The 108871-nt window shown below is 73.6% G+C and carries 106 protein-coding genes (2 of these 106 running past the window's edge); 49 read left to right on the top strand and 57 right to left on the bottom strand.

Features of this window, described 5'->3' with window-relative positions; all coding sequences use genetic code 11:
• Positions 1 to 291, bottom strand: partial view of a universal stress protein gene (locus tag ACFYUS_RS09445; RefSeq protein ID WP_388847632.1) — the start only. The gene continues 615 nt to the left of window position 1, outside the view; the window shows 291 of its 906 coding nt (coding positions 1–291); the start codon lies at positions 289 to 291; the stop codon falls past the left edge of the window.
• Positions 292 to 513: 222 nt separating this feature from the next.
• Here ACFYUS_RS09445 and ACFYUS_RS09440 point away from each other — a divergent pair, with 222 nt between their 5' ends.
• Positions 514 to 1419: a universal stress protein gene (locus ACFYUS_RS09440; RefSeq protein ID WP_388847630.1), complete on the top strand. Its 906-nt coding sequence runs from the start codon at positions 514 to 516 to the stop codon at positions 1417 to 1419.
• A gap of 580 nt (positions 1420 to 1999) precedes the next feature.
• On the opposite strand, the gene ACFYUS_RS09435 is transcribed toward ACFYUS_RS09440, so the two are convergent.
• Both ACFYUS_RS09435 and ACFYUS_RS09430 read right to left on the bottom strand, forming a co-directional pair.
• A complete protein-coding gene (locus ACFYUS_RS09435; RefSeq protein ID WP_388847628.1) occupies positions 2000 to 2725 on the bottom strand; it encodes a helix-turn-helix domain-containing protein in 726 nt (241 codons plus the stop codon).
• Positions 2722 to 3624: a universal stress protein gene (locus tag ACFYUS_RS09430; RefSeq protein WP_388847626.1), complete on the bottom strand. Its 903-nt coding sequence runs from the start codon at positions 3622 to 3624 to the stop codon at positions 2722 to 2724. Before ACFYUS_RS09430 ends, ACFYUS_RS09435 begins: the two co-directional genes overlap by 4 nt.
• Before the next feature lie 236 nt (positions 3625 to 3860).
• Between ACFYUS_RS09430 and ACFYUS_RS09425 the strand changes: the two genes are divergently transcribed.
• Positions 3861 to 4463, top strand: a complete 603-nt coding sequence (locus tag ACFYUS_RS09425; RefSeq protein WP_388847624.1) for a CBS domain-containing protein — start codon at positions 3861 to 3863, stop codon at positions 4461 to 4463.
• Here ACFYUS_RS09425 and ACFYUS_RS09420 read toward each other — a convergent pair.
• Positions 4447 to 4683, bottom strand: a complete 237-nt coding sequence (locus ACFYUS_RS09420) for a DUF1918 domain-containing protein (RefSeq protein ID WP_388847786.1) — start codon at positions 4681 to 4683, stop codon at positions 4447 to 4449. The two genes, ACFYUS_RS09425 and ACFYUS_RS09420, sit on opposite strands and share 17 nt — an antisense overlap.
• Positions 4684 to 4888: 205 nt before the next feature.
• Between ACFYUS_RS09420 and ACFYUS_RS09415 the strand changes: the two genes are divergently transcribed.
• The 3 genes from ACFYUS_RS09415 to ACFYUS_RS09405 are packed head-to-tail and all read left to right on the top strand — an operon-like array spanning position 4889 to position 6598.
• Positions 4889 to 5020 (top strand): hypothetical protein, encoded by a 132-nt coding sequence (locus tag ACFYUS_RS09415; protein ID WP_388847622.1) that lies wholly within the window; start codon positions 4889 to 4891, stop codon positions 5018 to 5020.
• Positions 5021 to 5063: 43 nt separating this feature from the next.
• On the top strand, positions 5064 to 5723 hold the full coding sequence (locus tag ACFYUS_RS09410; RefSeq protein ID WP_388847620.1) for a CBS domain-containing protein: 660 nt from the start codon (positions 5064 to 5066) through the stop codon (positions 5721 to 5723).
• A 17-nt stretch (positions 5724 to 5740) separates the two neighbouring features.
• Positions 5741 to 6598, top strand: a complete 858-nt coding sequence (locus ACFYUS_RS09405) for a universal stress protein (protein ID WP_388847618.1) — start codon at positions 5741 to 5743, stop codon at positions 6596 to 6598.
• Positions 6599 to 6610: 12 nt separating this feature from the next.
• Here the strand turns inward: ACFYUS_RS09405 and fdhF are convergent, their stop codons facing one another.
• The 3 genes from fdhF to ACFYUS_RS09390 are packed head-to-tail and all read right to left on the bottom strand — an operon-like array spanning position 6611 to position 11294.
• Positions 6611 to 9304 carry a formate dehydrogenase subunit alpha gene (fdhF, locus tag ACFYUS_RS09400; protein WP_388847616.1) on the bottom strand — a complete coding sequence of 898 codons (2694 nt, stop codon included), beginning with the start codon at positions 9302 to 9304 and terminating at the stop codon, positions 6611 to 6613.
• Positions 9301 to 11007 carry an NADH-ubiquinone oxidoreductase-F iron-sulfur binding region domain-containing protein gene (locus ACFYUS_RS09395; RefSeq protein ID WP_388847614.1) on the bottom strand — a complete coding sequence of 569 codons (1707 nt, stop codon included), beginning with the start codon at positions 11005 to 11007 and terminating at the stop codon, positions 9301 to 9303. The genes fdhF and ACFYUS_RS09395 overlap by 4 nt, the downstream gene beginning before the upstream one ends.
• 53 nt (positions 11008 to 11060) lie before the next feature.
• Positions 11061 to 11294, bottom strand: coding sequence for an SHOCT domain-containing protein (locus ACFYUS_RS09390; RefSeq protein WP_388847612.1), 234 nt, complete (start codon positions 11292 to 11294; stop codon positions 11061 to 11063).
• Between the two features lie 261 nt (positions 11295 to 11555).
• On the opposite strand from ACFYUS_RS09390, the gene ACFYUS_RS09385 reads away from it, so the two are divergent.
• Entirely contained in the window at positions 11556 to 12770 is a 1215-nt protein-coding gene (locus tag ACFYUS_RS09385) for a nitrate/nitrite transporter (protein WP_388847610.1), read from the top strand.
• Positions 12771 to 12839: 69 nt separating this feature from the next.
• Here the strand turns inward: ACFYUS_RS09385 and ACFYUS_RS09380 are convergent, their stop codons facing one another.
• Positions 12840 to 14009, bottom strand: coding sequence for a thiolase family protein (locus ACFYUS_RS09380; protein ID WP_388847608.1), 1170 nt, complete (start codon positions 14007 to 14009; stop codon positions 12840 to 12842).
• A 112-nt stretch (positions 14010 to 14121) separates the two neighbouring features.
• Here ACFYUS_RS09380 and ACFYUS_RS09375 point away from each other — a divergent pair, with 112 nt between their 5' ends.
• Positions 14122 to 14589 (top strand): winged helix-turn-helix transcriptional regulator, encoded by a 468-nt coding sequence (locus tag ACFYUS_RS09375; protein ID WP_388847606.1) that lies wholly within the window; start codon positions 14122 to 14124, stop codon positions 14587 to 14589.
• 701 nt (positions 14590 to 15290) lie between these two features.
• Here ACFYUS_RS09375 and ACFYUS_RS09370 read toward each other — a convergent pair.
• Both ACFYUS_RS09370 and ACFYUS_RS09365 read right to left on the bottom strand, forming a co-directional pair.
• Complete coding sequence (locus tag ACFYUS_RS09370; RefSeq protein WP_388847604.1) at positions 15291 to 15875, bottom strand: TerD family protein; 585 nt, start codon at positions 15873 to 15875, stop codon at positions 15291 to 15293.
• 58 nt (positions 15876 to 15933) lie between these two features.
• Positions 15934 to 16200: a GlsB/YeaQ/YmgE family stress response membrane protein gene (locus ACFYUS_RS09365; protein WP_388847602.1), complete on the bottom strand. Its 267-nt coding sequence runs from the start codon at positions 16198 to 16200 to the stop codon at positions 15934 to 15936.
• Positions 16201 to 16515: 315 nt separating this feature from the next.
• Here ACFYUS_RS09365 and ACFYUS_RS09360 point away from each other — a divergent pair, with 315 nt between their 5' ends.
• Positions 16516 to 18033, top strand: a complete 1518-nt coding sequence (locus ACFYUS_RS09360; RefSeq protein ID WP_388847600.1) for an alkaline phosphatase — start codon at positions 16516 to 16518, stop codon at positions 18031 to 18033.
• 73 nt (positions 18034 to 18106) lie between these two features.
• Positions 18107 to 18628 (top strand): hypothetical protein, encoded by a 522-nt coding sequence (locus tag ACFYUS_RS09355; protein ID WP_388847598.1) that lies wholly within the window; start codon positions 18107 to 18109, stop codon positions 18626 to 18628.
• Positions 18629 to 18630: 2 nt separating this feature from the next.
• Here the strand turns inward: ACFYUS_RS09355 and tatA are convergent, their stop codons facing one another.
• A complete protein-coding gene (gene tatA, locus ACFYUS_RS09350; protein ID WP_388847596.1) occupies positions 18631 to 18840 on the bottom strand; it encodes a Sec-independent protein translocase subunit TatA in 210 nt (69 codons plus the stop codon).
• Positions 18841 to 18995: 155 nt separating this feature from the next.
• Between tatA and ACFYUS_RS09345 the strand changes: the two genes are divergently transcribed.
• Together ACFYUS_RS09345 and ACFYUS_RS09340 are read left to right on the top strand one after the other, a co-directional pair.
• A complete protein-coding gene (locus tag ACFYUS_RS09345; protein WP_388847594.1) occupies positions 18996 to 19226 on the top strand; it encodes a hypothetical protein in 231 nt (76 codons plus the stop codon).
• 99 nt (positions 19227 to 19325) lie between these two features.
• Entirely contained in the window at positions 19326 to 20819 is a 1494-nt protein-coding gene (locus ACFYUS_RS09340; protein ID WP_388847592.1) for an LCP family protein, read from the top strand.
• Here the strand turns inward: ACFYUS_RS09340 and mgtA are convergent.
• The 3 genes from mgtA to ACFYUS_RS09325 all read right to left on the bottom strand — a co-directional run bounded on the left by mgtA (position 20810) and on the right by ACFYUS_RS09325 (position 25809).
• Positions 20810 to 23419, bottom strand: a complete 2610-nt coding sequence (gene mgtA / locus ACFYUS_RS09335; RefSeq protein ID WP_388847590.1) for a magnesium-translocating P-type ATPase — start codon at positions 23417 to 23419, stop codon at positions 20810 to 20812. The genes ACFYUS_RS09340 and mgtA overlap by 10 nt on opposite strands.
• Positions 23412 to 23771: an ArsR/SmtB family transcription factor gene (locus ACFYUS_RS09330; protein WP_388847588.1), complete on the bottom strand. Its 360-nt coding sequence runs from the start codon at positions 23769 to 23771 to the stop codon at positions 23412 to 23414. Before ACFYUS_RS09330 ends, mgtA begins: the two co-directional genes overlap by 8 nt.
• A 73-nt stretch (positions 23772 to 23844) precedes the next feature.
• Positions 23845 to 25809: a potassium transporter TrkA gene (locus tag ACFYUS_RS09325; RefSeq protein ID WP_388847586.1), complete on the bottom strand. Its 1965-nt coding sequence runs from the start codon at positions 25807 to 25809 to the stop codon at positions 23845 to 23847.
• 186 nt (positions 25810 to 25995) lie between these two features.
• Between ACFYUS_RS09325 and ACFYUS_RS09320 the strand changes: the two genes are divergently transcribed.
• Genes ACFYUS_RS09320 through ACFYUS_RS09310 form a run of 3 tightly spaced genes read left to right on the top strand, consistent with a single transcriptional unit; the run spans position 25996 to position 28258 of the window.
• On the top strand, positions 25996 to 26631 hold the full coding sequence (locus tag ACFYUS_RS09320) for an ATP-binding cassette domain-containing protein (RefSeq protein ID WP_388847584.1): 636 nt from the start codon (positions 25996 to 25998) through the stop codon (positions 26629 to 26631).
• Positions 26628 to 27506: a metal ABC transporter permease gene (locus ACFYUS_RS09315; protein ID WP_388847582.1), complete on the top strand. Its 879-nt coding sequence runs from the start codon at positions 26628 to 26630 to the stop codon at positions 27504 to 27506. Before ACFYUS_RS09320 ends, ACFYUS_RS09315 begins: the two co-directional genes overlap by 4 nt.
• Positions 27455 to 28258, top strand: a complete 804-nt coding sequence (locus ACFYUS_RS09310) for an ABC transporter substrate-binding protein (RefSeq protein WP_388847580.1) — start codon at positions 27455 to 27457, stop codon at positions 28256 to 28258. The genes ACFYUS_RS09315 and ACFYUS_RS09310 overlap by 52 nt, the downstream gene beginning before the upstream one ends.
• A 63-nt stretch (positions 28259 to 28321) precedes the next feature.
• Here the strand turns inward: ACFYUS_RS09310 and ACFYUS_RS09305 are convergent, their stop codons facing one another.
• The gene (locus tag ACFYUS_RS09305) at positions 28322 to 29977 is read right to left on the bottom strand and encodes a class I adenylate-forming enzyme family protein (RefSeq protein ID WP_388847578.1); all 1656 of its coding nucleotides are present in this window, start codon (positions 29975 to 29977) and stop codon (positions 28322 to 28324) included.
• The gene (locus ACFYUS_RS09300; RefSeq protein ID WP_388847576.1) at positions 29974 to 31767 is read right to left on the bottom strand and encodes a CoA transferase; all 1794 of its coding nucleotides are present in this window, start codon (positions 31765 to 31767) and stop codon (positions 29974 to 29976) included. The genes ACFYUS_RS09305 and ACFYUS_RS09300 overlap by 4 nt, the downstream gene beginning before the upstream one ends.
• 144 nt (positions 31768 to 31911) lie before the next feature.
• On the opposite strand from ACFYUS_RS09300, the gene ACFYUS_RS09295 reads away from it, so the two are divergent.
• The 3 genes from ACFYUS_RS09295 to ACFYUS_RS09285 all read left to right on the top strand — a co-directional run bounded on the left by ACFYUS_RS09295 (position 31912) and on the right by ACFYUS_RS09285 (position 34927).
• Positions 31912 to 33123 carry an acyl-CoA dehydrogenase family protein gene (locus ACFYUS_RS09295; protein WP_388847574.1) on the top strand — a complete coding sequence of 404 codons (1212 nt, stop codon included), beginning with the start codon at positions 31912 to 31914 and terminating at the stop codon, positions 33121 to 33123.
• Between the two features lie 155 nt (positions 33124 to 33278).
• Entirely contained in the window at positions 33279 to 34196 is a 918-nt protein-coding gene (gene htpX / locus ACFYUS_RS09290) for a zinc metalloprotease HtpX (protein WP_388847572.1), read from the top strand.
• Between the two features lie 5 nt (positions 34197 to 34201).
• Positions 34202 to 34927 (top strand): hypothetical protein, encoded by a 726-nt coding sequence (locus ACFYUS_RS09285; protein WP_388847784.1) that lies wholly within the window; start codon positions 34202 to 34204, stop codon positions 34925 to 34927.
• 55 nt (positions 34928 to 34982) lie between these two features.
• Here the strand turns inward: ACFYUS_RS09285 and ACFYUS_RS09280 are convergent, their stop codons facing one another.
• Together ACFYUS_RS09280 and ACFYUS_RS09275 are read right to left on the bottom strand one after the other, a co-directional pair.
• Positions 34983 to 35486: a GyrI-like domain-containing protein gene (locus ACFYUS_RS09280; RefSeq protein ID WP_388847570.1), complete on the bottom strand. Its 504-nt coding sequence runs from the start codon at positions 35484 to 35486 to the stop codon at positions 34983 to 34985.
• A gap of 118 nt (positions 35487 to 35604) precedes the next feature.
• Positions 35605 to 36456 carry an SDR family NAD(P)-dependent oxidoreductase gene (locus tag ACFYUS_RS09275; protein ID WP_388847568.1) on the bottom strand — a complete coding sequence of 284 codons (852 nt, stop codon included), beginning with the start codon at positions 36454 to 36456 and terminating at the stop codon, positions 35605 to 35607.
• Between the two features lie 128 nt (positions 36457 to 36584).
• Between ACFYUS_RS09275 and ACFYUS_RS09270 the strand changes: the two genes are divergently transcribed.
• Positions 36585 to 37160 (top strand): TetR/AcrR family transcriptional regulator, encoded by a 576-nt coding sequence (locus ACFYUS_RS09270; RefSeq protein ID WP_388847566.1) that lies wholly within the window; start codon positions 36585 to 36587, stop codon positions 37158 to 37160.
• A gap of 103 nt (positions 37161 to 37263) precedes the next feature.
• A complete protein-coding gene (locus ACFYUS_RS09265) occupies positions 37264 to 37647 on the top strand; it encodes a DUF4440 domain-containing protein (RefSeq protein ID WP_388847564.1) in 384 nt (127 codons plus the stop codon).
• A 3-nt stretch (positions 37648 to 37650) separates the two neighbouring features.
• Here the strand turns inward: ACFYUS_RS09265 and ACFYUS_RS09260 are convergent, their stop codons facing one another.
• From ACFYUS_RS09260 to ACFYUS_RS09235, 6 genes are all read right to left on the bottom strand, one after another.
• Positions 37651 to 38670 carry an endonuclease/exonuclease/phosphatase family protein gene (locus ACFYUS_RS09260; protein WP_388847562.1) on the bottom strand — a complete coding sequence of 340 codons (1020 nt, stop codon included), beginning with the start codon at positions 38668 to 38670 and terminating at the stop codon, positions 37651 to 37653.
• A gap of 6 nt (positions 38671 to 38676) precedes the next feature.
• Positions 38677 to 39660: a D-alanyl-D-alanine carboxypeptidase family protein gene (locus ACFYUS_RS09255; protein ID WP_388847560.1), complete on the bottom strand. Its 984-nt coding sequence runs from the start codon at positions 39658 to 39660 to the stop codon at positions 38677 to 38679.
• A gap of 136 nt (positions 39661 to 39796) precedes the next feature.
• Positions 39797 to 41062 carry an ATP-binding protein gene (locus ACFYUS_RS09250; protein ID WP_388847558.1) on the bottom strand — a complete coding sequence of 422 codons (1266 nt, stop codon included), beginning with the start codon at positions 41060 to 41062 and terminating at the stop codon, positions 39797 to 39799.
• A gap of 14 nt (positions 41063 to 41076) precedes the next feature.
• Entirely contained in the window at positions 41077 to 41802 is a 726-nt protein-coding gene (gene cseB, locus ACFYUS_RS09245; protein ID WP_388847556.1) for a two-component system response regulator CseB, read from the bottom strand.
• A 215-nt stretch (positions 41803 to 42017) separates the two neighbouring features.
• Entirely contained in the window at positions 42018 to 43511 is a 1494-nt protein-coding gene (locus tag ACFYUS_RS09240) for a DHA2 family efflux MFS transporter permease subunit (protein ID WP_388847554.1), read from the bottom strand.
• Between the two features lie 159 nt (positions 43512 to 43670).
• Complete coding sequence (locus tag ACFYUS_RS09235; RefSeq protein WP_388847552.1) at positions 43671 to 43910, bottom strand: hypothetical protein; 240 nt, start codon at positions 43908 to 43910, stop codon at positions 43671 to 43673.
• Between ACFYUS_RS09235 and ACFYUS_RS09230 the strand changes: the two genes are divergently transcribed.
• Positions 43898 to 44245: a tetratricopeptide repeat protein gene (locus tag ACFYUS_RS09230; protein ID WP_388847782.1), complete on the top strand. Its 348-nt coding sequence runs from the start codon at positions 43898 to 43900 to the stop codon at positions 44243 to 44245. The two genes, ACFYUS_RS09235 and ACFYUS_RS09230, sit on opposite strands and share 13 nt — an antisense overlap.
• A gap of 19 nt (positions 44246 to 44264) precedes the next feature.
• Here ACFYUS_RS09230 and ACFYUS_RS09225 read toward each other — a convergent pair whose 3' ends face one another.
• Both ACFYUS_RS09225 and ACFYUS_RS09220 read right to left on the bottom strand, forming a co-directional pair.
• On the bottom strand, positions 44265 to 45182 hold the full coding sequence (locus ACFYUS_RS09225; RefSeq protein WP_388847550.1) for a phosphotransferase enzyme family protein: 918 nt from the start codon (positions 45180 to 45182) through the stop codon (positions 44265 to 44267).
• 2 nt (positions 45183 to 45184) lie between these two features.
• Positions 45185 to 46825: a carbamoyltransferase gene (locus tag ACFYUS_RS09220; protein ID WP_388847548.1), complete on the bottom strand. Its 1641-nt coding sequence runs from the start codon at positions 46823 to 46825 to the stop codon at positions 45185 to 45187.
• A 201-nt stretch (positions 46826 to 47026) separates the two neighbouring features.
• On the opposite strand from ACFYUS_RS09220, the gene ACFYUS_RS09215 reads away from it, so the two are divergent.
• The 7 genes from ACFYUS_RS09215 to ACFYUS_RS09185 all read left to right on the top strand — a co-directional run bounded on the left by ACFYUS_RS09215 (position 47027) and on the right by ACFYUS_RS09185 (position 55488).
• The gene (locus tag ACFYUS_RS09215; protein WP_388847546.1) at positions 47027 to 48061 is read left to right on the top strand and encodes a mandelate racemase/muconate lactonizing enzyme family protein; all 1035 of its coding nucleotides are present in this window, start codon (positions 47027 to 47029) and stop codon (positions 48059 to 48061) included.
• 86 nt (positions 48062 to 48147) lie between these two features.
• Entirely contained in the window at positions 48148 to 49779 is a 1632-nt protein-coding gene (locus ACFYUS_RS09210) for a DUF6917 domain-containing protein (RefSeq protein ID WP_388847544.1), read from the top strand.
• Complete coding sequence (locus ACFYUS_RS09205) at positions 49776 to 50966, top strand: pyridoxal-phosphate dependent enzyme (RefSeq protein WP_388847542.1); 1191 nt, start codon at positions 49776 to 49778, stop codon at positions 50964 to 50966. Before ACFYUS_RS09210 ends, ACFYUS_RS09205 begins: the two co-directional genes overlap by 4 nt.
• Entirely contained in the window at positions 50959 to 51837 is an 879-nt protein-coding gene (locus ACFYUS_RS09200) for a hypothetical protein (RefSeq protein ID WP_388847540.1), read from the top strand. The genes ACFYUS_RS09205 and ACFYUS_RS09200 overlap by 8 nt, the downstream gene beginning before the upstream one ends.
• The gene (locus ACFYUS_RS09195) at positions 51837 to 53489 is read left to right on the top strand and encodes a thiamine pyrophosphate-binding protein (RefSeq protein WP_388847538.1); all 1653 of its coding nucleotides are present in this window, start codon (positions 51837 to 51839) and stop codon (positions 53487 to 53489) included. The genes ACFYUS_RS09200 and ACFYUS_RS09195 overlap by 1 nt, the downstream gene beginning before the upstream one ends.
• The gene (locus tag ACFYUS_RS09190) at positions 53486 to 54478 is read left to right on the top strand and encodes a hypothetical protein (RefSeq protein WP_388847536.1); all 993 of its coding nucleotides are present in this window, start codon (positions 53486 to 53488) and stop codon (positions 54476 to 54478) included. The genes ACFYUS_RS09195 and ACFYUS_RS09190 overlap by 4 nt, the downstream gene beginning before the upstream one ends.
• Entirely contained in the window at positions 54475 to 55488 is a 1014-nt protein-coding gene (locus ACFYUS_RS09185; protein WP_388847534.1) for a Gfo/Idh/MocA family protein, read from the top strand. Before ACFYUS_RS09190 ends, ACFYUS_RS09185 begins: the two co-directional genes overlap by 4 nt.
• Here ACFYUS_RS09185 and ACFYUS_RS09180 read toward each other — a convergent pair.
• The 3 genes from ACFYUS_RS09180 to ACFYUS_RS09170 all read right to left on the bottom strand — a co-directional run bounded on the left by ACFYUS_RS09180 (position 55460) and on the right by ACFYUS_RS09170 (position 58675).
• Positions 55460 to 55870 carry a PPOX class F420-dependent oxidoreductase gene (locus ACFYUS_RS09180; RefSeq protein ID WP_388847532.1) on the bottom strand — a complete coding sequence of 137 codons (411 nt, stop codon included), beginning with the start codon at positions 55868 to 55870 and terminating at the stop codon, positions 55460 to 55462. The two genes, ACFYUS_RS09185 and ACFYUS_RS09180, sit on opposite strands and share 29 nt — an antisense overlap.
• Before the next feature lie 24 nt (positions 55871 to 55894).
• Positions 55895 to 57235: an MFS transporter gene (locus ACFYUS_RS09175; protein ID WP_388847530.1), complete on the bottom strand. Its 1341-nt coding sequence runs from the start codon at positions 57233 to 57235 to the stop codon at positions 55895 to 55897.
• Between the two features lie 195 nt (positions 57236 to 57430).
• Positions 57431 to 58675, bottom strand: a complete 1245-nt coding sequence (locus ACFYUS_RS09170) for an MFS transporter (RefSeq protein ID WP_388847528.1) — start codon at positions 58673 to 58675, stop codon at positions 57431 to 57433.
• Positions 58676 to 58991: 316 nt separating this feature from the next.
• On the opposite strand from ACFYUS_RS09170, the gene ACFYUS_RS09165 reads away from it, so the two are divergent.
• The 3 genes from ACFYUS_RS09165 to ACFYUS_RS09155 are packed head-to-tail and all read left to right on the top strand — an operon-like array spanning position 58992 to position 62067.
• Positions 58992 to 59366 (top strand): hypothetical protein, encoded by a 375-nt coding sequence (locus ACFYUS_RS09165; protein ID WP_388847526.1) that lies wholly within the window; start codon positions 58992 to 58994, stop codon positions 59364 to 59366.
• Entirely contained in the window at positions 59363 to 61201 is a 1839-nt protein-coding gene (locus ACFYUS_RS09160) for a GMC family oxidoreductase (protein ID WP_388847524.1), read from the top strand. Before ACFYUS_RS09165 ends, ACFYUS_RS09160 begins: the two co-directional genes overlap by 4 nt.
• Positions 61198 to 62067 carry a hypothetical protein gene (locus ACFYUS_RS09155; protein ID WP_388847522.1) on the top strand — a complete coding sequence of 290 codons (870 nt, stop codon included), beginning with the start codon at positions 61198 to 61200 and terminating at the stop codon, positions 62065 to 62067. The genes ACFYUS_RS09160 and ACFYUS_RS09155 overlap by 4 nt, the downstream gene beginning before the upstream one ends.
• On the opposite strand, the gene ACFYUS_RS09150 is transcribed toward ACFYUS_RS09155, so the two are convergent.
• On the bottom strand, positions 62051 to 64999 hold the full coding sequence (locus ACFYUS_RS09150) for an aminotransferase (RefSeq protein ID WP_388847520.1): 2949 nt from the start codon (positions 64997 to 64999) through the stop codon (positions 62051 to 62053). The genes ACFYUS_RS09155 and ACFYUS_RS09150 overlap by 17 nt on opposite strands.
• Positions 65000 to 65062: 63 nt before the next feature.
• Positions 65063 to 65503 (bottom strand): Lrp/AsnC family transcriptional regulator, encoded by a 441-nt coding sequence (locus ACFYUS_RS09145; protein WP_388847780.1) that lies wholly within the window; start codon positions 65501 to 65503, stop codon positions 65063 to 65065.
• Positions 65504 to 65726: 223 nt separating this feature from the next.
• Here ACFYUS_RS09145 and ACFYUS_RS09140 point away from each other — a divergent pair, with 223 nt between their 5' ends.
• Together ACFYUS_RS09140 and ACFYUS_RS09135 are read left to right on the top strand one after the other, a co-directional pair.
• The gene (locus ACFYUS_RS09140) at positions 65727 to 65978 is read left to right on the top strand and encodes an EF-hand domain-containing protein (protein ID WP_388847518.1); all 252 of its coding nucleotides are present in this window, start codon (positions 65727 to 65729) and stop codon (positions 65976 to 65978) included.
• Positions 65979 to 66026: 48 nt separating this feature from the next.
• Positions 66027 to 66599, top strand: a complete 573-nt coding sequence (locus tag ACFYUS_RS09135; protein ID WP_388847516.1) for an antibiotic biosynthesis monooxygenase — start codon at positions 66027 to 66029, stop codon at positions 66597 to 66599.
• On the opposite strand, the gene ACFYUS_RS09130 is transcribed toward ACFYUS_RS09135, so the two are convergent.
• Positions 66589 to 67599, bottom strand: coding sequence for a GlxA family transcriptional regulator (locus tag ACFYUS_RS09130; protein WP_388847514.1), 1011 nt, complete (start codon positions 67597 to 67599; stop codon positions 66589 to 66591). The genes ACFYUS_RS09135 and ACFYUS_RS09130 overlap by 11 nt on opposite strands.
• Before the next feature lie 126 nt (positions 67600 to 67725).
• On the opposite strand from ACFYUS_RS09130, the gene ACFYUS_RS09125 reads away from it, so the two are divergent.
• The 5 genes from ACFYUS_RS09125 (at position 67726) to ACFYUS_RS09105 (ending at position 73428) form a co-directional block, all read left to right on the top strand.
• On the top strand, positions 67726 to 68649 hold the full coding sequence (locus ACFYUS_RS09125) for an NADP-dependent oxidoreductase (protein WP_388847512.1): 924 nt from the start codon (positions 67726 to 67728) through the stop codon (positions 68647 to 68649).
• A 119-nt stretch (positions 68650 to 68768) separates the two neighbouring features.
• Entirely contained in the window at positions 68769 to 69389 is a 621-nt protein-coding gene (locus ACFYUS_RS09120) for a carbonic anhydrase (RefSeq protein WP_388847510.1), read from the top strand.
• Between the two features lie 8 nt (positions 69390 to 69397).
• Positions 69398 to 70042: an L-threonylcarbamoyladenylate synthase gene (locus ACFYUS_RS09115; protein WP_388847508.1), complete on the top strand. Its 645-nt coding sequence runs from the start codon at positions 69398 to 69400 to the stop codon at positions 70040 to 70042.
• A gap of 213 nt (positions 70043 to 70255) precedes the next feature.
• A complete protein-coding gene (locus tag ACFYUS_RS09110; protein ID WP_388847506.1) occupies positions 70256 to 71803 on the top strand; it encodes a FadD3 family acyl-CoA ligase in 1548 nt (515 codons plus the stop codon).
• A gap of 11 nt (positions 71804 to 71814) precedes the next feature.
• On the top strand, positions 71815 to 73428 hold the full coding sequence (locus ACFYUS_RS09105; RefSeq protein ID WP_388847504.1) for a flavin-containing monooxygenase: 1614 nt from the start codon (positions 71815 to 71817) through the stop codon (positions 73426 to 73428).
• Positions 73429 to 73494: 66 nt separating this feature from the next.
• On the opposite strand, the gene ACFYUS_RS09100 is transcribed toward ACFYUS_RS09105, so the two are convergent.
• From ACFYUS_RS09100 to hsaA (ACFYUS_RS09055), 10 genes are all read right to left on the bottom strand, one after another.
• Positions 73495 to 74409 (bottom strand): alpha/beta hydrolase, encoded by a 915-nt coding sequence (locus tag ACFYUS_RS09100; RefSeq protein ID WP_388847502.1) that lies wholly within the window; start codon positions 74407 to 74409, stop codon positions 73495 to 73497.
• Positions 74410 to 74434: 25 nt separating this feature from the next.
• Positions 74435 to 75199 (bottom strand): glucose 1-dehydrogenase, encoded by a 765-nt coding sequence (locus ACFYUS_RS09095; RefSeq protein ID WP_388847500.1) that lies wholly within the window; start codon positions 75197 to 75199, stop codon positions 74435 to 74437.
• Positions 75199 to 76029: a glucose 1-dehydrogenase gene (locus ACFYUS_RS09090; protein ID WP_388847498.1), complete on the bottom strand. Its 831-nt coding sequence runs from the start codon at positions 76027 to 76029 to the stop codon at positions 75199 to 75201. Before ACFYUS_RS09090 ends, ACFYUS_RS09095 begins: the two co-directional genes overlap by 1 nt.
• 8 nt (positions 76030 to 76037) lie before the next feature.
• Positions 76038 to 77717: an FAD-dependent oxidoreductase gene (locus ACFYUS_RS09085; RefSeq protein ID WP_388847496.1), complete on the bottom strand. Its 1680-nt coding sequence runs from the start codon at positions 77715 to 77717 to the stop codon at positions 76038 to 76040.
• Between the two features lie 90 nt (positions 77718 to 77807).
• Positions 77808 to 78677, bottom strand: coding sequence for a MaoC/PaaZ C-terminal domain-containing protein (locus ACFYUS_RS09080; protein WP_388847494.1), 870 nt, complete (start codon positions 78675 to 78677; stop codon positions 77808 to 77810).
• Complete coding sequence (locus tag ACFYUS_RS09075) at positions 78677 to 79165, bottom strand: flavin reductase family protein (RefSeq protein WP_388847491.1); 489 nt, start codon at positions 79163 to 79165, stop codon at positions 78677 to 78679. Before ACFYUS_RS09075 ends, ACFYUS_RS09080 begins: the two co-directional genes overlap by 1 nt.
• Positions 79153 to 80061, bottom strand: a complete 909-nt coding sequence (locus ACFYUS_RS09070; protein WP_388847489.1) for a VOC family protein — start codon at positions 80059 to 80061, stop codon at positions 79153 to 79155. Before ACFYUS_RS09070 ends, ACFYUS_RS09075 begins: the two co-directional genes overlap by 13 nt.
• A 52-nt stretch (positions 80062 to 80113) precedes the next feature.
• Positions 80114 to 80983 carry a 4,5:9,10-diseco-3-hydroxy-5,9,17-trioxoandrosta-1(10),2-diene-4-oate hydrolase gene (hsaD, locus tag ACFYUS_RS09065; protein ID WP_388847487.1) on the bottom strand — a complete coding sequence of 290 codons (870 nt, stop codon included), beginning with the start codon at positions 80981 to 80983 and terminating at the stop codon, positions 80114 to 80116.
• Positions 80984 to 80995: 12 nt separating this feature from the next.
• Complete coding sequence (gene hsaA, locus ACFYUS_RS09060) at positions 80996 to 82162, bottom strand: 3-hydroxy-9,10-secoandrosta-1,3,5(10)-triene-9,17-dione monooxygenase oxygenase subunit (RefSeq protein ID WP_388847485.1); 1167 nt, start codon at positions 82160 to 82162, stop codon at positions 80996 to 80998.
• Between the two features lie 118 nt (positions 82163 to 82280).
• Positions 82281 to 83450, bottom strand: a complete 1170-nt coding sequence (gene hsaA, locus ACFYUS_RS09055) for a 3-hydroxy-9,10-secoandrosta-1,3,5(10)-triene-9,17-dione monooxygenase oxygenase subunit (protein WP_388847483.1) — start codon at positions 83448 to 83450, stop codon at positions 82281 to 82283.
• A gap of 182 nt (positions 83451 to 83632) precedes the next feature.
• Between hsaA (ACFYUS_RS09055) and ACFYUS_RS09050 the strand changes: the two genes are divergently transcribed.
• Positions 83633 to 84514, top strand: coding sequence for an IclR family transcriptional regulator (locus ACFYUS_RS09050; protein ID WP_388847480.1), 882 nt, complete (start codon positions 83633 to 83635; stop codon positions 84512 to 84514).
• On the opposite strand, the gene ACFYUS_RS09045 is transcribed toward ACFYUS_RS09050, so the two are convergent.
• The 9 genes from ACFYUS_RS09045 to ACFYUS_RS09005 all read right to left on the bottom strand — a co-directional run bounded on the left by ACFYUS_RS09045 (position 84498) and on the right by ACFYUS_RS09005 (position 92587).
• Positions 84498 to 84944, bottom strand: coding sequence for an SRPBCC family protein (locus tag ACFYUS_RS09045; protein ID WP_388847478.1), 447 nt, complete (start codon positions 84942 to 84944; stop codon positions 84498 to 84500). The two genes, ACFYUS_RS09050 and ACFYUS_RS09045, sit on opposite strands and share 17 nt — an antisense overlap.
• A 93-nt stretch (positions 84945 to 85037) precedes the next feature.
• Positions 85038 to 85814: an SDR family oxidoreductase gene (locus ACFYUS_RS09040; RefSeq protein ID WP_388847476.1), complete on the bottom strand. Its 777-nt coding sequence runs from the start codon at positions 85812 to 85814 to the stop codon at positions 85038 to 85040.
• A gap of 22 nt (positions 85815 to 85836) precedes the next feature.
• On the bottom strand, positions 85837 to 86883 hold the full coding sequence (locus tag ACFYUS_RS09035) for a 2Fe-2S iron-sulfur cluster-binding protein (protein ID WP_388847474.1): 1047 nt from the start codon (positions 86881 to 86883) through the stop codon (positions 85837 to 85839).
• Positions 86876 to 87163: a hypothetical protein gene (locus ACFYUS_RS09030; protein ID WP_388847472.1), complete on the bottom strand. Its 288-nt coding sequence runs from the start codon at positions 87161 to 87163 to the stop codon at positions 86876 to 86878. The genes ACFYUS_RS09035 and ACFYUS_RS09030 overlap by 8 nt, the downstream gene beginning before the upstream one ends.
• Before the next feature lies 1 nt (position 87164).
• Positions 87165 to 88319, bottom strand: a complete 1155-nt coding sequence (locus ACFYUS_RS09025) for a Rieske 2Fe-2S domain-containing protein (protein WP_388847470.1) — start codon at positions 88317 to 88319, stop codon at positions 87165 to 87167.
• A gap of 25 nt (positions 88320 to 88344) precedes the next feature.
• A complete protein-coding gene (dmpG, locus tag ACFYUS_RS09020) occupies positions 88345 to 89367 on the bottom strand; it encodes a 4-hydroxy-2-oxovalerate aldolase (RefSeq protein WP_388847468.1) in 1023 nt (340 codons plus the stop codon).
• A 12-nt stretch (positions 89368 to 89379) separates the two neighbouring features.
• Positions 89380 to 90291 carry an acetaldehyde dehydrogenase (acetylating) gene (locus ACFYUS_RS09015; protein WP_388847466.1) on the bottom strand — a complete coding sequence of 304 codons (912 nt, stop codon included), beginning with the start codon at positions 90289 to 90291 and terminating at the stop codon, positions 89380 to 89382.
• Between the two features lie 7 nt (positions 90292 to 90298).
• Positions 90299 to 91081 (bottom strand): 2-keto-4-pentenoate hydratase, encoded by a 783-nt coding sequence (locus tag ACFYUS_RS09010; protein WP_388847464.1) that lies wholly within the window; start codon positions 91079 to 91081, stop codon positions 90299 to 90301.
• Between the two features lie 771 nt (positions 91082 to 91852).
• Entirely contained in the window at positions 91853 to 92587 is a 735-nt protein-coding gene (locus ACFYUS_RS09005; protein ID WP_388847462.1) for an SDR family oxidoreductase, read from the bottom strand.
• 71 nt (positions 92588 to 92658) lie between these two features.
• Here ACFYUS_RS09005 and ACFYUS_RS09000 point away from each other — a divergent pair, with 71 nt between their 5' ends.
• Positions 92659 to 93606, top strand: a complete 948-nt coding sequence (locus ACFYUS_RS09000) for a LysR family transcriptional regulator (protein ID WP_388847460.1) — start codon at positions 92659 to 92661, stop codon at positions 93604 to 93606.
• A 217-nt stretch (positions 93607 to 93823) separates the two neighbouring features.
• Here ACFYUS_RS09000 and ACFYUS_RS08995 read toward each other — a convergent pair whose 3' ends face one another.
• Together ACFYUS_RS08995 and ACFYUS_RS08990 are read right to left on the bottom strand one after the other, a co-directional pair.
• Positions 93824 to 94735 (bottom strand): SDR family oxidoreductase, encoded by a 912-nt coding sequence (locus ACFYUS_RS08995; protein WP_388847458.1) that lies wholly within the window; start codon positions 94733 to 94735, stop codon positions 93824 to 93826.
• Positions 94736 to 94776: 41 nt separating this feature from the next.
• Entirely contained in the window at positions 94777 to 95553 is a 777-nt protein-coding gene (locus ACFYUS_RS08990; RefSeq protein WP_388847456.1) for an SDR family oxidoreductase, read from the bottom strand.
• A 78-nt stretch (positions 95554 to 95631) separates the two neighbouring features.
• Here ACFYUS_RS08990 and ACFYUS_RS08985 point away from each other — a divergent pair, with 78 nt between their 5' ends.
• From ACFYUS_RS08985 to ACFYUS_RS08965, 5 genes are all read left to right on the top strand, one after another.
• The gene (locus tag ACFYUS_RS08985) at positions 95632 to 96405 is read left to right on the top strand and encodes an enoyl-CoA hydratase family protein (protein WP_388847454.1); all 774 of its coding nucleotides are present in this window, start codon (positions 95632 to 95634) and stop codon (positions 96403 to 96405) included.
• Positions 96406 to 96419: 14 nt separating this feature from the next.
• Positions 96420 to 97268, top strand: coding sequence for a CoA transferase subunit A (locus ACFYUS_RS08980; RefSeq protein WP_388847778.1), 849 nt, complete (start codon positions 96420 to 96422; stop codon positions 97266 to 97268).
• The gene (locus ACFYUS_RS08975; RefSeq protein ID WP_388847452.1) at positions 97265 to 98041 is read left to right on the top strand and encodes a CoA-transferase subunit beta; all 777 of its coding nucleotides are present in this window, start codon (positions 97265 to 97267) and stop codon (positions 98039 to 98041) included. The genes ACFYUS_RS08980 and ACFYUS_RS08975 overlap by 4 nt, the downstream gene beginning before the upstream one ends.
• Positions 98038 to 99102, top strand: a complete 1065-nt coding sequence (locus tag ACFYUS_RS08970) for an NAD(P)H-dependent flavin oxidoreductase (RefSeq protein WP_388847450.1) — start codon at positions 98038 to 98040, stop codon at positions 99100 to 99102. The genes ACFYUS_RS08975 and ACFYUS_RS08970 overlap by 4 nt, the downstream gene beginning before the upstream one ends.
• Before the next feature lie 92 nt (positions 99103 to 99194).
• Positions 99195 to 99749: a VOC family protein gene (locus ACFYUS_RS08965; protein ID WP_388847448.1), complete on the top strand. Its 555-nt coding sequence runs from the start codon at positions 99195 to 99197 to the stop codon at positions 99747 to 99749.
• Here ACFYUS_RS08965 and ACFYUS_RS08960 read toward each other — a convergent pair.
• The 4 genes from ACFYUS_RS08960 to ACFYUS_RS08945 are packed head-to-tail and all read right to left on the bottom strand — an operon-like array spanning position 99733 to position 103452.
• Positions 99733 to 100890 carry an acetyl-CoA C-acetyltransferase gene (locus tag ACFYUS_RS08960; protein WP_388847446.1) on the bottom strand — a complete coding sequence of 386 codons (1158 nt, stop codon included), beginning with the start codon at positions 100888 to 100890 and terminating at the stop codon, positions 99733 to 99735. The two genes, ACFYUS_RS08965 and ACFYUS_RS08960, sit on opposite strands and share 17 nt — an antisense overlap.
• 2 nt (positions 100891 to 100892) lie before the next feature.
• Entirely contained in the window at positions 100893 to 101504 is a 612-nt protein-coding gene (locus ACFYUS_RS08955) for a TetR/AcrR family transcriptional regulator (RefSeq protein ID WP_388847444.1), read from the bottom strand.
• Positions 101501 to 102289 (bottom strand): SDR family oxidoreductase, encoded by a 789-nt coding sequence (locus tag ACFYUS_RS08950; RefSeq protein WP_388847442.1) that lies wholly within the window; start codon positions 102287 to 102289, stop codon positions 101501 to 101503. The genes ACFYUS_RS08955 and ACFYUS_RS08950 overlap by 4 nt, the downstream gene beginning before the upstream one ends.
• Positions 102286 to 103452 carry an acyl-CoA dehydrogenase family protein gene (locus ACFYUS_RS08945; RefSeq protein WP_388847440.1) on the bottom strand — a complete coding sequence of 389 codons (1167 nt, stop codon included), beginning with the start codon at positions 103450 to 103452 and terminating at the stop codon, positions 102286 to 102288. The genes ACFYUS_RS08950 and ACFYUS_RS08945 overlap by 4 nt, the downstream gene beginning before the upstream one ends.
• A 45-nt stretch (positions 103453 to 103497) precedes the next feature.
• Between ACFYUS_RS08945 and ACFYUS_RS08940 the strand changes: the two genes are divergently transcribed.
• From ACFYUS_RS08940 to ACFYUS_RS08920, 5 genes are all read left to right on the top strand, one after another.
• Positions 103498 to 104355, top strand: a complete 858-nt coding sequence (locus ACFYUS_RS08940) for an enoyl-CoA hydratase (RefSeq protein ID WP_388847438.1) — start codon at positions 103498 to 103500, stop codon at positions 104353 to 104355.
• On the top strand, positions 104355 to 105524 hold the full coding sequence (locus ACFYUS_RS08935) for an acyl-CoA dehydrogenase family protein (RefSeq protein WP_388847436.1): 1170 nt from the start codon (positions 104355 to 104357) through the stop codon (positions 105522 to 105524). The genes ACFYUS_RS08940 and ACFYUS_RS08935 overlap by 1 nt, the downstream gene beginning before the upstream one ends.
• Positions 105524 to 106528, top strand: a complete 1005-nt coding sequence (locus ACFYUS_RS08930) for an acyl-CoA dehydrogenase family protein (RefSeq protein WP_388847776.1) — start codon at positions 105524 to 105526, stop codon at positions 106526 to 106528. Before ACFYUS_RS08935 ends, ACFYUS_RS08930 begins: the two co-directional genes overlap by 1 nt.
• Positions 106529 to 106653: 125 nt before the next feature.
• A complete protein-coding gene (locus ACFYUS_RS08925) occupies positions 106654 to 108042 on the top strand; it encodes an MFS transporter (RefSeq protein WP_388847434.1) in 1389 nt (462 codons plus the stop codon).
• Positions 108039 to 108871, top strand: the 5' portion of a protein-coding gene (locus ACFYUS_RS08920) for an acyl-CoA dehydrogenase family protein (protein ID WP_388847432.1). 241 nt of this gene lie beyond the right edge of the window; 833 of the gene's 1074 nt are visible here — the first part of the coding sequence; it begins with the start codon at positions 108039 to 108041; its stop codon lies beyond the right edge, outside the window. The genes ACFYUS_RS08925 and ACFYUS_RS08920 overlap by 4 nt, the downstream gene beginning before the upstream one ends.

Raw genomic sequence — 108871 nt, 5'->3', positions numbered from 1 at the left:
TTCCTGGCGGCTCAGTTCCTTCGTGACCGTGAGGTCCGGAAAACGCTCCCGGACCGCGCTCACGGTCTCGATCAGCAGATCGCGCCCCGCTTCGCGCACCGCCTGAAGCGTCTCGGCGTTGGCGAAGAGGGCCCTTCGGTCGGTGTCGGCGGCGTGCACGAGATGCAGGGGCCGTCCTCGACGGTCCGCCTCGGCGGCGGCCCACAGCGCGGCCGTACGCCCGGTGGGAGAGCCGTCGACTCCCACGACGACGACGCCGAGCTCCGGTCGGACGGGGATCTCGCTGCTCATGGTTCCACCTCCGGAGAACGTCCGAGGCTCGGGAGCACGTCCCGAGGGGGGGACGCCTCCCACGCTGTCACGGCGGCGGGCCTCCCCGGGATGGGCCGTTCGGTCCCCACCCCGGCCTGCCCGGCCCCTGCTGCCGGGAGCGGGCGGGCAGCACCCTGGGGCTGTGGGCGTCCTCGTCGGTCCGGGCTCCGGACGAGGCGGACGGGTGTGAGGAGGAACGTCATGGCAGCGCAGGTCACCGTCGGTCTGGACGGCTCGGAGGAAAGTCTCGCCGCCACGAGGTGGGCGGCGGGAGAAGCGGTGCTGCGCGAAGTACCGCTCCGGCTGGTGTACGTGGAGGAGTGGCCGAACACTCCGGAGGTGCCGCTCGCGTACGCCCGCTCCTTGGCCGAGCGGGCCGAGGGGGTGCTGCGTGACGAGGCGGACCGGGCGCGAAAGGACCATCCCGACCTGGAGGTGTTCGTCGAACGCGCGCGCGGCCGGGCGGCCGGGGAACTGACGGCCGCCGCGAACGAGGCCGATCTGACCGTGCTCGGTTCGCGTGGGCTCGGGGGTGTCCTCGGCTTCGTCATCGGCTCGGTCTCGCTCGCCGTCGTCGGCGCGGCGCGGCAGCCGGTCGTCCTCGTGCGTGCGGAGGGCGGCGGGGAGGGCGAGGGGACGGATCCCGGGGGCGGGATCGTGGTGGGTGTCGACATCCACCACCCCTGCGAGGCCCTGCTCGCGTTCTCGTTCGGCGAAGCCGCCCGCACGGGCCTGCCGCTGCGGTTCCTGCACAGCTGGACGCTTCCCCCCTCGTACGGCCACGCGGCCGTCATGGACCCGGGAATCGGCGAAGAGCTGGGCAGCCACCGCCTGGGGGGTCTCGACGACCTGCTGGAACCGTGGCAGAGGCGGTACGCGGGCGTGGAGGTGACCGCGAAGGCGGTGGTGGGCTCGGCCGCGTACCAGTTGGCCGAAGCGGCACGGACCGCACGGCTCGTCGTCGTGGGCCGCCGGAGCCGGAAGGTCCCCGTCGGCCCGCATCTGGGCCATGTCGCCCACGCCGTCATCCACCACAGCCCCGCACCGGTCGCCGTCGTCCCCTGCCGTGAGCGGACGGCGGAGGACGTTTCGGGCACGCACGGCTGAAGGCGCCTTCCGCTCCGTCTGCCACGGACGCCACGGACGCCACGGACGCCACGGACGCCACGGACGATCGTGTCCGCCGGGTCGGGCGGCCACGGCGGGTCGGGCGGCCACGGCGGGAACGGGATGGTCGTGTCCGGTACGAGCGGACGAGCCGCCTCTGCGCCGGCGGCCCTCGCGCCGGCCGGCACGTCGGCCTCGGGATGCGCGGCCGGCGGCGTGTCCCTCGTCCCGGCCGCCGCCCGGCCCGGCTCCTCCGGCAGTGACCGCTGGAGACCGGGCGGGGCGGGCCACGACTGGGGCGCGCGGGGGCCCGGCACGGGACCGGGAGCGAGGGATCGGGACGACTGCGCATGGGGCCCGGCACGACGGGCGGGCATGGCCGGCTCCGTGGCGACGGCGCCCCGGTGACGCCCCTGGACCGGGCCCGGCAGCGGCCTTACGGCGGGCGAGGCCGTGGCGTTCCCCGGCTCCTGCACCCTGCGCACCCTGCGCTCGGGAAGAGCAGCGGCATGCTGGCGGTCGACGCCTCCACCGGCGGGCGCTGACGCCGGAGCCGCGTCACGCGGGCGCTCGCACGTGGTCACCCGGCGGTGGTCCCGCCGCCCTCCCCGGGCGGTGTGCCCGGCGCGCCCGGCACCGTGATGCGCCGTCCGGTCACCCGGCGGGGTGCGAGCGTGACGACGGTGTCCCTCCCGTCTCCCGCCCACGGCGCCGAGTGGACGGCACTCCTGGCCCTCCGTACCCCGGCCTCGTCCGACACCGTGTGCACCGGGCCGACGAAGAGCACGCTCCAGCCCTGACTGAAGGCCTCGTCCAGATGGTCCTCCTCGAAGGCGACCTCCGCGCCGGACACCGAGGCGCGCGCGAGGGACGAGTCCGCGGCGGTCATGAAGACGATCTCCCCGTCGACGACCTGGTAGTTCACGGGGAACACCGCCATGCCGTCCGGTCCTTCGACGGCGACCCGGCCGACGCCGTGGCCGTCGAGCAGCTCCCAGCACTCGGCCTCGCCGATCTCCTCCATCCTCGCCCCGTACCCGGCACGGGCCGCGCCGGGCGCGAGATCCGCGGTGTACCCGGTGAGTTCCTGGACGGTGGTCTCCAGGGCGTTCGCGAGGCGGACCAGGAACTCGATCCCGGGCACGGGCAGTCCCTCCTCCACGTAGGCGATGTAGCCGGGTGTGGAGCCGGCCCGTGCGGCCACCTCCTCCCGGGACAGGCCGAGTCGTACGCGTCCGGCCGCGACGCGGCGGCCGAGGTCGCCGGCGGCGTGCGGAGGGTTCCGGTCACCGTTCGTGCTCATCATCGCTGTCCTTCCGTGCTCTCCGAACGCCGCTGGGGCACGACGGCGACCGGGCACGAGGCGTGGTGCAGGGCGCGGTGGGCGACCCTGCCGAGCTCCAGACCGACGAGCCGCCCCTCCCGCCGCCGCGCCCCGACGACCAGGAGGTCGGCGGCGGCCGAGCGCTCGGTCAGCACCTTGTGGGCCGGTCCCTCGACCGAGCTCCTGCGCAGACGCACCTGAGGATGTTCGGACGCCGCGGACTCAAGGGCCTTGTCGAGCACCGTGGAGGACTCCTCCGTGAAGTACGCTCCCCCGGCGCGCCTCATCAGCAGGTGGTCCGCCGGTCCGTGCGCCGGCCGCCGCCAGGTATGGACGACATCGAGTTCCGCGTCCCGTACCGCCGCCTCGTGGAAGGCGAACCGTACGGCCGACGAGTCCACGTCGTGCTCTCCGATGCCGAGCAGGACGCGTCCGTGGCGTGCCTCCAGAGCCTGCCGGTCCCCGCGGACGACGACGACCGGGCCGAGTGCCCGGGCGGCCACGACGAGGCCGACGGATCCGAGCAGCAGGTCGGCGAACTCGCCTCGTCCGCGGGACCCCACGACGAGGATCGTGCTCTCCTGTCCCTCCCTGAGCAGCGCGGTGGACGCGTCCTCGGGGAGGACGTCCGTGACGAGGGGAAGGTCGGGGGCACGGCGCCGGGCGCGTTCGGCCGCGGTGGCGACGACGTTCTCGGCGAAGACCTGCCCCGACGGCCGGTCCGTGCTCCAGGCCGGCACGACTCCCTCGTACCGTTCCCACAGCGAGGCGTGGACGATGCGCAGGGGAAGCGCGTGCCGCACCGCCTCGTCGACGGCCCAGTCCAGGGCCGTGAGACTGGCGTCGGACCCGTCGACTCCTACCACCAGGGGCGATTTCATCGTGCCACCGCCTTTCCGGGTCGTGAGATGGCTTGCTGCCACACTCACACCGGGCCTCCGCGGCGCGGTAGGGCCGATCGGTCCCGGGCTCGGTCCGCCCGGACGGCACCGCCCGCGGTGCGTGCCAGGGCTGTTCGGGGCACGAGGTGCCCCGTTCGGCCCTTGTCGTCCCGTGACCCGCGGCGACACGCTCGCACGGACAGGACCCGGGGGCGCGGAAGAACCGGAGGCGCGCCATGAGGCATCCGCGTACCGTCGACGACGTGATGACCCACGCGGTGGTCTCCGCCAGGCTCGACGCGCCGGTCAAGGAGATCGTCCGGTCCATGCGGCGCTGGGGTGTGAGCGCGGTCGCCGTGCTGTCCGCCGAGGGGCGGGTGGTCGGTGTGGTGTCCGAGGCCGACGTGCTCGGCAAGCTTCCGGGAGAAGAACCCGGCGGTGCGGGACCGGTGACGGCGGGCAGCCTGATGTCGGCTCCGGCCGTGACCGTTCCGCGCGGTGCCACGATCGCGGGGGCCGCGCGGTTGATGGGGCGGGACCGTCTCAAGCGGCTTCCCGTGGTGGACGGGGACGGCCGACCGGTCGGCGTCGTCAGCCGGGGCGACCTGCTCAAGATCTATCTGCGCTCCGACGCCGAACTCGCCGAGGACGTGCGCCACGAGCTCCTCACGCATCTGATCCCCGGGGGCGACACCGCGCTCACCGTGCGGGTCGAGGACGGGGCGGTGACGCTCGCCGGACGCCTGCCGCAGTCCGTCAGCCCGGATCTGGCCCTGCGCCTGACCCGGGCCGTGCCCGGCGTGGTGGAGGCCGTGGCGGACTTCACGGCCCCCGCCTGAGGGCCTTCGTGCCGTGCGGCGGGAAGTGCTGGCCCCGGGCGTCCGGGCCCGGGAACACCGGCGTGACCCGGCCCGTGTCCGACCGGCGGACGTCGAAGGGCGGGGTACCCGTCCGCGTGGTGCGGCCCGACGATCCCGCCGTCGCGCCCTTCGTCCCCGACCGTGGCGCCGTCGGCGACCGGCCGGTCGCCGACGTGGGCCCACAGCCCGGCGCGGGGATTCTCCTGGGTCTGCAGTGTCCCGGTCGCCGTCATGGTTCTCGCCTCCTGGGCCCGTGCTCCTGCCTCCCACCGCGTGTCCCGGTCGGTCGCCTTCATAGGGGCCAACAGTCCCGGAAGGGGACCGTTCGGCACTGCCCCGGGCCGGGATCCACGCAGGAGGGTGAGATCTGCCGGGGCCGAGGCCTCCCGGGAAGGAGGACCGTCATGCAGCACCGCACGGTTTTCGAGGTGCTGACGCACGACGTGGTCACCGCCGCCCCGACGACTCCGTTCAAGGAGATCGAGCACGACGTCCTGGCCGACACCCCGCGCCCCGCCCCGACGCGATCCGTGTGAGTGTCGACGACGGAGTCGTGAGCCTGCACCGAAGGAGGACGTGATGCGGCACCGCAGGATCGACCGGCTGATGACCCGTGAAGTGGTGAGCGTCCTCGGCGACGCCCCGTTCAAGGAGATCGTCCGCGTGCTCGCGCGGCACCGGGTGACCGCCGTTCCCGTCCTGGACGGCAAAGGCCGGGTGATCGGGGTCGTGTCGGAAGGGGATCTGCTCCGCAAGACCGCCGACCGGGCCGCCGGGCCGGACGGTCTGCCGGCCGTTCCGGACCTGGAGGCGTGGGAGCGGGCGAAGGCCGAGGGGACGCGGGCCGAGGAGCTGATGTCCGCGCCCGCCGTGTGCGCCCGTCCGGACTGGACCGTGGCGGAGGCGGCCCGGCTGATGGAGGTCCATGGGGTCAAGCGGCTCGTCGTCGTCGACGGCGAGGACCGGCTGCTGGGCATCGTGAGCCGCCGTGACCTGCTGGGCGTCTTCCTCCGCGAGGACGACGACATCCGTCGGGAGATCGTCGAGGACGTGCTCGGCGAAACGCTGCGTCTCGGACCGGCCGCGCTCACCGTCGAGGTGCGGGACGGCCGTGTGGAGCTCAGCGGAACCCTTCCCTTCCGGCGCATGATCCCGGCCATCGAGCGCATGTGCGCGACCGTCGACGGCGTGGTCTCGGTCTCCTCCACCCGTCTCCTGTACGACGTCGACGACATCTGACGAGGAGGTGCACGGTCATGACGCGGAACATCGTGGTCGGTCTGGACGGCACGGAACAGGCGAAGGCTGCCGCGGAGTGGGCGGCCGAAGAGGCCCTGCTGCGCGGCACCGGCGTCCATCTGGTGTACGCGAAGGAACCGGTGCCGGAGGCCATGCTGTCGCTCGCGCCCCGGGAGTCCGAGGAGGCGTGGGCCGAAGAGATGGTGGCGCGCGTCGCCGACGGGCTGCGCGCGCGCCGTCCCGGTCTGTCGGTGACCACCCGGCTGCTGCCCGCGGGCCCCGTGCCGGGCCTCGTCGCCGCGGCCGAGGAGGGCGAACTGCTGGTCCTCGGCTCACGGGCCCTCAGCGGCGTGGCCGGCTATCTGATCGGCTCGGTCGGCCTGACGGTCGCCGGTGCCGTCGAACGGCCCGTCGTCCTGGTACGGGCCGGCGGCGAGGCGACCGCGTCGAGGGGTCCCGTCCTGGTGGGGACCGATGTGCGGCAGCCCGTGGACGCCGTTCTGGGTTTCGCCTTCGAGGAGGCCGCACGGCGTGGCTCCCCGGTCCATGTCGTGTACGCGGAGCAGCTTCCGCTGTTCGCCGGGCTCGGGCCCGCCATGGTCCCGGACATCCGCCTCGCCCTGGCTCCGGAGATCGAGCGTTCGCTGGAGGAGCTGCTGGAGCCCTGGCGCGCGAAGTACCCCGGTGTCGAGGTCGCCGCCCGTGTGGTGGTCGGATCGGCCGGTCTCGAACTGGTCGGGGCCGCCGGCGGGGCCTCGCTCGTCGTGGTCGGCAGGCGTACCCGCCGTTCCGTCCTCGGCGCGCACATCGGGAGCGTGGCCCACGCGGTGCTGCACCACAGCCCGGTGCCCGTGGCCCTCGTGCCCCATGACTGAGCGCGGTGCCGGTCAGTCGTCGGGGGCCGTCGGCCGCAGCCGTACCGCCGTGACCTTGTACTCCGGGCACGAGGTCACGGTGTCGGCGTGCTCCGAGGTGAGGGAGTTGACGCCGCTGGCCGGGAAGTGGAAGGCGCAGAAGACCTGACCGGGGGCGAGTTCCGTCCCGACGCGGGCGACGAGCCGGGCCTGTCCGTGGCGGCTCTCGACGGTGACCGGGGTGCCGTCCCGGACGCCGGACCGGGTGGCGTCCTCCGCGTTCAGGTCCAGGTGTTCGTACGTGTCGAGAAGGAGGTTGCCGCCGCGCCGGGTCATGCTCCCGGAGTTGTAGTGGGCCCAGCGGCGCCCCGTGACGAGGATCAGCGGATAGGCCTGGTCCGGTTCCTCGCCGGGCGGCAGGTAGGGGGCCGCCGACAGGTGGGCGCGCCCGTCGGGAGTGGCGAACTCCTCGGCGTACAGCGTTCGTTCGCCCGGCCGGTCCGGTGCGGGGCAGGGCCAGGGAACGGCCCCCTCCCGGTCGAGCCGCTCGTGCGAGAGTCCGGCGAAGAGGGGTGTCACGCGTCCGCACTCGGCGAGGGCGGCCGCCGGTGTGGGGCAGCCGAGGTCGGCGCCGAGGGCCTCGGCGACGGCGTGCACGGCCTCGAAGTCGGAGCGCGCCGTGCCGGGCGGGGTCACCGCCCGCCGTACGCGCTGGAAGCGGCGGTCGAAGTTGACGAAGGTCCCGTCCTTCTCCAGCCAGGAGGCCACGGGCAGGACGACATCGGCGTGCCGGGCGGTCTCGCCGAGGAACAGTTCGTCGACGACGACGAGCGGGCAGGCGTCGAGGGCCTCGGTGACGCGACGGCTGTCGGGGTCGGTCGCGCACACGTCCTCGCCGATGATCCACAGCGCCCGCAGCCGGCCCTCCCGCGCCGCCGCGAACATCTCGGGGATGCGCAGTCCCGGTGCCGGCGGGACCGGCCGGCCCCACACCGCCTCGGCACGGGCGCGGGCCTCGGGGTCGGTGACACGGCCGTAGCCGGGGAGCAGGTCGGGCAGGGCGCCCATGTCGGAGGCACCCTGCACGTTGTTCTGGCCCCGGAGGGGGCTGATGCCGAACCCGCGGCCGGTGCCGCCGACGGCTCCGCGCAGGATGGGGAGGTTCGCCAGGGTGCGCACGCCGTCGGTGCCGTGCAGGTGCTCGGTGACGCCGAGTCCGTACAGGACGGCCGGTCGTTCGGCGCGGCCGTAGAGCCGGGCGGCCTTCCTGATGTCGTCGGCCGGCACCCCGGTGATCCCGGCGACCCGCTCGGGCGGGTAGTCGGTGAGCAGTTCGGTGAGTTCGTCCAGTCCGGTGGCGCGGTCACGCAGGAAGCCCGGGTCGGTCAGGCCTTCGGCGACGAGGACGTGGGCGAGGCCGTGGAAGAGGGCGACGTTCGTACCGGGGCGCGGACGCAGGTGCACGTCGGCATGACGGGCGAGACCCACCGCGCGGGGGTCGGCGACGATCAGGGAAGCCCCTGCGAGTGCCCGCCGCAGGAGACGGGCACCGACGACGGGGTGGGCTTCGACCGGGTTGGCCCCGACGACCAGGAGGCAGTCGGCGGTCTCGACGTCGTCGAACGGGTCGGTGCCGCCGGCCCTCCCGAAGGACGCCGTGAGCCCGGCGGCGGACGGGGCGTGGCAGAGACGGGAGCAGTTGTCGACGTTGTTGGTGCCGATGACGGCCCGCAGGAACTTCTGGACGAGGTAGTTCTCCTCGTTGGTGGCGCGGGCCGAGGAGATCGCGGCGACCGCGTCGGGACCGCCGTCACGTACCGCGGCGCGCAGGCCGTCGGCGATCCGGGCCACCGCCTCCGCCCAACTGGCGGGTCTCAGAGCTCCGTTCTCGCGGATCAGGGGTTCGGTGAGGCGTTCGGCGGAGTCGAGGTATCCGTACGCGAAGCGGCCCTTGACGCAGGCGTGGCCCCGGTTGACCGGCCCGTCCCGGGCGGGGAGCACGGCGGCGACCCGCTCGTCGCGGACGACGACGTCGAGGGTGCAGCCGACTCCGCAGTAGCCGCAGGTGGTGCGCACGCGGTCGGCGGGCGGCCGCCGCGAGGTGAGGCCCTGGCCGGGTCCGGGCCGGGTGATGGCCCCGGTGGGGCAGGTGTCGACGCAGCCGCCGCAGGAGACGCAGTCGGACTCGGCCCAGGGGCCGCCGGTTCCCGGTGCGACGACCGTGTCGGCGCCCCGCCCGGTGAGGGTGAGCGCGAACGTGCCCTGGACGTCGGAGCACATCCGTACGCAGCGCCCGCACGCGATGCACAGGTCGCGGTCGAGGTGGACGTACGGGTGGCTCTCGTCCCGGCCGCGGCTCGGATCGCCGGCGGCCGTCTCGGCGGGTATCCCCAAGTCCCGGCAGGTGTCGGCAAGTTCACTGCGCGTGCTGTCGGCGAGCGCGTGCGGGGGAAGCGCCGAGGCGATCAGGGCGACCGCGTCCCGGCGCAGACTCCGCACGTCCTCGCCGGTGGTGTCGACGGTGAGGCCCGGCGCGGCGGGTGTGACGCAGGCGGCGACGGTCCGCCCGTCGGCGCGGACCAGGCAGGTCCGGCAGGAGCCGGCCGGCCGGAGGCGGTCGTCGTGGCAGAGGGTGGGCAGGTCGGCTCCGGCGGCACGTACCGCGTCGAGCAGCGAGGATCCGTCGGGCACTTCGACCGGGACGCCGTCGACCTGGAGCCGGGTCATCGGTCCCATCCTTCCAGGGCCGGACCGTACGCGCGGGCCAGGCTGCGGACGGCGGCGGGAACACGGCGGCCGAAGGCGCAGAGACTCGCCTCGCTCATCAGCCGCGCCAGACGTGCGTAGGACTCCCCCGGGAACTCCCCCGGCCCGCCCCGGCCTTGCGCGCCTTCGAGTCCTCGCCGGGTGCCGACCCGGCAGGGCGAGCAGGCTCCGCAGCTCTCGTCGGCGGCGAACTCCCAGATGTGCCGGAGGAGTTCGTGCGGGTCGACGGCGGCATCGAAGGCGACCATGCCGGCGTGGCCGAGGGCGGCGCCGTGCTCGGCGAGCGCTGCCGTGGCGAGCGGGACGGCGAGCTCCGTCCCGGCGAGGAAGCCGCCGAGGGGGCCGCCGATCTGGAGGGCGACGAGCTCACGGCCGTCCTTGAGGCCGCGGCCGAACCGGGCGACGATCTCGTCCACGGGGGTGCCGAGTTCGACCTCGTAGGCCCCGGGGCGGGCGAAGCGTTCGGACAGGCACACCAGCTTGGTGCCGGTCTCGTCCGGTGTGCCGCGGCGGGCGTAGGACGCTCCGCCGTGGGCGACGATCCAGGGCACGGCCGCCAGGGTCTCCACGTTGTTGACCACGGTCGGCGCGTCCCACAGGCCGTGGTCCGTGGGGTAGGGGGGCCGGGGGCGGGCGCAGCCGCGGGCGCCTTCGAGGCGGGCGACGAGGGCGGTCTCCTCGCCGGAGACGTAGGAGCCCGCTCCTTCGGCGATCTCGACGAACGGGCGCGGTCCGGCCGCCCCGGCCGAGGGGGCCAGGTCCCCCGCCTCCGTCGCGCGTTCCACCGCCCGGCGCAGCCGGGCCATGGCCTTCGGGTACTCGGAGCGCACCAGGACGATCCCGTGCCGGGCGCCGCAGGCGAAGCAGGCCAGGGCGAGTCCCGCGAGGACGCGTCCGGGGTCCTCCTCCATGAGCAGGCGGTCGGCGTACGAGCCCGGGTCGCCCTCGTCCCCGTTGGCGACGACGACGGTGTCCGGGCCTCCCTCCGCCGCGGCCCACTTGGCCGCCACCGGGAATCCGGCGCCGCCGCGCCCGCGCAGTCCCGAGACGGCGATCTCCTTCCGCACGTCCTCGGCCCGCCGCCCGGCCACCGTCTCGCGCCACACCTCCCAGGCGGAGTGGCCGCCCGCGATCCCCGCGAGCAGGACGGGCGCGCCGGTGGTGTCGGCCGTGGGGATGCCCGGCGCGCGCGGTTCCGCCCGCCCGCCGAGCTGGTCGGCCAGGTCCGGCCCCGCGCGGGGAAGGGCACCGTCGAGGGCGGCGGGGCCCGCGTAGCAGTAGCCGAGGCAGTGCACGGACTGCAGCGAGGTGGAACCCGTCTCGTCGACCGTGCCCGCCGCCGCTCCGAGCGCGTCCTCCACCTCCGCCAGATGCCTCCCGCCCCGCGCGGCGAAGCACGCCGTCGCGGTGCACACCCGTACGTGCCGCTCGCCGTGCGGGGCGGCGAGGTCGGCGAAGAAGGCGGCGGGGCCGAGCCCCGCGGCGGCCGGAAGTCCGGCTTCCTCCGCGACCCGGGGCGCCCATGCCCCGGGGGCTTCGGCGGTACGGGACCTGGCGCGCGCCAGCGCGGCCGGCAGAACTCCTCCGCGCCCTCCGTGCCGTGCGGTCAGCTCACGGAGCGCGTCTCGGCGTCCGCCTCGTTCCCCGGGCATCGGACCGCTCATGTCCTCAGGGTGACCGGCCGCGCCCCCGGCCGCATCCCGGTCGGTCACGGGATTCACGGTTCCGAGCCACGCAGCGCGGCCAGGCGCCGGCGGTACTCCTCCTCGTCGATGTCACCGCGCGCCAGCCGCTCGCCCAGGATCTGTTCGGCCGAGGTGGCGGGCCGGTGCTCCGGCGGGCGTTCCGCGGGACGGCCCACCGTACGGAAGAGCATCACCGCGACGGTGATGAGGAGCCCCCAGAACAGCAGCATCCCGGCGGACAGGGCGAACCAGCCCCATCCGTTCATGCCGTCTCCGTACCAGAACATCATCGCCGATCACGCTCCCGACGGCCGGACCGGGCAGGTGCCGGACCCCTTGCCTCCGGTCCGTCCGGCACCTTCAGGCTGCCCGGCCGGTGGCGCCCCGCACAGGGCCGGTCGGCCCCCGGCGAGGGGCCGGTCGGTCGGGGAAGGGAACGACCGGCCCTTGGAGTCCGGCCCCCCGCGTCCGGAGGCTGGGGACAGCAGCGCTCGCACCGCCCCGCGGATCGATGCCGGGAGGCCGCCATGTTCCGGAACTCGGGCAGCCCGCCCGCCGCGGACGCACCACGGCCGTGGCAGATGCTGCTCCTCGCCACCCTCGGGTTCACGCTCTGCTTCTGGGCGTGGGCGCTGCTGGCCCCGCTCGGCCCGCGGATCCGGGACGACCTCGGCCTCAGCTCCTTCGAACAGTCGCTGGTGGTCGCGGTGCCCGTGGTGGTCGGGGCGCTCGGCCGGATCCCGGCGGGGGCGCTGACGGACCGCTGGGGCGCCCGCCGGGTCTTCCCGTTCGTCGCGGCCCTGACGATCCTCCCCGTGCTGTACCTCGGTCACCTGGCCGACTCGTTCGCCGAGGTGCTCGCGGGCGGCTTCTTCCTGGGGCTCGGGGGAACGGCCTTCGCCGTCGGCGCGCCGTTCGTCAACGCCTGGTACCCGCCCGCGCGGCGGGGCGTCGCTCTCGGGATCTTCGGCATCGGCACCGGGGGGACGGCCCTGTCGGCGTTCACCACCGTCCAGCTCGCCGACGCCGTCGGTCGTGCCGCCCCTTTCGATCTCGTGTCCGCCTGCCTCGCCGTGTACGCCGGAGCGGCCTGGTCGCTGCTCCGGGACCGTCCGGGGCGCGCGACGGCGGCGGGAACGCTGCTCTCGCGCACGGCGCGGGCCCTGCGCACGCCGGCCACCTGGCACCTGTCCTTCCTGTACGCCGTGTCCTTCGGCGGCTTCGTCGCCTTCAGCGTCTACCTGCCGACCTACCTCACCAGGGCCTACGGGCTCGACCGCCCCGACGCGGCACTGCGGACCGCGGGATTCGTCGTCCTCGCCGTGGCGATGCGGCCGGTGGGCGGCTGGCTGTCGGACCGCCTCCACCCCGTACCCGTCCTGACGGTCTCGTACGGGCTCGTCGCGGCGTGTGCCCTGGTCGCGGCGTTCGAGGCGGAACTGGTGCCCGTCGGGACGGCGGCCTTCTTCGGCATGGCAGCGGGCCTGGGAGCCGGGTCCGGGGCGGTCTTCGCGCTCGTCGCGCGTCTGGTCCCGGCCGAGCGGGTCGGCGCGGTGACCGGGGTGGTCGGGGCGGCGGGCGGCCTCGGAGGCTTCTTCCCGCCCCTCGTGATGGGCGTGGTCGACAGCGTCGCGCACGACTACACGTGGGGGTTCGTCCTCCTCGCCGTCACCGCGACGGGCGCGGGCGTCCTGGCCGCCACCGTCGTCCGGCGGCGCGCCCGGGCGACCGCGGGCGCGTGACCACCGCTCCGGCGGGCCTCGCGACGGCGGCGGGCCCGGGCGCCGCGTCGGGCACCCGGGTCCGCCGTCTCACAGCGCTTCGACGATCATGGCGTTCGCCAGTCCCCCGGCCTCGCACATCGCCTGGAGCCCGTACCGTCCGCCGCGCGCCCGCAGGGCGTGGACCAGGGTCGTCGTCAGGCGGGTGCCGCTCGCGCCGAGCGGGTGGCCGAGGGCGATGGCGCCGCCGTGGACGTTGACCCTCGCCGGGTCGGCGCCGGTCTCCTGCTGCCAGGCGAGGACGACGCTCGCGAAGGCCTCGTTGACCTCGAAGAGGTCGATGTCGTCGAGGGAGAGCCCGGCGCGGCGCAGCACCTTCTCGGTGGCGGGGATGACGCCGGTGAGCATGAGCAGCGGGTCGGAGCCGGTGACGGCGAAGGAGTGCAGCCGGGCGAGCGGGCGCAGGCCGAGGCTGCGGGCGGTCTCGGCGGCCATGACGAGGACGGCGGAGGCGCCGTCGTTGATCGGGCTGCTGTTCCCGGCGGTGACCGACCACTCGATCTGCGGGAAGCGCTCGGCGAAGCCGGGGTCCTCGAAGGAGGGCCGGAGGCCGGCGAGGATCTCGGGCGTGGTCGCGGGCCGCACCGACTCGTCGCGGCGCACGTCCCCGTACGGCACGACCTGGTCGTCGAAGAAGCCGTCCGACCAGCTGCGCGCGGCCTTGAGGTGCGAGGCGGCGGAGAACTCGTCCATGGCCTCGCGGCCGATGGACCACTTGGCGGCGATGAGCTCGGCGCTGATGCCCTGTGGCACCAGGCCCTCGGGGTAGCGCGCGGCCACGCCGGGGCCGAAGGGGTCGGCGCCGGGCGGCACGTTGGACCACATGGGGACACGGCTCATGGACTCGACGCCGCAGGCCACGACGATGTCGTACGCGCCGGACATGACGCCCTGGGCGGCGAAGTGCACGGCCTGCTGGGAGGAGCCGCACTGCCGGTCGACGGTGGTGGCCGGCACGGTCTCGGGCAGGCCCGCGCCGAGCCAGGCGTAACGGGTGGTGTTCATGGCCTGCTCGCCGACCTGGTCGACGGTGCCCCCGATGACGTCGTCGACGAGGGCGGGGTCGACGCCGGAGCGGTCGATCAGGGCGCGCAGGGTGTGCGAGAGGAGGGCGACGGGGTGGACGTCGGCGAGGGACCCGCCCGGCTTGCCCTTCCCGATCGGCGTACGGACTGCTTCGACGATGACGGCGTCACGCATGACACGACTCCCACATGGAGGGTTGGAAATCTGGACCAACACGTGTGAGTAACATAGCCGAGTGAGTTGGATTATCAAACCCTCTCTTGCTCCCTTGTACTAGCCTGGGCGCATGAAGGCCGCGCCCCGCCCCTGCTCGATCGCCGACACCCTCGCGCTCGTCGGCGAGAAGTACTCCCTCCTCGTGCTGCGCGAGGTCTCCCTCGGCGTCCGCCGCTTCGACCGGATCGCCCGCAACACCGGGGCGCCGCGCGACATCCTCACCGCCCGCCTCAAGCGGCTCGTCGAGGCCGGGATCCTGGAGAAGGTCGCGTACAGCGAGAGGCCCAGGCGCTACGAGTACCGGGCCACCCCGGCCGGCGAGGAGCTGGGTCCCGTGCTGGTCACCCTGATGGCCTGGGGCGACCGCCACCTCAACGCGGAGGCCCGGCCGGTGGTCCTGGAGCACAGCTGCGGCGAGCCCCTGAACCCGCGCGTGGTCTGCGGGAGCTGCGGCGAGGAGGCCGACCGCGCCAGCCTGAAGCACCATGTGCACGCGCCGGGCTGGACCGTCTCGGGCCCCGTGGAGGACGGCCGGTGACCGCCACCGCGGCCTGACGCGCGCGGCGGCGCCCCCGAGCCGGGCGGGCGCCGGCATGACGGAACCCCGACCGGGAAGGCCACCCGCCCTGACACGGACCACTTCGACGTCGTGGTCATCGGCGTGGGCATGTTCGGATCGGCGCCGACGAGTACCTGAGCCGGGCGGGCGCCGGCGTACTCGTCATCGGCCCGGCCGAACCCGAACCCCTCGAACCCCTCGGGCCCGTCGGCCTCGGGACCGCCGAGGCGGCCGAGTGCGGCGCCCACCACGACGAGGCGCGGATCGTACGGCGCATGGGGCGGTACCAGGTCCGGGGCACGCTCGGCGCCCGCTCCGCACCGCGCCCGCGCGCCGTCGAGCACGCCTGCGGAATCCGTTTCTTCGAGGAGTCGGGACCCTGGCGCCGACGGCGATCGACGGCGGCGTCGACGTCCTCCTCGAACGCGAGCAGGCCGGCCGTCCCGACCCGCGCAGGCCGGGCGGGACGCAGCGCCCGGTACGGCGGCCGGCGCATCCACCCGGACCAGGCCGAACTCCCGGCCGTGCCGACCCGGTCCGACGATGCGCCCCGGTCCGAGACCACGAGCCGGTCCGAGGACGCGAGCCGGTCCGAGGACGCGAGCCGGCCGTCGTACCTCAGGCCGCCGTTCGGACTGTGCCGAAGGGGCGGACCGAAGCCGACTCGCGCCGTGCTCGCGTCACTTGGTCGCGGCGAAGCGCATCAGGGCCTGCTCGTCGCCCTGCTTGATCTTGCCCGTCTGGTTGATCACTTCGAGCTTCCAGCTGTCGCCGACCCTCATGGCCTTGGCCACGGCGCAGCCGTTGTCGTTGGTGAGCAGGCTGGGCCAGATGTCGGCCACCTGCTGGGAGCTGCCCCCGGTCGCGTCGTACACCTTGAAGCTGATGTTGCGCGCCTGCTGGAACGAACTGCCCTTCTTGTAGGCGGCGGCGATGAACACGATCGAGGTGACGTGGGGCGGGATCCGCGCGAACTCGACGGTCACCGTCTCGTCGTCGCCGTCGCCGTGGCCGGTCTGGTTGTCGCCGCTGTGGACCAGGGAGCCGTTGCCCATGGGGTCCAGGGAGTCGAGACCGGCCAGGCGCACCGGGTCGCCGTCGTGCATCGCGATGGCGATGAGGTCCAGGTCGGTGCCCTTCTTGCGGCGGAGCTTGCCCATCACCCCGCCGCTGCTGCCGGCCGTGGGGTCCCAGGACACGCCTATGGACATGTGGGTGACCCCGTCCAGGTCCGCCGGACCGTCTTCCTTCGTGAGCGTCATCATGCGGGAATCATCCTCTTCCTGACGGCGTCGCGGAACGTGAAGTGAGCACGGGCGCGGGTCAGTCGCGCGAGTTGCCGAACAGGAGCCGGTACCCGACGAGCAGGACGAAGGAACCGGCGATGGCCGCTCCCCACGTGGCCGGGTCGAAGAACTCGTTCGCCACGGGCCGGTCGAGGAAGCGGGCGGACAGCCAGCCGCCGACGAAGGATCCGGCGATGCCGATGAGGGTGGTGATGATCAGACCGCCCGGATCCCGGCCCGGGAGCAGGAGTTTGGCGACGGCTCCGGCAATGAGCCCGAGGATGATCCAGCTGATGACGCCCACGGCGGTTTCCTCTTCTCCCGCGCCGGAGGCGGACCCGATCCGCCCCGGCAACCCTGTATTGCGCAGTTGCGCAACCGTACACAGCGGGAATGACGCGAACGGGTCGTGGAGGGTTGCGGCTCCGGGTGGCTCGATCGAGGGCCCGATGTGGCTCGATCGAGAGCCATGCGGGCAGCGTTGGCCGCGACGTCACCCGGAGGCCGCCGCCCGTACACCGGGCGTGCCTAGCCTCGCAGCGCCTGGGGGACCCGGGTGCGCTCACGGCCGGGGAAGCCGTGGGCCGATCGTCGGAATGCCCGAGGAGGCATCTCTCACATGCGCAGAGGCATGAGGACCCTGATCGTGCTCGGTGTGACGGGCGCGGTGACCGCGAGTGTCGCCGTCACCGCCAGCTCCACGCCGCAGCACGGCGAGGGGAACCAGGAGATACGCAACGTCATCTACCTGCTCGGCGACGGCATGAGCCGTTCCCACGTGGCCGCCGGGCGCGAGCGCTTCTACGGCGCCACCGGCCGGCTGAACATGGAGAAGCTGCCGAACTACGGCGCCGTCGCCACGTACGCCGTCGAGAAGGACAGCGACCAGCCCGCGCTGGTCACCGACTCCGCCAGCTCGGCCACCGCCTGGTCGTCCGGCGTGAAGACCTACAACGCCGCCCTCGGCGTCGACGCCTACGAGAACCGCGTCGCGACGCTGATGGAGCAGGCCCACCGGGCCGGCTTCGCCACGGGCAACGTCTCCACCGCCGAGATCACCGACGCGACCCCGGCCGCCCAGTTCAGCCACGCGCTGCTGCGCGGCTGCCAGGGCCCGGTCTACTCGGACGCCTCCTGCCTGCCCAAGAAGGCCGACGGCACGTTCGAGGACAAGCCGGCCGACCAGACCCTGATCACGCCGATCGCCGAGCAGATCGCCCGCAACGGCACCGCCGACGTCATCCTCGGCGGCGGCCTGGCCCGCTTCGAGCCGGACGACCAGAAGGCGCTCCAGGCGCAGGGCTACCAGGTCCTCGGCAGCTTCGGCGACCCGGCGCTGCCCGCGCAGACCGCCGCCACCCAGAAGGTCGCCACCAGGGACGACCTGGCGGACGTCCGGAGCGGCAAGGTCATCGGCCTGTTCAACCGCGGCAACCTGACCGTCGAGAACGCCAAGGCGAAGCTGCCGGCCGACGCCCCGCAGAAGCAGGAGCCGACGCTCGCGGAGATGACCCGGAAGTCCCTCTCCCTGCTGAACAACCGCTCCGGGAAGGGCTTCCTCCTCCAGGTCGAGGGCGCCCAGATCGACAAGCGCTCGCACGCCAACGACGCCGCGCAGACCCTCGACGAGGTCAAGGCGTTCGACGACGCCGTGAAGGCCGCGGTCGACTTCGCCAGGAAGGACGGCCACACCCTGGTCGTCGTGACGGCGGACCACGAGTGCGCCGGCTTCAACATCATCGAGAAGGGCTCCTTCACCAACGCCGAGGCGGCCGCCCCGCCGGCCAACACCGACGCGGGCAACCCGGCGAACAACTCCACGCCGTCGCGCTCCTCCTCGGCCAACGCCAAGGACCCGGCCCGCTCCTCCGGCATCGTCAACGGCGCCGGCGCGAACGACCCGAAGAACTTCGCCCCGGCCACCTTCCGCACCCCGGACGACCCGGCGGACGTCCAGGACGGCAGCCCGGAGGCCAGCCTCTGGCTGTCGTACCTCTCCGGCAACCACACCGGTGCCGACGTGCCGCTGTACGCGTACGGCCCGGGCGGCGAGCGCTTCGCCGTCAGCCAGAACAACACCGACCTGTACACGAAGATGTACCGCTCGCTGTTCGGCCACGCTCCCCGCGGCCACTGACCCCGACCGTCCACGAGGGGCCCGGGTCCGAACCCGGGCCCCTCGCGACGCGCATCGTCTGGAGACATGACGGATGAGACTGCGCCCCCTGGCCGCGGCGGTGACCCTCGTCGCCGCCCTCGCCCCGCTCACCGGCTGCGGCGCCTCCGGCGGTGCCGGGCCCGCCGACGCCCGGCCGACGACCGCACGGCCCTCGGCCCCGCTTCCCGCCCCGCGCACGGCTCCCGCGCCCGCTCCCCTGCTGTCGGCGGCACCGAAGCAGGGGGAGGTACGCGTCGCGGAGGGGCCGTTCACCGACCGCGTGCGCTTCACCCGCCTCGTCCTGGACGGCCGACGGGCCCTGACGGGGCATCTGGTGATCACCTCCGACGTCAGCGACGTGATCACCATGGAACTGCGCGCCGCCTTCTACGACGGCGGCGGCCGCCTCCTCGGCTCGGAGAGCTTCACCTACGGGGAGGACCACGAGGAGGAGGGCCGTCCCGCCGCACCACGGGCGGAGGGGACGGGCATCGACTTCTCGATCCCCGCGAAGGCCCTGCGCGGGAAGCCCGCCGCGGCGGTGCTCTCCGTTCCCGTGCTCGTCAACGAATAGCCCTACCCGGCCTCGCCCCGGTCGGCGGAGGGAGCCGGCCCGGGACGGGCCTCCGCGCCGTCGTCGCGCATGGCGCGCGTCTCGCTCTTGAGGATGCGCAGGGACTTGCCCAGGGACCGGGCCGTGTCCGGCAGCCTCTTCGATCCGAACAGCACGATGAACACGATCGCCACGAGCAGCAAATGCCATGGTTCCAGTGCGTTGCGGAGCACTCGGCCACTCTCCCTCTTGTCGGCCGCAGACAGAACGCTTGCGGCATTGCGCAACTGTACAACCGAACGGAATGAAGCACGCCACCCCTCGGAGGTGTCGGCGAGTGACGGACTTCACGTGAGTTCAAGAGTTGCGCAACCTTTAAAGTTGCCTCATGGGGACGAGTGACATGGCGGCCCGCCGGAGCGCAGTGCTCTCGGGCGGGCCCGCGGACGGGGTGCGCGTGACGGTGGCCGGGCGGCCGCTCATGCTGCAGGTGACCTACCCGTGCACGGTCGAGGAGACCGGCGCCGAGGTCCGGGTCGAGGCGCTCCACGTCTACCGGCTCGCCGGGAGCACCGGGGACGGGCCGCTGCGATACGGATACGACCCGGCCAGTCCGTGAGCGGGGGCTCGACGGAGTCCGACTGTTGCGCAGCCGTGCAACCTTTTGGGGGAGCCCGCCGTCTCCTCATTACGGGGTCGGGACGAATGAGGCGGACAGATGACAGGCGGAAACCGCAGCACGCACGCACACCGGTCCGCGGCACGGGACCGGGGCCGCGGACGCGGTCGGGGCGGGCGTCTTCTCGCGACGGCGCTGGCGCTCCTCGTGCTGGTGACGGCCGGGGTGGGCTGGGTCTATCTCCGGCTGAACGGTGACATCGCCACCTTCGGCGAGGACGGCCTCTCCGACGACCGGCCCGCCGCCTCCTCCAAGGGACAGAACGTCCTGGTCATCGGCTCGGACGCGCGGACCGACGGGAACAGCGAGCTCGGCGGCGGCGACAAGCACGACATCGGCCGCTCCGACACCGCCTTCCTCCTGCACGTGTACGCGGACCACGAGCACGCCGTCGCGGTGTCCTTCCCCCGCGACACCCTCGTGGACATCCCGCCCTGCCGGCTCCCCGACGGCACCTGGACCCAGCCGCGCAGCGACACCATGTTCAACTCGGCGTTCACCGTGGGGCGGACCGCCAAGGGAAACCCCGCGTGCACGCAGAACACCGTCGAGAAGCTGACCGGGCTGCGCGTCGACCACACCGTCGTCGTCGACTTCCGGGGCTTCGCCTCCCTGACGGACGTCGTCGACGGCGTACGGGTGTGCCTGCCCAACGACGTGTACCAGCAGGACCTCAACCCGAAGCGCGCGACCCGGGGCGAGCGCATCTTCGCCAAGGGAGAGCAGACCGTCTCCGGGCAGAAGGCCCTGGACTACGTGCGGCTGCGGCACGGGATCGGCGACAACTCCGACATCGGCCGCATCAAGCGCCAGCAGGCGTTCGTGGCGAGCCTGCTCAAGAAGGTCAAGGGCGAGGGGCTCACCCCGACCAGGCTGCTGCCGCTGGCGAACGCGGCGACCGAGTCCCTGACCGTGGACCCCGGCCTCGGATCCGCCGACAAGCTGATCTCGTTCGCGATGTCGCTCAAGGACGTCGACCTGCACAACACGAAGTTCATCACGATCCCCTGGCGCTACCAGGGGGCACGCGTGGCGATCGTCGAGCCCGAGGCGGACGCGCTGTGGGCGGCCCTGAAGGCCGACCGCACCCTCGACGGCCAGAACGCCAGCGGCAAGAACGGCGACGCCGGCCCGTCCTCCACGGCCACCGCGTCCCCTTCGCCCGTCTCCGGGGAGGGCATCGCCGTCGCCGTCTACAACGGCACCCGGACCCGGGGCCTGGCCGCCCGGGCGGCCGAGCAGCTGAGGTCCGAGGGGTTCACCGTCACCGGTACGGCCACGGCGGCCGCCCAGAACCACATCGGCACCGTGATCGAGTACGGCTCCGCCCGGAAGGAACAGGCCGCGACGGTCGCCCGGCTCTTCGCCTCCGCCGAACTGCGTCCGGTGTCCGCCCCGGGCATCAGCGTGATCCTCGGGCAGTCCTACGCGGACAACCCCTCGGCCACCCCCGCCGGCACCCCGGCGGCCGTGCCGACCAAGGACACCCGCTCCGCGGACGACGACCCCTGCTCCAACCTCTCCTACGGATGAGACGGGGCCGCGGTCCGACGGGACCTGGCCACCTTGAGCGCCGTCGCGTAGAGCGAGAGGACGACGGCGAGGAGCAGGTGGTACAGCGGGGGCAGGGGGCTCATGGCGAGCATCGGGCCGAGCGGGGACACGGGCAGCAGGATGCCGGTCACGGCGAGGGCCGCAGCCGCGTACCGGACGGGACCGGGCGCTCCACGGCGTCCCCGGGTGCCGCGCAGAAGGAGCATCACCAGTGCCTGGGTGAGCAGGTTCTCGGTGAACCAGCCGGCGTGGAAGACGTCCTGGGCGTCCGACGCGGCCCGGGTGGTGAGGAGGAGCACCGCGAACGTGGCCACGTCGGCGACCGCGTTGAGCAGTCCGAAGCAGGTGAGGGAGCGCAGGAAGCCCCGGGGCCGCAGCCGGGTGGGGCGCCGGAGCGCGGCCGGGTCGGGGTGGTCGTAGGCGAAGGCGAGCTGGGCGGCGTCGAAGCACAGGTTCTGCACGAGCACCTGCGCGGGGAGCATCGGCAGGTACGGCAGGAGGAGCGCCGCGGCGAGCATGGCGATGACGTTGCCGAGGTTGGACGACAGGGTGACGTGCAGATAGGTGGCGATGTTCCCGCCGCTGTGCCGGCCGGCGGTGATCGCGTCGTCGACCGCCGCGAGGTCCTTCTCGGCCAGGACGACGTCCGCGGTCTCCCTGACGACGGCGACCGCGCCCTTGGGGCAGAGGCCGACGTCGGCGGCGCGCAGGGCCGGCACGTCGTTGACGCCGTCGCCGAGGAATCCGGTGACGTGTCCTTCGGCGCGCAGGGCGGTGACCACGCGGGCCTTGTGCTCGGGGGCGCAGCGCGCGAAGACGGTGGTGTGTCCGGCGGCCTCGGCCAGTTCGGTGTCGTCCAGGCGGTCGATGTCCTCGGAGGTGAGCACCCGGCCGGGGTCGAGTCCGAGTTCGCGGCAGGTGTGGGCGGCCGTGCCCGGGTGGTCGCCGGTCAGGATCCGGACGGCCACACCCCGGTCGGCGAGGCTGTCGAGGGCCCGCGCCGCGGTGGGGGCGAGGGCGTCGCGCAGGACGACGAACCCGAGGAAGGCCAGTCCGCGTTCGTCGGCCGGCGTGTAGTCGCGGTGGCGGGCCGGGCGCTCGGCGAGGGCGACGGCGAGGAGACGGGCGCCCGTGTCCGCCTCGCGCGCGGCCAGGGCGAGGAGACGCCGCCGTTCGGCGTCGTCCACGGCACACCGTTCCAGTACGTCCTCCACGGCGCCCTTGACGACCAGGGTGTGCGTGCCGAGGCGGTCCGGACGGCGTACGACGGCGGTGGCCAGGCGGCGCCCGGGGTCGAAGGGCAGTGCCGCGACCCCGTCGCAGTCCGGCAGGTCGGCCTCGTCGACCTCGTCGAGGACCGCCTCGTCGAGGGCGTCGGGGGTGGGCAGTTCCGCGAGCTGGAGCGTCCACCAGGCGTTGACGGCCGCCCAGTGCAGCACCTGGGGGGCGTCCTTCCCGTGCGCGTCCACGGCGCGGGCGACGACGGGCCGGTCCTGGGTGAGGGTGCCGGTCTTGTCCAGGCACAGGACGTCGACGGCGCCGAGGTCGTGGAGGGCGGGCAGGCGTGTGACGATCACCTTGCGGTCGCGGGCGAGCCGTGCGGCCCCGCGGGCGAGGATGGTCGTGACGACGACGGGCAGCATCTCGGGTGTGAGGCCGACCGCCACGGCGACGGCGAAGGGGAGTGTCTCCAGTCCCCTGCCGTGCAGCGCGGCGCCGGCCATGAGCACCAGCGGCGGGGTCAGCAGCATGAAGCGGATCAGCGTCCAGGAGATGCCGTGGACCGCCTGGTCGAAGGCGCTGTCCCGGCGCCGCTCGGTCCCCTTGTGGGCGGAGGCGAGGCGGGTGCGGGCTCCGGTGGCGACGACCACCGCGGTCGCGCTGCCGTACGCCACGCTGCTGCCGAGGAAGCACGTGTGGGGCTGGGCGAGGGGTCCGGGGCGCGCGCCGTCGGGGGCGTCGAGGGGGTACTTCGCCACGGGCGCCGACTCTCCGGTGAGAGCCGCCTCGTGCAGGCGCAGTCCACCGGCCCTCAGCAGCCGTACGTCGGCGGGGACCAGGTCTCCCGGCCCCAGCCGGATCACGTCGCCCGGCACCAGTTCGGTGGCGGGGAGCTCCCGGGGCCGTGCCGCCGGTCCGTCGGTGTCGGGGCGGCGCAGCACGGTCGCGGTCGTGGCGACCGATTCGCGCAGCGCCGCCATGGCGTGGTCGGCCCGGTGCTCGCCGGAGGAGCGCAGCAGGCAGCTGACCGCGACCAGGAAGAGGATGACGCATCCGGTGCCCCAGGCGGTGACGGCCACCGAGACCAGTCCGAGGCAGAGCAGGACCGCGGTGAACGGGTCGCGCAGGCTGCGCAGGAACCGCCGCGACCAGGGAACCGGCCGCCGGGCGGGCAGGACGTTCTCTCCGTACCGGGCGAGCCGCCGCTCCGCCTCGGCTTCCGTCAGGCCGCGCGGTCCGCTGTCCAGCGCCCGCAGCACCTGGAGCGCCGTGAGCGGGCCCGGGGCCTCCTGTCCGGCCGGTGTCCGGCTGCCGTCGGTGCGGGGGACGAGGGGGCCGGGAGCAGCCCTCTCAGGCACGCGAGCCGGTGCGTCGTACGAGCGTCAGCGACCGGTCGGTGCGGGCGGTGAGCTGGCCGACCATCACGCGGACGACGGTCACCACCTCGGGATCGTCGACGAAGTACACCTGCCGTCGCCCCTCGCGGCGGGAGCGCACCAGACCCGCGAGCTTCAGCTTGGTCAGATGCTGGCTGACCGCCGGGAGCGCGCCGCCGACCCGCTCCGCGAGCCCGGTCACGTCGCTCTCTCCCTGGGCGAGTGCCCAGACGATGTGCAGCCGTGAGGGCGAGGAGAGGAGCCCGAAGGCGGCGGCGGCCTCGGCCAGCACCTCGGCAGGAGGGTCCGTGAAGTCACCCGCGTCTGCCGCCACCGTTGCTCTCCCGTTCCACGCACGCCCGAACGTTCCCCAGTCTAGGGCCGCCCGGCGACGGGGCCGTCGTTCCTCAGGACGGCCCCGTCGCCGGGGCTCCCGCCGTGGTCGGCACGGGGGAAGGGCCGGGGCCCCGGTGGCCGGTCGCCGAGGTGGACGCCTCTTCCTCCTCGGCGAGCACGACGACGGCGTCCCCGGGTCCGAGGACCAGGGGGGCGGTCCTCGGCGGGTTGAGGAAGATCCCGTAGCCGGGCGGTTCTTCGCCGTGCCGGGCCAGCCGGTAGCCGATCGCCGTCTCGCCCTCGCGTCGTGCCGCTTCGACGACGGTGGCGAAGTTCGCCTCGGCTCCGGGGACGACGTAGTCGGAGGCGGGTTTGAGGTAGATCTCGGAGCCCTCGGGGTCGAAGAGGTCGGTGAACACGTCGTACAGGTCGCGGTTCTCCGTCAGCTGGGTGAGCAGGAGGCTGATCACCTTGGTGCTGACGATGAAGTCGTCGGCCTTGGTGACCTGGGCGACCTCGCGGTTGGCGTCGTCGTTCATCTCGGTGACGATCGAGTACGGGTCGCCGAGGCGTTCCTCGATGTCCCGCAGGTGGAGCAGCGTCACCAGGGTCCGGTCGTCGGCGGGCCCGGGGGCGATGGTGTCGTCCGAGAGGACGACGATGTGCTGGTAGCCGCCCAGGTCGAGGGACTCCAGGGAGGACCTGCGCGTCGGCTCGCAGGGCTTGAACCCCACGCTGAGGTTGACCACCGCCTGGTTCAGGGCGGCGTCCGGCCGTCGTGGCGCGGCGATGTCGAGGGTCGAGCCGGGCTGGACGAAGCTGTCGAGGAGCGTGACGAGTTTCGTCGTGCGGGAGTTCTCGCCGATGAGCAGGGTCCGGTCGATCCCGGGCCGCTCGGCCGGGGCGGAGGTGATGGCCGACTCGATGATCGGCGACGGGGTCCGTGCCATCCGGATGAGCAGGTCGTCCGCGGCGATCACGAGCAGTTGGTCGCCGGGCTCGATGACGGTGTCCATGGCGGGGTTGACCAGCACACGGCCGTCGCTCCTGCGCAGCCCGGCCGGCGTCCCGATCTCGAAGGCGTGGAGCGCCGCTCCGTACGTCGTCCCGATGAGGGCGGGCTCCTCGCGCAGGTAGAACTCGTTGCCGACGAAGCTGAGCAGTTCGTCGAAGACGCCGGACAGACCGGTCTGCCGGTGGGCCTGCGCCATGAGGCGTACGGCGATGTCCTCGGCGTCGATCACCAGGGCGCCCTCCCCCGCCGCGAGGCGGGCGGCCGCGAGGTTGTCCGAGTCGTGCACGGCGGACACGATGTGCGGCCGGGGTCCCCGCCAGGTACGGCTGTGCAGCAGCAACAGGGCCTTGATGACGTCGACGTCCCTGTCGTCGCCGACCGGCGGCAGCACCATGATCGATTTCGCGGTGTCCGGGCTGACCAGTTCCAGGTCCGCCCGTATCAAGGGGTTTCCGGAGCGGCAGACGACGCGGGTGCTGCCCATGTCGGGGATCCGCGTCCGGATCGCGTCCTCCATCGCGACCTTGTCGCGGTCGGCGAGAATCACCACGCAGGAGCGGCGTTCGCTCTGGTTCGCCTCGACGAGCTCCGCGATCACCGTGAAGACCTGGTCCGACCAGCCCAGGACGATCGTGTGCCCGCGCTCCATCAACTGGGAGCGGCCCTTGCGCAGTTCCTGGATCTTCTGGTTCAGGCCGGTGGTCAGCACACCGATGAGCGCGCTGACGATGAAGATGCCGCCGATCGTCACCATCAGCATCAGGCCGAGGAACACCGGGCCTCCGGTGTCCCCGCCCATGGTGCCCGGGTCGAGGGTGCGGAGCAGGCTCATCCAGGCCACTCCCGGCCAGCCGCCGTTGTCCTCGGCGTCGGTGTCCGTGAACAGGACGACCAGGGTCGAGGCCGCCACGATGAGCAGCACCGAAGCCAGGGCCAGCCAGCTGATCAGCGCCGGCGTCCCCCGGTCCATCGTGCCGTCGAACCAGTACCGGAACCGCGCCCGCAGCCTGTCGCGCACCACCGAAGACTCCCCCCGTCCGCACCTGCGCCGTATCCCCCCGCGACGGCGGTTCCGGCTTGAGCAGCGACGATACCGAGCCCGGTCAGGAGGACGGGTCCGGGGCGGTCGTGAGGAAGGGCGGGAACCGGACGCCCTGCCCGTCCGACTCCTTCACCGCACCGGCACGGCAGCGGCGAAAGGCGGAGGATGGGCGGACTGGACATACGCATGCGCGGAGTCGTCTGCCGGCACGGCCGCACCGAAGCCGTGGCGGGGGTCGACCTGGAGATCGCCGCCGGCGAGCGGATCGCGCTGACCGGGACGAACGGATCCGGGAAGACGACGCTGCTGCGCGCGGTCCTCGGACTGCACCGGCGGGTGGGCGGCACCATCGAGGTCGGCGGGCGCGGAGCGCGCTCCGCCGCCGAGTGGGCGTGGCGGCGGCGGTCGTGCGCCTGGATCCCGCAGAAGCCCGCGGCCGGACGGTTCCCGCTCCGCGGGGACGAACTCCTGGCGAGCAGCGGGGCCCTGGCCGAGGCGGCCGAGGCCGCGGGACGGCTCGGGGTCGGCTCCCTGGCCGCGCGGCCCGTGGACACCTTGTCCGGTGGGCAGTTGCAGCGCCTGTACCTGGCACGGGCGATCGGCTGCGTCACGGCGGGCGCACAGGTGCTCCTCGCCGACGAGCCGACCGCGGCCCTCGACTTCGAGGGCCAGGAGGAGGCGGCCGACGTGCTGACCGCGCTGCCGGTCACGCTCGTGGTCGTGACCCATGACCGGGCGCTGGCAGGGCGGTGCGACCGGGTCCTGGAGATGGCCGCCGGCCGGCTGCGGGAGGTGCGGTGAACGCGCTCGCGGCCGCCGATCTCGGCGCCGTGCTCCAGCTCGCGCCCGTCCAGCGGGCGGGGGTGGCACTGCTGCTCGCGGCCGTCGGACTGCCGGTGGTCGGGGTGGTGATCGTCGGGCTCGACATCATGCCGGTGCGGTTCGCGATGATGCACGTGGCACTGCTCGGCATCGCCGTCGGCCTGCTGACCGGGCTCGATCCGATGCTGTGCGCCCTCGTGGCCTGCGCCCTGTCGGGGGCGGGCGTCGCCCCGCTGGCGCGGACACCGGCCGGACTGTCCGGGGCGATGGGCCTGTTGATGAGCCTGGCGATCGCCGCCGCGCTCCTCCTCCTCGCCGTCTCCGGCGTCAACGCCTCGGGGGCCTTCGCCCTCCTCTGGGGGTCGATCCTCTCGGTCGGCACCGCCGACCTCGTGGTCCTCGGCGCGCTCGCCGTGGCCGTGCCGGCGCTGCTTCGGTGGCGGCGCCGCGAGGTGGGCCTGCTGCTGTACGACCGCGAGCTCGCCCAGTGCTCGGGCGTGCCCGTACGTCTCCTCACCACCGCCCTGCTCGTCCTCGTGGCCGTCGCGGTCGCCGGGGCCATCAAGCTGACCGGCGCGCTCCTCGTCGACGCCCTGACCCTGCTGCCGGCACTGGCCGCGCGCCGGCTCGGCCGCTCGCTGTGGTCGATCACCCTGTGGGCGGTCGGCATCGGCGTCGGCGTCAACGCGACGGGTTTCCTCCTGGCCCTGTGGCTGGACTGGCCCCCGGGCCCGGTCCTCGTCCTGACGGCGGGGGCCGTGGTCCTCGCCGCCCATCTCCTCCCCGAACGGAGAACCAGCTCATGGCGCGCACCCGCGTCCGTCACGTCCGCCTCGCCTCCCTCGTCGCACTGAGCGCGGCCCTGCCGCTGCTCACCGGGTGCGGCGGCGAGGACGCCTCCTCTTCCGGCACCACCGACCACGGGAACCACAAGCCGGTGGTCGTCGTGACGACCACCTGGGAGGGCGCCTTCGCCAAGGCCGCCGGAGCCGAGGACATCACGGTGATCGTGCCGCGGTCGGTGCACCACGCCCCCGACTACGACCCGAAGCCGTCGGACCTGGCCGCCGTCGCGAAGGCCGACTTCGTGCTGTACGCGCCCTTCGAGCCGTACGCCGCGAAGATCAAGGAGGCGGCCGGTTCCAGGGCGAGGCTCGTCGAGGTGAACCTCGACAACGACCCGGCGAAGGCCGGCGCCGAAGTGACCCGTCTGGGCGGTCTGTTCGGCACGAAGGACGCCGCCGCCCGGTGGAGGACCCGGCTCGACGGCGAGGTCGCGAAGCTGAACGGCGAGCTCAGGGCCGCCTGGCCGGGCGGGAGGAGCCCGGCCGTCGTCACCCAGGTCTTCACCGGCTGGGCGGCCCGGCTCGCGGGTGCCACGCCGGTCGGCACGTACGGCCCCGAACCGGTCACGCCCGCCCGGCTCGCCTCGCTCTCGGCGAAGAAGCCCGCGTTCGTCCTCGACAACGCCCACATGTCGACGGGCACGGTGCTGCCCGACTCGGGCGCCGAGCAGGTCGAGATCGTCAACTACCCGGGCGAGGACCTGGATCTCCTCGCGGTGTACCGCGACGCGGCGGCCGAGTTGAAGAAGGCCATGGGCTGAGCCGGGCGGATCACGTGCGGGAGGGGAGGGACGCCGGCGGCGTCCCTCCCCTCCCGTCCGCCGTCACGCCTCGACGAGGGCGGGTCCCCGCTCGACGATCCGGCGCCGCAGCGCGGCCCGGTCGGGTTTCCCGGCGGCGGTGAGCGGCAGTTCGGGCAGCACGAGCAGGTGCTCGGGGTGCTTGTGCCGGTCGAGTCCGCGCTCCTCCAGGTGGGCGCCGAGCTCCGCGAGCGTCGGGACCTCCGATCCCTTGCCCACCAGGCAGGCGGCGAGCCGCTCCCCCATCAGCGGGTCCGGCACCCCGACGCAGACGACGTCCCGCACCCGCGGATGGGAGACGAGTTCACGCTCGACCTCGGCGGGGCTGATGTTGGCACCGCCGCGTATCACGATGTCCTTCAGCCGCCCGACGACGTGGAGGACCCCCTCGTCGTCGAGGAAGCCGAGGTCGCCCGTCCTGACCCAGCCCTCCGGGGTGCGGTAGCGGGCGTCGAGGTCCGGGGAGGCCACGTAGCGGAGGGGGGTCATCGGTCCGCGCGAGACGATCTCCCCGATCCGCCCGTCGGGCAGCGGTTCCTGTGTGTCGGGGTCGGCGATGCGGATCTCGGCGACCCGGGGGTCGGGACGGCCCGCGACGACCCCGGAACGGTCGGTGGGCGGGATGGAACGCCCGAGTCCCGTATGGCAGTTGACGCCGTCCGCCGACCCGTAGAGGTTGACGACCGGGCAGCCGAACGCCTCGGCCGCGGCGGCCGCGGTGGCTTCGTCGAGGGGTGCGCCGCCCAGGACGAGCGCGGTGGGGGCGGGCAGCGGGTCGTCCGTCCCCTCCAGGGCCTCCAGCATCATCCGGATCATGGTGGGCACGCCGAGGACGTGGGTGGGTTCGTGCTCCCGTACGGCGGCGAGCGCGGCCTCGGGCGTGAAGTGGTCGAGCAGGACGAGGGTGCCGCCGTGCCGCGCGAGCGTGACGGCCGTGCCGTTCGACCCGAAGGCCGAGCCGAGCGGGACGAGGAACAGGCAGCGGGGCGGGGTGCCGTCGGGCATGAGGGAGGCGAGGAAGTTGCCGCGCCCGCCGGCCAGGGCGTTGTGGGAGTACGCCACCATCTTCGGCTCCGCCTCCGAGCCGGACGAGACGAGGATGCGCGCGGCGGTGTCGGGGTCGGGGCGGGCCGGGACGAATCCGGCGGGGTCGGTCCGCGCCAGCCGGGCCAGCGGAATCGTTCCGTCGGGAGCGGTGCCGCCTCCCGCGGCGATCACGTGGCGCAGGGCGGGCAGTCCCGGGGCGAGGGTCTGGAGGTCGGCCGCGTGGTGCTGCCCGCGGTGTTCGGTCACGGCGATGACCGCCACCGCCTCCGCGCGGCGCAGGAGGCACTCGGCCTCCACGGCGCCGCGCCCGACGGGGAAGGGGAGGGCGACGGCGCCCAGCGCGGCGAGGGCCAGTTCCGCGACGACGGCGCCGCGGTCGTTGGGGAGCTGGACCGCGACGACGTCCCCGGCGCCGATGCCGAGTCCGCGCAGGCCCTCGGCCAGACATCGGACCTTGCGGTCGAGCGCGGTGTAGCAGAGTGCGCCCTTGGCGTCGATCACGGCGGTGCGGTGCAGGTCGGCTATCTGTCTCGCCCGGTAGAGGCTGTAGAGGTCGAGGTCGGGGCAGGTGCCGTCCACCGCCCAGGAGCGGCGGAGTCCGGCGGGCAGCAGGTCGGTCAGGGTGACGGTCACGCGAAGCTCCAGGGGTCGGGAACGGCGGGGGCGCCGTGCGCGTCCCGGCCGATCGGGCCGGACAGGCGCGGGTCGTGGTGGAGCGCGGCCAGATCGGTGGTGACGGCGGTGGCCGTCAGGCCGTGGCCGCGCAGCTGGTCCAGGGCGTCCTCGGTGCACAGGCCCGAGACGTCGTACGCCGTGGCGGCCGGCGCGCAGGTGTCGCTGGGGGCGATCCAGCCGTCGGAGGTGCGGAGCGGGCGCCGGAATCCGGCGGGGCGGCGGGGGTCGGCGCCGGAAGCGGCCCGTCGCAGGGCGGGGGCGAGGAGGGTGTCGGCCGCTCCGAGCAGCGAGGAGTCGACCCGTACGCCACGGCCCGCGCGCTCGCGCAGGAGCAGGCCGGCGAGGACGGCCTCGGTTCCGTGCAGGCCGCCCAGGACGTCGAGGAGCGTCATCAGGGACGGCACGGGCGGTTCGCCGGCCGGATGGACGGCCTCTCCGGCGCCCGTGCGCGCCTGCGCCATGAAGTCGGTGCCCATGGGGGCGTCGGCGAGCCGGTCGCCCCAGCCGCCGGTGTACGCGTACACGAGGGAGGGGTTCACGGCGGCCAGGTGCTCGGCGTCGAGTTCGAGCGCGGCGGCCCTGCCCGGGGCCCAGTTGTGCACGAACACGTCGGCGTCGGCCACGAGTTCGCGGAGACGGCTCCGGTCGCCGGGCGCCTTGATGTCGACCTCCACGGCTTCCTTGCCCCGGTTGAGCGCGAGCCAGCGGGCGGAGATCCCTCCGCAGGCCGGCGGCATGCCCCGGAGCGGGTCGCCGCCCGGCGGCTCGATCCGGACCACACGGGCTCCGAGCAGGCCCAACAGGTGTGCGGCGAGCGGTGCTTGAATGCGGCGGCCCGCCTCCAGGACGGTCAGTCCGGCCAGCGGCCGGTCCGCCGTGACGGGCGCGACGGTCGCCGGGCGGCCCCGGCCCAGCGCGCGCAGGGTCCACGGATCGGCGCCGTCGTCCTCCCCCGCCCTCTCGGCGAGCGTGCGGAGACGGCACACCTCGGCTCCCGACAGCGCGGCGGCCCGCCGGATCCGTGCCCACGCGTGGCGGCGGGTCACCTCGTGCAGGTCGGCGGGGAGGGGCGCGCAGGCGGTGGCGTACCGGAACTGGAAGGGCCGCCAGCCCGCCCGTATCGCGTCGGCGGGAGCCTCCAGGGCGCGCCAGAACTCCGCCCAGGCCCCCGGGTCGAGCGTCTCCAGCTCGAACAGGACGCCGTCGGCGGAGGCGAACGGCGGTCCCCCGGGAGCGGGGTCGACGGCTTCCGGCTCGTCGGCACCGGCGGCGGCCACGTACTGGGACACGGCGAGCAGCCCGGCCCGGTCGGCCGTCGTCGTACACCCACCGGCCCGCGGACCGCCCCGGGCCTGCCCGATGAGCCCGGCGAGCAGGCCCTGGACGGTGAGGACGCCGGTGGCGGTGGCCAGACAGTCGACACCGAGGCCGCGCGGGGCCCCGTGGCGGCGGCCGTGGACGGCCATGACGCCGGTGGCGGCCTGCGCGGTGGCCTCGTCCTCGACTCCGGAGCCGGCCGCTCCCCAGGCGGTACGGGCCGTGACGGGCGCGAACCCGCCGCCGCCGAGCGCGATGTCCCCCCGGCCGCCGTCCCGCCCCGTCGCCGCCCCGAGCCTCCTCAGATGGTCGGAGACGACGCGGGTCAGGGCCTCGGGGCCGCCGATGTCGCACCGCAGTGCGTCGAGCGGGCGGTCTGTGTCGAGCGGACGGCGGACCGTCGCGGTGCGCGCGGTCGCTGATGACGCCATGGCTCTCCTCTCCTGGCGCGGCGGCGACGGCCGTCGCACGGGGACTTCACGGTCACGGGAACTGAGGGGCCGGTGCGCCCGACCCCTCCCACGGGCAGGCAGTCGGACGCGTGTTCTGCCGAGTTCCCGCAAGGGAGGAAAACAGTGACGGATCATGACGTAACGGATCACGATGTTCTGGATCACGACGCGGCGGGTGTCGATCTCCTGCGGAAGAAGGTCTCCGCGTTCGTCCGTGACCGCGTCTTCCCCTCCGAGCCGGATCTCGACGCCGGCGGCCCGACCGCCGGGGACCTTCGGGAGCGGCTGCGCGCGGAGGCCCGCGAGTCCGGTCTGTGGGCGCTCCCCCTGCCGGCCGGACTCGGCGGCGGCGGGCTGGCCCTGGGCGCGTACGCGGCGATCGCCGAGGTCGAGGGGGCCAGTGACCACGGTCCCGCGGCCCTGGGATCGGCGTCCCTCCTCGACGTGACCATGCTGTCCCGGCACGGATCCGCACGGGTGGGCACGGCGTACCTGCCGCGCCTGGTCTCCGGCGACCTCCGTGCCTGCTACGCGATGACGGAGCCGGACACGCCCGGGACCGAGCCCGCGCTCACGGCGACCCGGGCGGAGCGACGGCCCGGCGGCGGCTGGCGCGTCACCGGCCGGAAGTGGTTCGTGTCGCACGCGGGCGACGCGGACCTCGTGACCGTGCTCGCCCGCACGAGCGGATCGCCGGGAGACCGCACCGGCCTGTCCCTCCTCCTCGTGCCGACCGGCTCCCCCGGGTTCCGGGTGGTGCGCGAACTGCCGGTCCTGGGCGCGACCGGGCAGTACGAGATCGAGTTCGACGGCGTCGAGGTCGACGAGGACCACCTCGTCGGCGACACCGGGCAGGCCCTGGCCGTCGCGGGCGAACGCCTCCGACTGGGCCGCACCCTGCGGGCCCTGCGCTGGCTCGGCCAGGCGCAGCGGGCCTTCGCCCTCCTCTGCGACCGCGCCACGGCCCGGGAGGGCGTACGGGGGCGGCTCGCGGACCGTCAGCTCGTCCAGCAGCACGTCTTCGAGGCCCTGCTGGCGCTGAGGACGACACGGCCGCTCGTGTACGAGGCGATGGCCCTGGTCGCGGACGGACACGACGCCCACGTGGAGGTCGGCCTCGCGAAGACGGCGGCGGCCCGCACGCTCCAGGACGTCGCGGACCGGGCCGTCCAGGTCTTCGGCGCGGCCGGACTCGGCCCGGACACGCCCCTGCCGACGCTGTTCCGCACGGGCCGGACGGCACGGATCCTCGACGGTCCGGACGAGCAGCACGTCTCGTCCGTCGCCCGGCGCGTCCTGCGGGACCGCGGGGGCTCCGCCGCCGCACCCGCCTGAGGCCGCCCCGGCCGTCGGCCCTCCCGTCGGTACGGTCCGGCCGGGCTCCGTCCATCCGTTCCGGCGTGCGGGGGAGCACACTGGCAGGAGGGGGCGGAAGGCTTGTCCCGTCCGGGGTTCGGCTGGTCCGCCCGCTCGTGGAAGAGGGTGCGCGGATGCCCAGAACCCGGTCCTCGTCCCGCTCGCGCTATGCCCCGGACCGCGGGCTCGCGACGCGCATGGCGACGACGATGTTCCTGATCGGCCTGCTGTACGTGGTCTTCGTCGGCGTCCTGCTGGTGCTGCTGCGCGGATCCTGGCCGATCATCCTGCTGATCACGGGCCTGCTGTTCGTCGGGCAGTTCTGGTTCAGCGACCGGATCGCCGCGCTGGGCATGGGCGCGCGCGAGGTGACCCGCGAGCAGGCTCCCGAGCTGCACGGCACCGTGGACCGGATCTGCGCGCTGGCCGACATGCCGAAGCCGAAGGTGGCGGTCGCCCAGAGCGACGTGCCGAACGCCTTCGCCACCGGTCGCGGCGAGAAGACCGCCCTGGTCTGCGTCACGACCGGCCTGCTGCGGCGCCTGGAGCCGGAGGAGCTGGAGGGGGTCCTCGCGCACGAGATGTCGCACGTGGCGCACCGGGACGTCGCGGTCATGACCATCGCGTCCTTCCTCGGCGTCCTCGCGGGGATGATGACGCGGGTCGCGCTCTACAGCGGTCTCGGCCGTAGCAGGGACAGCACCATGGGGCTCGCCGCGATCCTCGTCCCCGTGGTCAGCGCGGCCGTGTACGTCGTCAGTTTCCTGCTGACCCGCGTCCTGTCCCGCTACCGCGAGCTGGCCGCCGACCGCGCCGCCGCGCTCCTCACGGGGCGCCCGTCGGCGCTCGCCTCCGCGCTCACCAAGGTGAGCGGCCAGATGGCCCGGATCCCGACGGAGGACCTGCGCAAGGCGGAGCCGTACAACGCCTTCTGGTTCGCGCCCGCCTTCTCCTCCAAGGAGAGCCTGGGCCGGCTGCTCTCCACCCACCCCACCCTGGAGCAGCGGCTCGAACAGCTCGCGCGGATCTCGGCGCAGCTCGGTGGGGCGTGACGGCGGTGGGTCTGCTCGACAGCATCCTCGGGCGCAGCCGGCCGGTGCGGCCCGATCTGGACCGTCTCTTCGGGCTCCCGGCCGCGGCGCTCACCCTTCAGGCGGGCACGGGCTTCGTCCCGGCCGGCGTGGGGTCGGTGTGCTTCGCCGCGGTGGAGGGCGGTGCCTTCGCCCGCCTCAAGGAGGACGTACGGGACCTCCTCGACGTCGAGGTCACGGCCCGGCCCGATCCGGGTGCGGGCGGCGGCGAGGACCGGAGCGCCGGGCCGGGGGCGCCCCCCGTGACGTACGCCTCGGACGCGTACGGCTACACCTGGCTCACCGTACGACGTCCCGGCGAGGACCTGGCCACGCTGGTCACCGACCTGCACGCGGTCAACGCGCTCCTCGAGGAGGCCGGCTTCGGCCCTGATCTGCTCTGCTCCCTGACCGCCTTCCGCGCCCCGGCCGCCGGGGCCCGGGGGCCGGGGACGGAGGACGCGGGGACCGACGCTCCGGCCGCCGACGGGCACCGGGCGCGCGACCTCGCGCTCGTGTACCTCTACAAGCGCGGCACCTTCTATCCCTTCGCGCCGCGCGCCGACCGCGCCGAGAGCCGCGACAACGCCCTTGAGCTCCAGGTCAGGGGCCTGCTGGCCGGTGACCTCGCGATGGAGCCGGACATGGAGCGGTGGTTCCCGGTCTGGGGCGCGCCGGGGCTCGGCGGGGCGGAGCGGCTCCCGGAGGCCTGAAGGCCGACGGCCGGCGTCACGGGAGCCCCTCATCCGTAGGGGTCGTGCGGCGCGCTCAGTCGGCGATCGGCCAGTTGAGCTCGGTCCGCAGGTCCCGCGGGTCCATGTCGGGCGTCGGCCGTGTCACGTACACCTCCCACCGGTCCTCGCCGCCGCGCAGCCCTTGTGCCCCGATCCAGGCCCCGAGCCGTTCCCAGGCCTCCCCGAGCCCGTCGAACCCGCCGTGATGCGTCACCCGTGCGACCCTCCCGCCGGGGAGCTCGCCGGCGACCACCCCGTCCTCGGCGTTCACCTCCCGCCCCGTGACGAACCCGACCTCCAGGTCCAGCGCCTCCCCCGGCGCCCCGTGGGACAGCCCGAAGGCGGCGCTCCTCGGCGGGACCTGCTGCCTCTGCAGCACCCGCCCGAGCGCCCCGAAGGCCTCGTCGAAGAAGGTGCGCAGTTCCCCGAGGGGCACGACGCCGCGTACGACGGCGGTGGTCTGGGGTGCGAGTTCCACGAGCCGGGGCTGCCGCTCGTCGTCCGGGGTGTCGCTGTCGTGGTCGTTCTGCGTGCTCATGTCGTTCCGGCGCTCCGATCCGCGTTGACGGCGTACGGGGAACGTACCGACCGGATGCGTGCCGGAAGGTCATCGCCGCGCCCGTGGCCGCGTCCTCCACCGGGCACGGCCCGGAGCCTCACGGGGTGCGGAGCCAGGCGTCGGTGAGCGTCCGGACCGCGGAGCCGTCCAGGTCGGCGAGTGTGGTGCCGACGAACTCGCGGGCCCACTCGGAGGTCTGGACGCGGAACGGGGGGCGGTCCCCGGTGAGGGCCTCGACGATCGGGGCCGCGGCCTCGAACGGCGTCTGGGCGTTGCCGAAGGACTTCTGGGTGCGGGCGAGGTACGCCTGGAGGGCCGGGGCGTACGGTCCGGCGTCGGCGAGCAGGGCCGGGACGTCCAGGCCGATGTTGGCGACGAACTCGCTGGCCACCGCGCCGGGTTCGACCACGGTGACGCCGACGCCGACCGTGGCGGCGACGGGGTCGAGCGACTGCATGAAGCCCTCGACGGCGAACTTCGCCGCGCAGTACGCCTCGTTGAAGGGCTGCCCGACCGCGCCGCCCACGCTGGTGACGGTGATCACCCGGCCCCGGGTCGCCCGGAGGTGCGGCAGGGCCGCACGGGTGGTGGCGACCACGCCGAAGAAGTTGACCTCCATGGCGGCGCGGAAGTCGTCGAGGCCCATCCGCTCGACGGTGCCGACCTGCGCGGCGCCGGCGTTGTTGACCAGCGCGTCGAGGCGGCCGTGCTCGGCGATCACCTCGTCCAGGCACGCGGTGATGCTGTCGGGGTCGACGACGTCGAGGCGCTTGACCTGGATCCGGTCGGTGACCGCGTGCTCGGCCGCCGCCTTGAGCAGGGCTTCGGCCTTTCCGGTGTCGCGCATGGTGGCGACGGCGGTCCAGCCGGCCCGGGCGGCGGCCACGGCGGTGGCCAGGCCGATCCCGGAGGACGTACCGGTGATCAGGACGGTCTTCTCGCTGGCCATCAAGGGGCCTCCTCGTCTGTCGTACGGAGCGCCGGCCCTTAACCGGGGAACTCCCCATTTAGGCGGGAGGCTAACCGGGGAACTCCCCGTTTGTCCAGATAGACTGGATCCCGACGAAGGGAGCAGCCTTGACCACCCAGCCGAGCGTCTTGCGCGCCGATGCCCGCCGCAACCGGGAGCGCATCCTCGAAGCGGCCGTACGCGCTTTCGCCGAGAAGGGCGCGGACGTTCCGATCGACACGATCGCCAAGGCCGCCGGCGTCGGCTCGGCCACGCTCTACCGCCACTTCCCCACGCGGGAGGCGCTGGTCGAGGCCGCCTACCGCAACGAGCTGGCCCGTGTCTGCGACAGCGCCGCCGAGCTGCTGGCCGAGTTCCCGCCGGACCGGGCCCTGCGCCTGTGGATGGACCGGTTCATCGACTACCTGGCCGCCAAGCAAGGCATGGCGGACGCCCTGCGGGCCGCCGTCGCGTCCGGCGCGGACCCCTTCGCCGAGACCCTCGACCGGCTCGGCGCGGCCATCGACTCCCTGCTCCACGCGGGAGCCGACGCCGGTCTCCTCCGTTCGGACGTCGACCCCTTCGACATCGGCCTCAGCCTCGCCGGCGTCGCGCTGATCACCAGCTCCCCGGCCCAGCGGAACCGCTCCGGCCGCCTCCTCGACCTGCTCCTCGACGGACTTCGCCACGGAGCGAACGAATAGCCCCCGCCGGGAGGACACCCCGCGGACCGAGGCGGAGACCGTGGTCCGGGCGACTCCTCGATTCGCTTGCGAACGCCCGGTCCGGCTGGGGCAGGATGCTCCCATGGACAGGGACGAGGAAAGCATCGTGGCCGAGGTCGTCGAGCGAGAGCTGCTGTTGATGAGTCCGGCCGTGCGGTCGTCCAGGGCGCTGGTGGATCAGCTCCTCGATCCGGAGTTCGTGGAGGTGGGCGCCTCGGGCCGCAGGTGGGACCGCCGGTCGATGCTCTCGGGGATTCCGGTCATGCAGGGTGCGGCCGACGACGGCCCGCAGTACGTGGCCTCCGGGATGACGGGCGCCGTGCTGGCGCCGGGGATCGTGCACCTGACGTTCGAGACCGTGCTCGACGGCAGGCGGGCCCGGAGAAGCTCGATCTGGCGGAAGTCGGACGACGCGACGGGGTGGCGGATGTACTACCACCACGCCACGCCGGTGCCGGACGCGTGAGGCTCAGTCCCCCGCCGGGTCCGGGGCGAGGTCGATGCGGGCCGCCACGGGAAGGTGGTCGCTCGGCGTCGCGGGGAGCGTCCAGGCCGAAGTGGCCTTCATGCCCCTGAGGAGGATCTGATCGATCCGGACGACCGGGAAGCGTGACGGCCAGGTGAAGCCGAAGCCCTCGCCGGCCGCGGACTGGGCCGAGGTCATGCGGGTGGTGAGCGGGCGCAGCGCGCGGTCGTCGGTGGAGCCGTTGAAGTCGCCCATGACGAGGACGCGCGGGGAGCGTTCGGCCCGCAGGATCCCGGCCAGGAGGCCGACGACCTCGTCGCGTGTGCCGGTGGTGAAGCCGGTGGGGCCGACGCGGACGGACGGGAGGTGGACGACGTAGACGGCCAGCGGCCCCTCGGGGGTGTCCACGGTGGCGCGCATGGCCCGGGTCCACGGCATGATCGGCACCGCACGCGCGTCCCTCAGGGGACGGGTGCTCCACAGGCCGACCGTGCCCTGGGAGAAGTGGTACGGGTAGGACGCGGCGAGGGCCTGCTCGTAGGCGGGTGCCGTGGCCGGGCTCAGTTCCTCCAGTGCCAGTACGTCGGCCCGGGAGGCGATCAGGGTCCGCACGGTGCCGGACGGATCGGGATTGTCCTGGTTGACGTTGTGGCTGACCACGGTGAGGTCCCCGCCCGGCGACGACCTGTCGGTCAGGGCACCGCCGCAGACCACCGTCCAGGCGCTCATCGGCAGCACCAGGGCCGCTGTCGCCGTCGGTGATCTCCGCAGCAGCGCCACGGCCGACAGCATCACGATCACGAGGGCGGTCCAGGGGAGCAGGGTCTCGAACAGGCTGCCCAGACGGCCCGGGGCGTCGGGGAGCCGGCGGTGCCCCGCGATGAGCAGGGCGAGGAGGAGGCAGCAGATCGCGGTCGGGGTGCCCCGACGGCGTGACGGCCTCGGACTCGGCCTCGACAGCGGGGGCGGGGACGCGCTCTCTCCGGCCGCCTCTGCGGCACTTGCCGGCCGTACGGTCGTCATCGCCGCTCAGCCTTCCGTCCGCGCCGGGTCCAGCCGGTCGCCGAGTGCGGCGATCAGCCGGCGGCTGCCGTCGACGGCCGCCCGGAGGCCTTCGGCGGGAGTGGTGCCGGCCCGCTGGTGCAGGACGGCGCCCAGGAGCAGACGCGTCCTGCCGCCGACGCGGACCTCGCGGGCCCACAGGAGGTTGCCGCCCGCCGGGGTGCTGGAGCCGGTCTTGAGGCCGACGACGCCGGGGGTGTCCAGCAGGGAGTTGGTGTTGGTGATCGGGCCGATGCCGGGGACGGTGACGGTCCGGCTGGCCACGATGTCGCGGAAGACGGGGTCCTTCATCACCTGGCGGGCCAGTGTGAGCTGGTCGGTCGCGGTGCTCGTGGTCGTCACCTCGATCCCGCTCGCCCCCGTGTAGGTCGACCGGTCCATGCCCAGCTCGTCGGCGGCCCGTTGCATCTTCTTCACGAAGCCCTCCTGGGTCCCGGAGTCCCAACGGGACAGCAGGCGGGCGATGTTGTTCCCGGAGGGGATCAGCAGCAGCTCGAGGAGCCGGCGTTGGGAGTAGCTCCGGCCGGCCCGGACCGGAACGGTCGACTCGCCGCCGACCCCGACCTCGTACGCGGCCTGCCGGTCCACCTCGATCCCGGGGCCCGCCTCCCCCGGCCGCAGCGGGTGTTCCTTGAGGATCACATGGGCGGTCATCACCTTCGCCAGGCTCGCGATCGGCACGGGCCGCTGCTCGCCCGGCACACCGACCGGCAGGGCGTCTTCGAGTCCGATGGCGGTCTGGCCGTCCTTCGGCCACGGAATCGTGGCGCCGTCGACGATCCCCTTCAGACCGCCGTCCGGGCCGGCGGGAGACACGACGTCGGTTCCGGTGCCGGTCGTGGAGGCGGAGCCGCCCTGTGTCCCGGCTGCGGTGACGCCGAGGGCCGTCAGCAGGAACAAGGCCAGCGCACCGCCGGTGACGCGGTTGCGGTGGGCGGGGGAAAGGGACATCGGGGGCCACCTCCGAAGGCTGCCGTACGGGATCGGTACGGCAGCAAGGCTGCGTGGCGGGTGTGTCCGCACGACGGACGCGGAACCGTCGCGAGCGCTCAGGAACCCATCGGTCGTGTATCAGGCCGGCCGTGTCTCAGGCCGGAGCCCTCTCGGGCCCTGCTCCCGCCGGACCCGCCTCGGGCAGACGCACGGTCGCCACCGCTCCCCCGTCGCCGGGGTCGTTGGTGAACTCCAGCGTCGCTTCGATCACCTTCGCCTGACCGGACGCGATGGTCAGTCCCAGGCCGTGGCCGCGCCCCCGCTCGGCCGCGCCCGTACGGAACCGCTGCGGGCCGTGGACCAGCAGGTCCTCGGGGAAACCCGGGCCGTGGTCCCGTACGGTGATCGTCCGGCCGGAGACGGTGACCTCGACGGGGCCGGCGCCGTGGCGGTGGGCGTTGACGACGAGGTTGGCGATGATCCGGTCCAGGCGCCGCGGATCCGTCTCGGCCGTCGCCGCGCCGCGGTCGGTCACCCCTGCCGCGAGGCCCGTCCTCGCGACCGATTCCCGGACGAGTTCGGTCAGGGCGACCGGCCGTGGCTGGGACTGTTCGGCGCCGGCGTCGAGACGGGAGATCTCCAGCAGGTCCTCGACCAGATCGCGCAGCACCCGGACCCGGTCCCTGACCAGGTCGGTGGCCTCGCCCTCGGGAAGCAGGCCGGCCGAGGTGACCAGGCCCATCAGCGGCGTGCGCAGCTCGTGCGCGACATCGGCGGTGAAGCGCTGCTCGGCGGCGATGCGCTGCCGCAGGCTGTCGGCCATCGAGTCGACCACGGCCGCGATCTCGCCGACCTCGTCGCCGTCACGGCGTCCCGTCTCGGTGCGGGCGTCGAGGTCACCGGCCGTGATGCGGCGGGCCGTGCGGGCCACCCGGCGCAGACGCCTCGCCGGCAGCTCGGTCGCCAGAGCGGTGACCGGGACGACGACGGCCAGGGTGAGCAGCGAGTACTTCCACATGTGGCGGTCGAGGGCCTGACGGGTGAGCCGGTCCGCGGTCATGTCCAGCTCGACCGCGTACAGCTGCCCGCCCTCCTTCTTCGCCGCCCAGAAGACGGGAGCGGGGGTCTTGTCCTCGTAGAGCGTGCCCGCGCCGTCACGTTCGACCTGCCGCAGCAGGGCGTCCGGAAGCTCCGCGGGGGTCACCACGGGAGCTTCCCGCCGGGAGGCCCGGGCTTCTCCCAGCGCTTCGTCCAGGGCGTTGCCCGCCCTGCCCGCTCCCTCGTGCATCGACCGGTTCAGGGTCGATTCGTGCACGAGCACGCCGACCGTCAGCGCCATCGCGGCACAGGCCAGGCTCACCAGCAGAATGATCTTCCAGCGCAGCGAACGGGGGTTCAGCAGCGCGCTCATGGCCGTCATCCGGGGCGTTCCGTTCAGCGCCGGAGTTTGTAGCCGAAGCCGCGGACCGTCTCGACGCGGTCGGCGCCGATCTTCTTGCGCAGCCGCTGCACGCACAGATCGACGACCCGGGTGTCGCCGTCCCAGCCGTAGTCCCAGACGTTGCGCAGCAGGGTCTGGCGGTCCAGCACGATCCCGGGGTGGGAGGCGAACTCCAGCAGGAGCCGCAGCTCCGTCGGGGCGAGGGCGATCTCCGCGCCGCCCCTGCGGACCTCCAGCGCCGCGGGGTCGACCGTCAGGTCGCCGAAGACCAGCAGGCCGTCGGCCACCCCGGCACGCTCGGTCCGCCCCGGTTGCCCGGTCTGCTCGTTCTGCGGGGGTACGAAGGCGGCGCGGCGCAGCAGTGAGCGGATCCGGGCGACCAGGACCGCGGTGTCGACGGGCTTGACCACGTAGTCGTCGGCGCCGGCCTCCAGTCCGGAGACCACGTCGAGGGAGTCGCCGCGCGCGGACATCATCAGGATCGGTTCCATGCTGGTCTCCCTGATCCGGCGGCACAGCCCGATGCCGTCCAGGTCCGGCAGCATCACGTCGAGCAGCAGCAGGTCGTGCCGGCCCTCCCGGGACAGCTCCAGTCCGGTCAGACCGTCGCCCGCGGCCATCACTCCGTAGCCGTAGCGCTCCAGGGCCATCGCGACGGATCTGCGGATCACCTCGTCGTCCTCGACGAGCAGGATCGTCACGGGAGCGGAATCAGACATGTGCATCCATCGGGCGGGGTACCGGTCGGTCCTCCATCATGCCTCACGCCCCGCGGGGGGCCGCCGGAGCCGGAACGCCCGCGGAACCGGCGAAGCGGTAGGCCTGACCAGGCCTGATACGGGACTGATACACGCCTGCGCGGCCTTCGACGCACAACTGCGCCGCCACTGCCGCACGGACACCCGCCGGCGTCGGCCGGCGGGTGTCCCCGCGGTCATGTCCGTGGTGCCGCCGCGTCCTTGACCCCCGGCTCGACGGGCTGCTGCGGAGCGGGCGGGGTGCGGACCAGCAGGGCGATCAGTACGGCCAGTCCGCCGATCACGGCGCCGACGCCGAATCCCCACCGGACGCCCGTCGCCAGGGCACCGGCGGTGTCGGCTCCGCCGGCCGCCGCCGTGGCGGCGTGTCCCGACATGACGCTGATGACCAGGGCGGTGCCGGCGGCGGCCGCGACCTGCTGGAGCGAGCCCAGAATGGCGGAGCCGTGGGGGTAGAGGTGCGGCGGCAGTACGGACAGGCCGGACGTGAAGACGGGGGTGAACACGAACGCCATGCCGGCGCTCAGGGCCACGTGCAGGACGAGTACCAGCCACGGCGAGGTCTGTTCGCTCGTGAGGAGGGCGAACAGGGCGAGGCAGACCGCGGTGAGCGCGGCTCCGGGTACGACGAGGCGGGGTGCGCCGAGCCGGTCGTAGAGCTTGCCGACCTGCGGTCCGAGCAGGCCCATGGTCAGGCCGCCGGGGATGAGGAGCAGCCCGGTCTGCAGTGAGGTCAGCTCGGACACCTCCTGGAGGTAGATCGGCAGCAGGATGAACGCGCCCATGAGGGCCATGAAGGACAGGCACATCAGGACGAGCGCCACGGAGAAGTGCCGGTGCGTCAGCGTGCGCAGGTCGAGCAGCGGTGTGGAGGAGCGCTGCAGTGCCAGCTGCCGCCAGGCGAACAGGCCCACCAGGACGACGCCTGCCAGGGTCGTGACCGCCGGGGGCACGGGGGCCTGGGCCGAGCCCTCGGCACCGAGCCCGCTCAGGCCGTAGACGAGGGCGCCGAAGCCCACCGCCGCCAGGGGTACGGACAGCCAGTCGATGGGGCCGGCCTGCGGCTCTCCGATGTTGACCAGTTGGCGCCGGCCGAGGAGGGCCATGGCTCCGGCGATGGGCAGCACGGCCAGGAACAGCAGGCGCCATGACCCCAGTTGCAGCAGCACGCCGGAGGCCGCGGGGCCGAGTGCGGGTGCGACGGAGATGACGAGGGTGATGTTCCCCATGACCCGGCCGCGGTCCTGCGGGGGCACGAGGGTCATCAGCGTCGTCATGAGCAGCGGCATCATGACGGCGGTGCCGCCGGCCTGGATGACACGGGCGGTCAGCAGCACGGGGAAGGCGGGCGCGGCCGCGGCCAGCGACGTGCCGGCGAGGAACAGCGCCATGGCGAGGCCGAAGGCGGTCCGGGTCGTCACGCGCTGGAGGAACCACCCCGTCACCGGGATGACGACGGCCATGGTGAGCATGAAGGACGTGGACAGCCACCCCGCGGCCGCCGCGGTGACCTCGAACTCGCGCATGAGCCGCGGGATCGCGTTGACCATGATCGTCTCGTTGAGGAGGACGACGAAGGTGGACAGCACGAGGATCCGCAGTACGGCGGTGACGCGGGCGGGTGGGAGCGCGGGCGCCGCGGGGGATGCGAGCATGGTGCCTTCCGTCATGTGAGTGTCCTCCGCTCGGGCGGGTCACATGGGCAGACCGCGGTGCCGGGAAGAACTCATCGGTGGTCTCCGATCCTCCCGATTCCGCCGACGGGGCTCAACCCATTTACCGTCACCGCCCGGCGCGTCCGGGGACGCACCGGGCGGTGCCTGTGGCGGTTACGGGGCGAAGGCGCAGTGGGGCATCCCCGGCGAGTAGCCGTCGGAGGCGACCACCGCGGTGTTCAACCACCAGTCGTAGACCCGGGTTCCGTCGGACAGGCGGTCCCAGGTCCTGAACTCCTGGCCGTTCAGGTAGTGCTGACCGTCCCAGCCTCCGTACGAGATCTGGCACTCGACGTAGACGCTCGCCCGTAGTTCGCCGATCCCACGACGGCGGCTCCGTACTGGACGCTCCACGCGGGATCGCGAGGGCCCGGTACCGCAGGGGTGCCGCCTACGCCGACCAGGGCCTCCACGCACAGGCCCTCGAAGCGGCGCAGGCCTCGCTCGCGCTGTTCCGGCAGATCGACGACGCGTGGGGGCCGGGAGGCGCCCACCAGGTCATCGGCCGCGCCCTGTCCGGTCTCGGGCGGCCGGACAGGGCGGCGGAGGCCTACCGGCGGGCGCTGGCGGTCTTCACGTCCGTGTCCGACACCCGGCGTGCGCATCAGACCGCGCACGCCCTGCGTCTGGCCGAGGACACGGCGTCCGCTTCCGCGCACGACGGAGGCGGCCCCTTCCTCTTCCTCTGAGCGGACCGGGAACCTCCTCTCACATGACGGTCCGGTACGACACCCACGGTCCCGTCCTGACCCCGTCGCGCAGATCCCCGATGCGGCGGTGCCATTCGGCGCGCAAGGAGGGGTGGGTGCGCAGGAGCGGCAGGACCACGGTGAGCACGTTGAGCGCGTGGACGCGGATCAGGGCGGGGAGGCCGGCCCAGTCGCGGGGGTCGAAACCGTACGCGTCGACGAGGCGTTGGTAGTCCGCCCAGGGGCGTCCGTACCGCAGGCAGCCGACGAGTTCGGGGGCCAGGTCCCATTCGGGCGGCCCGAGGCACATGAAGTCCAGGTCGCACAGGACGGCATGGCCCTCGGGCGCGCGCAGCATGTTGCCGATGTGGGCGTCGCCGTGGATGACCGCGCGCGGGAGCGCGAAGGGAAGGCGGGGCAGTTCGTCCGCCACTTCGTCGGCGAGGCCGTGGAGGAAGGCGAGGTCGTCGGGCGGGATGTCGTCCGGGGCCCGGCGGAGCCGAGCGCGGGCCACGCGCAGGGGGTTCCACTCGGGCAGGGGGTAGGGGGGTGGGTCGAGTGCGTGGATCCGGCGGAGGGGTGCGGCCAGTTCGGATGCGGTCGGCTGGTGTTCCGGGCGCTGGGGGAGGTAGCGCCAGAACGTGGCCGGCATCCCGTTCGCCGTGATGACCGGCTGGTCGACGGGGAGCGCGGCGAGCCGCACGGTGGGCAGGTCCTGGTCCTCCAGCCACCGCGCCAGGCGCACGATGCGGGTGGCGTCCTCCGTGGCCAGTTGAGGACCCGCGATGCGTACGACGAGGGGGGCGGAGCGGAGGCGGAAGACGGCGTTCACCGTGATGTGGAGCAGTTCTGCGCCTTCCGCGCTCACGCCCACGGTCCGGCAGGCGCCGTCCAGCGCGCGGTGGAACGCCTCGGCGTCGAACGGTGCCGTGCCCATCGTCAGTCCGCCGCGAGGTCGCGCCGGCGGAGCACGAACGGTCCGAGGACGAGGAGGTCCATCGGGGTGGTGGCGAAGCAGGCGACGGCGTCGCGCGGGTGGTCCGCGATGGGCATCTCGGCCACGTTGAAGCTGGTGTTGATGACGACCGGGACGCCCGTCTCCCGCTCGAACTCCTTCAGCATGCGGGCGACGACGGGTTCGTCGGCCGCGTCGACGGTCTGGATGCGGGCGCTGCCGTCGACGTGCAGGGCGGCCGGGATGCGCTCGGCCCAGTCGGGCCGGACCTGGTGGGTGAAGAGCATGTAGGGGCTGGGCAGCGGCCCGTCGAAGATCTCCGCGGCGCGTTCCAGGAGGACCATCGGGGCGACGGGCCGGAACTGTTCGCGTCCCTTGATGTCGTTGAGGCGTTCGAGGTTGCCGGGGTAGCAGGGGTTGGCCAGGATGCTGCGGTGGCCCAGGGCGCGGGGGCCGAACTCGCTGCGGCCCTGGAACCAGCCGATGACCTTGTTGTCGGCGAGCGCGCGGGCCGCGACCGAGGCCACGTCCGCCGGGCGCGAGTAGGAGATCCGGTTGGCCTGGAGCCAGGCCTCCGTCTCCGCGTCGCTCCAGCCGCGTCCCAGGGCCGCGGTGGTCATGTGCTTGACGGGGTCGCCCGCGGCCTGGGCGGCGTACAGGGCGCCGCCGAGCGCGGTGCCCGCGTCTCCTGCCGCGGGCTGGATCCAGACGGATTCGAACGGGCCGTCGCGGACGATGCGGGAGTTGGCCACGCAGTTGAACCCCACGCCTCCGGCGATGGCCAGGTTCCGTTCCCCGGTCTGCTGCTTGAGCCAGCGCGCGAGGTCGAGGAGGACCTCTTCGAGGCGTCGCTGGACGCTGGCGGCGAGGTCCGCGTGGTGGGACTCCATCTTCTCGCCGCGCAGCCGGCGGGGCATCAGCTCGTCCAGGCCGAGCGGCTCGACGACGAAGGTGCCGTCGGGGGTGGCGCGCACCCGCTCCCGGAAGCGGCGCAGATAGGCGGGCTGCCCGTAGGCGGCGAGGGCCATCACCTTGTACTCGTCGGCGGACCGGCGGAAACCGAGGTGTTCCGTGACGTCCTCGTACAGGTGGCCCAGCGAGTGGGGCAGCTGCTGACCGGCCAGGACGGTCAGCACGCCGTGCTCGGCGCGGCCGGCGAGGTGGGTCGCGTGCTCGCCGCGGCCGTCGAGGACGAGGACCGCGCAGCTGTCGTACGGGGCCGCCAGATAGGCCGAGGCGGCGTGGGCGAAGTGGTGGGGGACGAAGGTGACCTTGGCCGGATCGAGGTCGGGGAACATTCTGTGCAGAAATTCGGGTGTCGTCTGGGCGTAGGTCTTGTGGACCTTCTCCCAGAAGCCCCTCGGTTCACTGGTGTCCGGTTCCGGCACGAGAGACGGCTCGTAGGAGTAGACGACGGCGTCGAGGTCCCTCATGGACAGTCCAGATTCGGCCAGACAGCTCGCCGCGGCGAACTCCGGAAGTTCCCAGCGGTTGAAAGGAACGGGGGTCTTTCGAGCCTTCTTCCGCGTCAGCCGCTCTTCCTCCTGCGCGGTGACGATTTCACCGTCGACGACCAGGGCGGCTGCGGGGTCATGGAAGATCGCGTTGATGCCGAGAATTTTCATGTGCTCCCCTTCGTGCCTACCGTGCGCTCTTCGGGTGCGCCCTTCCAGTGAGCAGTGAACCGTTCTACCGTAAGGGAAGTCGGAGAGGAACGTAAGGTCGCCAACCCCCACATGCCATGACATCTCACCAGGGGACGATACGTGCGAATAGAGCATATTTCGGCCACGGTTCGGGTCCTTCCCACCCGCGAGAAACAGGAAATGGGGAACGACTCGCTGATCGATTCGGTGACCAATGCCTTCCTGCGGATCCGGAGCGACGAGGGGATCTGCGGATACGGCGAGGCAGCGACATGGGCCCAATTCTCCTCGGAAACACCGGAGGGAATATGCCAGGTGGCCGAGAACGTCATCGGCCGGATTCTGATCGGCCGTGACGTTCTCGATCTCAACAGCATCATGGCCGATGTGGACACCGCCATCGTCGGAAATCCGGGGGCGAAGAGCGCCGTGGAAATGGCGCTCTACGACCTGGCCGCGCGCAGCCTCAACGTACCCGTCTACACCCTTCTCGGCGGACTGCGCCGCGCCGATCTCGGTCTGTCGTACTCCGTGTCGGCCCAGGACGCGGCCGAGGAGGCGGACCTGGTCCGGGCCCGGTACGAGGAGGGTTACCGGATCTTCAAGGTGAAGACCGGCGTACGGGACTGGCGCACGGACGCGGCCCGGATCGCGTCCCTCGCCGGCCGCTACGACGACATCACCCTCCGGCTCGACTTCAACTGCACGGCGGACCCGCTGACGGTGCCCCGGCTGCTGGACGCGGTGGCGGACATCCCGATCGACTTCGTGGAACAGCCCTTCCCGCCCGAGCAGTCGCAGCCGCTGCGCCGGCTGCGGGACTCCTCGGGCATCCGCCTGTGCGCCGACGAGGGCTGCCGTACGCCCGCCGACGCCCGCCGGCTGCTCGCCGAGGGCTGCTACGACGTCATCAGCCTCAAGATCGGCAAGCTCGGCGGCTACGGCGCCACCGGGCGGATCGCCACCGCGGCGGCCCTGTCCGGGGTCTACGGCTACGCCGGGGCGTTCGAGGAGTCGCGCCTCGGCACGACCGCCGCGCTGCACCAGATGCTCACCCTGCCCTGCCTGGCCGACGGCTGCGACTACTACTTCTCGCTCGTCATCCTCGATCCCGACCACGGCCCCCAGGGGGGCTTCGAGGTCCGCGACGGTCGCCTGAGCCTGCCCTCCGCCCCCGGCCTCGGCGTCACGGTCCCCGACCACTGGTTCGCCTGACCCCCGCCGGCACCGCCGTCACCGGTGCCCGTCCCACGACGTCATCGAACGACTCCCACGTCATCGAACGACTCAACGGAGGACGCGTGACCGCCGCTGTGCAGGAGAGCGACACCCTCGAACACCTCGCTTCGGCGCTCGGCGCCGCGCTCGACCACGCCGTCGACGTCTCCGTGGGCGCCCGGCGGGTCAGGCTGCTGAGCAACGACCCCGTCGTCGTCGCCTACGCCGGCGCGGTCCTGGGGCCCGCCGCCCCGCCCGGACCCGGCGCCCGGCCGCCGGACGCCGTCTGTCTGGCGGCGCTCGTCGACCCGCCCGCGCTCGACCGGCTCGACGCCCCCGACGGCCGCCCCTCCGAGCCGCTCGCACTGCACCGGGGCCGTACCGGCCTCGGCACCGCACCGGGCGCGTCGAGCCGGTTCCGCATCGTCCGCGTGCCAGGCCGGAGGGACCGCTTCCTCGCCGACGCCGCGGCACGGACCGTGCTGTACGCCGGCGCCCGGGACGATCCGGGGGCCGTGCGCGAACCGGCCTGGCTCGCCGAGGCGCTCCTCGCGGCGGTGGCCGCGCAGGACGGTCCGGTGCTCGCGGCGGCGGCCGTGGGCTCCGCCTCGGGGACGGCACTGCTGCTCGACCACGGGTCCGGGACGGCCGGGGCGGTCCTGCCCCTGCTGTACGGGCACGCCGCGGACCTGGTCGCCTGGTCGGCCGTACAGCTCACCGCCGTCGAGGGCGAGCCGGACCGGATCCTGGTGCGCGGTCTGCCCGGGCCGTGCGAGGTGCCCGCCTCCTGGGTGCGGCGCAGTCCCGCCCTGAACGGGCGGACCTGTCTGGCCGATCATCCGTCCCTCGCCCTGCCCGAGCCGGGCCGGGGCGAGGAGGGCGCGAACGGCCACGGCGCACACGTCACGTTCACCGCCGACGAGCTCGTCCGCGCCCTGGGAGGCGCCCGTACCGGACAGGCCCCCTTGGCCCTGGTGACCGCACCGTCCGGGAGATCCCCCGAGACCGTCCCGGGGGCCGCCCGCGAGGCCGCGCTGCGCCGGGCCGCCGCGGTGGCGGCCGCCCGCTATCCGGCGTGGCACGGCATCGGCCCCACTTCGGCGGCCGCCGGCGAACACGTCTCCGGCTCCGTCGTGGCCGCCTTCCCGTGGACGACCGTGCCCGCGTACGACGGTCCGGCCGCCGAGCGGGTGAGCGCCGGACTGCGGGACCGCCGGCTGACCGCGCCCGTGCCCGATCTGCCCGACGCCCGGCGCTGGCCGCGCGCCCCGATGAGCGGGACATGGGTGGCCGTCATGGAGCACCGCCGCCTCTCGCGCGGCATGAGGCTGGAGCGCTGGCAGACCCGCGCGGTGTGCGCGGGCGCCGTGCACGAGCTGATGACCACCCCGGCCCCGCCACCGCCCGGCAGCGACCGGGTCGACGAGGTCGCCTACCTGGGCTTCGCCGCGTTCGACGCGGGGCTGCTCTGCGTCGGTGACGCGGTGCGCGAGGCCGACGGCACCCTCCTGGGCCACGTCCTGGGATTCGACGACACCCATCTGCCGAACCACATGAACGTGGTCCTGCTGTCCGAGGACCGGCGCACCGGGCGCCGGCGCGGGCTGACCCCCGGCGGCGGACTCCACGTCGTGTCACCCGCCGACGTCCGCCCGTCAGAAGCGTCAGAAGCGTCAGAAGCGTCAGAAGCGTCAGAAGGAGGCGAGCGCGCATGACCCGCCCACTCCGGCAGTCTCCCGCACCCGGCGGGGCGAGCGAGAAGACCGTCCGGGCGGTCTGCGTCCGCTGCGGCCGCACCCGCCCGTACGCCGCCGCCGAACCGTCCTGCGACTGCGGCGGACTCCTGGACCCGGTCTACGACCTGAAGGCGGCGACCGTCCACGAGGACGAGGCCGTTCCGGGCGCCCGCTACTTCGATCTGCTCCCCTTGCGCCGGCCCGAGTCCGTCCTGCACATCGGGGACGGCAACACCCCGTGCGTCCACGCCCGCACGCTCGGCGCGCGCATCGGGCTCGACCGGCTCTATCTGAAGGACGAGACGGAGAACGCCACGCGGACCACCAAGGACCGCATGGCCGCCTGCGTCCTGGCGGTGTTCCAGGAGCTGGGGGTGGACGAGTTCGTGGCCAGTTCCACCGGCAACAGCTCCAGCTCCTTCGCCTGGGGCCTGCCGTTCACGCGGGGCCTGCGGGCCCATCTCTTCGCGGGGCGCGACTTCGTCGACCGGCACCAGTACACCGACCACCCCGGCGTCACCCTGCACGTCGTCGACGACGACTTCGTCGGCGCAGCCAAGGCGGGGCGCGCCCACGCGGACGAGCACGGCCTGGTCTTCGAGGGCGGATTCTTCAACTCCGCCCGCCGCGAGGGCCTGAAGCTGGCCTACCTGGAGGCGTACGACCAGATGCCCGAGGAGCCGGCGGTGGTCGTGCAGGCCGTCAGCAGCGGCATGGGGGTCTACGGCGCGCACAAGGGCGCCCGCGAGTACCTGGAGATGGGCAGGCTGCGGAGGATGCCCCGCTTCGTGTGCGTGCAGCAGCGCAGCTGCGCCCCCATGTGGAACGCCGCCCAGGACGGCAGCGACCGCATCCTGCCGCAGCACGTCCTGCGCCGACCGCAGGGCCTCGCCAAGGCGATCCTGCGCGGGGACCCCACCAACACCTATCCGTACATGCGGGCCATCACCACCGGAACGGGCGGCTCCTTCGCCGCCGTGTCCGACGCGGAGATGATCGACGCACGCCGCTGGCTGGCGCAGGACGAGGGCATCGACGTGTGCTTCGCCGCGGCGGCCGCCCTCGCGGGCGCCGCCCAGCTCGCCGCGCGCGGGGAGATCCGGCGCGACGAGCCGGTCCTGGTCAATCTGACCGGCGGCGAGCGGAACGGAACCGCCGATGACTGAACCGTCGTACGACACACGGCACCTGCTCCGCGTCGAGACCCGGGCGCTGCGCATCCGCCTGGCCTCGGTGCGCGCCGTACGGGCCGCCCGCTGGGGCTTCCTCGGCTCCTGCCTCTCGGTGGCCGACGTCCTCGCGGTCCTCGCCGAACACCTGCGTCTCGCCGGTCCCGGAGAGGAGACCCCCGACCACGACCGGCTCGTCCTGTCCAAGGGGCACGCGGCCCCGGCCCTGTACGCCGCGGTCACCGACTGGCGGGGGGACGGGAGTTACGCCACTCAGGGCAGCCCCTACCAGGGGCACCCCAATCTGTCCTTCCTGCCGGCGGCGGGCATGACCAGCGGGTCGCTCGGCCTCGCCGTGCCCGCGGCCGCGGGACTCGCCCACGGTCTGTCGCTGCTCGGCGGCACGGGGCGCGTCGCGGTGGTCCTGGGCGACGGCGAACTCCAGTCCGGCATCGCCCTGGAGGGGATCCAGTGGGCGGTCCGCGCCGGTCTGCGCAACGTCCTGTTCGTCGTGGACGCCAACGGCTACCAGTCCGGCGGCGCCGTCCCCCCGACCGACGTCACCCGGCGGATGCTGAGCGCCGCCGCACCCGCGTTCGCCGCCGTGGACGGACACGACACGCGTCAACTCGGCGACGCGATCGGCGCGTTGCTCGGGGAGACGAAGGGCCCGGCCGTGGTGTGGGCCGCGACCACGCGCGGCAAGGGCGTTCCGGCCGTGGAGGAACGCCCCGTACCGATGAGCTGGATCCCCGACGACGCCGTCCTCGCCGCGGCGGAGGAGCACCTGACCGAGGCCCTGCGACGGGCCTGCGACCGTCTCGCCCGCCCCGTGACGGGGCCCGTTGTTCCCGGGAGGAGTTCGTGATGCGCACCGGATCGGACGTACTGGTCCACGCCCTGCGCGGCGCGGGAGTGGAGATGTTCTTCGGCCTGCCCGGCGAGTCCACGCTGCCGTGGTACGCCGCCGTGCGCCGTGCCGGGGTCCGGCACGTGATGGCCCGCAGCGAGACCGCCGCCGGGTACATGGCGGACGCCTGTGCCAGGTTCACCGGCGGGGTCGCCGTCGTGGACGCCCCCGGCGGGATCGGCTCCCCGCTGCTCCTGCCCGCCCTGCACGAGGCCCACAACAGTTCCGTTCCGCTCGTCGCGCTCACCAGTGGCGTCCCCGCGTCGCAGGAGGGCCGGTGGAGCACGGCGGCGTGCCGGCACCAGGAGATGTTCCGGCCGGCGGTGAAGGCCACCCTCGCGGTGCCGGACGCGGCCCGGCTGCCGGAGACGGCCGCGCGCGCGGTCCGCCTCGCGGTCTCGGGGCGCCCCGGTCCGGTCCACCTCGACGTACCGTCCGACCTCCTCGCCGCACCGTACGAAGGCCCGCTCGAAGGCCCGCTCGCGGCCGGGCGCTCCCCCGTCCGGATCCGTCCCGACCGCCGGGAGCTGGCCGACGTGGTGCGCCTGCTCATGGCCGCCGAGCGCCCCCTGCTGGTCGCGGGCGGCGGCGTGCAGCTCTCCGGGGCGTACGGACAACTGGCGGACTTCACCGACCGGTTCGGCATCCCCGTGGGCACGACCTTCAACGGCAAGGGCGTCCTGGCCGAGACCGACCCCCACAGCATCGGCGTCGTCGGCGCGAAGGGATCGACGGCCGCCAACGCCCTCGCCGAACGCGCCGACGTGGTGCTGTGGATCGGCAGCAAGGCGGGCGACAAGTCCACGGGGTACGGGCGGCTGCCGGGTCCCGGCGCCGTCTGCGTCCAGGTGGACGTCGACGAGGAGGAGCTCGGCCGCATCCTCGCCCCCCGGCACGCCCTGCACGCCGACGCGGGGGCGGCCCTGGACGACCTGGGCGAGGCGCTGGGCGCGGCCGGATGGCGGGGCTCGCCCCGCTGGACGGGCACCTCGGGGGGCCTGCTCGACCCGCCGCAGGACGGCATCAGCCCGTCGCCCGGCGCCCTCGTCCACGCCCTGACCGAGCTGTGCCCGGACGACACCGCCGTCGTCGCCGACGCGTCCCGCGCGTGCAGCTGGGCGGGGGCCCACTTCCGCTGCCGTACGGCCGGGCGGTCCGTGATCGCGCCGCGCGGCAGCGGAAGCATCGGCTACGCGCTGCCCGCGGCCATCGCGACGGCCCTCGTGCAGCCGGAGCGGACCGTCGTCGGCATCGGCGGCGACGGCGGGTTCGCGCTGGCCTGCCAGGAGCTGGAGACCGCCGTCCGCACCGGGGCCCGCCTGGTGTTCGTCCTCCTCGACGACAACGCCTTCGGCCTCCTCAACCGGGTGTCCTCGGTCAGCCTGGGCGATCCCCGGCTCGTGGAGTCCTTCGCCCCCACGGACTGGACCGCGGTGGCACGGGGCTTCGGCTGGCAGGCCCACACGGTGCGGGACGAGGCGTCCTTCGAGGCCGTCCTCAAGACGGCGCTCGCGGACCGGGGGCCGACGCTCGTCCACGTCCCCCTCGCGACGGACGTCGCCTCGCCCGACTTCCGGATGTACACCGAGCGGCAGGCGGGGCGCGGGTGAGCGCCCCGGCCGCCGAGACCCAGCTGGAGGCGTTCACGGGCGCCCTGTGCGAGGAGCTCCTCCGGCGTCCCGAGCCGTTCGTCGTCGTCACCTGCGACGCCACGCTCTCCTTCCGGCTCGGGGAGTTCGCCCGGAGTCACCCGGAGCGCGTGCTCGACGCCGGCATCTCCGAGGCCACCGCCGTCGCCGCCGCGTTCGGCCTGGCACGGGCCGGGCTGCGGGTGGTCGTCGCCGGCTTCGCGGCGTTCCTGTCCCTGCGCGCGCTGGAGCCGCTGCGCTCCCTCGTCGCCCTGCACGGGGCCGACGTGACCGTCCTCGCGGGCATGGCCGGACTGAGCGCCGGCCGCGACGGCGCCCAGCACCACGCCACCGAGGACGCCGCCCTCGTACGCGCCCTGCCGGGCGTCGAGATCGTCGCCCCCTCCGACGCGGCGGGGGCGCGTGCCCTGGCCGCGTACTGCGCCGCCCGTCCGGGGCCCCGCTGGGTCCGCCTCGTCCGCCGGCCCGTCGCGCTCGACCCTCCCGCGGGCACCGCCGAGGCCTGGGCGCCGGCGCGGTGGCTCGCCCGGCGGGACGGCCCCGTCCTGCTGTGCGCCCAGGGCGCCCTGTGCGAGCAGGCGCAGCGGGCCGCGCGGCTGCTGGGCGAGCGGTACGGGATCGCCGCGTCCGCCCTGGAGGTCGGCCGGCTCGCCCCGGCGCCCGACGGGCTCGCCGACCTGCTCCGGCCGTACTCCCTGGTGCTCGCCTGCGAGGACCAGACCGGTCCGGGCGCGCTCGCCGCCACCCTCGCGGAGGCCCTCACGACCGGTGGGACGCACGCGGTCCTGCCGCTCCCCCGGCTCCTGCGCTGCGATCTCACGGCCTCCCCCGGCTCCGGCGACTACGGCGCACTCCTGCACGCCTCGGGACTGACCGCCGAACTCATCGCCGCCCGCGCCGCCCAAGCCCTCGTCATCGACCCCGGCACGACCACAGGAGGAACGGCATGATCCACTGCGCGATCGTCGGAAGCGGCTGGTCCGCCGGGCGGCACGCCCGTGTCCTGCGCCGCGTCGAGCGGTCCGAACTCGTCCGCGTCGTCGTCGAACCCGGGCAGCCCGCCGACCTGCCCGCCGTCTTCGGCTCGCCCCGGGTGACGGACCGCCTCGACGACGCGCTCACGGACCCGGACGTCGACGCGGTGATCGTCTGCACGCCTCCGGACACCCATCTGGACATCGCCGAGGCGGTGCTGCGCGCGGGCAGGCACCTGGTGATCGAGAAGCCGGTGGGGCTGAGCCCGGAGCGCATTCCGGCCCTGGAGCGGCTGGCGGCGGAGCGGGGGCTGACGGTGATGGTGCCCTACCACTTCCGGTTCGTCCCGCAGCTGAGGACGCTGCACCAGCGGGTGCGGACGGGCGAGTTCGGCGCCGTCGCCCACGCCTACCACCGCATGTACAGCCTGCGGGACCGGGAGGGCGCGTGGCTGTGGGACGACTCCCGCAGCGGCGGCATCATCATGGAGTCCCTCGTGCACGGCATCGACCAGATCATGTGGATGCTCGACGAGCGGCCCGATGCCGTGACCGCCATGGTCCATCCGGGCCGCAACCAGGTGGCCGACGCGGCGACGGTACTGCTCCGCTTCCCCAGCGGGGCCGTCGGAACCGTCGAGGGCTCCTGGATCAGCGACGCGCACATCCCCTTCGGCAGTCTCGACATCGTGGGCACGGCGGGCTCGGCGGCGTTCGACCGCGGCCGGTTCGACAAGCGGTACTTCCGCACGGAGAGCGCCGCGGCCGACGCGCCGGAGACGCGGGTCGACGTCCTCGACGACGACGACGCCGGATTCGTCGGCCTGCACGAGCACTTCGCCGAGTGCTGCACGAGCGGCGAGCCGCCCCGGGCGGCCGGCCTCGGTGAGGCGTACGCGGCGGCCCTGGTCGCCGCCGTCGCCGTCGAGGCCGCCCGCTCGGGCCGTCAGCTGCCGGTCACCGGCCTGCTGCCGGAAGCTCCCTGACGAAGACGCGCTCGGGCCGCAGCCGCACCGTCACCCGTTCGGCACCGGCGTCGTCCGGGTAGGCGCGGCCCTTGTACCTCATCGACAACCGCTGGATGAGGTCCGCGGCGTCCTCCTTCTGGAGGACGACCGTGCCTTCCAGCGACACGTACGAGTTCGGATTGTCCCGGGGGTACACCAGCAGCGTGGCACGGGGGTCCCGGGCCAGGTGCCGGTACTTGATCCGCTCGCGCAGCGTGCTGACGAGGACCTCGTCCCCGTCCGTCATGCACCACACCACCGAGAGGTGCGGCTGCCCCTTCGACCTCACGGTCGCGAGGACCGCGTAGGCCTTGTCGTCGATCCACGTGCGCGCGATCTCGGGAATGGCGTCGTCCGGCACCGTCTCTCCTTCGTTCCACCCTGCTCAGGGCCGCCGGACTTCGCCCGGCGGCCGTCCTTCCGCCCCGGAAACCCAGCGTGACCGTGTCCGGCGCGGCTCGCAAGAACGCCTCGCGCCCTCGCGCAGTACGTCCTGATCGACGCGGTCCACCACGAACAGCAGGGCGAGACAGCCGAGCACGGCCATCAGCGCGGCCGACAGCAGTCCCGGGACGAACGATCCCGTCGCCCCCTTCAGGAAGCCGATCACCAGGGGGGAGGCGATGCCGGCGACGCCCGAGAAGGTGTTCTGGATGCTCTGGAGCGTGCCCGACACCGAGGATCCGGGCGGTGCGATGTCCGCGGGGATCGTCAGCAGCACGGACGTCGCGAACGACACCCCGGCGAAGGAGAGCGACAACAGGGCGAGGGCCGCACCGGCCCCGGGGACGACCGCCGCCGCCCCCACCGAGGCCGAGACCAGCAGGCCCCCCGCGCCGCAGCTCTTCCGGGCGAAGGTGACCGTCCTGCCGCGGCGCACCAGGGCGTCCGACGCCCATCCGCCGAGCCAGTTCCCCGCGACGGCCGCCAGCGCGGGAACCGTCCCGAGGAGGCCGAACTTGAGCAGGGTGAATCCCCGGGCGTCGATGAGGTACGAGGGGAACCACGTGATGAAGAAGTAGATGACGTACGACTGGGCGACGACGGCGACGACCGTGCCCCAGACCGTCCGGCTGCGTAACAGCGTGCTCCATCCCGGGTTCGCCGCGGCGGGCGGCGCCGTGGTGTCCCCCGCCGGGTCGGGCCGGTCGATCCGGCGCAGTTCCGCCGCGGACACGCCCGGGTGGCGGGCCGGTTCGTCGCGGAACATGCGCCACCACACCGCCGCCCAGACCGCACCGGCGAGTCCCACCGCGGCGAAGGCCACCCGCCAGCCCAGGCCGGCGATCAGCGCGGAGAACACGGGGATGGCGAGCAGGGTGCCCACCCGGGCCCCGCTGTCGTAGACCCCGCTCGCCAGCGCCCGTTCGTCCCGGGGGAACCAGCGCTCCACGCAACTGGTCGCCGCGGGGAAGAGGGCCGCCTGCGCGACGCCGAGGAGCAGCCGGAACCCGAGCAGCCAGGCGCCGGTGGCCGCCAGGCCGGTGAGCGCGGTGGCCAGCGACCAGCTCACGGCGGCGACGGCCAGGACCCTGCGTGCGCCCAGCCGGTCGACCAGGCGCCCGGTCGGTATCTGGAAGGCGGCGTACGTCCAGAAGAAGGCTCCGAGGACGAGGCCCGACACGCCGTCGTCGAGGCCGAGGTCGTCCGAGACGGCCGGAAGGGCGACCGACAGGCTCGACCGGTCGATGTAGTTGATCACCACGGCCGCGAACAGCAGTGTCACGACCTGCCATCGGATCCGGCTGCCCCGCGATGCGTCCGGGCCGCCCTCCGTGTCATACGTCTCCCGCAACGGCGAACCTCCCGCGTCGGTGTGACATCCTCCCGGCAGTATCTCCGGGAGCAGGGGATCCGACACCCCGCCCACCCTGCGCGAACAGGCCATTCACGGGCGGGGCGGCGGGCCCGGCCCGGGGCGTCAGACCGGTGCGGTCTCCGGCGGCCGTACGGCCAGGTGGCCCACACGGGCCAGTGCCGCGACCGAGGCGGCGCAGGCCAGGCCGAGGAAGGTCAGCATCCCCCACATCAGGAACTCCTCGTGCCGCGCGGCGTCCCACAGGGCGCCGACGGCGAAGTTGCCGCCGGTGATGCCCAGGCCCGAGACGGTGCTGTAGAGCCCGTAGTGCGTGGCGACGAAACGGCCCCGGGCCATCGCCACCACCATGTCCATCTCGAACGGGTAGACCACGGCCGATCCGGCCGCCAGGAGCACCGCCGCAGCGGCCAGGCATCCGCTCCTGACCGCGACGGCCCCCTGGGGGAACAGCGCGAGCGGGACGAACGCCAGCCCCATGAGCGAGAGGCCCCGTACCAGTGCCTGCCGGACGCTCCACCGGTGTCTCACCCAGGCGGTCAGGCGCAGCTGCCCCACGACGGCCACGGCCGAGGACACGACGAAGAGTCCACCGGTCACGAGGGGGCCGTCGGTGCCGAGCGTCTCGGCGGCGACGAGCGGAAGCGCCATGTAGGTCTGGAAGGCCAGGACGGAGGAGCCGGCCATGGCCACGGCGAACAGGACGAAGGGCCGGTTGGCGGCCACCTCCCGCCATTGCGCGGCGACCCCGCCCGGCGCGGTGCCGGTCTCCGGGCCGCGCCGGGCGGGCAGGGAACGCCACTGGAGGACCGAGAGGCCGGCGAAGACACCGGCCGCCACGGCGCACACCAGGCGGAAGTCGACGGCCAGCAGGCCGAGCCCGGCGACCGGTCCGAGGAGCATCCCGGCCTGGTAGTACACGTTGAAGACGGCGAAGGCGTCGACGCGCCGCTCCCCCGCCTCGGCGGCCAGGTAGGCGCGGACGGCGGGGTTGAACAGGGCGCTGGCGAAGCCCGTGGCGAGGGAGGCGAGGATCAGCGCGGGGAGGCTCTCCACCCAGCCCAGCATCCCGAAGCCCACGGTCCGCAGGAGACAGCCCGCCAGGATGGGTGCCTTGTATCCCACCCGGTCGGCGATCGTGCCGCCGATGAGGTACATGCCCTGCTGGGAGAAGTGGCGCAGGCCGAGGACCAGGCCCACGGCCCACGCGGCGAGGCCGAGACCGCCCGCCAGGTGGGAGGCGAGGTACGGCATCAGCATGTTGAAGCCGAGATTGATCGCGAACTGGTTGACCATGAGCAGCCGCACGGTCGGCGGGAAGGAGCGCGTCTGCCTCCAGAGTTGTCTCATCGGGGTCGCCGGCTCGCCCTCGGCACCACACGCCGACTACTGCCGGTGATCGGACTGGCATTCATGGATGCCGAGAGTAGTGAACGCGGTGGCGTCGGAGCCGTTCTCGTGCGGCGCGGGCGCATGATGGCGCGAAGTCGCCACATGACCGCTCCATGAGCAGGTGGTCCACTCCCGAGCGAGCACTCCATCGACCCTCGAACGAAGGGGCGTCCGGCGCCATCCGTGTGAGGGAGCGCCCGCCGTCACGATCAAGCCGTTCCCGGGGCGCGGGGCATGGCCCGGCAAGCGGCGGGGCACCGATGCCCGCGTGCCCATGACGGACGAGACACAGCGATTCACGGCCCTGTCGGCGCGACTGACGGGCTTCGACGCGGGGGACCTGGTGGCCACCGGGCTCATCGAGGCGTACCGGACGGTGGCGGAGCGGGAGCTCGGCTCGAAGCGGTACGGGCGGCTGCTGCGGGAACTCGGGGAGATGTGCGAACTCCCGCTGTCCGACGACGAGTCGACGGAGGGGGCCCGGGCGGTCGCGTACCTCTGGTACACGGGCAGCTGGCCGGGCTCGCCGCCGAGGCTGGTCTCGCCGCGTGCCTACGCCGAGGCCCTGGTGTGGAAGGCGGCCGGTCTGACGGCCCCCGCCGCCGCTCCCGGCGGGTACGGGAGCTGGGCCGAGGGGAGCACGCCGTGACGCGGTACGACGTGATCGTGGTGGGTGCGGGTGTCGCCGGCTCCCTCGTCGCGCACCGGCTCGGGCGGCACGGCCGGCGCGTGCTCGTCCTGGAGGCGGGTGCGGCGGACCCCGGCGGCCGCGGACCGGCCGCCGACCCGCTCACCGCGTACCTGACGGCCGCCGGGAGGCTGCCGGGGTCGCCGTACCGGCCCCGCCCGGCGGCCCCCGCCCCGGAGATGTCGGACCTCGTCGGCACGGACGGGCCCTCCGGCTTCCGGGCGGCCGGCCATCTGCTGCAGGACGGCCCGCTCCCGTACGCCAGCGGGTACGTCCGCGCCAACGGCGGCACCGGCAACGTCTGGACCGGCCTCGCGCCCCGCATGCTGCCGGAGGACTTCGACACCGAGTCCTTCGGGTACGGGCGGAGCTGGCCGCTCACCTATGACGCGCTCGAACCCCACTACCGGGCGGCCGAGGAGGAGTTGGGCGTGGCCGCCGACGCCGACGAACAGCGCGCGCACCTCGGCCTGCGCTTCCCCGACGACTACGTCTTCCCGATGCGGCCGCTGCCCGCCGCCCGGCTGGACCGCCTCCTCGCGGCCCGTCTCGACGGCAGGCGCGTCAAGGACCCCGTGGCGCTGCGGGAGGTGGAGCTGAGGGTGGTCGGCACCCCGCACGCGCGCAACGGCGTTCCCGATCCCCGCTACGACGGCGGCCGCGGCCACGTTCCGCGCGGGCGGGACGGGCGGCCGGATCCGGACAGCCGGTGCGTGGGCAACGCGAGCTGCATCCCGTACTGCCCGTCGTACGCGAAGTACACCCCGCTGAAGACCCAGGGGCGGTGGAGCGCCTCGGTCGCGCTCCGGGACCGGTCCGTGGTGAGCCGTGTCCTCGTCGACGGGCGGGGGCGCGCCACGGGCGTGGAGTACCGCTCGTACGACGGCGAGGTGTCCGTGGCGCACGCCGATGTCGTCGTGCTCGCCGCGCACGCGGTGGAGAACGCCCGGTTGCTGCTCCTGTCGGGGCTCGCGGACGGCAGTGGTCAGGTCGGCCGCAATCTGATGGACCATCCGGTGCTGCTGACCTGGGGGCTGCTGCCCGAGGGCGAGCGTGCCGGGGCGTACCGGGGTCCCGGCTCCGTCTCCGGTTTCGAGGGCTTCCGCGCCGGTCCGGGGCGTCGGCTGCGGGCGCCGTTCCGCGTCGAGTTCGGGACGTGGGGCTGGATCTGGGCGAAGGGTCCGGTCGAGACGGACGTGGAGCACTTCCTCGGTGAACGGGGACTCTTCGGCAAGGAGTTGAGGGAGGCGGTCGGGGACCGGGTCCGCCGCCAGTTCGCCCTCCAGTTCGAGATGGAGCAGGGCGCCGACCCCGCGAACCGGGTCACCCTCCACCCCACCGAGCGGGACGCGCTGGGCCTCCCCCGGCCCCTGGTCACCTACGACCTGGACGAGCACGTCAAGGAGGGCATGGTCGCGGCCCGGGCCGTCTCGGAGCAGGTCTTCGCGCTGCTCGGCGCCGAGGACCACACGGACTACGCGCCGCCGGCGGCCTGGCCGGGCCGCTTCGAGCACCGCGGGCGTACGTACGGCTACCGCGGGGCCGGTCATGCCGCCGGCACCCACATCATGGGCGACTCGCCCGCCACCTCGGTGGTGGACTCCTGGCAGCGCTGCTGGGACCACCCGGGCCTGTACGCGGTCGGCTGCGGCAGCATGCCCTCGGTGGCCACGTCCAACCCGACGCTGACGATGGCCGCGCTGGCCCTGCGCAGCGCCGAGCGCATCGAGGCGGACCTGACGGCCCGCGACCGCCCCCTCACCCTCGACCCGACCGCCCCAGGAGCCCCCGCATGAGCCCGCTTCCGCTGCCTCCCGTGCCCGAGCCCTTCCGACTCCCCTTCCATTACGGGGCCTTGCACCAGATCGGTGTCGACTGGCTGGTCGATCCGGACCCGGTCCGCGAGCTGCTGGCCAAGCACCATCCGGATCTGACGGCGGCGACGTTCGACGACGGACGTGCGCTGGTCTCCCTCAACTACCAGCTGTACTTCGCGCAGTACGCGTTCGGCGGCGGCGTCACCCAGGAGATCGAGTTCAACGTCATCGCCTTCCCGACGGCCGAGGCGGACCGCCTGCCGCGGCTGACCTACGCCGAGTACGCGCGGGGCTGGGACCAGACGAAGCTGCTCGGCATCGCCCGGCTCCACGTCGTGTGCGACAACCCGTTCGCGATCAGGGCCGGGCGCGAGCTCTACGCGGAGCCCAAGTACCCGGGCTGGTTCGAGGTCGACCTGCCGTCCCTCAACGGGCCCGGGGGCGACACGTGGACCGTACGGTGCAAGGCGGCCGAGGTCGGACCGGACGACGGCCTGGAGAGGGGTCCGGCCCCGCTGCTCGACCTCACGGCGAGGCTGGACGGCCTGACCTCCGTCGCTGCCGAATCCGCCCCGATCACCGGTTACGGGACCGACCGCGAGGGGCGGCTGCTCGCCGGGCCGATGAACGTCCACCAGCCCTACGACTGGTACGACCTGGCCTCCCCCGAGCACTCCGGGCGCACGCTCCTCGCGGTGCGCGCCCCGGACGGCGACCTGGGCCGTGACCTCCGCGCCCTCCTGCCGGACGGCACGCCGGCCACCGGCGCCTGGACCTTTCAGTCGGCGCCGGTGGCCGCCCACAACCGCCCGTACTACCCGAGGAGGGTCAACGGAGTTCGGTGAGGGCGCGGTCGAGGGTGTCGGCGAAGAAGTCGGCGGCCTCGCGGTCGATGCACAGCGGCGGCTTGATCTTCAGGACGTTCTGGTGGTCCCCCGTCGGCTGGACGACGACCCCCAGGTCCAGCATGCGGTCGCAGAGCTCCGCGGTCTCCTCGGGGGCGGGTTCGAGGGTGACGCGGTCGCGTACGAGCTCGACGCCGAGGTAGAGGCCGGCTCCGTGGACGGCCCCGATGAGCGCGTGGCGTTCCGCGAGTTCCTCGAGGCGGGCCTTGAGGTGGCCGCCGACGCGCACCGCGTTGCCCTGGAGGTCCTCGTCCCGGAGGGCGTCGAGGACGGTGAGGCCGGCGACGCTGGAGACGGGGCTGCCGCCGGTGGAGGAGAAGAAGTACCCCTGGTCGCGGTACCGCTCGGCCACCGCCCGTGAGGTGATCACCGCGCCGAGCGGGTGACCGTTGCCCATCGCCTTGGCCACGGTGACGATGTCGGGGATCACGCCCTGCTGCTCGAATCCCCAGAACCAGGAGCCGAGGCGGCCGTATCCGACCTGGATCTCGTCCGCGATGGCCAGTCCGCCGTGGCGCCGCACCGCCGCGTACACCTGGGCGAGGTACCGGTCGGGCAGCGCGACGGCGCCGGCGTTGCCGTAGAAGGACTCGCTGATGAACGCGCCCGGCGCCCGTCCCGCCGCCGCGAGGTCCTCGACGGCCCGGACGGCTTCGGTCGCGTAGGCCTTCGCGTCCTCGCCGCGGTGGCGCCCCCGGTAGGGATGGGGCGAGTCCACGGTGTGGACCCAGTCGGGGCGGCTGGCGAGGGCGTTGGGGTTGTCGGCGATCGAGGTGGACACGGCGTCCGAGGCGTACGTCCAGCCGTGGTACGCCTCGCGCAGGGCGACGACGTCGTGGCGGCCGGTGGCTCCGATGGCCAGCCGGACGGCCAGATCGACCGCCTCCGAACCGGAGTTGACGAGGAACACCGTGTCGAGCGGCTCGGGCAGCAGGGCGGCCAGCCTCTCGGAGAACTCGACGACCGCCGCGTAGTGGAACCGGGAGTTGGTGTTCAGCCGGCGCAACTGCCGTGCCACGGCCTGCTCGACGCGGGGGTGCGCGTGGCCCAGCGGGGTGACGTTGTTGACCATGTCGAGGTAGGCGCGGCCGTCGGTGGAGGCCATGTGGTGGCGCCAACCGCGCTCGATCCGGGGCGGGTTGCCGTAGTAGTGCTCCTGCACCGTGGCGAACGAGGCGTCGCGCCGGGCGAGCAGGTCCTCCTGCGGCCGGCCGTCGGCGGCCGGCGCGCCGACGAGGGGCGCGGGGTCGGTGGTGAGCGCCAGCCAGCCCGCGGCGTACTCGGGCCTGACCAGGGCGGGGACGTCGGGACCGTGCCGGTGCCGGAGGGTCAGGCGCAGACGGGTGCGGGAGGGCAGGGCGGCCAGCCGGTCGCCGGCGCGCAGCGGGGTGCCGGCGGGCGGGTACGGGGCGTCGGCGCCGTCCCACGACAGGTCGAGGAGCCGGGAACCGCAGGTGAGGGTGGCCCGGCCGGGTGCGGCGTGGACGATCTCGCCGTCGTGCGGGGCCCGGAGCTCCGAGGGCCCGCCGAGCCAGAGGTCGATGCCGGTGGGGACCGTCGCCGGCGAGGTGGCCGACAGCACGGTGGCGGCGCTCAGGCGCGGCTGCGCGTAGGCGGTGGTCACGGCGCCGGCGCCGCGGTCGAGCAGTTCGGCCGCCAGCCGGTCCTCCGTGCCGGGCTCCAGCCAGTTGCCGTGGTCCAGCGCGTCGGACTCGGCGGAGAGGTCGAGGAGGGTCGTACCGGCCTCGGCGAGGTCCGCCACGAGCGGTGCGAGGACCGGGAGGGAGGGGGCCGGGCGCCGGGGCGCTCCGAGCGCGTCGGCGATCAGGCCGGTCATCACGGCCGTGGGCACCGCGGTGGCCTGCTCGAAGATCCGCCGTTCCCGGTCCAGTGCCGCGTTCACGTAGGCGTTGTCCTGGTCGACGGCGGCCTGCTGGCGGCCGCTGACGACGAGGGTGGCGGCACGCAGCACGACGAGCGGCCAGAGCGCCTCGGTCTCCTCGGCGGACAGGGGGCGGATGTCGTGGAAGGCCCGGACGGCGGGGAGGAGGTGGTGGGGTTCGGCGCCGCTGTGGTGCAGCACGGACGACAGCGTCACCGCGAGCTCGGAGACGGCCCAGGTGTGCGTCAGGTCGCCGAAGTCGATGATCCCGTCGGGTACGGGGAGCGGGCCGTCCGGCGAGCGGACCAGGTTGTCGTCGGTGAGGTCCAGGTGCACTGCCTGGCGGGGCAGTCCGTCGCCGGTCTCGCGCACGACGGCCCAGGCTTCGGCGGTGGCGGCCTCGACGGCGGCGCGGTGGGCGGGGTCCGGCACGTGGCGGAGCAGGAGGTCCACGACCCGGTCCGCGTGCCGTATGTCCCACTGGAGGACGCGGTCGAGTCCGGGGTGCCGGAAGTCGCGGAGCGTGGTGCTCACCCGGCCGGCCGCGGCCCCCATCGCCGACACCGTGCGCGGCGAGAGGTGGCGGGGGCCGGAGAGGGTCCCGCCGGGCAGGTGGCGCAGCAGTCGCGCGGTGAGCGGTCCTTCGGCGGTGTCGACCGTGGCGGCCTGTCGCGCGCCGTCGGAGTCGCGCAGGACGGTCGCCACGCGCAGGGTGGGGTGGGCCGCGGCGACGAGGTCGGCGGCGGCGTCCTGGGCCTCGATCTCGGTCGTGCCGAACGCCGGGTTGGCGATCTTGAGTACGGCGGCGGGCGTCCCGTCCGGTCCGCGCAGCAGGAAGTTGGTGTCCTGCTGACTGCCCAGCGCATCGGCGTGCGCGGCGAGCCCGAAGACCTCGGCGGCGATGCGCCGCGCCTCGGCCTCCGTCACCCGCGGGGCCGGCAGTGCCTCGCGGGCGAAGAAGTCGACGCCGGATGACTGGGGAGAGGGCATGGCTGGTCTGGTCCTTGTCGGTGAGGTGCGGCGCCTGCGGAACGTGCGGGGGGACCGGGGCCGTCAGCCGACGTCCCAGAGGAACCGGTGGGTGTGGATCCCGAAGTAGGGGAAGTTCTCGACGGCGGTGACGCCCTCGACCGGGCGCACGACGTCGTTGACGAAGTCGAGGAGGTCGGACGGGCGACGGCAGACGACCTCGACGAACAGGTCGAAGGTGCCGGCGGTGAGGACGGTGTAGACGACCTCCCGATGGCGCGACAGCTCGTCGGCCACCGCCCGGGAGTCGCCGTCGACCCGGACGCCGAGGAGCGCCATCGCCTGGCTGCCCATGGCCACGGGGTCGGTGACGCCCACGATCTGGACCGCCTTGGTGTCGATCAGCCTCTGCAGGCGCTGCCGGGCCGCCGAGGGCGACAGCCCCACCTTGGGCCCCAGCTCCGCGTAGGGGATGCGCCCGTCGGTCTGGAGCTCCCGCAGGATGGCCCGGTCGATCTCGTCCATGACTGCCCTTTCCGGCTTGCCGATGAATCGACTGTACAACCGTTCCATGCACGGGAACAGGATAAGACGCTCGATTCCATCGCCACTACGACAGAATCGAGCGTGAAGGGGGTGTGCGGCGCGGCACACCGGCCGGGAGGCAACCCGGGGAACGGCCGACGCGTCCTCCCCCACACGATGTGCCGGCCGTACCCGCGCCCGGCCCCACCGGACAGGACACGTGATGAGCGACAAGGCCCGCCTCCTCTTCGACGCGCTCGACCTCGATCAGGACGGCACGCTGACCCGGACCGAGGTCATCCGGGCGCTGCGGGAGAAGGGGCCCACGCTGGCGGCCCAGGGGGTGATCCCCTTCTGGGGCGTCGGGGACGTCGACGACTCCGCGGCCCTCTTCGACGAGGCCGACCAGAACGGCGACCGCGTCCTGAGCTTCGAGGAGTTCGCCGCGGTGGCCGACCGCCGCTTCGGCTGGTGAACCACGCGTAGAGTGTGCGCGGGCGCGGCGTGATCACGAGGAGCATGTGTGACCACGGCCGGCCTTGAGCACGCCACCGTCCCCGCCGACACCGGCGAGGTGACCCTCCTGATAGCCCGCCGGGCGGAACCTGGCCACGAAGCCGCCTTCGAGGTGTGGGCGAAGGGCATCCTCGACAGCGCGGCCGCGTTCCCCGGCCATCTGGGGTACGGCCTCTTCCGCTCCTCCGGCGGCGACGCGCCCTGGTTCCTCGTGCACCGGTTCCGGGACGCGGAGGCCTGCCGGACCTGGCAGGAGTCGCCCGAACGGGCGGCCTGGTTCGCCGACTGCGAGGGGCACCACCACACCGAGATCGCGCGCCGCGAACTGACCGGCATGGAGACCTGGTTCGCGAAGCCGGGTTCGACGCGTCCCGCTCCGCCCCGGTGGAAGATGGCGATCAGCGCGACCCTGGCGATCTACCCGATCTCCGTGCTCGGCAGCCTGTTCCTCGTGCCCCGCCTGACGGCGCTGCCCCTCCTGCTCAGCAGCGCGGTCGTGGCCTGCGTCTTCAACGTGCTGATGACGTACGTGGCGATGCCGGCCGTGAGCCGTCTCCTGCGCGGCTGGCTCACCCCGTAGGCGTGTCGGAGGCGCCGAAGGCGCGCCGGTAGGCGGCGGGCGAGACGCCGTAGGCCGTCCGCATGTGCGCGCGCAGGGAGTTGCCGGAGCCGATGCCCGCCCGGTGCGCCACGAGGTCGATGGGGAGGGCGGTGGTCTCCAGGAGCTGCTTGGCCAGTTCCAGGCGCTGCGCCGTGAGCCACTGCACGGGCGTCATCCCGACCTCGTCCCGGAACCGCCGGGTGAACGACCGCAGGCTCATCCGGGCGTGCTCGGCGAGCCGGCCGAGGGTGAGCGGCTCCCCGAGGTGTTCGAGGGCCCACGCGCGGGTCGCGGTCGTGCTGGCGAGGGTCGGCTCGGGCACGGGCCGGTCGATGAACTGGGCCTGCCCGCCGTCCCGCCACGGCGGTACGACGCACAGGCGGGCCGCCCGGTTGGCGGCCGCGGCACCGTGGTCGCGGCGGACCATGTGCAGGCACAGGTCGACCCCGGCGGCTCCCCCGGCCGAGGTGAGGACGTCGCCGTCGTCGACGAAGAGCACGTCCTCGTCGACCTTGACCTCGGGATACGCCTGCCGGAACTCCGGTGCCAGGTTCCAGTGGGTGGTGGCCGGCCGCCCGTCGAGCAGACCCGCGGCGGCGAGCACGTACGACCCGGAGCAGATGGACACCAGACGGGTGCCGGGCCGGATCCCGGCGATGGCCTCGGCGACCTCGGGCGGCAGCGGGCCGCCGCGCCCCAGCTCCGGCATGGCGTGCGTCGGCGGGAGGACGACGGTGTCGGCCGCGGCGAGCTCCTCCGGGCCCGCCGCCGGCTGCACGACGAAACCCGCGTCGCTGGGGACGGGGGCGCCGTCGGCGGTGCAGACGGTGACCTCGTACAGGGGGCGGCCCCGCTCGTCCTGGACGCTGCCGAAGACGCGGGAGGGGATGCCGAGCTCGAAGGGCGGCACTCCGGGCAGCGCGAGGACCGCGACGCGGTGCACGCGGGGGGCCGCCTCGTCCGGTGTCGTCTCGTCCATGGCCAGATCCTGTCACATAGTGGCCAGGCGGCCAACACCGGGAGGGGGCCGGAGACGGGATCGTGAACGCGTCGCCGCCGGAGGGGTTCCGGCGGAAGCCGACCGAGAAGGAACGAGGCGGAGAGCATGCGCGCGGTGGTCGTGGAGCAGTGGGGCGGTCCGGAGAAGCTCGTCGAGCGCGAGGTGGAGCGCCCGGAGCCGGGACTGAACGAGGTGCTGGTGCGGGTGCACGCCGCCGGCGTGAACCCGGTGGACTGGAAGACCCGCGCGAGCGGCGGCCTCATCGCATGGGGCCCGCTGCCGGCCGTCGGCTGGGACGTCTCCGGCACGGTCGAGGCGGTGGGGCCGGGTGTCGGGATCTTCCGCCCGGGCGACGAGGTCTTCGGGATGCCGCTGTTCCCCCGGCAGGCCGGCGGGTACGCGGAGTACGTCGTGGCGCCGGCCCGCCACCTCGCGCCGAAGCCGGCGTCCCTCACCCACGTGGAGGCCGCGGCTCTGCCGCTCGCCGCGCTGACCGCCTGGCAGGCGCTGGTCGACGCGGCGGACGTACGGCCCGGCGAGCGGGTGCTCGTGCACGCCGCGGCCGGTGGCGTGGGCCACTTCGCCGTCCAGATCGCCAAGGCGCGCGGCGCGTACGTCATCGGCACCGCGAGCGCCGCCAAGCACGGGCTGCTCCGGGAGCTCGGCGCGGACGAGGTGGTCGACTACCGCGAGGCCCCGTTCGAGGACGTCGTCTCCGACGTCGACGTCGTCCTCGACGGCATCGGCGGCGAGACGGCCGAGCGTTCCCTGAAGGTGCTGCGGACCGGAGGCCGGCTCATCACCCTTCCCGGCCCGGACGACGTGCCCGCCGCGCCCGAGGGCCTGCGTGCCGCCTGGGTCATGGTCGAGCCCGACCACCTCGGTCTGCGCGAGATCACCGCCCTCGTGGACGGCGGCGCGCTCCGCCCGGTCGTCGACACCGTCCTGCCGCTCTCGGAGGCCGCGAAGGCCCACGAGCTCGGTGAGCTGGGACGCACCGCCGGCAAGATCGTCCTGTCGGTCGTCTGACGCCCCGTCCCGACCGGCCGCCGGGGGCGGGTCGCCGTCGTGCGGCGAGGGGACCGGCCGGGAGGCCGGCTGCGGTACCGGGCGGAGACGGGCCGGGGACGGCTCGTTACAGTGGGTGCATGCCTCGAACCTCTCCCTCGGTCGCTCTCGAAGCCATGCTGTCCGGCAACCGGCGTTTCGTCGCCGGGCAGCCCCACCATCCCAATCAGGACGCCGCCCGCCGCGCGCAGCTCGCACCCGGGCAGGAGCCGTTCGCGGTCATCCTCGGATGCTCCGACTCGCGGCTCGCGGCCGAGATCATCTTCGACCAGGGACTCGGCGACCTGTTCGTCGTGCGGACCGCCGGCCACGTGCTGGGGGCCGAGGTGCTGGGCAGCGTCGAGTACGCCACGAGCGTGCTCGGCTGCCGGCTGGTCGTGGTCCTGGGGCACGACTCGTGCGGCGCCGTCGCGGCGGCCCGTGCCGCGGTGGACGACGGGCTGCCGGCGGCCGGATTCGTACGGGACGTGGTGGAGCGCGTGACCCCGAGCGTGCTGGCGGCCCGCGCCGCCGGTCTGACGGACGACAGCGACATCATCGACGAGCACATAAGGCACACGGTGAAGTTGATCATGGACCGCTCCCGTGTCCTGTCGGAGCAGGTGCAGACGGGCGAGGTCGCGGTCGTGGGACTGGCCTACCAGCTCGCCGAGGGCAGCGCCCGGCTGGTGACGTCGCACGGCGTCGAGAGCGCGGAGTGAGCGGCCCCATGACCCAGCGCTTCGACTGTTCCGATCCCTCCGCCCGCTCCGCCGGCATCGACGCGGCCGTGGCCGCGCTGGGGCGGGGGGAGCTCGTCGTCCTCCCGACCGACACCGTCTACGGCGTCGGCGCGAACGCCTTCGATCCGGCGGCCGTCGCCGGTCTGCTGGCCGCGAAGGGACGGGGCCGGCACAAGCCCTCCCCCGTGCTCGTCGGCTCGAAGGAGGCCCTCGGCGACCTGGTCGCGGACCTGCCGGAGACGGCCGAGGAGCTCATCGGCACGTTCTGGCCGGGCGGTCTGACCCTGGTGCTCCGCCACCGGCCCTCGCTCTCCTGGGACCTGGGCGAGACCGGCGGGACGGTGGCCGTGCGGATGCCCGACCACCCCCTCGTCCTCGACCTGCTGGCCGCGGCCGGCCCGATGGCCGTCTCCAGCGCGAACCTCACCGACCGGCCCTCGCCGGAGGACTGCGACGCGGCCTTCCGGATGCTGGGCGACTCGGTGGCGGTGTACCTCGACGGCGGCCGGACCGCCGGACCGGTGTCCTCGTCGATCGTCGACCTGACCGGCGACGCCCCGGTCCTCGTACGGGAGGGCGTCCTCTCCGCCGAGCGGCTGGCGACGGTCGTCCCCGGTCTGATCGTGCGCTGACCGCCTCCGAGGCCGACCGCTTCCGGAGCCGACCGACCGCTTCCGAAGTCGGCCGGTCGCTTCCGGAGCCGGAAGAAGTCCCGCCACCTTCCCGGTGAGCGGGAACCGGCCCCTGCGCCGGACCGCCCCTCCCTGACAGGCTCCCCTCCGCTGTGGTTCCACCGCCCGCGCCCCGCCCGGGGGGTCGGGGCAGCAGGGAGGACGTGACAGATCATGAGGGGCGCGCAGACCGTCGCCAGGCTCGCGGACTGGGCCGCGGAGCGGTACGGGGATGAGGAGGCCCTCGTCTTCGGCGAGGAGCGCTGGACGTTCGCGGAGCTGCGCGACCGGGTCGACCGGGTCGCGCGCGCGGTGATCGCGCAGGGGGTGCGCCCGGGCGACCCGGTCGCCGTGTGGGCGCCCAACAGCCCCCGCTGGGTGGTGGCCGCGCTGGGCGCGGTGGCGGCCGGCGGGGTGCTCGTCCCGGTGAACACCCGCTACAAGGCGGCCGAGGCCGCCGACATCCTGCGCCGCTCCCGCACCCGGCTGCTGTTCACCGAGCACGACTTCCTGGGGACGGACTACCGGGCGCTGCTCGCCGCCTCCGGGGAGGAACTCCCGCTCCTGGAACGGACGGTGACCCTGCACTCCGCGGACTGGCCGGACTTCCTGGCGGGCGCGGACCGGGTGACCGGGGACGAGCGTCTGGCCCGTACCGCCGCCGTGCGCCCCGAGGACACCGCCGACATCCTCTTCACCTCCGGCACCACCGGCCGCCCCAAGGGCGTGCCCACCACCCACGGCCAGAACCTGCGCGTGTACGACGCCTGGGCCCGTACGGTGACCCTCCGGCGCGGCGACCGCTACCTCCTCGTCAACCCGTTCTTCCACACCTTCGGGTACAAGGCCGGCATCCTCGCCTGTCTGCTGCACGGGGCCACGATCGTCCCGGAGCGGGTCTTCGACGCCGATGCCGTCCTCGGCCGCATCCAGGACGAGCGGATCTCCGTCCTCACCGGCGCGCCCACGATCTTCACCTCCCTCATCCACCACCCCGAGCGCGAGGCGTACGACCTGACCTCGATGCGGATGGCGGTCACGGGCGCGGCGAACATCCCCGCCACGCTCATCGAGGAGATCCGGACGACCCTCGGCGCGCGGAGCGTCAACACCGCGTACGGGCTCACCGAGTCGACGGGCGTGGTCGCGATCTGCCCTCCGCACGAGTCCCCGGAGACCCTGGCCCGCACCTCGGGGACGGCCCTGGAGGGCACGGAGCTGCGCATCGACGCCCCGCCCGGGGAGCCGGGCGAGATCCTCACCCGCGGCTTCCACGTGATGCACGGCTACCTGGACGATCCCGAGGCCACCGCCCGGGCCGTCGACGCCGACGGCTGGCTGCACACCGGGGACGTCGGCGTCCTCGACGAGCGCGGCTTCCTGCGGATCACCGACCGCCTCAAGGACATGTTCGTCGTGGGCGGGTTCAACGTGTACCCGGCGGAGGTGGAACAGGTGCTGCGCGGCCACCCGGCCGTCCTGGACGCGGCGGTCGTCGGCGCGCCGGACGCACGGCTCGGGGAGGTCGGCGTCGCGTACTGCGTGCCGGCGGGCGGAGCGCCGGTCGACGCGGCCGAGCTGACCTCGTACACGCGTGAGCGGCTGGCCAACTTCAAGGTCCCGCGCGACTTCCGCTCCGTGCAGGCCCTGCCGCACAACGCGGCGGGCAAGGTCGACAAGAAGGCGCTGCGGCAGCTGGCGGAGAACACCACCACCCGATGAGGAGCACGAACGTGAACGACAGCAAGATCCAGTCCGTCGATGTCGTCGTCATCGGAGCCGGCGTCACCGGTCTGTACGCCGTGCACAAGCTGCGCGGTCTCGGCCACAGCGTGCGCGGCTTCGAGCGCGGGGGCGACGTGGGCGGGGTCTGGTACTGGAACCGCTATCCGGGCGCCCGTTGTGACGTGGAGTCCGTGGACTACTCGTACTCCTTCGACGAGGAGCTCCAGCAGGAGTGGGACTGGAGCGAGAAGTACGCCACGCAGCCGGAGATCGTCCGCTATCTCCGGCACGTCGCCGACCGCTTCGACCTGCGCCGCAGCTACACCTTCGGCACCTCGGTGACCTCGGCCGAGCTGGACGAGGAGACGCTGCGCTGGACGGTGCGCACGGACGGCGGGGAGGTGGTGTCGGCCCGGTTCTGCGTGTTCGCCGTCGGCTGCCTCTCCAGCACCCACGTGCCGGACATCCCGGGGGCCGGGGAGTTCGCGGGGGCCACGTACCACACCGGCGCCTGGCCGCACGAGGGCGTGGACTTCGGCGGACTGCGCGTCGGCGTGATCGGCACCGGCTCCTCCGGCATCCAGGCCGTCCCGCTGATCGCCGAGCAGGCGGCGCACCTGACCGTGTTCCAGCGCAGCGCCAACTTCAGCATCCCGGCGGGCAACGGGCCCCTGGACGACGAGACGCGCCGCCGACAGAAGGCCGGCTACGCCGAGCGGCGGCGCCTCTCGCGGCTCAGCGGCGGCGGCTCGCCGCACGCGGCCCACGCGTCGGCGACGTTCGACGTGTCCGCCGAGGAGCGGCGGGCCGCGTTCGAGGAGCGCTGGGAGCTGGGCGGTGTCCTGTACTCGAAGACGTTCCCCGACCAGCTCACCGACCTCGCGGCGAACGACGAGGCGCGCGCGTTCTGGGAGGAGAAGGTGCGCGCCCTCGTCGAGGACCCGGCCACCGCCGACCTGCTGGTTCCCACGGACCATCCGATCGGCACCAAGCGGATCGTCACCGACTCGCACTACTACGAGACGTTCAACCGTGACGACGTCGACCTGGTCGGCCTGCGGGAGAACCCGATCGAACGGATCGACGCCACCGGCATCGTGCTGGCCGACGGCACCCGGGTGGAGCTGGACGCGATCGTGTTCGCGACCGGTTTCGACGCGATGACCGGCGCGATCGACCGGGTGGACGTCCAGGGGCGCGGCGGCCGGAGCCTGAAGGACGTGTGGAGCGGGGGTCCCCGCACCTATCTGGGGCTGGGCGTCGACGGCTTCCCGAACCTGTTCAACCTCACGAGTGCCGGCAGCCCGTCCGTCATGGCCAACGTGGTGCTCTGCGCCGAGCAGCACGGCGACTGGCTCGGCGACTGCCTGCGCCATCTGGACGAGCACGGCTACCGTGCGATCGAGGCGAGCGAGGAGGCCGTCGAGCAGTGGGTCGCGCAGTGCCGCGACCGGGCGGCGGCGACGCTCTTCCCGGCGGCGAACTCCTGGTACCTGGGCGCCAACATCCCCGGGAAGCCGCGGGTGTTCATGCCGTTCATCGGCGGTTTCGGGGTGTACGGGGAGATCATCGCGGACGTCGCGGACTCGGGGTACAAGGGGTTCGAGCTGATACGGGGCTGACGCGGGCCGTGACGTGAGAGCGCCCCGCCCCCACCGGATCCGGTGGGGGCGGGGCGCTCGCGTGTGTCATTCCCCGTGCAGTGCCGTGCGCAGGACGGCGAAGGCGGTCGCGCGGGCCTCGGCCGCCGCCGGCAGGGCGCCCGCCATGGAGAGGAAGCCGTGGAACATCCCGGCGTGGTGGCGGGCCCGCACGGGGACGCCGGCGGCGGTGAGGGCCTCCGCGTACGCCAGGCCGTCGTCCCGCAGGGGGTCGAAGCCGGCGGTGACGAGCTGGGCCGGCGGGAGCCCGGACAGGTCGGCGCCCGCGAGCGGGGCCGCGTAGGGGCTGGTGCGGTCCACGGGGCTCTGCAGATAGCCGTCCCAGTACCAGCGCAGGTGGTCGGCGGTGAGGAAGTAGCCCTGCGCGTTCTCCCGGTGCGAGGGGCGGGAGCGGGTGGGGTCGAGCATCGGGTAGTAGAGCGCCTGGCAGGCGATCTCGGGGCCGCCCCGGTCGCGGGAGAGCAGGGTGAGGACGGTGGCGAGGTTGGCGCCCGCGCTGTCCCCGGCGACGGCGATCCGGCGGCCGGGGAACCTCTCCGCCGCCCAGAGGAGGGCCGTGTAGGCGTCCTCGGGGGCGGCGGGGAAGGGGTGCTCGGGGGCGCGGCGGTAGTCGACGGAGACGACGATCGCCTCCGTGGCGCGGGCGAGGTCGCGGCAGAAGGGGTCGTGGCTGTCGAGGTCGCAGAGGACGAAGCCGCCCCCGTGACAGAACACGATCACGGGGGCGGTCTCGTGGACGGCCGGGTCGTAGACGCGGACGGGCACGCCGTCGGCGTCCTCGTCCGCGACGCGGGCGACGGGGGGCGGGGGGACGGCCGGCTTGGGGCGGGCGGCGAAGAAGGCGCGCACCTCGGCGATGTCCGTCATCTCCGTCGCCAGGGGCGGGAAGCCGGCGGTGGCCAGGTCGATGACGGCCTGGACGTCGGGTTCGGGTCGGTTCACTCGCAGGTTCCCTTCGGGGTCTGGTTCACGCGTCCGTTCCCTTCGGGGTGAGGAGCGGCATGCGGCCGGCCGACGCGCCTCCGTCCACGGCGAGTTCGGCGCCGGACAGATAGGAGGAGTCGTCGGAGGCGAGGAAGGCGACGAGGCGGGCGACCTCCTCGGGCTCCCCCACGCGTCCGAGCGGCGCGGCGGGATGCTCCTTGGTCTCCAGATGGGCGGTCATCGCGGTGGCGATGGCCCCCGGGTGGACGGAGTTGACCCGGATGCCGTCCGGGCCGAGTTCGAGGGCGGCCGTCCTGGTCAGTCCGCGCAGCCCCCACTTCGCGGCGCCGTACGCGCCGTGCCCCCAGATGCCCTGGAGGCCGGCCTGCGAGGAGATGTTGACGATGGACCCGCCGCCGCCCGCCCGCATCGCCCCGGCGACGGCGCGGACGCCGAGGAACGGGCCGATCAGGTTGACGCGGAGGATCGCCTCCAGGCGGGCCGGGTCCTCCTCGGTGATGAGCGCGGTGGAGTAGATCGCGGCGTTGTTGACGAGGACGTCGAGCCGGCCGAAGGCGTCCAGGGCGGTGGCGACGGCGGCCGCCCAGGACCGCTCGTCGGTCACGTCGTGGCGTACGAAGCGGGCGGCGGCGCCGAGGGAGGCGGCCGTCGCCCCTCCCTCCGCCTCCAGGACGTCGGTGAGGACGACCTTCGCCCCGAGGGCGGTGAGCAGGCGGGCCTCGGCCTCGCCCATGCCGCGGGCCGCGCCGGTGACCAGCGCGACCTTTCCTGTCAGATCGACGGGCATCAGCGGTTCTCCTCGGTCGGATCTTCGGCCGGGTCCTCGGCCGGATCTTCGGCCGGGGCCTCGGTCGGTCGGAGGGCCGGGCCGGTCGTCCAGCCGCCGTCGACGGCCAGTTCCGCGCCGGTGACGTACGAGGCGGCGTCGGAGAGCAGGAAGGCGACCGCCCGCGCGATCTCCTCGGGCTCGCCGACCCGGCCCATCGGTGTGTTCGGGTACTTCCCCTCGCCCCGCTCGATACCCACGTGGGCGGTCATCGGGGTGTGGATCATGCCGGGGTGGACGGAGTTGACGCGGATCCGGTCGGCTCCGAGCTCCACCGCGCCGAGCTTGGTGAGCCCGCGCACGCCCCACTTGGCCGCGCCGTACCCGGCGGTCCTGGCCAGGCCCATGAGGCCGGCGGCGGAGGAGATGTTGACGATGGAGCCGCCGCCGTTCTCCCGCATCACCGGGATCACGGCCCGCATGCCGAGGAAGACCCCGGTCAGATCGATGTCGAGCACCTGCCGGAACGCCTCGGCCGTCTGCTCCTCCAGGAGGTGCGAACCTCCTGAGATCCCGGCGTTGTTGACGAGTCCGTCGACCCGGCCGAAGGCGTCGACCGTGAAGCCGACGGCCTCGCGCCAGTCGTCCTCGGAGGTGACGTCGTGGCGGAGGAAGCGGGCGTGGCCGCCGAGCCTCCGGGCCGCCGCCCGTCCCTCCTCCTCCCGTACGTCGGTGAGGACGACCCGGGCGCCGGACTCGACGGCCACCCGGGCGGCCTCCGCGCCGATGCCCCGGGCCGCACCGGTGATGATCACGGTCCTGCCCCGCAGATCCGTCGTCGGGTTCGTCACCGGGCTCGTCACCGCGCCTCGGCGGAGCGCGTACGGGCGATGTCGTCGACCGCGAGCCAGCTGAACGTCATGGCGGGTCCGATGGTCGCGCCGGGACCCGGGTAGGTCTCCCCCATGACGGCGGAGGAGACGTTGCCGGAGGCGTACAGGCCGTCGATGGGCGTGCCGTCCTCCCGCAGCACGCGGGCCGTGGCGTCGGTGACGAGGCCGCCCTTGGTGCCGATGTCGCCGGGGTGGACGGGGATCGCGTAGTACGGGCCCTTCTCCAGCGGCGCCAGGTTGGGATTGGGCAGCGTCGGGTCGCCGTAGTAGCGGTCGTAGACGCTGTCGCCGCGGTGGAAGTCCTCGTCGCGGCCCGCTCGGGCGAAGCCGTTGAAGCGGTCCACGGTGGCGCGCAGCCGCTCCGGGGCGACGTCGATGCGCGCGGCCAGCTCCTCGACGGTCGCGGCCTTCTTCACGAAGCCGCTCTCCAGCCACGGCTTGGGGAACGCCTGGCCCGGGAACATGCCCATGAAGATGTAGCGGGCCCTGGAGGTGGCGTCGAGGATCAGCCAGGAGGGCACGGTGCTCGCCCCGGGCTTGTCGTTCGCGTACATGGCGTCGACGAACTCGTGGTACGGGGCGGCCTCGTTGGCGTAGCGCTCCCCCGCCTGGTTCACGATCACCATGCCGGGGACGCCCCGGTCGGCGACGAGGAAGAACGGCTTCCCCTCGGGCGGCACCACCGAGGGCGCGCCCCACACCCGGTCCATCAGGTCGGTCGCGGCGCCGAGGGCCACGGCCGGTTCCAGGGCGTCGCCGGTCTGTCCCTCGGCCGCGGAGCTCCACTCGGTGGAGGTGGGCGAGGGCAGGTGCTTCTCGCGGAGCCGCTGGTCGTGGGAGAAGCCGCCGGAGGCGAGGACGACGCCGCCCTTCGCCCGGACGGTGAGCTCCCGGCCGTCCCTGGTGATCCGGACGCCGGTGACCCGGCCGTCCTCCTCGACGAGTCCGGTCAGCGGGGCGGAGAGCCACAGTTCGGCGCCGAGGGCGTCGAGGGAGTGCCGCATGCGGGCGATCAGCGCCTCGCCGAGGGAGAGCAGCTCCTGGCCGGAGAGCCGCGCCTTGACCGCCTGGGCGCCGACCTTGACGGCGGTGCGGCGGCCGGCCCAGGTGCGTGCCACCATGTTCAGCTGCCGGAAGTCCTTGGAGGTGATGGTGAGGCCGTACGTGGGGAGTCCGGCGCGGCGCATGGTGGCGCGCTGCTCGGGGCCGAGCTTCTTGAAGTCGAAGATCTGCGGTTCGACGGAGCGGCCCTGCGGGTAGCCGCCGAGCCGCTCGGGGTAGTAGTCGGAGTAGCCGGGGGTGTAGACGAACCTCACGTCCGTGCGGTCGTGGAACTCCCTTACCATCCGCGGTCCGTGGGTGACGTAGGCGTCCTTGCGCTCGGCGGTGACCCGGTCGCCGACCGTGGCGTCCAGGTAGGCGCGGGCCTTCTCGGGGGTGTCGCCGAGTCCGGCCTCGTCCAGGTGGAAGTTGTCCGGGACCCAGATCGCGCCGCCGGACAGGGCGGTCGAGCCGCCGTAGACGTCGGTCTTCTCCAGCACCAGGGCGGTCAGGCCGCGCAGCCGGGCGGTGAGGGCGGCGGCCATGCCGGCGGCGCCGGAGCCGACGACCACCACGTCGTACGTGTGGTCCCACGTGTCGTTCATCGTGTTCTCCCTGGTCGTGTCAGGGCCTGTGCGGCAGGCCCCGGGTGGGTCGGCGGCCGGGGCGGGCCGTCCTCCGCCCCGGCCGCCGGGTCATCGCGCGGTGATCCGCGCGTCGGTGAGGACCGGCGCGTCCTCGCGCTCCGCCGCCGTGGCCGTCAGCCGGTAGCCGTCGGGGGTGTCCCAGACGCGCAGCCGCAGGGTCTCGCCGGGGAAGAAGACCCCGGCGAAACGGGTGCGGCAGGCGGCGACCGCGTGCGCGTCGCCGCCGAGGAGGCGGTCGGTGACCGCCTTGACCGCCATCCCGAAGGAGCAGAGTCCGTGCAGGATGGGGCGGTCGTGGCCGGCGCGGCGGGCGGTGGCGGGGTCGGCGTGCAGCGGGTTCCAGTCCCCGGTGAGCCGGTAGAGCAGGGCCTGCTGGCGGAGCGTGGGGACCTCCGTCACCAGATCGGGTTCCCGGTCGGGCGCGGGGAGGCGTTCGGAGGGACCGCGGTCGCCGCCGAAGCCGCCCTCGCCGTGGACGAAGATCTGGTTGCGCTGGGTGAGGAGCGGCTCGCCGTCCTCGCCGAGGAGGGTGGACTCCTGGACGATGACGGCGGCCTTGCCCTTGTCGTGCACGGCCGTGGCACGGGTGACCGCGGTCGCCCGTGCGGCGGCGGGCAGCGGGCGGTGCACCTCGATCTCCTGGCCGCCGTGGAGCACCTTCGCCAGGTCGATGTCGACGCCCGGCAGGTCGAAGACCTGGAAGCCGACGCCGCCGGTGCCGCCGGCGACCACCCCGAAGGTGGGCAGGACCTGGAGGCCCCGCTCGTGCCCCTCGTACACGTAGCGCAGTTCGCGCGGGTCGGTCTCGGGGACGCCCGCGCCGAGCGCCAGGTGGTAGAGCCGTACGTCGCGCTCGTCCCACCCGACCTCGGTGCGCACCGGCGGCGCGGAGAGCGCCTTGTCGACGTCGAGGGGCATCAGAACGCGCCCACGGCGTAGCGGCTGCGGAAGAACAGCAGCGGCCGGCCGTCCTCGCCGGCGTCGAGCGCCACCACCTGCGCGGTGACGAGGTGGTGGTCCCCGGCCTCGTACACGGCGTCGAGCTCGCACTCCACGTGGGCGAGGGCTCCGTCGATGCGCACGGTGCCGTGCTCGCCGGTGCTCCAGGGGATCCCGGCGAACTTGTCGGGGCCGCTGCGGCCGAGGGCGGCGCAGGTGGTCTGCTGGTCCTCGGCGAGGATGTTGACGCAGAAGCGGCCCGACCGCTCGATCCTCGGCCAGCTGGTGGAGTTCCTGCCGACGGCCAGCATGACCAGCGGAGGGTCGAGGGAGAGGGAGGCGAAGGACTGGCAGGCGAATCCGACGGGTTCCCCGGTGTCGGCGTCCCGGCTGGCCACGACCGTGATGCCGCTGGCGAAGCGGCCCAGGACGTCCCGGAACTCGGAGGGGGGGATCAGCCGTTCCACCGGTGGCCCCAGAAGCTGTCGGCGGTGATCTCCTTCGCGACCCAGGTGGTGGGGTCCACGACGAGGCCGTCCCAGCCGTACTCGACCTGGAAGCCGCCGGGGGCCTGGGCGTAGAAGGACACCATGCGGTCGTTGGTGTGGCGGCCGAGGCTGGACGCGATGGGGATGCCCGCTTCCTGCGTGCGGTCGAGGCCGCGGCCCACGTCGTCGAGGGTCTCCAGCTCCACCATGAAGTGCACGATGCCGGGGGGCAGGGCGCCGGGGTAGAGGCCGAGGCTGTGGTGGCGGCGGTTGGGGCTGAGGAAGTGCATCCAGTGGAAGTCCCGCTGCTCGGTGGCGGTCGGGACGGCCTGCGGGGGCAGCTTCATCGAGTCGCGCAGCTGGAAGCCGAGCAGGTTCTCGTAGAAGTCGAGCGCGGCCTCGATGTCCGGCACCGGGAGGACGACGTGGCCGAGGCCCAAGTCCTCCCCTGCGGGGGTCCCGGTGACGAAGCGGTTGCCGTACGGGGTGCCGAGCGCGGTGTGGTCCTGCGCCTGGCCCCAGTAGATCTCCAGCGGGTTGCCGCACGGGTCCGTGACGTGGATCAGGCCCTGGACGCGGCGCTCGGCGAGTTCGGCGGGGTCGGCGGCCTTGACGGCGACGCCGGCCGCCTCCAGCTCCTCGGCGGCGGTGGTGAGCGCGGCGGCGTTCGCCACCTCCCAGCCGGCCGCGAGGAGCCGGTCGCTCTCGCCGGCCTGGATGACGATGCGGTGGGCGCGGTCGTCCAGGCGGAGGCAGAGGGTGTCCTCGGTGGTGCCGGTCGCCTCCACCATGCCGAGGACGTCGAGGGCGTAGCGGCGCCACTCGTCCAGGGTGGTGGTCTCCAGGCGGAGGTAGCCGAGAGCACGGATGTCCATGGTGTGCACCTCTTCGATGAAGGGTTCAGCAGGTTCGGTGGGTTCGGTGGGTTCAGTGGGAGAAGAAGTCGACGGCGAGGCGGTTGAACTCGTCGGCCCGCTCGGTCTGCGCCCAGTGGCCGCAGTGCGGGAAGACGTGCAGACGCGCGTCCGGGATCGTCTTGAGGGCGACGAGCGCGCCGTCGAGGGGGTTGACCCGGTCCTCGCGGCCCCAGGTGAGCAGCACCGGCTGGGTGATCCGGTGGGCCTCGCGCCAGAGCATCGTGTCCTGGGCCCAGGCCGGATCGGCGAAGGAGGCGCCCATGCGGGCGCTGCCGAGCCGGGTGTCGGGGTCGGTGGCCGAGGCCCAGCGTTCCTCGACGAGTTCGTCGGTGACGATCGACTGGTCGTAGGCCATGACCCCGAGGAAGGCGCGCAGTTGCTCCTTGGTCGGCTCGGGTGAGGCGTTGAACTCGAAGAGCCGCTTGATGCCTTCGGTCGGGTCGGGGGCGAAGAGGTTGACGGAGACCCCGCCGGGGCCCATCAGGAGGAGCTTGCCGACCTTGTCCGGGTGGTTCAGGGCCATGCGGACGGCGGTGCCGCCGCCGAGGGAGTTGCCGATGAAGTGCGCCCGCTCGATGCCCAGTTCGTCCATGAGGGCGGCGACGGCGTCCGCGCTGAAGCTGAAGTAGTCCTTGTCGAGCTCCGGCTTGTCCGAGCGGCCGAAGCAGGGCTGGTCGACGAGCAGCGTACGGAAGTGCTCGGCGAAGGCGGGGAGGTTGCGGCCGAAGTTGCTCCAGCCGGAGGCGCCGGGGCCTCCGCCGTGGAGCATGATCACGACGGGGGCTTCGACCGGCCCGTCGGGTGCGGCCTCGTGGTAGTGGAGGGTGAGGCCGGCCGCCTTGGCGGTGCGGGAGGTCGACTCGTACGTGAGCTCTGTCATCGTCTCCGCCTCTCAGGCCATGGTGTCTTGGATGTCGATGCCGAGCGCGCTCTGCCCGTACATGACGAGGGCCCGCTCGGGGTCGTTGGCGGCGTGGCCGCGGCCGGTGTGGGCGTCGCGCCAGGCGCGCTGGACGAGGCCGGGGCCGGTGCGCATCGCGCTGCCGCCGGAGTTCTCCATCAGCAGGTCGACGGCCGCGACCGAGCGTTCGGTGGCGAGCACCTGGTCGCGGCGGGTGCGGGTGCGCAGCTCCATGGGGATCTCCTCGCCGCGCTCGGCGAGGGCGTACATCTCGCCGATGTTGCGGGTCAGTTGCAGCCAGCTCGCGTCGATGTCGCTGGCGGCGCGGGCGATGCGGACCTGCGCGAAGGGGTCCTCGGCGACCTTCTGCCCGTACGAGACGCGGAACCGCTTCCGGGTGGCCTCGGCGTACGAGTCGAAGGCGCCCTCGGCGATGCCGACGATGGGGGTGGAGATGGTGGTGGTGAACACGCCGGCGTACGGCAGCCGGTAGAGCGGCTCGGGGTTGATCTCGTGGCCGGGCACGCTCAGGGCGGTGACGGGGCCGAAGCTCAGGGCGCGGTGCTCGGGGACGAAGACGTCCTCGACGACGACGTCGTTGCTGCCGGTGCCGCGCAGGCCGACGGTGTCCCACACGTCGTCGATCCGGTAGTCGGACCTGGGGATCAGGAAGGTGCGCATGTCGACCGGGGTGCCCTCGCCGTCGGTGACGAGGCAGCCGAGGAGCGCCCAGCGGGCGTGGTCGCAGCCGGAGGAGAAGTGCCACCGGCCGGAGAGCCGGAAGCCGCCGTCGGTGGCGGTGGCCTTGCCGGTGGGGGCGTACGAGGAGGCGATGCGGGTCTTGGGGTCCTGACCCCACACCTCCTGCTGGGCGCGGGGGTCGAAGAGGGCGACGTGCCAGGGGTGGACGCCGACCACGGAGGCGACCCAGCCGGTCGATCCGCACGCCTTGGCGATCTCCTTGACCGCCGAGTAGAAGACCACCGGGTCGGCCGCGCGGCCGCCGAAGGCCTTGGGCTGGAGCAGCTGGAAGAAGCCGGTGTCCTCCAGTTCCTTGACGGAGGTGTCGGGCACGCGGCGCAGCGTCTCGGCCTCGGCCGCGCGGTCGCGCAGGGCGGGGGCGAGGTCGCGGATCGCTGCCAGGACGTCATCGGCCATGGGGCATCCCCTTTCGGGTCGTGGTGGGGGAATGCCAGGACCGTACGGCGTGCCGTACGGCGGCGAAATGCGCTGCTCCCACTGAGCGGGAACCCGCCCGGGGAAGGGCTTTCCGGGGTCAGAGCATGGGGTCGTGGACGTCCATGCCGAGGGCGTCCTGGGCGTAGAGGACGAGCGCCCGGTCCACGTCGTTGGCGGCCTGGCCGCGGCCGGTGTGCAGGTCGCGCCAGGCGCGCTGGAGGACGTCGTCGCCCACGCGCAGCGGGCCGCGGCCGGCGTTCTCCATGAGCAGGTCCACGGCGGTGATGGCGCGTTCGGTGGCGAGGGCCTGGTCGCGGCGGGTGCGGGCGCGCAGCTCCATCGGGATCTCCTCGCCGCGCTCGGCGAGGGCGTGCAGGTCGGTCATGTTGCGGGCGAGCTGCAGCTCGGCGGCGTCGATCTCGCCGGCGGCGCGGGCGATGCGGACCTGGGTGAAGGGGTCCTCGGCGGCCCTCCGGCCGTGCGGGGCCTTCAGGAGCTCGCGGGCGGCGGCGACCTGGTCCTCGTGGGCGCCTTCGGCGATGCCGACCATCGCGGTGGAGATGGCGGTGGTGAAGACGGCCGCGTACGGCAGCCGGTACAGCGGTTCGGGGTGGACCTCCTGCCCGGGGCAGCGCAGCGTGGTCACCGGGCCGTAGCCGAGCGTCCGGTGGGCGGGGACGAAGGCGTCCTCGACGACGACGTCGTTGCTGCCGCTGCCGCGCAGGCCGACGGTGTCCCACACGTCGTCGATCCGGTAGTCGGCGCGCGGCACCAGGAAGGTCAGCATGTCGACGGGCCGGCCCTCGGCGTCGTCGACGACGCCGCCGAGCAGCGCCCAGCGGGCGTGGTCGCAGCCCGCGGAGAAGTGCCACCGGCCGGAGAGCCGGTATCCGCCGTCGGCGACGGCGACCTCCCCGGTGGGGGCGTGGGAGGAGCAGATCCGGGTGGAGGGGTCCGCGCCCCAGACCTCCTCCTGCGCCCGCGGGTCGAACTGGGCCACGTACCAGGGGTGGACGCCGAGGACGGCTGCCGCCCAGCCGGTCGAACCGCAGGCCTTGGCGATCTCGTGCACGGCGGCGTAGAAGACGGCCGGGTCTGCGGCGAGTCCGCCGTACGCCCGGGGCCGGAGCAGCCGGAAGAAGCCGGCGTCCTCCAGCTCCCCGACGGAGGCGTCGGGCACCCGGCGCAGGGTCTCCGTCCCGGCCGCGCGCTCGCGCAGGGCGGGGGCGAGGGCGCGGACCGCCGCGAGAACGTCCTCGTCGCGCATGGGTGCCCCTCTCGGATTCCGGTCTCGTCCTGCCGTGACGACAGGGAACCTACGCGTTACTGTTCCGAGACGGAACTCCCCCTTCCCAGCTCCCGTCATCCTCTGGCAATCTCCACGCAATACCGGAGATTACGGACCCAGCCAGGGGTCGATCGGCTGTGCTGTCCGTGTGGGAGGTGCCGATGACGACCAGTGCTGTCGAGGCTGTCGAGGCCGGGACGGCGCCGCTGTCCCTGCTGGAGAAGGCGGCGAAGGTGCTGAGCGCCTTCGAGAGCGCGGGGCCACGACTGACACTCACCGAGGTCGTGCAGCGCTCGGGCATCCGCCGGTCCTCCGCGCACCGCATCCTCGACCAGCTGGTGCAGCTGCGCTGGCTGGAGCGCGAGGGCCGCGACTACCGGCTGGGCATGGGCATGCTGGAGCTCGGCGCCATGGCCTCGCACCACAACCGGCTCCGCCGGGCGGCCCTGCCCCATCTGCACGCGCTGCACGAGTCCACCGGCCATCTGGTGCACCTCACCGTCCTCGACGGCTCCGAGGTGGTCTATCTGGAGCGGATCGGCGGCTCGGACGACTCCGTCGTGCCCTCGCGCATGGGCGGACGGCAGCCCGCGTACTGCACGGCCTCGGGCAAGGCGATCCTGGCCTTCGGCGACGCGGGACCGGTGGAGCAGGTGATACGGGACGGGCTGCGGCCGCGCACCCCGCGCACCCTCACCCGCCCCGAGTCCTTCCGCCGCGAGCTGGCGATGACGCGGGAGCGCGGCGTGGCCTTCGACCACGAGGAGGGGTACCGGGGGGTCTTCTGCGTGGCCGCTCCGCTGCGCGGTGCCGGCCGGGCCATCGCGGCGATCTCGGTGAGCGGCCACGGCGTCCACCGGGAGATGGAGCGGCTCGCCCCGGCCGTGCGCGGCTGCGCGCGGTCGGTGTGGCAGTCGATGTTCGGGCCGGGGCGGCAGTCGGAGAAGCGCTCCCCGGCGGCCGGTGCGGCGGCCGCCGAGGCGCTGCCCCAGCCCTCGATGGACAACATGATGGCCTGGCTGCGGTTCAGCGACTGGATGTGAAGCGCGCCCGCAGGGCGGCGAGCCCGGTGCCGTAGGTCCCGTCCCCGAAGACCGCCTCCACCTGGGCGACGACCTCGTCCGCGCTCCGGTAGGCGGCGGACCACCGGACCTCGGCACCGTCGGGGTGCGGACGCACGGCGAGCGTCGCCACGTAGTCGTGGACCGGGAGCACGACGGGGTCGAGGAGGGCGTAGCGGTACGAGCGGGCGGCCTCGTCGCGGTCGAGCAGGCGCTCCCGGGCGACGGCCACGCCGTCGACCGCGAAGACCCGGACGGTGCCGGGGGCGGCGGGGTCGCCGCCGTCCTCAAGGGTGGACGGCGGCACGTGGGGGTGCCAGTCGGCGAGGGCGCCGAAGTCTCCGACGACCGCCCACACGGCGTCGGGGGCGGCCGGAAGGACGGCGGAGCGTTCGAGCGTACGGGGGTTCACGGGCGTCTCCTCAGGACGGACAGGAACTACGGGTACGGGTGTGCGGCCAGGGGCACCCGCGCGGGTGCCCCTGGCCGTCCGGTTCCGCCGTGTTCACCAGGTGCGGTCACCGCGCAGGACCGCGTCGGCGCCGCCGTCGGCGAAGACGACCTGCCCGGTCACGAGGGCGTTCTCGGGCGAGGCCAGCCAGGCGATCAGCGGGGCGATCTGCTCGGGGCGGGCGTGGCCGTGCAGCGGCATCGGCACGCTCTTCTCCACGAGCCCCCGCATCTCCGGGTCGTCGAGCAGGGGTCGGGTCAGCGGGGTGACGACCACGCCGGGGGCCACGGCGTTGAGCGGGATGCCCGCGCCGGCCCACGCGCCGGTGGGGGCGGCGCGGCGGACCCAGCGGGAGATCGACGCCTTGGAGGAGGAGTAGACGAGGTGTCCCTCGCCGCGGTCGACGGCCGCCCTGGAGGCGGCCACCGCCGTGTCCTCGTCCCCGGCGAGCGCGGCGTCCACGATCGCGGGGTCGGTCGGGTGGACGGAGTCGACGGAGCCGACGACCACGGCCCTCGGGTCGGTGCCGGCCGCGAGCAGCGGGCGCAGACCGTCGAGCGTGGCCACGGCGCCGAAGTGGTTGACCCTGACCGTGAGGGGGTCGAAGTGGGCGACGCCCGCGCAGGAGACGACGGCGTCGAGACGGCCGCCGGTCAGCTCGCCGGCCCGGGCGACGAGTGCCGCCCGGCCCTCGGGCGTGGACAGGTCGGCGTGGATGTCGCCTTCGGCGAGGTCGGCGCCGACGACGGTGTGGCCCCGCTCCCGGAGCAGGGCCGCGGTGGCTCGGCCGATGCCGGAGGCGGCTCCGGTGACCAGGCAGGTTCGGGACATGGCGGTCTCCTCGTCGGAAGCGTCAGGAGTAGGTGATCTCGACCCGGTCGGTGAGGGGCAGGGCCTGGCAGGCCAGGACGTATCCCTCGGCGATGTCCTGCTCGTCGAGGACGTCGTTGCGGAGCATCTTGACCTCGCCCGCCACGACCCGGCAGGTGCAGGCGCTGCACGCGCCTTCCCGGCAGGAGTACGGGGCGTCGACGCCCGCGGCCAGGAGCACGTCGAGCAGCGGCGCCGTCGACGGCCAGGCGACGGTGCGGGTCTCGCCGTCGAGTTCGACCTCGGCCGTGGCCCCGTCCTCCCCCGCCGCGTCCACCGGCACCGCCGGGGCGTCGAAGACGTCCGCGCCGAGGGAGAAGAACCGCTCCCGGTGGATGCGGTCGCCGGGCGCGCCGAGCGCGCGCAGGGCCCGCTCGACGGCGTCCATGAGCGGCTGCGGGCCGCAGACGAAGGCCTCGCGGTCGGCGTACGGCGCGAGCGCGGCGGCAAGGCGGTCCACGGAGGGCAGGCCCTGGAGCGACTCCAGCCAGTGGAGCACGAGCAGCCGGTGCGGGTGCTCCTGGGTCAGCGCCCGCAGTTCGTCGCGGAAGACGACGGAGGACTCGTCCCGGTTGGCGTACAGCAGCACCACCCGGCCCCGGCCCTCGGCCAGGGCCGATTTGGCGATCGACAGGACGGGGGTGATGCCGCTCCCCCCGGCGACGAGGAGCAGGTCGCCGTCGAGGGAGTCGGGGGTGAAGGTGCCGGCCGGGGGCAGCACCTCCAGTTCGTCCCCGGCCGCGAGCCGGTCGCAGACCCAGTTGGAGCCGTACCCGCCGGCGACGCGTTTGACGGTGATCTTCAGGGGCTCGCCGGTGTGGGGCGAGCTGGCGAGGGAGTAGCAGCGGGCGGCCGGTCTCCCGTCCGCGCCGGGCAGTTTCAGGGTGAGGAACTGCCCGGGGCGGTACGTGAAGCGGTCGGCGCTCTCCGGTGGCGCCTGGAGCACCAGGGAGTGCGCGTCGGCCGTCTCGGCGATGACCTCGACGACGCGCAGCCGGTGGGTGCGAGGGCTGGTCGTGGGCTCAGGCATCGTCGGCCTCCGTGGTTGCGGTGCCTGCCGTGCCGGACTCCGGGCCGACCGGCTCCAGCGTGCTGACCGTCAGGCTGCCGTCCTCGACCGCGCGGTCGATGCTCGCCCGCAGGGCCCGGCAGGTCCGCATCCGCGCGGTGGTCCCGCCGGGGGTCACCCGGTCGCGGAACTCCGCGCAGGCGACGGCCGCGTCGGCCGTCCACTGCACGGAGGTGTGGGCGACGCTGAACTTCTCGCACAGGACCTGGTTGCCACAGGCCGCGCACTCCACCGCTCGCATGTCAGGCTCCGGTTCCGGTCTCCGCCGTGCGGCGCGCGAGGTTCTCCTCGACCTCGGCGCGCCAGGCCGCGTTGGCGCGCTGGGTGTCGATCTCGAACTCGAAGCGGCGGGTCATCTCGTCCTTGACGTCGGCGACGTCGACGTAGAACTGCTCGTACCAGCGGCGCAGTTGGTAGACGGGACCGTCCTCCTCGGTGAGCAGGGGGTTGTCGATCCGGGTCTTGTTCCGCCAGATCTCGACGTCCTGCTCGAAGCCGACGGTGGCGCCCTCGGCGGTGAGCCGTGCGGCCTCGGCGGCCTGCTCGTCCGTCATCCCGGGGAGTCGCTTCACGATCGCCCCGTACTGGAGCAGGAAGCTGTTCTCGTCGATCGGGTAGTGGCAGTTGATGAGGACGATCTCCATCTCCGCGCCGCCGCCGACGTCGCTGTAGAGGTGGTCGATCATGTAGGAGGGGCCGAAGTAGGAGGCGTCGGAGCGCAGTCGGCCGGAGCTGAGGGTGCCCAGTTCCATGTCTCCGCGGGGGCTGCTCTCCATGTACTGGGTGGCGACGTGGCCGTCGAAGACGTTCTTGAAGTACTCGGGGAACGCGTAGTGGACGTAGTAGAAGTGCGCCATGTCCACGACGTTGTCGACGATCTCGCGGCAGTTGGCGCCCTCGACGCGGAGGGTCTTCCAGGTCCAGTCGCTCCACTGGTCGGCGTCCGGTCCGTGGATGCCGGCGATCTCGGGGACGGTGACCTCGGGGGGCGGCGGGTTGCCCTCGGGGTCGTTCCAGACGAAGAGCTGCTTGTTGCGCTCCAGGGAGATCCAGGCGCGGGTCCTGGCGCGGGGCGGGACCCGGCGGGCGTACGGGATGCCGGCGCAGCGCCCGTCGCCCGACCAGCGCCAGTCGTGGAAGGGGCAGGCGACGGCGTCGCCCTTGACGCTGCCCTGGGCGAGGTTGCCGCCCATGTGGGGACAGTAGGCGTTGAGGACGTGCAGCTGTCCGTCGTCCTGTCCCTGGAAGACCACCAGCTTGGTGCCGAAGGCCTCGATCTCGTGCGGCTGTCCGTCCTTGAAGCCGTCGGCGAGGCCGAGGCAGTGCCAGCCGCGGGCGAAGCGCGCGGGCGGCCTGCCCGTCTCGATGATTCTGACCTCGTCGTTGAGAGCAGTCATCTCGTCCCTCCTGGTTTCCGTGGGTTCAGTTCTGTGCGGCGAGTTCGACGGCGATGTCGATGAGCTGGTCCTCCTGGCCGCCGACGAGGCGGCGTTCGCCCGCGCGCAGGAGGATCTCGGCGCCGGAGACGCCGTAGCGCTCGGCCTGCCGGTAGGCGTGCTTGAGGAAGCTGGAGTAGACGCCGGCGTGGCCCATGAGCAGGGCTAGGCGGTCGAGCCGGCACTCCTCGTCCATGACGGGGCGGACGACGTCCTCGGCCGCGTCGATGATCTTCAGGACGTCGATGCCGGTACGGGTGCCCATCTTGGCGCAGACGGCGACGAGGGCCTCGACGGCGGTGTTGCCGGCGCCGGCGCCGAGCCGGCGGGTGGAGCCGTCGATCTGGAGGGCGCCCGCCTTGATCGCGGCGATGGAGTTGCCGGTGCCGAGGGCCAGGTTCTCGTGCCCGTGGAAGCCGACCTGCGCGTCGCCGCCGAGCTCGGCCACGAGGGCCTCGACCCGGGCGGTGACGTCGTCCATGACCATCGCGCCGGCCGAGTCGACGACGTACACGCACTGGCAGCCCGCGTCGGCCATGACGCGGCCCTGCCGGGCCAGCTTCTCGGGGGTGGTGGAGTGGGCCATCATCAGGAAGCCGACGGTCTCCAGGCCCATCTCGCGGGCGAGTCCGAAGTGCTGGTCCGCGATGTCGGCCTCGGTGCAGTGGGTGGCGATGCGGCAGATGCTCGCGCCGTTGCCGTGGGCGGCCCGGATGTCGTCCTTGACGCCGAGGCCCGGGAGCATCAGGAAGGCGATCCTCGCCCGCCGCGCGGTGTCGACGGCGACCTTGATCAGTTCCTGCTCGGGGGTCTTGGAGAAGCCGTAGTTGAACGAGGATCCGCCGAGTCCGTCGCCGTGCGTCACCTCGATGACCGGGACGCCGGCGTCGTCGAGGGCGGCGACGATCGACCGCACGTCCTCGGCGGTGAACTGGTGGCGCTTGGCGTGGGAGCCGTCGCGCAGCGAGGAGTCGGTGATCCGGATGTCGAGGGTGTCCGAGTAGGGCATGCGGGGTGCTCCTTACGCGCCGGGGGCGAGGATCGCCTTGGCGAACTCCTCGCCGACCTTGGTGGCGGCGGCGGTCATGATGTCGAGGTTTCCGGCGTAGGGCGGCAGGTAGTCGCCGGCGCCCTCCACCTCCAGGAAGATCGCGACGCGGGCCATCCCGCCGTTCTCGGGGCGGGGGTCGTCGAACTGCGGCTCGGCGCGCAGCCGGTAGCCGGGGACGTACGTGGCGACCTGCTCGGCGATCTCCTTGACGGAGAGGGTGATGGCGGCCCGGTCGGCGTCCTCGGGGATGGCGCAGAAGACGGTGTCGCGCATGATGACGGGCGGCTCGGCCGGGTTGAGGATGATGATGGCCTTGCCGCGCGCGGCGCCGCCGATGGTCTCGATGCCGCGCGAGGTGGTGCGGGTGAACTCGTCGATGTTCGCGCGGGTTCCGGGGCCGGCCGAGACGGAGGCCACGGAGGCCACGATCTCCGCGTACGCGACGGGGACGACGCGGGAGACCGCGTACACCATGGGGATGGTGGCCTGCCCGCCGCAGGTGATCATGTTGACGTTGGGCCGGTCGAGGTGCTCGCGGAGGTTCGCGGGCGGTACGACGGCGGGGCCGACGGCGGCCGGGGTCAGGTCGACCGCCTTGATGCCGAGTTCGGCGTAGCGGGGGGCGTTGGCCCGGTGGACGTAGGCGCTGGTGGCCTCGAAGACGATGTCGGGCTTCTCGTCCTGGGCGAGGAGCCAGTCGACGCCCTCGTGGCTGGCCTCCAGGCCGGCGCGGGCGGCGCGGGCGAGGCCCTCGCTGGCGGGGTCGACGCCGATCATCCAGCGGGGTTCGACGTGCTCGGAGCGGAGCAGCTTGTACAGCAGGTCGGTGCCGATGTTGCCGGAGCCGACGATGGCGGCGGTCGCCTGTGTCTTGATGGTCATGATCACCTCAGATGAACGAGAGGGAGACGGAGCCAAGGCCGGTGAACTCGGCGGTGAAGGTCGCCCCCGCCGCCACGTCGACGGCCCGGGTGCACGAGCCGGGCAGCACCACGTGCCCCTTCTGCAGGGGCACGCCGAAGCGGGCGACGGTACGGGCCAGCCAGGCGACGGAGAGGACCGGATCGCCGAGCACGGCGTCGCTGCGGCCCTCGGCGAGGAGCTCGCCACCGCTGCTCAACCGGGCGTCGATCGCCTTGAGGTCCAGCTCGCGGGGGTCCCGTCCTTCACCGATGACGTATCCGGCGGAGGAGGCGTTGTCCGCGATGGTGTCGGCGATGGTGATCCGCCAGTCGCGGATCCTGCTGTCGATCAGCTCCAGTGCGGGCACGACGCGCTCGGTCGCCGCGAGGACGTCCGCCGGGGTGCAGCCCTCCCCCGGCAGGTCGTCGCCGAGGACGAAACCGACCTCGACCTCGACGCGCGGCCGGCAGTAGCGGGCGGCGCGGACGGGGATCTCCTGCCGGAGCTCCATGTCGTGGAGCAGATGGCCGTAGTCCGGCTCGTCGACTCCCATCATCCGCTGCATGACCGGGGACGACAGCCCGACCTTGTGACCGCGCACCTCCGCCCCTGCCGCGAGGCGGTGCCGGATGTTGACGAGCTGGATCTCGTACGCGTCCTCGGTGTCGACACCCGGAAACGCCTCGGTCAGCGGGGCGATCGGCGCGACGTTCTCTTCGGCGGAGCGGAGCAGCTCGGCCGCCTCGTGTCTCTGGCGGTCCGTGAGCATGGCGGGTCCCTCCTGCGGGCGGTTGCGACTGTCCGGCGAGGCTAGGCCGGTGCCGCCACGCCCCGGGAGCGCCAGTTCCCGGTGAGCGGGAAACCCTCCCGGGACCGGCCACGACGAGGGCACCCGCCCCGGAGCCGCCGGGCCCGAGCGCTCCTGACGGAGCCAGGCCGATCCGGCAGCACCTGCCGCAGCGCCTTCGCGTGTCGTCGGGACGCTCCCGCAGGGGTCGGCCGAACGGGTTTCGCGGCTCCTCGGGGCCTTCACCATCGGATGAAGGCCCCGGGAGCGGATCTCGACGAGCTCGTCCCCCGACCCCCCGAGACGCTCAGCGTGCCGACCCCCGCCGTACGCGGGCCGGGGCCGATGCGGACCGGGCCACCGCGGCCGGTGGGCGCCGGCGCCGCACCGGCCGGGCGCGTCCGCCTCGGCTGCGCCCGGCCCCCGACCGCCCGGCGGTCCCGCGACGCGGCTCGACTCCCCCGTCGTCCACGAGCACAAGCGGCCCGGGCGTCACCGACGGGTCGACGCCGTCCATGGCCCTCCGCCTGCGCGATCAGGAGTGGGGGCTGCGCGATCAGGAGTGGGGGCTGCGCGATCAGGAGTGGGGGCTGCGCGACATCGCCGAACGCCTCGTTCTCATCACCGGCACGAAGAAGGTCCGGCACCCCTCACCCGCCACCGTCGTGCGCATGCCGCGTGAACACGACGGGCGCACCAGCGCGGTGGAAACCGCCGGCCGGCTCGCGGCCCAGCCCTCGACGCGGCCTGGTCTCACCAGGGAATCGGGCCGTCCTCGGTCAGAAAGGCGCCCGTCGGGCCGTCCTCGCCGGCGGTCGCCAGGTCGACCGCGACGGCCGCGCCCTCCTCCACCGTGCGGGTCCCGGTGTGGCGGTTGAGGTCGGTCGCGCAGTAGCCGGGGCTCACCGCGTTGACCAGGATTCCTTCGGCGCGCAGTTCATCGGCGTAGAGCGCGGTGATCGCGTTCAGCGCGCTCTTCGAGGTGCAGTACGGGAGGAGGACCGAGGAGTAGGCGGACCACGGGCTGCCGGGGTCGGCCAGGTGGGTGAGGGAGCCGAGTTCGCTGGACATGTTGACGATGCGGGCGGCGGCGGAGCGGCGGAGCAGGGGGAGCATGGCGTGGGTCACCGCGATGACGCCGAACACGTTGGTCTCGTAGACCTGTCGGACGGTGGCGGCGGGGGTTTCGCTCGGTTTCTGCGGTCCGGTGGCGATCGCGGCGTTGTTGACGAGGATGTCGAGGCGGCCGAACGTGGCGTCGATGTGCTCGGCGGCGGCCTGGACCGAGATCTCGTCGGTGACGTCCAGCGGTACGAACCGTACGTCGGCGCCGCCGGCGCGAAGCTCCTCGGCCGCCGCCTCGCCGCGCTCGGTGTTGCGGGCGCCGATCAGCACGGTGATGCCGAGGGCCGCGAGCCCGCGTGCCGTTTCCTTGCCGATCCCCTTGTTCGCGCCGGTGATCAGAGCGGTCTTCTGCGAAGTCGTCATGGCACCCAGCCTCCCCTCGCCCACGGGCTTCGGGGAAAGACCAGAAGACTCTGGATCTATAGTCCACGGATATGAGTGAGCTGGAAGTGCGGGAGCTGAGGTACTTCATCGCGGTCGCCGAGGAACTGAACTTCAGCCGGGCCGCGCAACGCCTGGGGATGGCGCAGCCCCCGCTGTCGAAGGCGATCGCTCAGATGGAGTCCCGGCTCGGGGTACGCCTGCTGGAGCGCACCACCCGGCAGGTGAGGCTGACCGACGCCGGTCAGGTGCTGCTCGACCAGGCCCGGATCGCGGTCGACGCGGTGCACGCGGCGGCCCGGCGCGCACGCCGGGCCGGTCAGCCGGCGCCCCGGCTCGTCGTGGCGGTCAAGCCGGGAGGCGATGCCGGGCTGCTGCGGGAGATCCTCGCCGCCTACCGGGACACGGGTGCGCATCTGCCGCCGCCCGAAGTCGTCGTCGGCGGCAGCGGAGAGCCGATCGCCATGCTGCGGGACGGCCGTGCCGATGTGGCGCTGCTGCGCAGCCCGTTCGACGGTCGAGGGCTGGATTTCCAGACGCTCGTGGTCGAGCCGCGCCTGGCCGTTCTCCCCGCCGCGCACCGCCTGGCCGGACGTCGGCGGCTGCGGCTGACCGACCTCGAGGGCGAACCGATCCCCCGCTGGAAAGGGGCCTCCCCCTCCCACACCGCCCACTACACGGGATGCGACGGAGCGGAAGCAGGCGACGGCCACCCGGGCTCGGCGCCGGCCGCCGCTCCCGAGGGGCCGCTCGTGGCCGGCGTCGAGCAACTCCTGGAGGTGGTCGCGCTGGGCCAGGCGGTGGCGTTCCTGGCACTCTCCACCACCGAGCGGCACCAGCGCCCGGACATCGCGTACCGGCCGGTCACCGGCCTCAGCCCCAGCGCGGTCGTGGTCGCCTGGCCGGAGACCTCGCGCTCCACGGCCGTCGCCGCCTTCGTCCGAGCCGCCCACGACGTCGCCGCCCGCCATCCCGACCACATGACCGCACTGGCCCACTGACGCCCCCCTCACCCGCCGCCCTGCGCGTGCCGCCTCGTCCCCGCGCCCGACCGCTCCCGCCGGAACCCGGACCGATCCTCCCCGAAGGCCGATCCGGCCGGTCCCGCACCGCACTTGTCCGTACGGGGCCCGGCACTCGTCGTGCGGATCAGGGCGCGGAGGGCGCCGTCCCGCGCGCCCGCCCGGCCCGCGGGACGGGCGGGCACGCGCGGGGGCGTCAGCGCGTGCCGTACACCGGCTGGGGCGGTTCCGAGGCGGCCAGGAGCTTCAGGGCCGTCTCGCCCGCCTCCGTCGGGGTCCAGCGGGCGCCCTTGTCGGCGGTGGGGCCGGGGCGCCAGCCCTCCATCACCGTGATGCGGCCGGCCTCGGCCTCGAAGACACGCCCCGTGACGCCGGCCGAGGCGGCGGAGCCGAGCCAGACGACGAGGGGGGAGACGTTCTCGGGGGCCATGGCGTCGAAGGCGGCGCCCGAGGGGGCGGCCATCGTCTCGGCGAAGGTCTGCTCGGTCATGCGGGTGCGGGCGGCGGGGGCGATCGCGTTGACCTGGACGCCGTAGCGGCTCATCTCGGCGGCGGCGACGAGGGTGAGGCCGACGATGCCGGCCTTGGCGGCGGAGTAGTTGCCCTGGCCGACGCTGCCGAGCAGGCCCGCGCCGGAGCTGGTGTTGATCACCCGCGCGACGGGCTCGCGTCCGGCCTTGGCCTCGGCGCGCCAGTGCGCGGCGGCGTGCTTGAGCGGCAGGAAGTGGCCCTTGAGGTGGACGCGCATGACGGCGTCCCAGTCGTCCTCGTCGAGGTTGACGAGCATGCGGTCGCGCAGGAAACCGGCGTTGTTGACGAGGGTGTCGAGGCGGCCGAAGGCGTCCAGCGCCGTGGTGACGAGGGAGGCCGCGCCGTCGGACGTGGCGATGTCGCCGCCGTGGGCGACCGCCTCGCCGCCCGCCGCGATGATCTCGTCGACGACCTGCTGGGCGGGCCCGGCGCCGCCTCCGGTGCCGTCGAGGCCGACGCCGAGGTCGTTGACGACGACCTTGGCGCCTTCGGCGGCGAAGGCGAGCGCGTGCGCGCGGCCGAGTCCGCGGCCTGCGCCTGTGACGATGACGACGCGTCCGTTGCACAGTCCGGTCATGGTGTGGGCCTTTCGGTGAGTGGTGAGTGAGGGGTGGGGTTTCACTTGTTGACCGTGGCCGCGTCCAGGAAGGCCGGACGCTCCCCGCCGCCGTGGACGAGCAGGCTGGCGCCGGTGATGTACGCGGCCCGGTCGGAGGCGAGGAAGACGCAGGCGTCGCCGATGTCGGTGGGCTCGGCGAGCCGACCGAGGGGCACGGTGCGGCCGACGGAGGCGATGCCGTCCTCGTCCCCGTAGTGCAGGTGGGAGAGTTCGGTGCGCACCATGCCGGGGACGAGCGTGTTGACCCGTACCAGCGGTGCCCATTCCACGGCCATGGACCGGGCGAGGTTGTCCAGGCCCGCCTTGGCGGCCCCGTAGGCGGCGCTGCCCGGTGAGGGGCGGGTGCCGCTGACGCTGCCGATCATGATGATCGAACCGCCGCCGCGCTGGAGGCGCATGACCTCGTACGCGGCGAGGGAGGCGGTCAGCGGCGCGACGAGGTTCAGTTCGAGGACGCGGGCCTGTTGCTCGGCGCTCCCGTCGCCGAGCATCCGGAACGGGGTTCCGCCGGCGTTGTTGACCAGGACGTCCAGCCTGCCGTGGTCCTCGCGCACCTGCTCGAAGAAGCCGGCGACGGCGGCCGGGTCGCGCAGGTCGACGGGGAGGAAGCGGGCCGTGCGCCCGCCCGCCTCGACGGGCTCGTCGGGGGCCCGGCGCGCGCAGGTCACGACCTCCGCGCCGGCGTCGAGCAGGGCTCTGGCGATTCCGGCGCCGACGCCTCGTGTGCCGCCGGTGACGACGGCGACGGATCCCGTCAGATCGATGGTGACTGGCAAGGGACACCTCCCGCAGCGCGCGAACCGCTGCTATCTTCCACCTAACAAACGTTTGGTGGAAAGGTAGCTGATCTGCTCATGGGTGTCTCCACCTCCGCCCCGGACAAGGGCATCGCCGTCGTCACCGTCGACTTCCCCCCGGTCAACGCCCTCCCCGTACAGGGCTGGTACGACCTCGCCGCCGCGGTCCGCGCCGCCGGAGCCGATCCCGAGGTGCGCTGCGTCGTCCTCACCGCGGAGGGCCGTGGCTTCAACGCCGGCGTCGACATCAAGGAGATCCAGCGCACGGCCGGGCACGACGCCCTCCTGGGCGCCAACCGCGGCTGTTACGAGGCCTTCGCCGCCGTCTACGACTGCGAGGTGCCGGTGGTCGCCGCCGTGCACGGCTTCTGCCTCGGCGGCGGCATCGGCCTGGTCGGCAACGCCGACGCGATCGTCGCCTCCGAGGACGCGACCTTCGGCCTGCCCGAGCTGGACCGGGGCGCGCTCGGCGCGGCCACGCACCTGGCCCGGCTCGTCCCGCAGCAGCTGATGCGGGCCCTGTACTACACCTCGCGCACCGTCACCGCCGAGGAGCTGCACCGGCACGGCTCGGTGTGGCGGGTCGTCCCGCGCGAGCGGCTGCTCGACGCGGCGCTCGAACTCGCGCGGGAGATCGCGGCCAAGGACGGGCAGCTGATCCGGCTCGCCAAGGCCGCGATCAACGGCATCGACCCGGTGGACGTCCACCGCAGCTACCGCTTCGAGCAGGGCTTCACCTTCGAGGCCAACCTCAGCGGCGTCGCCGACCGGGTCCGCGACGCCTTCGGCAAGGAAGACACCTCCGGCGAGGACAAGGAGCAGCAGTCGTGAGCAGGGACAAGACGATGACCGCCGAGGAGGTCGTGGGCCGCCTCCGGAGCGGGATGACCATCGGCATCGGCGGCTGGGGATCGCGGCGCAAGCCGATGGCGCTGGTCCGGGCGTTGCTGCGCTCGGACGTCACCGATCTGACCGTGGTCTCGTACGGCGGCCCGGACGTCGGGCTGCTCGCCGAGGCCGGGAAGATCCGCAAGCTGGTCGCGGCCTTCGCCACGCTCGACTCCATACCGCTGGAGCCGCACTTCGGCGCGGCCCGGCAGCGCGGCGACTTCGAACTGGTGGAGCTGGACGAGGCCATGGTCATGTGGGGCCTGACCGCCGCCGTGCACCGGCTGCCGTTCATGCCCATCCGGGCCGGGCTCGCCTCGGACGTGATGACCGTCAACCCGTCGCTGCGGACGGTGACGTCCCCGTACGACGACCGCGAGGAGCTCGTCGCCGTGCCCGCGCTGCACCTGGACGCCGCACTCGTCCACCTCAACCGCGCCGACGCGCAGGGCAACGGCCAGTACCTGGGCCCCGACCCGTACTTCGACGACCTGTTCTGCGAGGCCGCGGACGCCGCGTACGTCTCCTGCGAGCGGATCGTGGAGACCTCGGAGCTGCTCAAGGACGCGGGGCCGCAGTCGCTGCTGCTCAAGCGGGCGTTCGTCGACGGCGTCGTGGAGACCCCGAACGGCGCGCACTTCACCTCCTGCGCCCCCGACTACGACCGGGACGAGGCCTTCCAGCGCGCCTACGCCAAGGCGGCCCGGGACCCGGAGGCCTGGCGGGAGTTCACCGCCCGGTTCCTGTCCGGCGACGAGGACGCCTACCAGGCCGCGGTCGCGGCGTTCCAGAAGGAGGAAGCGTGAGCGGCACCGACAGCACCACGACGGCGGCCACGCGTGCCGAGTACTGCGTCGTCGCCTGCGCCGAGGCGTGGCGGGACGCGGGCGAGGTCCTGGCCAGTCCGATGGGCACCGTCCCGATGATCGGCGCCCGCCTCGCGAAGCTCACCTTCTCCCCCGACCTGCTCCTGACCGACGGGGAGGCGCTCCTCATCGCCGACGTGCCGGCGGTCGGCGCCGCGCCCCGGGTGGTGGAGGGCTGGCTGCCGTACCGGCAGCACCTGGCCCTGGTCTCCACCGGGCGGCGGCACGTGATGATGGGCGCGAGCCAAATCGACCGGTACGGCAACCAGAACATCAGCTGCATCGGCGACTGGGCACGGCCCAGGCGCCAGCTCCTCGGTGTGCGCGGAGCACCGGTCAACACCCTGAACAATCCCACCAGTTACTGGGTCCCCAAGCACTCGGCGCGCGTCTTCGTCGAGCGGGTCGACATGGTCTCCGGCGTCGGCTACGACCGGGCCGCCGCGGCCGGCCCCTCCGCGACCCGCTTCCACCGGCTCCCGGACGTCATCAGCGACCTCGGTGTCTTCGACTTCGAGACCCCGGACCGCACCATGCGGCTGCGCTCGCTGCACCCCGGCGTCACGGTCGAGGAGGTCGTGGCGGCCACCGGCTTCGCGCTGACCGTCCCCGACGAGGTGCCGTACACCCGGGAGCCCACCGCCGAGGAACTGCGGCTGATCCGCGAGGAGATCGACCCGAAGGGGCTGCGCGACCGGGAGGTCCCCTCATGAGCGACGCCACCCTCGCGACGCCGCTCACCGAACTCGTCGGGGTGCGGCATCCCGTCGTGCAGACCGGCATGGGATGGGTGGCCGGTCCCCGCCTGGTCTCGGCCACGGCCGACGCCGGGGCGCTCGGCATCCTCGCCTCGGCGACGATGACCGTCGACCAGCTCCGCTCCGCGGTGCGCGAGGTCAAGTCCCGTACGGACGCGCCGTTCGGCGTGAACCTGCGCGCGGACGCCGGGGACGCGGCCGAACGCGTGCGGATCATCATCGACGAGGGCGTGAAGGTCGCCTCCTTCGCGCTCGCCCCGTCCCGCGAGCTGATCGCCCGGCTCAAGGACGCGGGAGTCGTCGTCATCCCCTCCATCGGGGCCAGGCGGCACGCCGAGAAGGTCGCGGCCTGGGGCGCGGACGCGGTGATCGTGCAGGGCGGGGAGGGCGGCGGCCACACCGGCAGCGTCGCCACCACCGTCCTGCTCCCGCAGGTCGTGGACGCCGTGGACATCCCGGTCGTCGCGGCCGGCGGCTTCCACGACGGGCGCGGCCTGGTCGCGGCCCTGGCCTACGGCGCCGCCGGGATCGCCATGGGCACCCGCTTCCTGCTCACCTCCGACAGCACCGTCCCCGACGCGGTCAAGGCCCGCTATCTCGCCGCGGCGGTCACGGACGTCACCGTCACCACGAAGGTGGACGGGCTGCCGCACCGGATGCTGCGCACGGAGCTGGTCGACGCGCTCGAACGCTCGGGCCGGGCCGCCTCGCTCCTCCGCGCGGTCCGGCACGCGGCGGCCTTCCGGCGCGAGTCCGGCATGAGCTGGCCGCAGATGGTCCGGGACGGCCTGGCGATGAAGCACGGCAAGGACCTGACCTGGAGCCAGGTCCTGCTGGCGGCCAACACCCCGATGCTGCTCAAGGCGTCCATGGTCGACGGCCGCACCGACCTGGGCGTGATGGCCTCCGGGCAGGTCGCGGGCCTGATCGACGACCTGCCGTCCTGCGCCGAACTCGTCGACCGCCTCATGGCCGAGGCACGGGCCGCGCTCCGCGCCCTGCCCGCCGTGGACTGACCCGTCACACACAGGTCCGCCGGGGTACCTTCACCCCGGCGGACATGTGTCTCCACCCGCTCCACCCCGCACCTGACCCGAACGGAACCGCCATGCCCATCCAGCGGCTGAACCACGCCGTCCTCTTCGTCTCCGACCTGGAGCGCAGCCTCGCCTTCTACCGCGACCTCCTCGGCTTCCGGCCGCTTCCGCAGGCCTTCCCCGGGGCGGCCTTCCTCCAGACGGCGGGCTCCGCCAACGACCACGACCTCGGCCTCTTCCAGTCCCCCGAGCGCGGCTCCGGGCACGCCACCGGCCGGGTCGGCCTGTACCACCTGGCCTGGGAGGTGGACACCCTGGCCGAGCTGCGGCGCATGCGGACCCGGCTCGCCGAGGCGGGGGCCCTGACGGGGGCGAGCAACCACGCCTCCACCAAGGCCCTGTACGCCCGCGACCCCGACGGCATCGAGTTCGAGGTGTGCTGGCTGGTCCCCGACGCGGCGATCGCCGGGGAGCTCTCCTCGATGACCTCGCCCACCCGCCCGCTCGACATCGACGCCGAGATCGCCACGTACGGCGCGGAGACCCCCGGCGGTCCCCGCACCGATCACGCGGTCTGGCAGCAGCTCTTCGGCTCCGACTTCGGGAACGTCACAGACGCTCGATGATCGTCACGTTCGCCTGACCACCGCCCTCGCACATCGTCTGGAGGCCGTAGCGGCCGCCGGTGCGCTCCAGTTCGTGGAGCAGGGTGGTGGTGAGCTTGGTGCCGGTCGCGCCGAGGGGGTGGCCGAGGGCGATGGCGCCGCCGTTGACGTTGACCTTCTCCGGGTCGGCGCCGGTCTCCTTGAGCCAGGCGAGGACGACCGAGGCGAAGGCCTCGTTGATCTCGACCAGGTCGATGTCGTCGAGCGTCATCCCGGCCTTCTTCAGCGCGTACGCCGTCGCCGGGATCGGGGCGGACAGCATGCGGATCGGGTCCTCGCCCCGGACGGACAGGTGGTGGACGCGGGCGCGGGGCGTCAGTCCGTGTTCGCGTACGGCGCGTTCCGAGGCGATCAGCATCGCGGAGGCCCCGTCGGAGACCTGCGAGGAGACCGCGGCGGTCAGCCGGCCGCCCTCGACGAGCGGCTTCAGGCCGGCCATCTTCTCCAGGGTCGTGTCGCGGCGCGGCCCCTCGTCGGTGGTGACGTCCCCGTACGCGACGATCTCGCGGTCGAAGCGGCCCTCGTCGATGGCGCGGGCGGCCCGCTGGTGCGAGCGCAGGGCGAACTCCTCCATGTCCTGGCGGGAGATGTCCCACTTGGCGGCGATGAGCTCGGCGCCGTGGAACTGGTTGACCGGCTGGTCGCCGTAGCGGGCGCGCCAGCCCACGGAACCGATGTACGGGCCCTCGGTGAGGCCGAGGGGGTCGGCGGCCTGGCGGCTGGCGAAGGCGATGGGGATCATCGACATGTTCTGCACGCCGCCGGCGACGACCAGGTCCTGGGTGCCGGACAGGACGCCCTGCGCGGCGAAGTGCAGGGCCTGCTGGGAGGAGCCGCACTGCCGGTCCACGGTCGTGCCGGGCACCTCCTCGGGCAGCCCGGCGGCCAGCCAGCAGGTGCGGGCTATGTCGCCGGCCTGCGGGCCGACGGTGTCCAGGCAGCCGAAGACGACGTCCTCGACGGCGGCCGGGTCGGCGCCCGAGCGCTCCATCAGCGCCTTCAGGACGTGGGCTCCGAGGTCGGCCGGGTGGACGGCGGAAAGGCCGCCGTTCCGGCGGCCGACCGGGGTGCGTACCGCTTCGACGATATAGGCCTCGGCCATGGTCACTCCTTGTTCGTGCGTCCGGTGTCGTCACGGAGGGCGACGCCCTCCAGCACCATCGACAGGTACTGGCGGGCGATCTCCTCCGGGCTGTGCTGTCCGCCCGGCCGGTACCAGGACGCGGCGACCCACACGGTGTCGCGCACGAAGCGGTAGGTGAGCCGGACGTCGAGGTCGGTGCGGAAGACCCCGGCGGCCACGCCGCGCTCCAGGGTCCTGAGCCAGGCCTCCTCGAACCTGCGCTGCGAGCCGGCGAGGTAGCCGAAGCGCGGCTGCTCCCGCAGGTGCCTGGACTCCTTCTGGTAGATGGCGACGGCGGCGCGGTGCCGGTCGATCTCCCGGAACGATTCGGTGACGAGGGCCTCCAGGGTCTCCCGGGGGCCGAGCAGTGCGGCGAGCACGGTGTCGTAGCGGGCCCACAGCTCGTCCAGGAAGGACGAGAGGATCTCGTCGAGCATCGACTCCTTGGAGTCGAAGTGGTAGTAGAGGCTGCCGGCGAGCAGGCCGGCCGCGTCGGCGATGCGGCGGACGGTGGTGGCGTCGTACCCCTGGGCGGCGAAGACCTCGGCCGCCGTGTCGAGGATCTCGCGGCGCCGCTCCGGCGCCGGTCTCACGGGTGCTGGCTGCTGACGGAGAGGACCTCGCCCGTCAGGTACGAGGAGTAGCCGCTGGCCAGGAAGACGATCACGTTGGCCACCTCCCACGGCTCGGCGTAGCGTCCGAAGGCCTCGCGCGAGGTGAGCTCTTCGAGGAGTTCGGGGGTGGTGACCTTCACCAGGTGCGGGTGCATGGCCAGGCTCGGGGAGACGGCGTTGACCCGTACCCCGTAGTCGGCGGCCTCCAGGGCGGCGCAGCGGGTGAGCGCCATGACGCCGGCCTTGGCGGCGGCGTAGTGGGCCTGCCCCTTCTGGGCGCGCCAGCCGATCACGGAGGCGTTGTTGACGACGACGCCGCCGGCGCCCGCGGCCTTCATGCGGCGCAGTGCGGCGCGGGTGCAGCGGAAGGTGCCGTTGAGGGTGACGTCGAGGACCTTGTCCCACTGCGCGTCGGTCATGTCGACGAGGTCGGCGGTGCCGCCGAGGCCGGCGTTGTTGACGACGATGTCGAGGCGGCCGTGGCGTTCGGCGGCGAGGTCGAAGAGGGCGGCGACCTGGGTCTCGTCGGTGACGTCGCAGGGCAGGGCGGCGACGCGGTCGGCGCCGAACTCGGCGGCGAGTTCGGCTTCGGTCTCCTTGAGCCTGCGGGCGTGGGCGTCGGATAGGACGACCCGCGCGCCCTCCTCCAGGAGGCGCCGTGCGGTGGCGCCGCCGATGCCGGCGCCGGCGGCGGCGGTGACGACGGCGTCGCGGCCGGCGAGCAGACCGTGGCCCGGCACGTAGGGGGGTGGGGTGCCGGTCATGGGCGGACCTCCTTGGGCAGGCCGAGGACGCGCTCGGCGATGATGTTCCGCTGGATCTCGTTGGAGCCGGCGTAGATGGTGTCGGAGCGGGAGAAGAGGTAGAGCCGCTGCCAGTCGGTGAGGTCGTACGGCTCTCCGTCGGCGAGCATTCCCTCGGCCCCGCAGACGTCCATGGCGAGTTCGCCGAGCTCGCGGTGCCAGGTGGCCCAGAAGATCTTCCCGATGGAGGCCTCGGGGCCGGGGGCTCCGGCGGCGACGCCGTCGAGCATGCGCAGGGCGTTGAACCGGATGGTCTCCAGGCCGATCCAGGCGCGGGCGATGCGGTCGCGGATCAGCGGGTCGGCGGCCGCGCCGTTGCGCTTGGCCAGTGCGATGAGGGCCTCCAGCTCGCGGCGGAAGCCGACCTGCTGGCCGAGGGTGGAGACGCCCCGCTCGAAGCCGAGGGTGGCCATGGCGATCCGCCAGCCGTCGCCGGGGGCGCCGACGACGTGGGAGGCGTGGGTGCGGGCGCCGTCGAAGAAGACCTCGTTGAACTCGGAGGTCCCGGTGAGCTGGACGATCGGCCTGATCTCGACTCCGGGCCGGTCCAGGGGGACGAGCAGGTAGGACAGGCCGTGGTGGCGGGTGGAGCCGGGTTCGGTGCGGGCGACGACGAAGCACCAGTCGGCCTCGTGCGCGAGTGAGGTCCACACCTTCTGCCCGGTGACCACCCACTCGTCGCCGTCCAGCTCGGCGCGGGTCCGTACGTTCGCCAGGTCCGAGCCGGCGTCCGGCTCGGAGTAGCCCTGGCACCACTGCTCCTCGACGCTGACGATCTTCGGGAGGAAGCGCTCGCGCTGTTCGGGGGTGCCGAAGGCGATGAGGGTGGGTCCCAGGAGCTGTTCGCCGATGTGGCTGACGCGGGCGGGGGCGTCGGCGAGGGCGTACTCCTCGTGGAAGGCGACCTGTTGTTCGAGGCTCGCGCCCCGTCCGCCGTACTCCTTGGGCCAGCCGACGCAGGTCCACCCGGCGGCGGCCATGTGCCGCTCCCAGGCGAGGCGTTCGGCGTGTGCCTCGTGTTCCCGTCCGGGGCCGCCGCGCCCGCGCAGGGCGGCGAACTCGCCCGTGAGGTTGGCGCTCAGCCAGCCGCGGACCTCTCTGCGGAACTCCTCGACGTTGCTCATGGCCGTACGTTAACCTACCAAACACTTGTTAGGGAAGGAGGGCGGATGTCCGCTGCCCGCACCGCATCCACAGCGCCGGTCCGCTACGAACGCCTCGGCCCGGTGGCCGTGGTCACGATGGACCGGCCCGATTACCGCAACGCCCAGAACTCCGCGATGACGTACGCCCTCGACCGCGCCTTCTACCGCGCGGCCGACGACGACGAGGTCAAGGTCGTCGTGCTCGCCGGAGCGGGGAAGCACTTCTCCGCCGGCCACGACATCGGCACCCCCGAGCGGGACGCCCACCTGCCGTTCGAGCGGCGCGCCGGGCTCTGGTGGGACCACTCGGACAAGCGGGGCGCGGAGAGCCGCTTCGCCCGCGAGTCCGAGGTCTACCTCGGCATGTGCCGCCGCTGGCGCGAACTGCCCAAGCCCATGGTCGCGTCGGTGCAGGGCGCCTGCGTCGCGGGCGGCCTGATGCTCGCCTGGGTGTGCGACCTCATCGTCGCCTCCGAGGACGCGTTCTTCGCCGACCCGGTGGTCCGCATGGGCATCCCCGGCGTCGAGTACTTCGCCCACCCCTGGGTGATGCCGCCGCGCATCGCCAAGGAGTTCCTCTACACCGGCGACCGGATGGACGCCCGCCGCGCCTACGAGGTCGGGATGGTCAACCGGGTCGTCCCGGCCGGTGAACTGACCGAGAGGACCATGGAGTTGGCGCACCGCATCGCCGAGATGCCCCGCATGGGCCTGGCCCTGGCCAAGCGCGCCGTCAACCAGGCCGAGGACCTCCAGGGCCTGCACACCGGCATGGACTCCGTCTTCGGGCTGCACCACCTCGCGCACGCGCACAACGCCGAGACCGCCCCCGACGCGCTGGGCGGCATGGACATACGCGCCATGAAGGAGGCGGGAGCCTGATGGACCTCGACTTCTCCGCGGCGGAGGACGCCTTCCGGGCCGAGGCCCGCGCCTGGCTCACCGCCCACGTGCCCGACGTCCCCCTGCCCTCCCTGGAGACGGAGGAGGGCTTCGCCGCCCACCGGGAGTGGGAGGCGGCCCTGTCCGCCGACCGCTGGTCGGTGGTCTCCTGGCCCGAGGAGTACGGCGGCCGGGGCGCCTCGATCCTCCAGTGGCTGGTCTTCGAGGAGGAGTACTTCGCGGCCGGCGCCCCCGGCCGGGTCAGCCAGAACGGCATCAACCTCCTCGCCCCCACCCTCTTCGAGCACGGCACCGACGAGCAGCGCGCCCGCATCCTGCCGTCCATGGCGAGCGGCGAGGTCATCTGGGCCCAGGCCTGGTCCGAGCCCGAGTCCGGCTCCGACCTCGCCTCGCTGCGCTCCACGGCCGTACGGACCGAGGGCGGCTGGCTGCTGCGCGGCCAGAAGACCTGGTCGTCCCGGGCGGCCTTCGCCGACCGCGCCTTCGGCCTGTTCCGCAGCGACCCCGACGCCCCGAAACCGCACCAGGGCCTCACGTACCTGATGTTCCCGCTGGACGCCGACGGGGTGACCGTACGGCCCATCGGGCGCCTCGACGGCAAGCCCGCCTTCGCCGAACTCTTCCTCGACGACGTGTTCGTGCCCGACGAGGACGTGATCGGCGCGCCCGGACAGGGCTGGCGGGTCGCGATGAGCACCGCGGGCAACGAGCGGGGGCTCACCCTGCGCAGCCCGGGCCGTTTCACGGCCGCCGCCGAGCGGCTCACGGCGCTGTGGCGGGAGACCGCCGACCCCTCCGACACCGCCCTGCGCGACCGGGTCGCCGACGCCGTCATCGGCGCCCGCGCCTACCGGCTGTTCGCCTACGCGGGCGCCTCGCGCATCGCCGCCGGGGGCTCGATCGGCGCCGAGTCCAGCCTCAACAAGGTCTTCTGGTCCGAGCTCGACATCGCGCTCCACGAGACCGCCCTCGACCTGCTCGGACCGTACGGCGAGCTCTCCGACGGGGCCACCGACGCTCCCGCGCACGGCGGTTGGGCCGATGGATACACCTTCTCCCTCGCCGGACCCGTCTACGCCGGCACCAACGAGATCCAGCGCGACATCATCGCCGAGCGGCTGCTCGGCCTCCCGAAGGGACGCCGGTGATGCGGTTCCTCCTCGACGACGAGCAGCGGGAGTTCGCCCGCTCCCTCGACGCCATGCTCACGGCCGCCGACACACCCGCCGTCGTACGGGCCTGGGCCGCCGGGGACACCGCGCCCGGCCGCGCGCTCTGGTCCCGGCTCGCGGAGGCCGGCGTGTTCGCCCTCGCCGTGCCCGAGAGCCACGACGGGCTCGGCCCGCTTCCCGTCGAACTGACCGTCGCCTTCACCGCATTGGGCCGCCACGCCGTGCCCGGCCCGCTGGTGGAGACGGTCGCGGCGGCAGCGCTCCTCGACCGACTCGGAGGCGACCGACTCGGAGAAGCGGGGGCGGCCGCCGCCTGGCTGCCGCAGATCGCCTCGGGGAAGGCGGTCGTCTCCCTGTGCGCGCCGGGAGCCGGCAGCCCCTACGCCCTGGACCCCGACGCCGCCGACGCCGTGCTCGTCGTCGAGGGCGACACCGTGCGCCTGGCGGAGACGGCCGGCCCCGTCCAGCCCTCCGCCGACCCCGCGCGCCGCCTCGCCCGCCCGCTCGGCGGCACCGTCCTGGCCCAGGGCCCGGCGGTGCCCGGTGCCGCCGCGCACGCCGCCGAGGTCGCCGCCCTGGCCACCGCCGCCCAGTCCCTCGGCCTCGGCCGCGCCCTGCTCGACCGGACCGTGGAGTACGTGAAGCAGCGCACCCAGTTCGGGGTCGCCATCGGCTCCTTCCAGACGGTGAAGCACCGCCTGGCCGACACGCTCCTCGCCCTGGAGTTCGCCCAGCCGCTGCTCCACTCGGCCGCCCTCGCCCTGGCGGAAGGGGCGAAGCACGCCACGGCCGAGGTCGCCGCGGCGAAGGTCACGGCGGGCGAGGCCGCGTACGCCGCCGCCCGCACCGCCCTCCAGCTCCACGGGGCCGTCGGCTACACGGAGGAACTGGACCTCGCCCTGTGGATCCGCAAGGCCCGTCCGCTCCGCGACGCCTGGGGCACCCCCGCGGCCTGCCGCGCCCGCGTCCTCGCGTCCTGAGCACACTGCGCACTCCGGCACGACGCCCGCTGCTCCGGGCCGGGCAGCGGTCGCCCACCCGCTCCCCGCCCGGCCCGCCACCGCTCGCCCCTCCCCACCGTCCCTACCGCACCCGGGAGTTCAGCGTGTCCCCCGCACCGTCCCCGCACGTCCCCGCGAGACCCTCCGACCCCGCCCCGCTGCGCAGGGTGGCGCTGTCGAGCCTGCTCGGCACCGTCATCGAGTACTACGACTTCCTGCTCTACGGCACGATGGCCGCGCTCGTCTTCGGCGAGCTGTTCTTCCCCGAGTCCGATCCCACCGTCGGCACGATCGCCGCCTTCGGGACCCTCGCCGCCGGCTATGTGGCGCGCCCGCTCGGCGGCGCCGTCTTCGGCCACTTCGGCGACCGGCTCGGCCGCAAGTCCATGCTGGTCCTCACCATGGTCCTCATGGGTGTGGCGAGCTTCCTGATCGGCGTCCTCCCCACGTACGGGACGATCGGCGTCGCCGCCCCCGTCCTCCTGGTGCTGTTCCGCGTCGTCCAGGGCATCGCCATCGGCGGGGAGTGGGCCGGCGCGACGCTCATGGTCGTCGAGCACGCCGACCCGGGGCGCCGGGGCCTGTGGAGCGGTGTGATGCAGATGGGTTCCCCGATCGGCTTCCTGCTCTCCACGGTCGCCGTCACCCTCACCTCGCTGCTCCCCCACGACTCCTTCCTGTCCTGGGGCTGGCGCGTCCCGTTCCTGTTCAGCGCGGTGCTCCTCGGCATCGGCCTGTACGTGCGCGTCAGCATCGGCGAGAGCCCGCTGTTCCGGCAGGCGGCCGAGGCGCGCGACACCGGTGAGGCTCCCGGCGTGCCGCTGGCGCAGGTGCTGCGCAAGCCGCGCAACCTGGTCCTCGCGTGTGCCGTGGGCATCGGCCCGTTCGCCCTGACGGCGCTGATCAGCACGTTCATGCTCACGTACGCCACGGCCATCGGGTACGCCACCTCCGAGGTGATGACCGGACTGCTCTTCACCTCGGTCACGGGCCTCGTGTCCATCCCGCTGTTCTCCGCGCTCTCCGACCGCGTCGGCCGCCGGGCCGTCGTGCTGGGCGGCGCGGTCGGCGTCGTGCTGCTCGCCTACCCGGTCTACGCGCTGGTGGACGCGCGCTCGATCACGCCGCTGATCCTCGGCATGGTCCTCGGCCAGGTGGTGCAGTCCGCGATGTACGCGCCGCTCGGGCCGCTGCTCTCGGAGATGTTCGGCACCCGCGTCCGCTACACCGGCGCCTCGCTCGGCTATCAGCTGGCCGCGCTGATCGGCGGCGGATTCACCCCGGTGTTCGCCGGCGGTCTGCTCTCCGGCTCCGAGGACATCCGCAGCACGCCCCTCGTGGTGCTCGCCGTCGCCTGCGGGCTCGTGACCGCGCTCGCCGTCTGGCGCACGGCCGAGACCCGGGGCCGGGACCTGACGGCGGAGGACCCGGAGGACCCGGCGGCGGCCGGCCGGCCCCGTACCCGTACGACATCGAGAGGAGCACAGGCATGAGGCCGACGGAGGAACAGGAAGAGCTGCGGTCCGCCGTACGGGCCGTGCTCGGGCGGCACCCGGGGGACGCGGCCTGGCGGCCGCTGACCGAGCAGATCGGCGTCGCGGGGCTCGCCGTGCCCGAGGAGTACGGTGGCGCCGGCTGCGGGGCCGGGGAGGTCCACGTGGTCCTCGAGGAGCTGGGACGGGAGCTGAGCCCCGTCCCGTACCTCGGCTCCGCGGTCCTCGTGACGCGGGCGCTGCTCCTCTCGGAGGACGCGGAGGCCTGTGCGCGGCTGCTGCCGGACCTGGCCTCGGGCGCCGTGGTGGGGGCCCTGGCCTGGGCCGAGGGCGGCTCGTGGGATCCGTCGGCGATACGGGCCGGGGCCGCCTCCGGGCCCGGCGGTACGTGGCGGATCACCGGGACCAAGGAGCACGTCCTCGACGCCGCCGGAGCCGGGGTCCTGCTCGTGGCGGCCCGTTCGGCAGCGGGGGTCTCGCTCTTCGAGGTGTCCGCCGATGGCGCGGGCGTGCGCCGTGAGCGGGCCGTGACGATGGACTCCACCCGGGCGCAGGCGCGCGTGGTGCTCGCGGAGGCGGAGGGCCGGCTCGTCGGGGCGGAGGGCGCGGGCGACCGGGTCCTCGCGCACGTCCTGGACCTGGCGTGCGCGGCGCTCGCCGCCGAGCAGGTCGGCGCCGCCGCCCGCTGCCTCGAACTCACCCTGGCCTACGCCCGGGAGCGGGTCCAGTTCGGCCGGCCCATCGGCTCCTTCCAGGCGGTGAAGCACCGCCTCGCGGACGCGTACGTCCTGGTGGAGTCGGCGCGTTCGGCCGCGCTCGGCGCCTCCTT

Origin of the sequence: Streptomyces sp. NPDC004284 (assembly GCF_042874035.1) — a bacterium.
Classification (GTDB): Bacteria; Actinomycetota; Actinomycetes; order Streptomycetales; family Streptomycetaceae; genus Streptomyces.
Note: the sequence above shows the minus strand (reverse complement) of the source record. Positions and strands in the feature narration are given on the sequence as shown.

Excerpts from the sequence above, each read along its gene's own strand:
- ACFYUS_RS09440 (WP_388847630.1), top strand. The coding sequence starts at position 514 with ATGGCAGCGCAGGTCACCGTCGGTCTGGACGGCTCGGAGGAAAGTCTC.
- ACFYUS_RS09435 (WP_388847628.1), bottom strand. The coding sequence starts at position 2,725 with ATGATGAGCACGAACGGTGACCGGAACCCTCCGCACGCCGCCGGCGAC.
- ACFYUS_RS09430 (WP_388847626.1), bottom strand. The coding sequence starts at position 3,624 with ATGAAATCGCCCCTGGTGGTAGGAGTCGACGGGTCCGACGCCAGTCTC.
- ACFYUS_RS09425 (WP_388847624.1), top strand. The coding sequence starts at position 3,861 with ATGAGGCATCCGCGTACCGTCGACGACGTGATGACCCACGCGGTGGTC.
- ACFYUS_RS09415 (WP_388847622.1), top strand. The coding sequence starts at position 4,889 with ATGCAGCACCGCACGGTTTTCGAGGTGCTGACGCACGACGTGGTCACC.
- ACFYUS_RS09410 (WP_388847620.1), top strand. The coding sequence starts at position 5,064 with ATGCGGCACCGCAGGATCGACCGGCTGATGACCCGTGAAGTGGTGAGC.
- ACFYUS_RS09405 (WP_388847618.1), top strand. The coding sequence starts at position 5,741 with ATGACGCGGAACATCGTGGTCGGTCTGGACGGCACGGAACAGGCGAAG.
- fdhF (WP_388847616.1), bottom strand. The coding sequence starts at position 9,304 with ATGACCCGGCTCCAGGTCGACGGCGTCCCGGTCGAAGTGCCCGACGGA.
- ACFYUS_RS09395 (WP_388847614.1), bottom strand. The coding sequence starts at position 11,007 with ATGAGCGGTCCGATGCCCGGGGAACGAGGCGGACGCCGAGACGCGCTC.
- ACFYUS_RS09390 (WP_388847612.1), bottom strand. The coding sequence starts at position 11,294 with ATGAACGGATGGGGCTGGTTCGCCCTGTCCGCCGGGATGCTGCTGTTC.
- ACFYUS_RS09385 (WP_388847610.1), top strand. The coding sequence starts at position 11,556 with ATGTTCCGGAACTCGGGCAGCCCGCCCGCCGCGGACGCACCACGGCCG.
- ACFYUS_RS09380 (WP_388847608.1), bottom strand. The coding sequence starts at position 14,009 with ATGCGTGACGCCGTCATCGTCGAAGCAGTCCGTACGCCGATCGGGAAG.
- ACFYUS_RS09375 (WP_388847606.1), top strand. The coding sequence starts at position 14,122 with ATGAAGGCCGCGCCCCGCCCCTGCTCGATCGCCGACACCCTCGCGCTC.
- ACFYUS_RS09370 (WP_388847604.1), bottom strand. The coding sequence starts at position 15,875 with ATGATGACGCTCACGAAGGAAGACGGTCCGGCGGACCTGGACGGGGTC.
- ACFYUS_RS09360 (WP_388847600.1), top strand. The coding sequence starts at position 16,516 with ATGCGCAGAGGCATGAGGACCCTGATCGTGCTCGGTGTGACGGGCGCG.
- ACFYUS_RS09355 (WP_388847598.1), top strand. The coding sequence starts at position 18,107 with ATGAGACTGCGCCCCCTGGCCGCGGCGGTGACCCTCGTCGCCGCCCTC.
- ACFYUS_RS09345 (WP_388847594.1), top strand. The coding sequence starts at position 18,996 with ATGGGGACGAGTGACATGGCGGCCCGCCGGAGCGCAGTGCTCTCGGGC.
- ACFYUS_RS09340 (WP_388847592.1), top strand. The coding sequence starts at position 19,326 with ATGACAGGCGGAAACCGCAGCACGCACGCACACCGGTCCGCGGCACGG.
- ACFYUS_RS09320 (WP_388847584.1), top strand. The coding sequence starts at position 25,996 with ATGGGCGGACTGGACATACGCATGCGCGGAGTCGTCTGCCGGCACGGC.
- ACFYUS_RS09310 (WP_388847580.1), top strand. The coding sequence starts at position 27,455 with ATGGCGCGCACCCGCGTCCGTCACGTCCGCCTCGCCTCCCTCGTCGCA.
- ACFYUS_RS09300 (WP_388847576.1), bottom strand. The coding sequence starts at position 31,767 with ATGGCGTCATCAGCGACCGCGCGCACCGCGACGGTCCGCCGTCCGCTC.
- htpX (WP_388847572.1), top strand. The coding sequence starts at position 33,279 with ATGCCCAGAACCCGGTCCTCGTCCCGCTCGCGCTATGCCCCGGACCGC.
- ACFYUS_RS09280 (WP_388847570.1), bottom strand. The coding sequence starts at position 35,486 with ATGAGCACGCAGAACGACCACGACAGCGACACCCCGGACGACGAGCGG.
- ACFYUS_RS09275 (WP_388847568.1), bottom strand. The coding sequence starts at position 36,456 with ATGGCCAGCGAGAAGACCGTCCTGATCACCGGTACGTCCTCCGGGATC.
- ACFYUS_RS09265 (WP_388847564.1), top strand. The coding sequence starts at position 37,264 with ATGGACAGGGACGAGGAAAGCATCGTGGCCGAGGTCGTCGAGCGAGAG.
- ACFYUS_RS09260 (WP_388847562.1), bottom strand. The coding sequence starts at position 38,670 with ATGACGACCGTACGGCCGGCAAGTGCCGCAGAGGCGGCCGGAGAGAGC.
- ACFYUS_RS09255 (WP_388847560.1), bottom strand. The coding sequence starts at position 39,660 with ATGTCCCTTTCCCCCGCCCACCGCAACCGCGTCACCGGCGGTGCGCTG.
- ACFYUS_RS09250 (WP_388847558.1), bottom strand. The coding sequence starts at position 41,062 with ATGACGGCCATGAGCGCGCTGCTGAACCCCCGTTCGCTGCGCTGGAAG.
- cseB (WP_388847556.1), bottom strand. The coding sequence starts at position 41,802 with ATGTCTGATTCCGCTCCCGTGACGATCCTGCTCGTCGAGGACGACGAG.
- ACFYUS_RS09240 (WP_388847554.1), bottom strand. The coding sequence starts at position 43,511 with ATGACGGAAGGCACCATGCTCGCATCCCCCGCGGCGCCCGCGCTCCCA.
- ACFYUS_RS09225 (WP_388847550.1), bottom strand. The coding sequence starts at position 45,182 with ATGGGCACGGCACCGTTCGACGCCGAGGCGTTCCACCGCGCGCTGGAC.
- ACFYUS_RS09220 (WP_388847548.1), bottom strand. The coding sequence starts at position 46,825 with ATGAAAATTCTCGGCATCAACGCGATCTTCCATGACCCCGCAGCCGCC.
- ACFYUS_RS09215 (WP_388847546.1), top strand. The coding sequence starts at position 47,027 with ATGGGGAACGACTCGCTGATCGATTCGGTGACCAATGCCTTCCTGCGG.
- ACFYUS_RS09205 (WP_388847542.1), top strand. The coding sequence starts at position 49,776 with ATGACCCGCCCACTCCGGCAGTCTCCCGCACCCGGCGGGGCGAGCGAG.
- ACFYUS_RS09200 (WP_388847540.1), top strand. The coding sequence starts at position 50,959 with ATGACTGAACCGTCGTACGACACACGGCACCTGCTCCGCGTCGAGACC.
- ACFYUS_RS09195 (WP_388847538.1), top strand. The coding sequence starts at position 51,837 with ATGCGCACCGGATCGGACGTACTGGTCCACGCCCTGCGCGGCGCGGGA.
- ACFYUS_RS09185 (WP_388847534.1), top strand. The coding sequence starts at position 54,475 with ATGATCCACTGCGCGATCGTCGGAAGCGGCTGGTCCGCCGGGCGGCAC.
- ACFYUS_RS09170 (WP_388847528.1), bottom strand. The coding sequence starts at position 58,675 with ATGAGACAACTCTGGAGGCAGACGCGCTCCTTCCCGCCGACCGTGCGG.
- ACFYUS_RS09165 (WP_388847526.1), top strand. The coding sequence starts at position 58,992 with ATGACGGACGAGACACAGCGATTCACGGCCCTGTCGGCGCGACTGACG.
- ACFYUS_RS09155 (WP_388847522.1), top strand. The coding sequence starts at position 61,198 with ATGAGCCCGCTTCCGCTGCCTCCCGTGCCCGAGCCCTTCCGACTCCCC.
- ACFYUS_RS09150 (WP_388847520.1), bottom strand. The coding sequence starts at position 64,999 with ATGCCCTCTCCCCAGTCATCCGGCGTCGACTTCTTCGCCCGCGAGGCA.
- ACFYUS_RS09145 (WP_388847780.1), bottom strand. The coding sequence starts at position 65,503 with ATGGACGAGATCGACCGGGCCATCCTGCGGGAGCTCCAGACCGACGGG.
- ACFYUS_RS09140 (WP_388847518.1), top strand. The coding sequence starts at position 65,727 with ATGAGCGACAAGGCCCGCCTCCTCTTCGACGCGCTCGACCTCGATCAG.
- ACFYUS_RS09130 (WP_388847514.1), bottom strand. The coding sequence starts at position 67,599 with ATGGACGAGACGACACCGGACGAGGCGGCCCCCCGCGTGCACCGCGTC.
- ACFYUS_RS09125 (WP_388847512.1), top strand. The coding sequence starts at position 67,726 with ATGCGCGCGGTGGTCGTGGAGCAGTGGGGCGGTCCGGAGAAGCTCGTC.
- ACFYUS_RS09120 (WP_388847510.1), top strand. The coding sequence starts at position 68,769 with ATGCCTCGAACCTCTCCCTCGGTCGCTCTCGAAGCCATGCTGTCCGGC.
- ACFYUS_RS09115 (WP_388847508.1), top strand. The coding sequence starts at position 69,398 with ATGACCCAGCGCTTCGACTGTTCCGATCCCTCCGCCCGCTCCGCCGGC.
- ACFYUS_RS09110 (WP_388847506.1), top strand. The coding sequence starts at position 70,256 with ATGAGGGGCGCGCAGACCGTCGCCAGGCTCGCGGACTGGGCCGCGGAG.
- ACFYUS_RS09095 (WP_388847500.1), bottom strand. The coding sequence starts at position 75,199 with ATGCCCGTCGATCTGACAGGAAAGGTCGCGCTGGTCACCGGCGCGGCC.
- ACFYUS_RS09085 (WP_388847496.1), bottom strand. The coding sequence starts at position 77,717 with ATGAACGACACGTGGGACCACACGTACGACGTGGTGGTCGTCGGCTCC.
- ACFYUS_RS09080 (WP_388847494.1), bottom strand. The coding sequence starts at position 78,677 with ATGCCCCTCGACGTCGACAAGGCGCTCTCCGCGCCGCCGGTGCGCACC.
- ACFYUS_RS09070 (WP_388847489.1), bottom strand. The coding sequence starts at position 80,061 with ATGGACATCCGTGCTCTCGGCTACCTCCGCCTGGAGACCACCACCCTG.
- hsaD (WP_388847487.1), bottom strand. The coding sequence starts at position 80,983 with ATGACAGAGCTCACGTACGAGTCGACCTCCCGCACCGCCAAGGCGGCC.
- hsaA (WP_388847485.1), bottom strand. The coding sequence starts at position 82,162 with ATGGCCGATGACGTCCTGGCAGCGATCCGCGACCTCGCCCCCGCCCTG.
- hsaA (WP_388847483.1), bottom strand. The coding sequence starts at position 83,450 with ATGCGCGACGAGGACGTTCTCGCGGCGGTCCGCGCCCTCGCCCCCGCC.
- ACFYUS_RS09050 (WP_388847480.1), top strand. The coding sequence starts at position 83,633 with ATGACGACCAGTGCTGTCGAGGCTGTCGAGGCCGGGACGGCGCCGCTG.
- ACFYUS_RS09040 (WP_388847476.1), bottom strand. The coding sequence starts at position 85,814 with ATGTCCCGAACCTGCCTGGTCACCGGAGCCGCCTCCGGCATCGGCCGA.
- ACFYUS_RS09035 (WP_388847474.1), bottom strand. The coding sequence starts at position 86,883 with ATGCCTGAGCCCACGACCAGCCCTCGCACCCACCGGCTGCGCGTCGTC.
- ACFYUS_RS09030 (WP_388847472.1), bottom strand. The coding sequence starts at position 87,163 with ATGCGAGCGGTGGAGTGCGCGGCCTGTGGCAACCAGGTCCTGTGCGAG.
- ACFYUS_RS09025 (WP_388847470.1), bottom strand. The coding sequence starts at position 88,319 with ATGACTGCTCTCAACGACGAGGTCAGAATCATCGAGACGGGCAGGCCG.
- dmpG (WP_388847468.1), bottom strand. The coding sequence starts at position 89,367 with ATGCCCTACTCGGACACCCTCGACATCCGGATCACCGACTCCTCGCTG.
- ACFYUS_RS09015 (WP_388847466.1), bottom strand. The coding sequence starts at position 90,291 with ATGACCATCAAGACACAGGCGACCGCCGCCATCGTCGGCTCCGGCAAC.
- ACFYUS_RS09010 (WP_388847464.1), bottom strand. The coding sequence starts at position 91,081 with ATGCTCACGGACCGCCAGAGACACGAGGCGGCCGAGCTGCTCCGCTCC.
- ACFYUS_RS09005 (WP_388847462.1), bottom strand. The coding sequence starts at position 92,587 with ATGACGACTTCGCAGAAGACCGCTCTGATCACCGGCGCGAACAAGGGG.
- ACFYUS_RS09000 (WP_388847460.1), top strand. The coding sequence starts at position 92,659 with ATGAGTGAGCTGGAAGTGCGGGAGCTGAGGTACTTCATCGCGGTCGCC.
- ACFYUS_RS08995 (WP_388847458.1), bottom strand. The coding sequence starts at position 94,735 with ATGACCGGACTGTGCAACGGACGCGTCGTCATCGTCACAGGCGCAGGC.
- ACFYUS_RS08985 (WP_388847454.1), top strand. The coding sequence starts at position 95,632 with ATGGGTGTCTCCACCTCCGCCCCGGACAAGGGCATCGCCGTCGTCACC.
- ACFYUS_RS08980 (WP_388847778.1), top strand. The coding sequence starts at position 96,420 with ATGACCGCCGAGGAGGTCGTGGGCCGCCTCCGGAGCGGGATGACCATC.
- ACFYUS_RS08970 (WP_388847450.1), top strand. The coding sequence starts at position 98,038 with ATGAGCGACGCCACCCTCGCGACGCCGCTCACCGAACTCGTCGGGGTG.
- ACFYUS_RS08965 (WP_388847448.1), top strand. The coding sequence starts at position 99,195 with ATGCCCATCCAGCGGCTGAACCACGCCGTCCTCTTCGTCTCCGACCTG.
- ACFYUS_RS08960 (WP_388847446.1), bottom strand. The coding sequence starts at position 100,890 with ATGGCCGAGGCCTATATCGTCGAAGCGGTACGCACCCCGGTCGGCCGC.
- ACFYUS_RS08950 (WP_388847442.1), bottom strand. The coding sequence starts at position 102,289 with ATGACCGGCACCCCACCCCCCTACGTGCCGGGCCACGGTCTGCTCGCC.
- ACFYUS_RS08945 (WP_388847440.1), bottom strand. The coding sequence starts at position 103,452 with ATGAGCAACGTCGAGGAGTTCCGCAGAGAGGTCCGCGGCTGGCTGAGC.
- ACFYUS_RS08940 (WP_388847438.1), top strand. The coding sequence starts at position 103,498 with ATGTCCGCTGCCCGCACCGCATCCACAGCGCCGGTCCGCTACGAACGC.
- ACFYUS_RS08935 (WP_388847436.1), top strand. The coding sequence starts at position 104,355 with ATGGACCTCGACTTCTCCGCGGCGGAGGACGCCTTCCGGGCCGAGGCC.
- ACFYUS_RS08930 (WP_388847776.1), top strand. The coding sequence starts at position 105,524 with ATGCGGTTCCTCCTCGACGACGAGCAGCGGGAGTTCGCCCGCTCCCTC.